Origin of the sequence: Methanococcus maripaludis (assembly GCF_002945325.1) — an archaeon.
In the GTDB taxonomy this organism is placed as follows: domain Archaea; phylum AGJL01; class Methanococci; order Methanococcales; family Methanococcaceae; genus Methanococcus; species Methanococcus maripaludis.
The window spans coordinates 402,472-517,512 of sequence record NZ_CP026606.1; the positions used below are offsets into that span (position 1 = coordinate 402,472).

The window sequence follows — 115,041 nt, forward strand, 5'->3', positions numbered from 1 at the left end:
GCTATTGCTTTTTCATTAAAGTTTATATTTGAAATCTGGGCGTTTGTACAGTTTACAAGTATAACCTGTCCTGCATCGCTTGGAATTTCGCCAATATTTTCCATATTTTTATAAAAATAAAGTTTTTTACCATTTATAGTATTTCCAGAAAGTGTATTTGAATATATTGAAACGTAGTAACAATGAATTCCTGACGTTAACGCGTTATTTTCAACGGTTAAGTTGTATCCATCCATATTAATAGAATAATTCGAATTTATGACATTGTTAGCTACCAAACAGTTGTTTGCCCCAATAGAAATTCCCCAGTAATTTAATAAGTTTGTGATTGTATTTCCAGTTATTACAGAATTGTTTCCGTCAATTTCTATTCCATTGTAGCCTGCAGTGATTGTATTTCCCGAAATTGTGATATTTTCAGAATTTTCGTTAATACAAATTCCATCACCAATATTTGATGAGATTGTATTTGCAAAAATTGTAATATCTGCCCCCGTTATATTTATTGCAGAGGCATTTTCACCAGACGCATATAAATTAACATTTGTAATTGTGATATTTTTGTGACCTGATGCCTGTATTCCGTTATTTGATGTAACATTTAAAAAGTACCCCTGTCCATTCAGCGTTACATTGTCTGAATTGATTTCTATTCCACCTAAATTTGTAATATCTTCAGTTAAATTATATATTCCCGGCTCAGATATCATTTTTGCCGTATCGTAATTAGAATTATTTATATTGTAATCTATTGGAACGGTTTCTGCTGAAACAAAACCAATAAATGAAATTAGTATCGTTAACATTATGAGTTTTTTTAGGGTTGTTATAATGATCCCTCCGTTTAGCCATATATTTAAGTTATCCAATTTATTGATGATTATTTATATAATTTTCTTTTTAATGGGGAAATAAAGAGTAATTGATTATTTTGATGCCTGTAAAGACTCTTAAAATTAGAATTTAAACAAAAAAATAGATATTGGTGAAATTATAAGGAATAACTTAAGGTAAATCTTTAAGAATTTTAAAGTGATATTAAAGAGTAGATTACTTTTAAAAGAACTATGGTGTATATTATGAATAAAAAAAGTTCAATTTCTGATGAAAAATTATGCGAATTAATGGAAATCGTTGAAAAAAGATATGGAAAAGTGCCATACATTATTGAAAAAATGAAAAATAATCCAAAACTTTTGGAATCAAAAATCAACTATGACGAGGCCGTCGTTGATGATTACAAACATATTGACTCAAAAACCGCCGAATTGATTTCTATTGCAGTTGTTTCCGCTCTTGGATGTGAACACTGCATCGAATTTCATATCGAAGCTGCTAAAAAAATGGGAATAAGTGAAGAACAAATCATGACTGCGGTTTTAATTGCTGGATCCCTATCTAATGCCGCAGTTCTTTCAAAATCCACCCGTGCACTCCAAAAAGTAAATAATATACTAAAATACGATGAAAATAGCCTTAGCTGTCCAGAATGCAATATTTCAGGAACAAAATAAATTTTTATTTTTTACTTTTTTGAAAATTTTGCATCAACTACAACGTGCCAGACTCCCGGAGAATACTTTTTTATTTTATTAATCTTATATTCATCCAATTTATAGCCGTTCTTTTCTGCATGGTATTTTAAACGCTCGATCGGGCGGGATTCTAAAATATTTTCGTGAACTGTTTCGTGGTAGTGAATTACTCCACCATCTCTTTTAAGTATTTCAAAAGCCTTATCCAAAAATTTATGCGTTTTTAAAACATATCCCATCGAAATCCGGTCTGCAACATTTTTCAAAGGAAAATCCCGATTATCTCCAAGAATAGGAACTACATTGTCCAATTTATTTAATTTTATATTTTCAGAAAGGTAATAATAAGAATCGGGATTTAATTCAAGAGCATAAATTGTTTTAGGGTTTGAATATTTTGCAATTGGAATTGTAAAGTATCCAATCCCTGCAAACATATCAACTACAACTTCCTCACTGCTTGAAAGAGTACTTATTCGTTTTCGCTCTTCTAAATTTCCCATACTCCACATTATTTTTGATACATCGATTTTAAAGAGACAGCCATGTTCCTTGTTTACTGTTTCTGTTTCAGATCCATGAAGTACTTTTATTTTTGGAGTTCTCAAATCTCCCGTGATATATGTATTATATTTTACAATAGTTTTACATTTTGTCTTATTTACTAAATAATCGATTTCGTTATCGTTTAAATTCTTTTTAACGATTAAAATGTCGCCTATTTTTTGATACTTTATTTTTTTAAAATCCATGTCATTCACGTAAATTATAATTAATTATTAATCTAAATTTAAAAATTAAAAAGAGAAATACTTATTTTCCAAGCGCTTCTGCAATTTTTAATCCAAATTCTTTTGCTGCGTCGGGATTTCGTCCAGTAATTATGTTTCCATCTAAAATTACAGCTTCATCAAGATAAATTGCCCCATTTTGCTGTAAAACTTCAATAGATTCGTCATCAGGGAACACTGTTGCTTTTTTACCAGCCAATAGTCCCGCCTGTGCAAGAACTGCTGGTGAAATACAGATTGCAGCAGTAATTTTTCCCATGGCATTAAATTCTTTTAAAAGTTCAAGTAATTTTTCGTTGTTCCAGAGGTAATCTCTTGAACCCCCTCCACCAACAATAACTATTGCATCGAAATCATCTGGATTTACTTCCCCAATTGTTTTTGTCGTGGTCATTACTCTACCCAATACGCCTTTGTGCTGTCCCGTTGTTGTTGAAACTACCTGTGTAGCGATATTTTTACTTTGAAATACCTGTAAAGGTTCAAAAAGTTCTTCATCCCTAAATTTTTCTGGCGCAATAACCATTACAATAGCCACCAAAATCCCTCCTTTTCACTTCAATATCTAAACATATATACCTTAATTTATAAAAACGTAAATAATGTAAATTCAGTCTACGATTAAACATAACAATTCTTAAATTATTTGTGAAAAAATGAGCAATAATTCAGTAAAAGCAGATTATAAAAAATTAATGATTTCCATCGTATTAGATATTGTTGGTATGGCTACATATTTAATCCCAGGACTTGGAGAATCAGGCGATTTTGTTTGGGCTCCAATATACGCATTAATTATTAGAAACTTGTACCATTCATCAATTTTAGGATTTTTTGGTGGATTTGAAGAACTTTTGATTGGAACAGACATAATTCCATCTGCTACAATCCTGTGGATACTCGAAACGTTTGGAATTATTAAAAATAAGGAATTTCAAGAAAATTACAAATAAAGGGAGATAATGGATACCGTTTTTAAATATATAGATGAAAATTACCAGAACCTCAAAAATAATAAGCTAAAGATTGCAGAACTTGGAATAGGATTTTATTTTAACAATGCCCAAAAATTAAAAGATTCAGGCTTTGACGTGATCGTTATAGATATAAACAAAAATTCAGTTTTAGATGCAAAAAATAATGGATTAAATGCATTTTACGATGATTTATTTGAGCCAAATTTTGAAATTTACAAAAATATTGGATTAATCTACTCGTTTAGACCTCCAAGAGATCTTCAACCATTTATTTTAAAAATTGCCAAAAAATTAAACTGTGATTTAATTATAAAAGCCCTCAGCGGTGAAGAGCCAATTGAAGAGTTAAAACTCGTAAATTATCAGGGAAAACCAATTTACGTTTGGAAAGGGGATTAAAATGGATATTTTAAAAGAACTTCCAATAACGGACAATCACATCCATATCGACCCGATAAATGGTCTTGGGCCAGAAAAAGTTGCAAAAACTTTTAAAAATGCAGGCGGTAAGGTTATGATTATACCAAATAAACCTGCATTTAGTACCAATTTAACTAAACCAATGGATGAAATGCTTTCGATAATTGAAAAAGTAAGGGAAAATGGAATAATTGCATTTGGAATTTTAGGGGTCCATCCTGCTGAATTAACCGTAATGCTCAGAAATGGAATCGAACTTGAAACTGCAAAAAATTACATGATAGATGCACTTGATTATGCAAAAAATATGGTTTTAGAAAATGAGTTTTTAATTGGAATGGGTGAAGTTGGAAGGCCCCACTTTGAAGTTGAAGAAAAAATATGGGATGTTTCAAATGAAATTTTAAATTATTCGATGGAAATTGCAAAAGATATCGATTGTGCAGTTCAAATCCATGCTGAAAGTGCATCAAGAGAACAGTTTAAAGAATTTTCAGAAATGGCAAAATCAGTAAAACTTTCTCCAAAAAAAGTAATAAAACATCACTCTTCAGACATGGTTTTAGAAGGCGAAGAATTTGGAATTTTTCCATCAATCGTTGCTTCAAAGCCAGTTGATACTGCAATTGAAAAATCTAATCGATTTTTGATGGAAACAGACTACATTGACGATTTAAAAAGGCCAGGTGTTGTTCTTGGAATAAAAACGGTTCCAAGAAAAACTAGACAGTTGCTTGAAAATGAAATAATTGATGAAGAAATTTGTTTTAAAATCCATAAAGAAAATGTAGAAAAAGTTTATGGGATTGAAATCGATTTTTAGAATGGAATTAAAAGATCAAGTATCCTATCCCCAATTATTGGAGTTACTAAGTAAGATAGTGTTATTGGAATAATAAGTGGAATTTGTGGCGTAACCCATATTTCTTCTTCATCATCATATTTTGAAAAGTCTTCATCGTCAGATGTAGGGAAAAAGTTTATCTTATCATTTTGGCCCATTATCAACCTTTTCTGCTCTTTTGCAACATTAACTTTCATTTTTTCTCCAAAAAACATTAAAATAACTTCTTTACCGGTTTTTGGTCTTGCACCATTCAAAATATTTCTAAATAAAATAACAAACGGCAAAAAAACCATGAAAAATATGCCGTTTATGAAAACCATTATCGGAAAATTTGGTACGTAATTTAAGTTTAAAAGGGTTCCAAGGGAAGTGTATATTGGCATCTGGAATTTTGGAACTAATGCACCAAGCCCGATTAGTATTTTTCCATCCCCTCCGCCAATACCTGATAAAAACATCATATATCCTAGAATAAAGCAGATTACAAATCCCGAAATTGAATTTATCAAAATTGAATAATTTGAAAGCGTAAATGATGTATAAATTGCAAATAAAACACCAAATACTGCTAAAAAAATCCAGATGTAGTCTTCAATTTCTCGACTCCTAAAATCCTGAACTGATGCTAAAAGTAATCCGAGTACTCCAATGATGTATTCTATCAAACTATCGCCCTTTAACGTTAATTATCTATAAATTATATCAAAACTATTCCTTTCTCACATTTAAGGATTTTAAAACCCTGTATCCGCCAGATATTGTAACTGTTTCAACATTTCCAAAAATTTCTTCCATATATTTAGCAAGTGACTTTGCACCATGTTTTGTTTGGATAACTACCCAAATTGATCCATTTTCATTTAAAAGATCGTGTCCTTTTGAAATAATTTTGTGTATTAAATCTTTTCCTGCTTTTATAGGGGGATTTGATATAATTACGCTGTATTTTTTATTGTTTACTTTTTCAAATAAATCCCCTTGAAAAACTTCTATATTTTTTTCAGATTTTCCATTTAATTTTATATTTTTTCTCGTCAACCCTACAGAACGGTTGTTTAAATCAGTCATTGTAACCGAATTAACTTCATCTGCAATAGAAATACCTATAACTCCGTATCCGCATCCAACATCTAAAACATCGTCGTCTTTTGAAACTTCTAACTCTTCTACAAGTATTATGGTTCCTTTATCAATTTTTTTCGGTGAAAAAACTCCACTATCCGTCTTAAATGAAAATCTTTTTCCCCGAAGCATTCCCGAGATAGTAGACTCATCATGTTTTGAATCAGGATTTTCTGAAAAATAATGCATGGCATTTCAACTCTTGAATTTAATATCCTAAATATTTAGGTATACTTTAAATATAAGATGTATATTAAATTTTATCTTCAACATGTATTTTTTGATTGTTTTGATTTTATTAGCGGTGGTACTATGGATTTATTAACACTCTGGAATTTAGAGCGAGAAGAAGTTTTAAAAATTATTGAAGATGCTGAATACTTTAAGAAAAATAGATACGGGCATGAAATACTCAAAAATAAGAGTATCGCATTGATTTTTGAAAGCCCGTCTACAAGAACCAGAATGAGTTTTGACCTTGCAGTAAATGAACTTGGTGGGCACTCCTTGATGATGAATGAAGGAGAAATCCACCTTGGGAAAAAAGAAAGCATTGCTGACACTGCACGAGTTATGAGCAGATTTGTTGATGCAATCGTTGCAAGAGTTAAAAATCACAAAACACTGGAAGATCTTGCAGAATATGGGAGTGTTCCCGTAATTAATGCACTCTGCGACCTTGCACACCCTTGCCAGATATTGGCAGATTTACTTACGATGAAAGAAAGTGGCAAAAACTTCAAAGGATTAAAATTAGCATACTTTGGTGATGGAAACAACGTATCAAACTCACTAATGATTGCTGGAGCAATTTTGGGAATGGATGTTGTTATTGCAACTCCTAGAAGTTATGAACCAAACGGACTTTTCGTTAAAAAAGCGCTTGAAATAATTGCAAAATATGGGGAAGGAAGTTTAACATTAACTGATGACCCAGAAATTGCTGCAAAAGATGCCGATGTTTTATATACTGACGTATGGATCAGTATGAGTGACAAAAATAAACAGATGGATGAAATATTAAAAATATTCCCAAAATTCCAGATAAATGCTGAAATTTTATCAAAAGCAAAAAAAGATGCAATAGTACTCCACTGCCTTCCTGCAAACAGGGGATTAGAAATTACTGATGAAGTAATCGATGGAAAACATTCAAAAGTATTTGATCAAGCTGAAAACAGGTTGCACGCTCAAAAAGCAGTATTAAAATACATTTTTGAACATTAATTTAAGTTTACTTTTTATTTTTTAATTTTTAACTGTATCAGAAACTTTACTTTTTTCGATTGTAACAATTATTACCGAAATTAAAACTAAAATACTTCCTAAACCAATTTTAAAGCTCAATACTTCATTTAATAACAGTATACCAAGAATTATACTTACAATTGGTTCTAGTGTGCTCAATATCGCGGTATTTGACGGACCTATCAATTTTATTCCTTCTAAAAATGCAATCAGTGCCAAAACCGTGCAAAATATCGAAATAATTCCAATCGATGCGTAACTTGAAAATGCCATGTTTAATGTTAAATTATTTGTAAATAGGCCGTAAATAAAAAGTAAAACTGAAGAAAGAATCGATAAATAAAATATAGTTACATAAGAGTCTATTTTTGAATATTTGCATTTTCCAGCAGAAACAATGTATCCTGCATAAACTAAACCCGATCCTGCTGCAAGTAACACCCCATAAATATCAAAACCGGTACAGTTTCCACCCAAAAGACAGTACATTCCCAAAAATGAAAAAATAAGTGCCAAAACCTTATTAATCCCTAAATTTTCATTAAAAATACTTATCATTAATAATGTAACCGTTACAGGGTATATAAAGTGAAGTGTAGTTGCAATGCCTGTCGGTATATAATTATAAGCTTCATAAAGGAATACCGTGTTTAAAGCGTACAAAAATGCGCCATAAAATAAAATTTCTACAAAATTGTGCCCTGAAATTTTTAAACTTATTTTTTTAAATTTTAAAAATACGTATAAAATTAATCCTGCAATCAAAAAACGAAACATTAGTGTAGTAACTGCATTTGCTCCGCCGTCATATGCAAATTTAGTCAAAAAAGGCATTATACCAAATGCAACGGATGAATAAATTGTATATGCAGTTCCTTTTACTTTGTTCATTGTATAACTCGCGAATATCTTTAAGAACTATTGATAAATCGCTTTATGTATATAAATATTGCTAAGTTACATAAAAATTATCTTTCAAAAGCGCCATTTAGCTTTTTTTCAATTTTCCACGAGCTTATCGAGATTATTGACACCAATAATAAATAAATAAGTCCTATTGTTAAGTATATCTCAAAAGGTCTCGATGTTCTTGTATAAATTAACTGCCCTATTCGTGTGAGTTCGGTAATGGCAAGAACAGATATTAACGAACTTTCTTTTAAAATTGACGAAAATGAATTTACAAGAGGCGGGATAGTTATCCTGAAAGCTTGTGGAAGTACAATATAAACCATACTTTCAATTTTGCCCATTCCAAGTGATTCTGCGGCCTCAAACTGGCCTACTGGAACTGACTGTATCGCAGCCCTTATTATCTCTGAAATATATGCTCCGCCATTTAAGGAGAGTCCAAGAACTGCTGCAAAAGTGCCTGACATTGTAATTCCAACCGATGGAAGCCCATAATATATAAAAAACAGCTGGATTAAAAGAGGAGTTCCCCTAAAAACTTCGACATAAGCCATTAAAACTAGGTCTAAGGTTTTTGAAAAATTCATTGCTCGTATGGAACCAACTAAAACTGCGATAATAACAGACAGCAAAAAAGACATTATCGTTATTTTTAGAGTAACAAAAACTGCATCGATAATGAAAGGAATATTGTCAAAAACAATGTAAAATTTCATAAAAACACCAAAATTAGTTTAAAAGTTTAGAAAATTATTCTAAACTCAACCATTTGTCTTGGATTTCATCGTATTTTCCATTTTCTTTTATTTTTGAAAGTGCTTCATTTAATTTAACAGTTAGTTCTTTTGCACCTTCTTTTTGAACCATTACAATTTCTGCAGAAGACATTGGAGTATCGAGAACTTTTAAATCAGGATATTTTGAAATTTCAGATAATACGTAAGTATATCCAACAACAACTGCGTCAGATCTGTTATTTTGAAGATCAATCATTGCTTCAGGATTGTAGTTATATCTTTTTATTTCTTTTATTCCCAAAAGTGCATCAACTGCCTGTTCACTGCCTGAACCAAGCTGTACCCCAACTATTTTTCCAGATAAATCTGAAACATTGTTTATTTCATTGTTATCATTTCTTACAACAATTACATCATTTAATTCGTAGTAAACGTCACTCATTTCTACATTTTCAACAGATGCTTCTTTTTTAGACATGCAAGTGATTAATGTATCATAATCTCCTTTTGAAAGCCCGCCTAAAAGTGCTTGCCATTCTGCATCAACAATTTCAACTTCAATTCCTAGTTCTTCACCAAGAGCATTTGCAAGGTCTACATCAAAACCTTCGATTTCGCCAGTTTTTTCATTTCTTGATTCAAATGGTGGCCATGCTGCACAAAGTCCTACTTTTAATACACCACTTTCTTCAACATTTTTCCAAGAATTATCTTCAGTAGTTTGAGCTTCAGAATTGGAAACACAACCTGAAAACGCTAAAACTGCCCCAATAAGCCCTATAATCAATATTAGTACTTTATTATTCATGTAAACTTCACCAAATGTTCTTTTAAGAATATTCATTCTAAATTGTCTATTAAAATATATATTAATTGTTGAAAAATTAGCTAATATTTAATTAATACATTAATTTTACTAATAGCCAATATACTGAAAAATGAGCAGAAAACTAAATTTATAAAAAATTAAAAAAGAATTAAATAAATCTTTTTAAATATTCAAGGGAATTTTCGATATTTTCTTCATCAATTGCAACACATTTGATTGTTATTTCATTCTCATTGAGTATTTTTAAAATTTCATCCATAAATATCCCTTTTTCAGGAATCATTTCTAATTTTTCAACTTTTTCGGCCATATTTCCATTGCTAGAATACCCGCCCCATTCTTTTGAAGAACAGGTTTCATTTATCCCACAACTTGGACTTTTATCAATTCCAATTAATAGTGGTACTTCATAGCCATTTTTTATATAATCTTGAACCTGTTCTAAAATTGGTTGAAATAATTTCCGGCTTACATTTCTAAAATGGGGGGTATCAAACTGTTCTTTTACATGGCCCCATCTTTTTATTCCATAAATTGCCATTTCAGGACAGGGCATTTGAATAATTCCATAACCTTCATCCATTAAATAATTCATAACGTCTTTTAACATACCGCCGTATTCGGATAAGCCTTCAACTTTTGAATTGGCGTTTAAAATACAGTGTGATACAAGTGCTATTTTTTTATTCCTTTTCATTTTATCCTCTTAAATTACGCCTTTTGTACTTACAATTCCTTTTCTTTCGTCTATTTGCGTTGCCATATCCATTGCAACACCGAATGCCTTAAAGAGAGCTTCTACTTTGTGGTGTTCGTTTTCACCAGTTACTTCGAAATGTAAATTTATTTTTGCATTGTTTGAGAATGATTCAAAGAAGTGTACCACATTTTCAGTTGAAAAACTGCCTATTCTTTCAGTGTTTGGAACATAATTTCCAACAACAAATGGCCTTCCGCCAATATCAATAGATACTGTTGCTTTTGCCTCATCCATTGGAATTATTGCCCACCCAAATCTTTTGATGTTCTTCTTTTCCATGTTTTCAAATGCTTTACCTAAAACAATACCGACATCTTCTACAGTGTGGTGGTCATCGATCTCTAAATCCCCTAAAACATCCAATTTTAAATCAAATGAACCGTGTTTAGCAAATGACGATAAAACATGGTCAAAAAAAGGAACTCCGGTAGTTATTGAATATTTTCCTGTCCCGTCAATGTTTAATTCAAGCTGTATTTTTGTTTCATTGGTATCTCTTTTTACTTTGAAGGCTCTCATGATATCCCCCAATTTTTGGCTAATAATATATTATATCCCGTTATTTATACTTTTAATCAGGTATCCTTTAAAAGTTTATTTTTTCAACTGTTCGCCTACAATTTCGTTAACTTTTTCCAAAAATTCATTCATGTAGTTTTTCTGAATCGCAGCACCTGATGCGATATTGTGTCCACCACCATCTCCACCAAATTCTTTTGAAACTGCCATTGCCTCAGAAAGATTTAACCCGCATTCAACAAGTTCTTTACTGCCTCTCGAAGAAACCTTATAAATTTCGCCCTGCTCATTAAATCCAAGTACGGGCTTATCTTTTACCATTAAAGCTGATATTATGCCAGTTTTTCCCTTTTCCCCGATAAAATATTCAATATTTTCCATCGAGGTTAGTTTTACATTTTTTAATTCTTCGATTAGTTCGTCTTTATATTTTTTGTATAAATTCTCGCCCTGTCTGATGCATTCATCATCTCCAAGCAAAATTCCAATTCCTACTGAGGTCATCTCTTTTCTACCGCAAGCATTTAAAACTTCGGAAAGATAAAACGCATCGTTTAATTTATGATTTATTTCGTACCGATCAGCAATTAATTCGTTATTTTTGTTAAAACTTTTGAAATATTCGAGCAAATTTTCTTTTTCAGCCACAGTTATTCCTTTTTTTTCAGGATTTATACCTAATTCTTCAAGAATTTCTTTTATTTTATCAATACTATCCAATTCTCGAATATAAGGCTGGGTTGAGTAATATATTGAACTTGAAATTGGTAAATTGTAACAATTATAGACAATATCTTTTATAACGCTCAAATAACGGTATTTTCTAGCTTCATTTAAAATATATTTATTTAATCCAATAAATGGCAGATGCTGCATGTCCCCAATTGCTCCAACAATTGCAACAGTTGCTAAATCATAATATTCAAACAATCTTGCAATTAAATAACAAACACCACTTGCAGAAATTTCTTTTGCACCGTTTGCCCCAAATAAATGAGGATTTAACTGTAAAATATTCCCAATCTCGGTTTCTGCAACTTCTGGCGGGTGGTGGTCCAGAATTACTGCATTGAATTGAAACTTATTTATCAGGTTAATCTGACCGCTTCCCATGTCACAAAATATAAACATTTTATCGCTTTCTTTTGAAAGTTCTTCGACTGATTCTTTTGATAAATGCTCCAAAATAGTCATGTGCACATTTTTATTTAGCCTTAGAAGTGTTTTCAACATTATTGAACCCGCGGTCAGCCCATCGGGATCGTGATGTGTAACGATTCTTATTAATCCGTCACAATTTTCTATTTTTTCTTTTATTTTTCCAGTTATCTGGTTAAATTTAGAAATGTCTTCAATCGGGAGTATATCCATAAAAATCACTTAAAAAAAGTTTTACATTTAATATATTTAACAAAATTAAAAAAAGTATTGGTTAACATCCAGTATACGTTGATTTTTCAACTACAGGACCATTTGGAATAAGTTCTTCAAACACCTGTGCTTGGAAAGACTTTATTTTAACGTCATATTCGATCCAGGCAGTTGTGGGAAGCCCTGCTTTTAAACAGAGATTGGATAAAAACTGTTTTGTATCCCAATTATATTCTGTAGCCACCTGTGGAAGTAACAGCCCCCGGTATGGCCCAAATTCGATGATAAGTCCATCCCGTCCAACTTCAAGTTTTTCTAGATATTCCATCGAATCTTCGACTTCAACATCTTCAGGCGGTGTTAAAACACTAACTTCTATAATCGTATTTTTAAGTTCAGAATGTTTTAATGGCTGGAATCTAGGATCATGAACCGCTGCACTTATCGATGTTTCTTTTATTGCATCGATTAGTGACATTGCTGGCTCAGGAATTCCAATACATCCTCTTAAATCGTGTTCAGGATGCGTATGAAGCGATACAAATACTCCAAAAACATTGTTAAATTTATCAGGATATTTTTGGATATCTGGTTCTTCGCCTTTTAAATACTGTTTTATAACATTTCTAACATAACCGACTAATGAAGTCCCCTCTTCAAGCGTTAGTTTCAATTTAAATCCCCCCTTATAATATAAAAACTAAAATAAGCCATTTATTTTATTATATCGCCTTTTTATCGATTAATTTATAAATTGGAATAATTTTTGGAAAATACTACTGTTAAAAATTTTGTGTCATCAATTATAAATATTCTCGGATTAGATTTTTATGTTAATTAAATAACTAAAAAATACGAAAAACGCTGTTAAAAATTAAAAAAAGAATATTTAACATTCATAAATTATTTTTCCAGTATCTTTTGACTTTTTAAACGGAAGTTCTTCTTTTTTGAGTGTTTCTATAAATTTAATTATGTCTTCGTCGTACAATTTCTCTTTAGGTATTAAAAGATCGTAATATTCATCTGCAATAGGGATAAATTCAAGACCGTAGTGGTCAGAAATCGTACTTATTCCAAGACCAATCTGTGCTTTACCCATCGAAACCGCTGCCCCAACTGCAGAATGGGTTTTTGCCTCGATATCATACCCATCAATTGAATTTTTATCGACATTGTTCTCTTTTAAAAATTTATCAAAGAGAATCCTCGTTCCAGAACCTTTATTTCTATTAATTATCCGGTAATCTCGAATTTTTTCGATTAAATCATCTATTGATTTTATTCCAAGCTCTTTTTTAAACATAAAACCCTGTTCACGGATATATCCCCTGACTAAAACAGCATCTGATACATTGTACTTTTTAAGGTAAGATATATTATATTCGCCATTGTTGTCTAAAAGGTGAATTCCTGCAATATCAGCTTCTTTTCTTTTTACAGCCATTATTCCGCCAAGCGATCCAGTATTTACAGTTCTTGCAAGAATCTGACCTTTCCTTAGTATTCTGTCAATTCCGACACAGTGGCTTCCAATAATATTAAGCCCAATTCTAATGTCGCCAAACATGTGAACATCAAATATCTCATCTTCGACAATTTCCTTGTTTTCGGGAATTATAATGTATCCATCAGCATAAGTAAGCGAAGTTATTGCTTCACTTCCCTTTAAAACAGGGTATGCACCGTAACCATCTTTTCCACGAATTATTGAGACTGGAAGGTATTCTTCCCTTCCCTTAGCAGACATGTATCTATTATAGACCTGTGCCCGCATTGTTTTTCCTTTTTCATTGAATAAAACGTCAAAAATTGTTAAACACGATGTTGGATATCCTGGAAGCCCCACAACCAGTTTTTTTCCAATTCTTCCGATAATAGTTGGTTTTCCAGGTTTTATTTTTATTCCGTGTACTAAGATTTCCCCGCCGAGTTCTTCGATTGCAGTACTCGTTAAATCGCCAACTCCTGCAGAAGTTCCGCCACTTAACAGGATTACATCCTCATTCATTGCTTTTTTCAATTTTTCCATTAAATCTTCTTTATTATCCCTTACAATCCCATAAAAATTAAAATTCCATCCTTTTTGTAAAATAGATGATGCTATCGTGTAGGTATTTACGTCATAAATTTTATAAGGTTCTAATTTCTCATCAGGGTTTATAAGTTCATTTCCAGTAGATAATAACCCGATGCTTGGATTTTTAAATACTTTCAACTTATTTTTTCCAACAGCAGATATTGCACCGATATCTCTTGGAGAAATAACAGTATTTTTTCGCATTATAAGTTCCCCAACCATTATATCGTTTCCACAGGGCTGGATATTTTCATGCGGAGAAACTGCTTTATAGAGTTTTACCGAATTGCCATTAATTTCTGCAAATTCTACCATAACTACTGCATCAGCACCTTTTGGAAGAGGGGCCCCTGTTGCAATCTCCATACACTGTCCTGAAGCTATTTCTAAATCAGAATTTCCTCCAGCACGTATTTTATCAATTATTTCAAGAGTAACAGGTTTATCCTCTTCAACTTCATAAGTATCCTTTGCCCTCACGGCATAACCATCCATTCTTGAACGGTCAAACGGAGGCACATCTACATTTGAAACTATGTCTTCTGCAAGCATCCTTCCCGGAAGTTCAAAAAGACTTATTTCTTCAGTGCTTAATTCATTTAAAAGAGTCCTTACAACTTCTTTAGCATGATCAATTGTACAAAGTTCTAGGTATCTCAAGATATCACCAAATACTTAAAAATAAATTAAAGTATCATATCGATTTTTCTACCGCATTTTTGACATTTTGGAGTTTTCGAGGATGTATCAAGATGTAATTTTGGTTTTTGATGTCCAAAACGATCCACGACTACAGATTTACAGTCCGGACAGTAAGTGTCATAACCTGCACTAAATGGAACATTTCCAGCATATACATAGTTTAATCCAGCATTTAACGCCATATCTCTTGCTTTTTTGATTACACCTATGCCCGTAGATGGAACTGTTGTCAATTTATAGTGTGGGTAAAATGCAGTGAAATGAAGCGGAGTGTCGACTCCAAGTTCATCTTTTACAAAATTTATTATGAATTCTATGTCTTTTGGATTATCATTGTACGTTGGAACGATTAAATTAGTAATTTCAACATGAATCCCCAGTTTTTTTGCTAAAATGCAAGTTTCAAGCACCGGTTCTAATTCTGCAAAACATATTTTTTTATAAAATTCACTATTTCCTTTTATATCAATATTCATCGCATCAATTGCCAGCTTTTTCAAAGGTTCCTTTTCAATGTAACCATTTGTAACCATTACATTAAATAAATCGTTATTTTTTGCTATTTTCGCGGTTTCCTGCATAAATTCATAAAATATGGTTGGTTCAGTATAAGTATACGCAATTCCTTCGCATAAATAATTTTTAGCAAGATCAACAACATCCTCAGGAGTTAATTCACTAAAAGGAACATCTTCAGGCAACGACTGGCTTATTTCCCAGTTTTGACAGTGTTTACACCTGAAATTACACCCTGCAGTTGCGATTGAAAAAACGCTTGTACCAGGTTTATAATTAAATAAAGGTTTTTTTTCTATTGGATCAACTGCTGTTGCACATATTTTTCCATAATTTACGGCATAAAGTTTGCAGTCAATGTTTTCACGACCACCGCATATACCCCGTCTTCCAGAAGAAATTACGCAGTGTTTCGGGCATAAATTACATTTTACCTTGCAATTTTCAAGTTTTTCGTAAAAAAGCGCTTCTTTTAACATCAAATCACTTCTTATCAAAGGTGATCATCTAAATTAAACATTTCCGTTATTGTCATCAGCACCTTGTTTTTGTGGATTATATTGTATGTTCTTTGGGGAATTTTAATCCTTTTTGGATTCAGTTTATTTTTAACAACATCTGGAACTTCTTTTACAGCTATTTCGACGATTTCTCGCCGTGTTTCTAAATTGTGAATCTTTAAAATTTTTCCAATAGGGATATCTGCCGAAAGAAGATCTTTTTTTATTTTTTCGCGTATATGTATTTCATCTATGCGGTTTAATGGCGTCTCTGAAGTTGCATATATTAATGGAATTCCATTTACTCCAAGCAATACTGCTCTATAATTTACATTATCAATTATCTCTTGATACAATGTTTCAACAACAACTTCGTCGCCGAAAAGAATTTCCAAAAGGTTTGTAATACTTCCATCAGTCCCGAGAAGAATTTTTTCTTCGTTATTTAACTCGTGTATTTTTGAAAGGTCACCTATGACAATATGAGGCTTTAAATATCTATCATCCATAATTTCCACTAATTGTTATCAATAAATTAAAAATTAAAGTTCTTCTTCAACGATTTCTTTTATTTTCATTTCTTTTAATTTGTCGTATAATTCAGTAGCTTTTGCTTTTAAGTCATTTATTTCAGCGTAAGTTCTCAAAAGCTCTTGGTGTTTTTCAGCACTTACTCTCGCATTTTCGAGCACTTTTTTGTGTTCTTCTGAAGACTGGTTTACAAGAACTGAAATTCCATCAGACATTGTCTTTATCGTTTCATTTAAGTCTTCTAACTCTACTGCTCTTTCGTATAACTTTCTGTGTGACTCGATTTCTCTAATCATGTCTTTTTCTTGATCCATAGACATTGGTTTAGTTTGAAGAGTAGTTTCTAACTGTTCTATTTTTTGTGCGAGATAAGACTTACTTATTTTCATTGATTTGAATTCAGCCAGCATATCAGCTCTTTTTTGCTTTAGGAGCCTGATATTTTCAATCTGATCTTTAACGTTTATATTTATATCTTCCCTTAAATCCTTGTATTTTTTAACGTCGTCGTTTGCTCTGTCCCTGATTTCTTTTAATTCTTTGGCATTTTCATACAATTCTTTTATCTGTGTATTTATTTCGTCAAGTTTAATTTTTATCGTATTGTAATCCATTTTCAACACCGAACCCCCATTTAACATATTATAAATTTTTGTTGTAAGATATATAAATATTTTTATTTAAAACAAAGCAAAAAAGTTCGAAAAAAGCTGTTTTACGTCAAAAAAGCTGAAAAAAGTTAGTTAATGTGGTTCAATATTTCTTTTAAGTCCTTTTTATCGATACAAATGTCCGCCTTCGATCTTAAAATTTCTTTCGCGCAGAAAGCTATTTTAAAGCCTGCTTTCTCAAACATGCTTATGTCGTTTGCCCCATCCCCGACTACAACCGTGTTTTTAAGAGAAATATTTTCATTTGCTGCAATTTTTTCCAATATGTCGCCTTTAGCAGTTTTACTCATTACTGGGCCGATTACTTCGCCTGTTAAAATTCCATTTTCAGACAAAAGAGTATTTGCATAAGAATAATCAAGTCCCAATACTTTTTTAACATGTTCAGCCCCAAAATCAAATCCACCACTAACAACAGCTGTAATATACCCTTGTTTTTTGAGTTCCAATATTAATTCCGGCGCACCATTCATTACAGGAATTTTTTCTGCAAATTTATAAAGTTTTTCAACAGGAATTCCTTTTAATAGTTTTACCCGTCTTCTTAATGATTCTTCAAAATTTATATTGCCTTTCATTGCTTCGTTAGTTATTTTTTTAATTTCCGATTCGACACCTGCAAATTTTGCAATTTCATCAATTACCTCGCAGTCCGCAAGTGTACTATCTAAATCAAATAAAATAAGTTTTTTTACTAAATTATCTGTCATTATTCCACCAATCGGTAAAAAGAAAAGTAAAAATAATTATTTTAAGCATCCGATTCTTTCAGCAACGATTTTGTATTTTTCTAAAACATCGCCTAAGTCTTTTCTAAATACATCCTTATCTAACACATCTTTTGTTTCTTTGTCCCAAAGTCTCATTGTATCGGGGCTTATTTCATCAGCTACAACGATTTGTCCATCCGCGGTTTTTCCAACCTCGATTTTGAAATCAACTAACATTATTCCTTTTTCATCAAAAAATCCTTTTAAAACGTCGTTTACTTTTAACGCGAGTTTTTTAATTTCAACCAATTCTTCTTCTGTTGCAAGCCCAAGTTCAATTGCAATTTCATTATTTAACATTGGGTCCCCATAGTCGTCATTTTTGTAATCGTACTGTGTAACTGCCGTTTTTAATACCTGTCCTTGTTCGAATGGGTATTTTTTGCAGAGGCTTCCTGCAGCAATGTTTCTTACAATTACTTCTAAAGGAATTATTTTAACATTTTTTGCAATCATTATGTTTGGTTCGATGTATTCTATCAAATGTGTTGGAACGTTATTTTTTTCAAGCACGTTGAAAAGTTCTGTTGAAATTAACGTGTTTAAATATCCTTTTCCAGATTTTACGTCGTGTTTTGCACCGTTTCCAGCAGTTATATCGTCCCTAAATTCCACCAGAACTTCTTTTTCATTTTCTTCAATTTTGTAAATTGATTTTGCCTTTCCAGCATAAATTGGTTCATTTGCGAGTATTTTTGAAATATCATATTTTGACATGATTTCACCAGATCTTCAAATTATAATATAATAACAATTATTGTTATAAATTAGATAGTAAAAATAAAAAAATCGAGAAGTAATGTGTTATATTTAAGTTATACTCTTTTTGCAACTTCCTGACCCATTTCACTTGTTGAAAGAGTACCGCCTAAATCAGGTGTTGTTAAACCAAGGCTTAAAACTTCTTCAAGAGCTTTTTCGACTTTTTCAGCAGCTTCATTTTCTTTTAAATATCTTAACATCATTACTGCGGTTAATATTGTTGCAGTTGGATTTGCAAGTCCTTTTCCAGCGATATCTGGAGCTGAACCGTGGATTGGTTCAAAAAGACCGTATTTGTCACCAACATTTCCAGATGGTGCCATTCCAAGTCCGCCAACCATTCCAACAGCCCCGTCTGACAAAATGTCTCCAAATAAATTCGATGTAACAACTATGTCAAATGTTTCAGGTCTTGAAATTATAAACATGTTCATTGCATCGACATAAAAGTCTTCAGTTTGTATATCTTTGTAATCATTTGAAACTTCGTAGAATGTTTTCTTAAATAACCCATCAGTTATTTTTAAAACGTTTGCTTTGTGTGCACATGTGACTTTTCCGGCAGTTCCTTGTTTTTTCCTGTCTTTTGCCATTTCAAATGCGTGTTTGAATATTCTTTCAGATGCATCTTTGGTAATAACCCTTGTTGCAACGGTAACTCCGTCTGCAATTTCAGCTTCAATGCCTTTATAGAGGCCTTCTGTGTTTTCCCTTACTATTATGTAGTCGATACCTGTTTTTAGGCAGTTTATTCCATTGTATGATTTTACTGGCCGTATATTTGCATAAGTATCCAATATTTTTCTCAATTTTACAATAACATCAGCGGCAGTCTCTCCAGCAGCACCGAATAATATTGCATCAGCAGCTTTTGCAGCAACAATTGTTTCTTCTGGAAGTGCTACTCCTGTTTTTTCAAATACCTCGTCCCCTGCCAAGGCATGATTAAATTCAAATTCGACACCTGTAGCTTTTAAAACTTCTACGGCAGCAGGAACCACTTCTTTTCCAATCCCATCGCCTTCGATTACGCAAATCTTATGCATTGTAAAATCACCTTTAAGGGCCAAACCCAGTTTTTACGTTGACTTTTGGAATTATATTGATTATCGATATATTAAAATCTAACGCCGGTACCAACTTTGGGCTTGAAAATAAAAATAATATGAATATTAAAAAATAATAAAAATAACGAATAATCAAACAAGTATTTACGAAAAATAGCATTATTTACGGTTATTTCGAATATATTCTTTTAGATCTTCTTCTGTTTTAATATTGGGCGATTTTTTGTAGTAATATATCCTAAATTTATCGATATCCCCAATTAAATCTAAATTATATTTGTTTTTCAAAGTATCAAGCATTTTAGTCGTGCATTTTTGATTTTTTAACTTAATGCTCGCATATATAAGTCCGAGAAGATTTTTGAATTCATCATCTGAACTACGGCCTGTAACTATTATATGCTTGATATTTTTCTGGATTTTTGAATATTCTTTATCAGAATACGGCAAGATATCCCATTTAAAACGGATTATGGTAAATACAAAATATAATGATATTCAAGTTTGAAATTCAATGTATATATAATAAATACAAATGAATCCGACCAAAACATAAATATTATCAAAATAAAAAAAATCGAGTCTTATAATGAACTAAATATGCTTAAACAAGTTTATATTTGCTATTTAACTTTTTAAACCAGAATTTAACCTAAATTTATTAAAAAATCGGAAAATAAGGGTTAATTAAATAAAAAATTAAGCTAATCTTTTTCTTTTACAAAAATCAGCGGAAATATAATATCGCTTGTACAACAAGGAATCCAGACTGCAATGAACAGGAATACAAATATTTCAAAGTACATTAAAAAATTCAATCCTGTCCCAAGAGCCATTATTATGTGAAAAAGCGATGCTGCAGTACTTAAAAATACGTGTCCCGAATGAGGTATTTTTGTAAATGGTTTAAAATATGCTAAAACTATTCCAAAGATCGCTAACAAATTTACAAGCCAAAATTCTTCAATAAATCCAATATGGGCTCCACGATTTGGCAAATCTAAAATAATTTCCCCGATATATGGGATCAAAGAGTCACTAATCGTTGCAATAAATAAAGAGCCAACATATCCTATTAAAAATAATGTAAGAAAACCTTTGTAACCATTGATACTGCTTTTCTTGTGCAAAAGATACATCGAAGTTGTAGTAAATGCACTTAAAAATACATGTATAGGGTGAAGTGTATAAAATATAGAATAAGATTCACTAAACGAAATTCCATTAAAAATAATCAATAATACCATACCAAAAATGGCCCCGAGTGCCGTAAATGGCATATGTTCCCCAAGTTCTTTAATAATAAGATTAAACATGAAAAAACCCCATTTTCAGTAAATTTGCTAATTTAAAGTTTCTGAAATAATAGTATTATAAAAATAATATATAAAACAACTGACAGGATGATTATGAACGATTTTGACAACAACTTTATTAAATTTTTAGATATCCTGGACGAAAAATTAAAAAAAGATGCCGTAGTTGACAAAATATCTAAAAATTCAAATGAAAATGAGCGGGCATTTAAAATACTGATTTCTACAGTGATAAGCGCGCGCACAAAAGACGAAACTACCGCAAAAGTCTCAAAAGAATTGTTTAAAAAAGTAAAAAACCCAAAAGACCTTGTTAAAATCTCTATTGACGAACTTGAGACGTTAGTGCACCCTGCAGGATTTTACAAAACAAAGGCTAAAAATCTGAAAAAATTAGGAGAAATTTTAATTGAAAAATATAATTCAAATGTTCCAAATTCGATTGAAGAGCTGGTAACACTTCCGGGAGTCGGTAGAAAAACTGCAAATCTAGTAATGACTCTTGCATTTGACGATTATGCAATCTGTGTTGACACTCACGTTCATAGGATTACAAATCGATGGAATTATGTAGATACTGAGTCCCCAGAAAACACAGAAATGGAACTTAGAAAAAAACTTCCTAAAAACTACTGGAAAAAAATAAACAATTTACTCGTAGTATTTGGGCAGGAAACATGCAGTCCGATTCCAAAATGCGACAAATGCTTTTCTGAAATTAGAAAAATCTGCCCCCATTACAATTCATTAAATGAAATCGAAAAAATTTACGCGGATTTTAAATTTAAAAAGACCCCGAAAACTAAAATCCCGAAGGATAAAGGTACTTATGTCTTGAGAATAAAAATGAACTCTCCAAAAACCATTCTCGTTGGAAAAAGGGAAATTAAATTTAAAAAAGGAGATTATTTCTACATCGGTTCTGCAATGGGGAATAGTATGAACCTTTATAATAGAATAAGCCGGCATTTATCGGACAACAAGAAAAAAAGATGGCATATTGATTATTTACTTGAATTTTCAAATGTAAAAGAAGTAAACGTAACACTTGGACGTTTTGAATGCGATGTTTCACAGCGGTTTAATTTAGTTTTAGATTCGATAGAGTCTTTCGGATGTTCGGATTGCAAGTGTAAAAGTCATTTATACTACATTAAACCCTGATTAAAGGTAAATAGAGGAAAAAACATGAAAACAAAATATGTAGTTATAATCCAGTGCGATATGGCTAAAAACCGGTGCAGTGGAATGAGATGCACGAATGCTTTTTATGAAAAAACTGATGCATTTAAAAATTACGATAATGATACGAAATATATTTCGTTTACCTGTGGTGGCTGTTCTGGTAAATTGGTAAGTTCTAAACTTGCAAATTTTTCAAATTGGCTTAAAAAATATGAGGATATTGAAAAAGATGAAGTTAAAATACATCTTTCATCCTGTATGTCCACAGATAACTCCCATTACGACAGGTGCCCGAATATTGACTATATAAAACAGATAATAAACAAAAAGGGGTACAAAAATATACTGGAAGGCAGTATTTTTAGTAAAAAATCTGAAAAACTGCGAGAAGAAGGAATTTATAAAAAATACCAATAATTAAATTTTTTTATTCCGCGAAATTTTAGATTAACGAGACATACTTGGGTTAAATAATAAAATTCAACCTTTTTTAAAAAAATCTATCAAATAGGGCCTATTTTTTTAAAAAGATAAAAATATAAATCTTTTGAAAACATATATAATATTATGTTTGGATATCGGCCATTAATCCCGGAAAAATTTCAAATTGAAAATCAGGAAATTGAAATTGAAGAAAAAGATGGATTATTAAAATACACTAGAGGAAACACCTCAAAACTAATAAAAAAATCGTCTTATTCTTTAAAAATTGTCCCACGTCCTGCATTTGGTTATGGGGTCCATTATTTAACAATTAATTTTAAAGAACCAGTTATAGTCCCCCCAAAAGACACATTTAGGGGGTACGTGGAATCCCCTTGTGATATCGAACTAAAATTAGGAGATATGGAGTTAGATGTAATCAAACTTGGAAAAGAGAAATATACAATTTATGGAACTGTCGATATAGGCGATATTTCAAGATACCATTTAAGCGAAGTATATACTAAAGAACCTGATTCACCTTGTGTTACCAAATTCATTCTTAGCAATGGTTCAAATTACTGGAAAACATTTGAAAAATTGGTTTTTCCAATCTGGGAAACCATAATGTACTATTCAGAAGATAAAGCATATTACCCGACAATTATTAATATTACAAAAAACGGAACCGTAGAATTATTAAATACTGCAAAAACGCCTAAAAATGGGCTAATCGGAACTAAAAATGTAACCCCTGTATCAAATTTCCTGAGGAGAATATAAATGATACCAGAACTGCTCGAATATTTACAGAACAGCTTTTTTTATGGTTTATCTTATTATTCAGGATTAAAATTAATTTTAGTAGTAGTTATCGGATTATTCGTTTCATATTTTATTGAAAAACGGGTTAAAAAAATATCTGAAACTACAAAACAGACGTGGATATTAAACGAGGAAACTGCAGGGTTAATTTCAACATTTGTACTTGCAATATTTGTAGTTCTTGCATTAAATGTTATAGAAAGTTTTGTAACATACCAACTATTTGGTTTTGACTTAAAAATTTTGACTTATTCACTGCTGATCATTTATTTCACATATCGAATTTCTAACCGTTCTAAGAGGTACCTGTTATTAAAAGGATCACAGGAAGGGAAATTTGCAGAATATAGGTTAAAAGCAACCGTATTTCATTATTCAGCGATGATTATCGCGTTTGGAATAGTTTTTCAGATGCTTGGACTTACTAGCAAGCTTGGAACGCTTCTTGTTGCAGGAGGAATTACGGGTATAATCTTAGGTTTTGCATCCCAAACCGTTGTTGCAAACTTTATATCAGGAATATTCCTTTATTTTGATAAACCGCTAAAAATTGGAGATTCCGTACAAATTGGAACGAATTCGGGAATTGTAAATGATATTAAAATGATGTCAACAAGGATTAGAACATGGGATGGAGTATTGGTCAGAATACCTAATGAAAAAGTCTTTAATTCCGAGATTGTGAACAACAAAAAATATCCTGCAAGACGTGTTGATATTGTAGTTGGAATTGCCTATAAAGAGGATGCACAGCGCGCAATGGACATTATATCAAAGATACTTGAAAATATGACTTATGTATTGGTTGAACCGGAGTTTCAGATTTTTGTAAATGATCTTGGAAACAGCAGTGTCGATATATCAGTAAAAGCTTGGACTCCGAGCGAAAAATGGTACGAAGTAAAAATGGAACTTGTAAAAAACATTAAAAAAGAATTCGATAAGGAAAAAGTAGAAATTCCATTCCCTCAAAGGACAGTCTGGTTCCCCCAGGATCTTAAAATTAAAATTGAAAAAGAAACCGGGGAAAAAAGTGAATAAATTATTAAAAATCTTTTGAATATTCTTTTAATGACTTATTTATTGACCAAATTAATCCCCATGCAGTAATTATTGATAGAATTACCATCAATATTACAAAAATGGCTGCAATATCATTAATCCCGTAAGAAATGTAGTTAGTCAGAAATGAAAGTAGTTCTGGATTTAAACCGACAGAGTAAGCGAGTACTATCCAAAGAATTAGTAAAAGAATGATATTTATTTCTTTTTTCATAGTTCCTACTCTTCTTCAGATTCTTTATTTTCCGTTTTTTCAAACTTTTTTGTAATTTCTGCGGCTTTTCTTTCAATATCTTCTGAAAAAATATTTCCTACACGAATTACTACAAATATTGCCCAGATTATAAGTAGTACTAAAACGATTCCTGCAAGTGCTGCAAATATCCCTGCAAGAAGCGGCAGGAAAAACATGTATGCAATTATTGCAAGTAATACGTATCCTAATCCCCTGAATCCAGATCGGTAGTGCTGCAATTTTTCTTCATTTAAGTCGTCTTTCATGAATTTAACCGCAACCATATCCGAAATGCCGTCTGTTAGCATCAATATGTTTTTAAGAATCTTTAAAAGAATTATTACAAGTGCAATTATAACTACTCCAGAAATTATGGCTTTCATCCCAATTAAACCGAATATAAACGGATTTCCTAAGAAATCACCAAGTGGTTGGAATACTAAAATTGCAAGGAGCCATATTACAAAAGCAACTGCCAAGTTTACAATTATTTTTGGAAAACTTTCATGAATTTTTCTTTGAGAATCTGCATAGATTCTATCTTTCTCCCACATACTTTTCACCCCATTTATAAATTATATCATAATGGGTATAAAAAAGTAAATTTAGCTAAATCATCGTGATTTAAAGGAAAAAAGAGAATTTTTTGAAGATTAACTTAAAAATAACTCAAATTAACCCCATATTGCAATTTTTACCAGGACTATAAATGCTGCAAGAAGATCTAATACCAAAAGTGCCCCAAAAAGTATTAATCCAATTTTTAATGGTTTTTCAAGACCTGAAAAACTATCAATAAGTCCTCGAATGGGCTCAATTGTAGTTTTTACTTCTGAAATTGTTAATTTCGTTTCATCAAGCGTGTCATTTAGTGAATCGAGAAGTTTATCTATTCTGGGCTGTTCTTCTTCTTTTACGCCTTTTAATATTTCATAAACTTCATCCAGAGTTTTTGGAATTACTCCGGGTTCATTTTCTGTTTTTATATTATTTAATTCAACAATTCTATCCAACCTATACATTTCTCGCTCAAAATAATCTTTTTGTGATTTTAAGAGATTTTTGGCTCTTTGAATTGTTTCTTCTTTTGATCTTGTGCAAGATTTTACCCTTGAAACGTCTGAATTTGTTTTAAATGAGTTTGAATCAATTGAAAATTTCTTTCCAAGATTTACAACGTTTTCGTAAGTTGAAGCTGAAATAACTTTTGGAACATTTTGTGTTGCCACATTAGTTTTTGAAGTCTTTTGAACGTTAATATTTTCTAATAGCTCAGTTTTTTCAATAGCTTTTTCATTTAAGTTGATTGAATCTTCTTTTTGAACATCTGTTTTTAAAATTACATCAGGCGGATTTACAACCTCAATGTCTATTTCAAAGTTTGGTTTTAACCGTTCCTCAAATTTTTGAATCTGTAATTCTTTTTTTCCAAAACGTTCTGAAAAGTATTCTTTATCACTTTTTAGCTTTTCTATTTTGTAATTATACCAGGGAAGTTTTAACTTAAGTTCTTCTTCTTTTTTATTTACTACAAACAATTTTTTTACTTCTTCAAGTAATTCTTCAGTTTTTAAAAGATTTTCGTCAACAGAATCCATTATATTTTCGATTTTGGGCTGTTCTAATGTGTTAAATCGTTCTATGCTTTCATTTATGTTGTATATACTTTCAGAAATAATTCCTGGTTCAGTATATAATATTTCATAAATTTCTTTTTTCAGCCGATATCTTCGCAATACAAGATCCATTATTTCATGAATTCGGTCAAAATTAAAGAAATCAGAAAAATTAGAACCAAAATTGTAGTCTGAAGAATCAACGCCTAAATTTTGCATTTTTTCTTCTATTTCTGAAAGTTCTGCCTGAAGTTCTTCGAGCCGTTCTTTTTCTTCATCCCATAAATCGTCAGTTTCTCTTGGAATCAGTCTTTTTATTACAATTAACTTTTCTGTTTCGTGAAGCAGTGATTCTAACTGTTCACCAACTTCCTGAACAGTAATCCCGATTGATGCAAGTGCTATTGCAGCTTCTGCAGCGGCTTCCTCCGCAGTACTTGCCGCATTCCCAATCTTTTTACCAAGGCCATATAATCCAACGGTTGCAATATTTAATGACGTATCCTTTATTTTACTCCATAACCCCATTTAAACCACCAAAACAGATTAAATCAAATATAACATTAAATGTCTAAAATAATTAATTGGTATATAAACAACAAATATATTTATAAAAAAGAATATAAAAAGTTATACTGATTTAAAAAACGATAGAATATTAAAATTTGAAAAATTAATGATTAAATTAGTCTTCAATAATGTCTTCAACTTTATTTACAAAATCAATTGATTTTTTCTGAAGTTCTAAAACTTTTGACTCATTAAACATCGCATCAGTCGAATAACTCGCTTTTTGACGTTCTGATTTTAAATCTGTGTAAAATGTTGCATCTTTTTTAGTTATTGCAAGGTCATCGATCAACTGCAGTTCTTCATCTCTGAATTCGTTTGTATAATTTTTTATCAGAAAAATCATTGTGGCATTGTGACTTCTTGAAATAAAACCTTTTTTAGCGACAAGTGCCAGTGCTGCATGGTAAACTGCATAATAAAGCCCAACAATACTCCAATCCTGAAAATTGCCACTTTTAATATTTTGATTTACAAATGCAAGATTATGTTTTGCTTTATCAAGATGTGCGTACACTAAAGACTTTGCATGGCGTTCTTTTTCGAGATTTTTCTTGTAGGTGTGAAAATCATAAGCACCTTCAAGTTTTTCCTTATTTTTAAAATATTCTTCAACGTTTAACATTTAAAATTACCTCGTGGTAATTCTGGTGTCCAAAAACTGGAAATCCGGTTAATTTAGCCTGTTCTACCATATGGTCATTGGAGTTTAAAAAATAGTCGATTTCAACTGCGACTATACTTAATGGATATATCGACCTGCATTCCGCTTTTGCCTTTGCGTATTCGAGTTTCTGGTTTATTTCTTCTCGATATCTTTTTTGTAAGTCGGGATCTTCAAATGAATGAATTACAACCATCAAATCAATGTCACTGCCTTCTGTTTCTTTTTTTCTTGAAGCGGAACCAAAAAGAATCATAAAATCGATTTCTTTTGGGAAATTTTCTAAAAAATCCAATATCGGGGCTCTCACATTTCTATGTAACTTCCAAAATCGCTCATCATCGATTTCTGAAAATTTAAAAACTGTTTTTTTAGTATTTTTCAAAATGTAATATGCGTTTGATTTTTCTTTTAACTTTAAAATCTGCTTTTCAGATTCTAATTTTTTCAAAGCATTTTGAAGTGAACTGTTTGAAAGTCCAGTGAGTTCTTTTAATTCGCTAAAATATAATTTATTTTCACTTTTTGTGTAGTATGCCCGGTATAATTTGTCTAAAGCATTCATAACTTTTGATTATATTTTTAAGTATATATAATTTACCAATTTTTGGCAACATGTCACCAATTTTTGGCATAACACTGTCATACGGTGTAAAATTAGATATACGATAAATTAGTCCCCCAATTAAAAATTTCGATATATTTATATACTGAAATTGCAATGCGTTATAATCTAAAAAAATAAACTTCGTATTTAATGTAAAACGATGCGTAACTTCTGGGAGGGCACCATTATATGAAAATTAATAATAATTTAAATTATGAAAACCTGAAAAACGACTTATTTGCAGGGTTTACCATTGCAATAGTTGCACTGCCTCTTGCAATGGCTTTTGCAATAGCTTCAGGAGTTTCACCTGAAAAAGGTTTATTTACAGCAATAATCGCAGGTCTTCTAATTTCTGTTTTCGGGGGAAGTAAATATCAAATAGGGGGGCCTACGGGAGCTTTTGTAGTAATACTTTATGGAATCATAGCTACATACGGCTATGAAGGTCTTGTAATCGCTACATTAATGGCAGGCGTTATTTTAATCGTCATGGGATTGTTAAAACTTGGAAACATTATAAAATTTATTCCATATCCTGTAACAATGGGATTTACATCAGGAATTGCGTTAATAATTTTTTCTACGCAAGTGAAAGATTTTTTTGGACTCTCAATAACAAACGTTCCTGCAACATTTCTAGGCCAGTGGATTACGTATGCTACAAATATTCAGTTATTAAATCCATACGCACTGTTCATTTCAATATTATCGTTAGTTATTCTTACAAAATCAAAAAAAGTATTTTCGAAAATCCCTTCTCCAATAATCGCAATAATTGTTGGAATTGTTTTAGTTTATACATTTAATTTACCTGTTGAAACGATTGAATCTAAATTTGGACAGATTCCAAACAGCATTCCACTTCCAAGTCTTCCTGAACTGAACTTTCAAAAAATGGAACTTTTATTTCCAAGTGCACTTTCTATCGCATTTTTAGGAGCAATAGAATCATTAATGTGCGCTGTTGTTGCAGACGGTATGACCGGATATAAACACAATTCAAATAAAGAATTGGTTGGACAAGGAATTGCAAATATTGGGTCAGTATTGTTTGGAGGAATTCCTGCAACAGGAGCACTTGCACGTACTGCAACAAATATTAAAGCTGGAGCTACATCAAGATTATCTGGAATAATCCATTCAATAATGTTATTTTTATTTATGCTTTTGTTATCACCATTAATTTTAAAAATCCCCCTTGCTACACTTTCTGCAATACTTGTAGTTGTAGCATGGAACATGGCTGAAGTAAAACACTTTAAATCGATACTATTTAAATCCCCAAAAAGAGATAGAATCGTTTTACTCGTTACATTTCTGCTCACAATCTTCGTAAATTTAAATACGGCAATACAGATTGGAATGCTTCTTGCAGTGATTGTATTCATGCAGCGATTAATTGAAGTTAGCGAAATTTCTAACTTAAAAACCGTTCCACAGGAAGAAGATCCATATTCAATAACTTTAAAAGATGTTCCACCATGTATTGAAGTTTACGAAATAAACGGACCGTTTTTCTTCGGAATTGCGGATAAATTTAAAAGTACATTGAACGTCGTTGCCAAAAGAAAACCTTCTGCAATAATTCTTCGTATGCGAAATGTCCCAATAATTGATTCGACGGGAATAAAAAATCTCGAAGAATTCATCGAATCGTCTAAAATTCAAAATATATCGCTGATTATTTCTGGTGCAGACTATAAATTAAGAACTAAATTTGAAAAATACGGCCTTACTGATAAAATTGGTAATGAAAATATCTGCGAAAATATCGATTTAGCACTTGTTCGTGCAAGAGAAATAATAAAGATAAAACACCCTGAAACTGGTTTATGTCCAAAATAATTCGTTTTGGAAATATAAAAAAGAAATAAAAAGTATGCCTACCGTTTAAAAAACAGTCAATGGTGCACGGCATACTTCGTGTTTCGACCGAAAAACTGGTTATGGATCTGTGACGTTTTAGGCCAATATTTATTTAAAGAACTAATGTTCCCTTAAACTCCCCAATATACCCCAGAAAAATTAATTCTGGGATAATATAAATTTTCTATGATGTAATATATATTATTTTGGGGATTAAAGTTAATAAAAACGGAATAAAATGGATATATTTTAAAAAAATCAATAAATAGCGTTTTAATTTAAATATATTCTAAATTTGTTTAGAAGTAATGTCTCTTGAAAAACAATTAGACATATATACCTCCTAAAAAATAGAATTAAGTAAGCTATTCTGATTAAAACAAGTATTTTTTGGGGGAAGTTATGTTTAAAAAATTATATTCAAAAAAAGGACAAGTTTCAATGGAAATGGGAATCTTGGTTGCGTCTGCAGTTGCAGTTGCAGCAATTGCAAGCTATTTTTATGCAGTAAATGTTAAATATTCGGATACACATGCTGGCAAAACTGCAAAAAATACAAGTGATGCCCTTATAAACGTTACAGAAAATGTTTGTGGCAACATTTCTGAAATAACTATTCCATAAATTATAATTTATTTAATTTTACTTTTTTACTTATTCCATGTTCATACCTTAAAACTATTCCCCTAACTTCTAAATCACTTAAAGTTCTTGAAAGGGTTGATTTTGGAATTTTTGTTCTTTCAAACAGTTCACTCTGCGTCATTTCCCCGTGATCCATTAATATTTTTACAATTGTTTTTTCGTTTCCTTTTAAAATTTTAATAAAATTTTCCATTCTTAATTTTTCTTCGTTTTCGGTTGTTTTTAAGTCATTTCCCACTTCAAAATTAGCGTTTGAAATTTCGTCAGTATTTCCATTAATTTTATCGTCTACCTTTGAAGACACTATTTTTCCAATATGCTCGTTTAAATCACTTAAATCTATTTTATTAACATTATTTTTCTCTGAAAGCTCTAAATCGCGAACTGTAAAGTAAATTAAAGTTGTACTTAAACATAAAGAAAATGATGCTAAAACCATTAACATGCAATCGTAGAGAGTGTACACGTTAGGAACTTCTTGAACATACGTGGTGTCCCCTTGAACTATTACCTGAACTGTTGGCGGATATAGAAATTTAGAGGTTAATACTATCACTGAAACGATAAATATCAGCACATATATGGCTATTTTAACTTTTGAACTCATAAATTTCACACAATTAGTTTACGGGCCTGCCCATTTTGAAAACTTTCCTTTCGGTAATATCCACCATTACCACGTATTTAGAACCATCTTCAATATCCAGTAGAACCATTGCATATGTTGCATTCTGGATATTTTTATTGCTTAAATAAACCATGTCTTGAATAGTTATATTGTAATTCTTATTTTTTATAATTTGAGCTGTTTTTTGGTCATTGGATAATATTTCTCGAACTGTTTTTACATCATTATCTGTAAATCCAGTAGCTTTAATTTCTGAATATTCACCATTTTGTTCAACAACCATTGTTTTGGCCTTAAATTCAAACGTTGTGTAATTTTGTATCATATTAACTTTATTTTCTTTGACATCTACAATTACATATATTAACGTCTCATTTTTAGCTAAAAGAACTCCCTTAAAATTTTCACCATATTCTTCAAAATCTTCTTTTAATAACATGGTGCCTGGTGCAAGCCAGTAGCCCTCGGACAAATAACCTGAAACCGTTTCATTTGATACAGCAATTTCAATCGCGCGGTTTTGGTCATCACTTAAAGCAGGATTTCCTTGAGGATAAGGGTTAAATTCAGTAGTATTTGGTTTATCTTCAAAACCATGTGCAATAAATATATCATCTTCGACAAGCACTGAGTCAAACGGCTTCATTACTCCTATTGCAATCCCGATAATTGTCAGTACTAAAAATATAATTAAAATTCGTTTCATGATACCAACCATTCTTTAAGTTATCTAACAATTGTATTGTCCAAACAGTATAATTATTTGATGTGGAACGCCTGTTCCAAATAATGGAATAGTTCATTTTAATAGTATAGTATATAAATGCCCGTTCATGATCCTTTCAAAATTTGGGAAATTTTTTTTGAAAAATTTTGAAATTATATTTTATAATTAAACATTATTAGTTTTTTTTAATTTAAAAAGTTTAAACAATTTTTTAATTACTTTAAAGGATAATATAATACTATTTTTAAAAAATAATTCTTCAAAAGCTTTAGAATACCGTTTCATAATCTGGAATTGCTGTTTCAAAATACGTTCTTATGCTGTTCCCGAGTTAGGTTAGTTGAAAGTAATTGTGAGAACACTTACTTTCAAACCTAATTGTTTGGGGATTCAATTAGGTTTATGGAATTATTAGATCCCAATAATTCCTAACTTAAAATTTACCCGAAATATAGTTTCCAAATAGTGCCCTTTGGAAATTAAATAGGGAAAACATGAACAATGATCTGAAAAAAGTTACTGGAGCCATTCTTATGGTTATCACACTTGTCCCTTATTGTATGGCTATGGACGAACAAACTTCTGAAAACTCCAGTGGTATATTTAATAACATATTATCATGGTTGAAGTCAGCACTTGGAACTAATAATCATCTTGAACTTGAAAAAGTTGAACTTGAAAATACGTCCAAAAATCTGTCAATGATGCCTGAACCAAATAATTCTAAAATGAATAATAGTACGCCTGAAATTATTAACAATACACCTGAAAACATAACGAATAAAACACGAAATACCCCAAATAATATGCCTGAAAATTTCAATGAATACGTGCCAGAACAGAGAAATATGTCAGGTATGCCTGAAAACGTTAATAACACGAAATACCCACCCCAAATTCCTGAAAATTTTGAAAATAACACCCCGATTGAAATAATGCCAAATAACGAATAAAAACCTTAAAAATCATGAAAGAAGTATAAGGTGCAGATTGTGAGAAAAATCATACTTGGAATATTAATGGTTCTTGGACTTGTTTCAGTATCCTTTGCCGCATCAGAATTTATGGATATGGGAAAACAAGGACCCAGTATACTGTGTCCAATCGACTTCCAGAACATGACGACTGAAGAGATTCAGGATGCTCTTGAAGAACAGCTTGCTGATCTTGAAGATGAATATGCTTCTTGTGAAGACGAACAATTAAGGACTAGAATTCAGGAAAGAATCGAGATGACTCAAGGTTTGATTGATGATCCTGAAAAACTCGAAGAAATGATAACTAATATGCCTGAAGGAATGCCTGAAAGAAAAGAAAATGGTTTTAAAATCGACTTCCAGAACATGACGACTGAAGAGATTCAGGATGCTCTTGAAGAACAGCTTGCTGATCTTGAAGATGAATATGCTTCTTGTGAAGACGAACAATTAAGGACTAGAATTCAGGAAAGAATCGAGATGACTCAAGGTTTGATTGATGATCCTGAAAAACTCGAAGAAATGATAACTAATATGCCTGAAGGAATGCCTGAAAGAAAAGGAGAATGCCAAAAAGCTAACTTTGAATAACTAACACCCCCAAAACGAAACTAAAATAATATCCATATCTTTTAATTTTTTAAAAAGCGTGATAAAAATGATTAGATTACTGCTCCCCCTGATAATGGTATTCTTAATCATATTTGGAATGATTTCATTAGTCAATTTAAAAAAAGAATCTAAAAATATGATTAGTCGTATGGAAAAAATTTCCAAGTGAAAATATGTACAAAATTATAAGCCTTGAAGATGTTTGGAAAATCTACCAGATGGGCGAAGTTGAGGTTCAGGCCCTGAAAGGAGTTTCTCTTGATGTAAATAAAGGTGATTTCGTCGCAATTGTTGGATCATCAGGTTCTGGAAAATCGACCATGATGAATATGATAGGATGCCTTGATGTGCCAACAAAAGGCGACGTTTACCTTAAATCTAAAAATATTTCGAATATGACTGAATCTGAACTATCTGAACTTCGTGGAAAAACCATTGGGTTTGTATTTCAGCAGTATAATTTAATTCCAAACATGACAGCACTTGAAAATGTGCTTTTACCATTACAAATACAGGAAGTAAATGATTCTACTGCAGAAAGATCTGCAGAACGAGCATTAAAACAGGTTGGCCTTGAAGACAGGATGAACAACAAACCATCACAGCTTTCAGGAGGTCAGCAACAGCGAGTATCAATTGCAAGAGCGTTAGCATGTGACCCTGAAATAATTCTTGCAGATGAACCTACAGGAGCGCTCGACAGTGCGACAGGTAAAGAAATTATAAATTTATTCACTGCCCTCTGGGAAAGTGGAAAAACAATTATTATGATTACACACGATCAAAAACTTGCAAAATACGCAAAAACGATTGTTGAATTAAAAGACGGAAAAATTATAAATATAATTGATAACAAGCCGAATGCGGTTCATGAGTGATATGATGTATAAAAAGTCCTTAAAAATAGGATCCGTAATGTTAATAATGTTATTCTCAATTATGGGAAATTATGCATACACATTTTACGAAGATGTCGATGATTATGTTATTGATATATTGCTCGATTCTGCAGCAATGGGTTGGAATACGATTGAAAGAGAGGGAATTTCCTTTAAACACCCTTCAAGATTTGTGCTAATTGGAAGTATGAATCCAGAAGAAGGTGAGTTAAGACCCCAGTTACTTGATAGATTCGGACTTTACGTGGAAATAGAATCCCTCTTTGAAGCAGATGACAGGCTTGAGGTTTTAAAAAGAGTCGAAAAATTCCAAAAAGACCCATTTTCATTTTATGAAACGTATGCGTCAATCGAAGAAAATTTAACAGAATCGATAAAACTTGCGAAAAAAATTCTGAATGATGTAACAATTTCAGAAGAACTATTAAAAATGTTAATTGATTCCATAATTCATTTAGGGATAAAAACGCATCGTGCAGAAATAACCACGATAAAAACTGCGAAAACCATTGCAGCACTTGATGGACGTATGGAAGTTAGTTTGGAGGATTTAAAAACAGCAATGGATCTTGCACTCATCCACAGATTATCTAATCCAAACAGTAATCCGCCATCACAGTCCATGGAAAATGAAAATAACGAAGAAATGGAAGACGAATCTAAAAAAAAACGGAAACAGATCCGCCAACTAGTCCCCCATCACCACCATTAGATGAAAAAGATAACAATGATGGAAATAAAACGGATTTCGAAGAAAAAAACCACAACTTTAAAGAATTAAATTTCAAAACTGAAAATTTTGATAAAAAAATAATTTCCAAAAATTCTGAAATGGAAAAAAAATGTTTTGAAAATCATGGTGGATCTAAAAAAGTAAGGGTATCTGAAATAGGCTCCAAAAGGGGGTACCCAATATCTTATACAGCAGTATCAAAACCCGAACACTACGAAGATATAGATATAATTTCCACAATAAACAGCGCAATTCTAAATCAGAAACCATACAAACTTTTACAAAGTGATTTCAAGGTAAAAATTCGAAAAAACAGGATTCCTAAACTTTCAGTAATCCTTCTTGATTCGAGCGGGAGTATGGGAATCTCCAAAAGAATCGGGATTGCCAAGGGAATCGTGGACCGTTACGCTGATGATTCCTACGTAAAAAGAGAATATATCTCAGTGATATCTTTTAGGGGGCGTGAAGCTATAGTATTGTCCCCATTTACAAGAAAATATAATTTAATTAAGGCTCAGTTGGACTCCATAAAAACAGGAGGTAAAACTCCACTTTCTTCAGCACTTAAAGCTGCATTAAACATTTCAAAACAGTTTAGGAATAAAAACAAAAAATCTTCAGTTGAATTTATACTGATAAGTGATGGAAAAGCGAATGTTCCCATTAAAAAAGACATAAAATACGAAATCGAAGAACTTTCAAAAACCATTCAAAAAAGGAAAATTTCATTTAAAATATATGATATCCGGAATAAAGGGGTAATCGATCCATCTATATCCTATTTGGACAAGATATCAGAAATTACGAATGCTGAAATGGAAAATATATAATTAATACGGAATTTTTACTACTTTTTTAGAAAAATTATAGTTTTTTTAGTATGATTGCAATTACCATATTTAAAAAATATTAAAATTAATTTTGGAATCAGCCAAGCAATAAAAACGCCCCGATTATTAATATATCGATGGCAAATGTAATACTTGCATTTATCATGACGATTTTAGTTCCCAATTTCGGCCCGAATAATGAAACATGCAATGGAAGAGAGTGTTTTGCATATCTTGTTGAAAGTGATATAACATTTGCAAAGATTAATCCAATTATCACGTCTTTTGAACTCAAAACCCCTTTTTCCAAAAGCCCACTTCCCATTACCATTGCTGCCTGAACATTGATTAAATCTGTGAGAATTAAAATTCCAACACTCGGATCAAGATTCAAATATCCTGTAACGGGATTTATAATCAGTTTTATGACTTCAAAAACTCCTAAATTTGAGAAATAGATGACAATAAACATTGTGACAAACATTATGGGAAGGATTCGTTTTGAAACCCTTAAAGTACTCTCAAACGATTTTTTCATGCTTTTTTTAATATTCTTTTGTTCTTCATTTTTTGGTTCATATTCTACCGTATTTTTCGAGACTAGCGCTAAATAACATAAACCAATAATTGTTTTTACCATTGCAACCCCCGACCGGATTAAAATATATATAACGCCAGTCATTCCGAGTAGGGGTATTGCAATTGGTATAAAAAATGTAAATGTGTGTGAAAATATTGAGGGAAATGAATTTGCAAGGGAGCTTCCAATGAGTTCTTTTTCGTTGACTTTTTTATCATTATATCCTTCAGCAAGTATTGAATAGCCCACAGTAGGGCTAAAAAAACATGAAAGTATTGAATATAATGAAAGCTGATTCATTTTTAGATGTTTTGTAAAAGGATATAAAAAATTACTTACTTTTTTCATTATTCCAGTATTTATCAGGCAGTTCATGATAAACATTGTAAGAAGAACCACTGATGATAGTTTTATTGTATACAGCGCCGCACTTAATAGAGAATTGCCCAATATTGAAAAATCAAAAATGTTCACTGAACCACCATAGTTAATATAAAGTAATAAAAAATATAATATCTTATTATTTAAAGTCTTTTAAAAATAAAAATAATATTTTAAATCGTAAAAATTTGATTCGAATACCTAAAACAATAACTCGTTGTGATATATTGCTAAAAACAGAAAACTTAACTGTTGGATATAACGATTATGTGGTTGTTGAAAATGCAAATCTCGAAATAAAAGAGGGCGAAATATTATGCATAATCGGTCCAAACGGGGTTGGCAAATCAACACTTCTAAAAACTATTGCAACATATTTAAAGCCAAAAACAGGCGTAGTTTATTTAAACGCTGAAAAAATTCATGAATTAAAGCCAAAAGAACTTGCAAAAGAAATGGCAGTTGTATTAACTGATCGGGTTAATCCTGGAAATATGACTGGTTTTGATATAATTGCAATTGGAAGGCATCCATATACTGATCTTTTTGGCAGATTATCTGATGAAGATAAATTAATTGTTACAAATGCTGCAATATCAGTAAATGCTGAACATCTTCTTTCAAAAAATTTCTTTGAGATGAGTGATGGTGAAAAACAAAAAATTATGATTGCAAGAGCAATTGCACAAGAGCCAAATGTACTGATACTGGATGAACCGACCAGTTTTTTGGATGCAAAACATAAAATTGAGTTAACTCTTCTTTTAAGAAAACTGGCCACTGAAAAAAATCTTGCGATAATTGTAACTTTGCACGATATAGAATTGGGTTTAAGAATAGCGGATAAAATGGCACTCATTAAAGACCATAATATAATCGCTTATGGGTACCCTGAAGAGATAATGGATAAAAAAACAGTCAATTCGCTTTATGATTTGAAAAACGCCAATTATAGTAATTTAATTGGATATTTTGAGTTAAAAAATGAATTTAACGATAAAAAAAATGGAAATAAAAAAGTATTTGTAAACTGCGGGGGAGGAAGTGGTTCTGGAGTATTAAGATATTTGGTAAAAAATGGGTATGACATTACTGTTGGAATCTTGCAAAAAAACGACATTGACTATGCAGTAGCAGAATCTATGGAATTAGATATTATTTGCGAAGAAGCATTCTGTAAAATTTCAAATGAAAAATTGGATGAAGCATTTAAGGAACTAGAATCCGCAGATGTATTTATAAACACGAACTACCCTGTTGGCGACATGAATATTTTAAATTTAAATCTCGTGGAACAAGCTCAAAAATTGGGTAAAACAGTCATCAACTATGATGGAAATATTCAATGTTTAAAAGACATTTAGAACCATATTAACAAAGAATTATTTTTTTCATTTATTAATTTTTATACCATTTTTTAATCGTACTTATCTTTATAAAGATAACTTGACAACTTTTAAATAGTACTTGATTACTCATACTATTTGATACTATATTTTTAATATTATTATTACGAAGGTGGTAATTTGAAAAAAATAATGGCGCTATTAATGCTTGCTATGATTGCATTTATGCCGTCAATCTCCGCCCAAGCTATTGGAGACGTTAACGGAGACGACAGCATCAGTATTGCAGACGTAGTTTATCTTTTTAAACACAGAAATGTCGGATTAGATGTCGGGGATTTAAACTGTGACAATTCCGTAAACGTTGTTGATGTAGTTTATTTGTTTAAAAATTACGATACTTTTAGGGATCCAGTCGTATTTGCAGAAACTTTTGAAATGGACCCTAACTGGGATAATGGTTACTGTTATGTCAAAGATTCAGTAGGTAATGAATTTGTTTTATTAAAAGAAGGAGCAACCGATCCTCAAATTGAAGGAGCAACTGTGATAACTGCCCCCATAAACAGTCTTGCATGTACCCAATATTCACCAGTGCTTTCAACTGCAGATGTTTTGAATAATGCTGACGTATATGACACGATTGATGGAATTGGAAACTGGGATACAACGAATTCGGAAGAAATCTATTCACGCTATTTAAATAATGAAACAATTACTGTGGGCGGCATAACGGATATAGATTACGATAAAATCGCTATTTTAAATCCTGATGTGGTATTTTTAGGTAGCTGGGATGATCATGATGTTGCAGAAAATAAATTGGAAACTGAACTTGGAATAGATGTAGCCCGATTTTATACTTACGATGAAAAAACATACCTTGGAAGAATCGAATGGGCTAAATTCGTTGCTGCATTCTGGGGCGATTCAAATTCAGATGCAATTGAACAGTATTTCCAAGATGCGTGGCATAAAAGAAATGAATTAATTAGGACTGCATCTACGGCAGATGACTATCCAACAGTGGTATATGTTATGCCTGTAGATTACGGAGGATTAACTTACTACCTTTACGGTTCTCAAAACTATAACAATAAAATGATTACCGAATTTGGTGGAGAAAATATATTTAACGACATTCCTGGATCTAGCAGTCTTATTATTGATGCAGAAACATTCTACGAAAGAGCTGCAAGTGCAGACGTTGTTATTTATATGGGAATGGAATATTACGGAATAGAATCTAGAGATGATTTATTGCAGTACGATCCAAATCTTGCAAGTTTTGAATCACTTTCTAACGGAAAATTATACATTCCTGTTACATCTTATTATCTAGATGAAGCAAAAGATCCGGCAAATTACATGGAAGACTTTGCAAGAATGATCCATCCTGAATTATATTCCGGAGGAGATTCTAGCTTAACTTATTTCAATAAAATCGAATAATTAATTTTTTAATATACTCTTTTTTATGTTGAATAAAATTTTATATTTCTAAAAATTAAACTCTCAAAAATTTTCAACATCAAGCTGCCTTTTGTATTTAACTTTTTTAAAAAAGACTAAAATTTTTTAATATTTTTAATCAGTTTAATTATTTTATATTCTGTTTTTTAAAATTTAAAAAAAGAGAAAAAGAATTTCAAAAATTAATATTTAAGTCGGATTAATTTGGAAGTTTGATTCAAGTTTGAACTGGCGAAAAAGAAAAATTAATCATTTGTTTTTCTCTGCATTACTGTAGACTGAATCTTTTCCATCCAATCAGGAATTTTAACTCCCTCCGCAGGATAAAACTCCCCAACATGCGGTTTGATATCGAGGACTGGGCTGCCGTCGATGGCATCGAGACCTGTGACATGTAATGTTGTGCCTTCCTTTCCAACTAGGCGGACAACAGTTGTGAGAATCGGATTCGGACGAGCAGGACTGCAGGTGGAGAAGAGTCCCACTAGCGGGTATTCGGGATTTCCCATCGGGTGGACTTTTTTGATATCACGGGCTTTTCGAGGGACATCATGGGCCCAGTAGATGATCTTGATATGGGAATATTCCTCTATTCCTTCGAGATGTTCTGCGAGGTCCCTGTTAAGGACGACATCAGAAATCGTCTTTTCGGTTTTTCGAACCTCATCAATAGTCGGAGCGATGTCGTCTCGCATCTTGATGCCTGTTTCATCGGCAATAAGAAAAGGCTGCTTAGTAATACTGCGGACCACACCAATCGGGTGCAAGGTGATATCATTAAATTGTGTATCCATAATTAGCCTCCTTTTCCCATAAATTTGATAATAAATACTTTATTTTTGTTTTTAGCAGGTATTTATTGCTTATTTAACATAATTATCGGCGGAGAATTATATATGTTTTTTGATTTGTTTCAACATTTTCAACCAAGAATATCGATTTTAATCATTTTCAGTATGTTTTTTAGTTGGAAGAAACGTCCTGTTAGGCCATATTTCGGAGTGGTAATTAAATTAGCAATTTCCATATTTTGTCAGATTAACTGCGTTAGATTAATTATTTGGAAAAGAAGAAGTTAAGAACAGTTGATTGATTGAATATTCAAAAATGGGGGTAAGTATATATTTATTTTTCACGAAAAAACTATATATCTAAATCAATAAACTTCCAGAAAGGAACGGCTTTAACCAGTATACCATCTTCGGTTATTTCTTTCTCTAAATCAAATGTTATCAGATATAATTCATTGCATTTTATTTTCTTCCCGATTTTAACGAGTTTTTTAATTTCCCTATCGTAATTTTCAAAATTCAAACTGTAACAGACGTTTATTAATTTTGAAACATGTTCATTTTGTTTAACTAAAAAGTCAACTTCACCGATGTCGTCTTCATAGTAAAAGAGTTCTTGATTTTCAACTAATCCTCTTCTTCTTAATTCAATAAAAACTGCATTTTCAAGGTATTTTCCAATATCGCTTGAATTTTTAAAGTCGTACATTTTTATAAAGCCATTATCGATCACGTATGACTTCATCAAACTTAAACTGCTTTCTTTTAAACTGTAAGCGTATTTTTTTAACGGAAATATCACGTAAGAATCATTTAAATGGCTCAAATATTCGTATAGGGTGTTTTTACTTACACTAACGCCCATAGATTTAAAGTGATTTGCAAGTTTATTGATAGAAACTTTTTTCGTGTTTGAATTGATTAAAAATTTTAAAAATAACCTCAATGAATCGGTATTTTTCACATTGTACCTTTCAATAATGTCTTTATAAACTACCATATCAAGATAGTTTTTCAAAATATCTTCACGATTTTCTTCTTCGAGTACAATTTCTGGAAATCCGCCATAATTTAAGTAATTTTCCAGGTTATTTAATAAATTAGCATGTTCTTGTTCAGTTAAAATATCTGTTAACGTTATATTCTTAAAATCAAGGTATTCTTTGAAAGATAAGGGAAATACTTCAACACTTAAACTTCTTCCTCGAAGTTGTGTTGCAATCTCTTTTGAAAGTAATTTTGAAGATGATCCGGTCAAATAAACTTTATAATCTTCTTTTTCAACCAATCTCTTTATAACAAGTTCAAAGTTTTCAATTTCCTGAATTTCGTCAAAAAAGAACGTTATTTTTTTATCAGGGTAAATTTCTTTTGAAACTTTTACAATTTCCCGCAATGTGTCGAGAGTTACTGGAAATACCCTATCATCATCAAGTGGAAAGAATATTGCATTTTCAGTTTCTTTGAATAATTTCATCAATATGGATGTTTTTCCAGATCTCCTTATTCCTACAACTGCAAGAGCTTTGTTTGTTTCAGGTAGGATTACACTTCTTTCATTTAATGATATTTCTCTTTGTTCATATTCTTTAATTATTGATTTTATGATATCTCGAAGTTCCATATTTTCTCACCCAAATATTTACCTAATCATGAGTAAATAAAATACAATTATTTACTTATCTATAGGTAAAGGTATTTAAATGTTTTAGAAATTGGCGATATTTGAACTATCAATACACTAAAAACAAAGTTTTTTGTGTTAATAAATCTTTGATTTATATAATCTATCAAAATGTAATGAATTGATAGAAAATGATAGTTGATAATTTATGAAACTTCCAGAAATTCCAAAATATTCAAAAGAAAACATTGATATTGCAATTAAATACGTACCAAATCGGGAAATAATTGATATTGTCCAAAAATACAATGAAAAGTATCTTCATTTTAATGAATTAAAACATAAAACACTTCCGATAGATCCAGTTATTATCTGGACAATAATGAAAATGTTTAGAATGAATAATTTAAAATCAATACATTTTGGAAAATGGACATTTAATTATTCTTTAATCGATGAATTCATTGAAAAGCTGCATACCCTCGATAAATCGGCATCTGGAAACCTTTCAACTGCACTCGAATCTATTCCAAGTGAAAAAGAACGATATATTATAGACTCATTGATGGAAGAAGCAATTGCTTCAAGCCAGATTGAAGGGGCAGTAACTACGAGAAAAGTAGCGAAGGAAATGCTAAAAAAAGGCCAAAAACCAAAAAATAAAGATCAAAAAATGATCCTTAATAATTACAATACGATGAAATACATCCTTGAAATAAAAAATAAAGAATTTTCTATTTCTGAAATATTAAAAATTCATAAAATTATCACTGATGGAACGCTTGAAGATCCCGAATTTGTTGGAAAATTTAGAAAAAACAATGAAATTGCAGTTTATTCTACTGATGGAACACTGCTTCACGAACCTCCAAAATACGAGCTGGTTGAATCATTAATGAATAATTTATGTGAATTTTCAAATTCAAAAGACAAATTCATCCATCCAATAATAAAGGGAATCATAATCCACTTTTTAATTGGCTATATTCACCCATTCAACGATGGAAACGGCATAACTGCAAGATCCCTATTTTACTGGTACCTTTTAAAGAACGATTACTGGTTATTTGAATATATGGCAATTTCAAGAGTAATTAATGGATCAAAAGGACAGTATCGGGACGCTTATTTAAAAACGGAATCAGATACTTTTTATAAAGACGATAAAGGAGATTTAACATATTTTATAAAATACAACCTGGAATGCATCTGCAGATCCCTTGATGAAATATTGGATTATTTAAGTAAAAAACAGGTTGAACAAAAAGAAGTTCTAAATCTTATAAATAAATCAGAAGATCTTAATTTGCGTCAGGCCGAGATTTTAAAAGAGATTTTAAAGACTCCTGAAAACATAATTACAATTAAAGAAATCGTTACAACATATAACGTAGCTTACGCAACCGGAAGGGCAGATTTAAACCATCTTGTGGAATTAGGATATCTGGAAAAGAAAAAAGCTGGAAAAGAATTTGTGTATGTTTTGAATAAAAAGTGAATTTTACTAGTTGATATTAAATTTTGAAAAGGTTTGGGATTAGATATTTACCTGCCAGCAGGCAAATTAAATGGTTCTATCAGGGAATATTTTAAAAATTAGAAATTAAAGACTTTTGATTAATCGAATATTCAAAAATTGATTAAAAATAGTTTGATTTTCCCCCAAATTTGATTGGATACCGTGTGTTTTGAAAACAGTTTTTAATAGTTTAAAAATAAACCAGACGTTAACTTTATAAATTAAGTATTTTCAAGATATGCTGGTAAGAAGATGTCAAATTTTGTTTGATACATATAGACACGCCTTGTGTTAAACTTTCTTGCAAATGAATTCAATTTTAAAAAACACAGGGTGAGCATATGATCCACAATAAAACCGAAAATTTAATTCATACCTTTTTTTACGTTTGTTTTATGGCATTTGTAATGACCACATATAATTTGGTATTACACCAAGGCTTTTCTGCAGAAGTTCTCAAAGTGAGCTGGTTAAGTTTCCCACTTACGTTCATAGTTGCATTTACGCTTGAATATTATGTTGTTGGAAGACATGGTATGAAATTAGTGTTTAAATTACACAAAGATCATCACACAGCGTTTCAAAAAAGAGCGATAGCTGCGTTAGTTATTGTTTCAGGAATGGCTTCTTTGATGTCATTGTATGGATCCATTTTAACAGTTGGATTTTCAAACGAGTTACCGCTAACATGGGGCCATAACTTGGTTATTAACTTTTTATTTGCTTATCCTTTAATCGTATTCGTTGCAGGGCCGCTTGTGGGCTTTGTTTTTAGAAAAATTTTTCCAGAAGGATGTATTATCGATGTTGCAAAATAAATATACTTTTTTAAAAGAAATTAATCATTTAATTTCTTTTCAAACCAGTTTTCTGCTAAAAATGAGAATAAAAACTTTTCCTAATGTCATTATATGAGCGTTATTAGATTTTTCAAAAAATACTCCGATTACTTGATTTTTAGATCATTCCGTATCAGAAAATTTAATTAGAAAAATAAAATATTTTTGTTTCGGGGAGTCCAATAAATCTTTTTGATATGTTGCAGACTAATAAAATTGTGATCGTTTTGTATACATAGATCTAATTCAATCAATCTGAATGTTTAAGTAATGCTATTTTCAAAAATTATATTTGCCTGAAGGGGTGAAAATAATGGGATTGGGGAGTTAATCCTACACGGTATCAGGCATTAAGAACAGTTCAATTTCTGAGGGGGTTGTTGAATTGTTCCAGATCTCTTTTTAATCTTTTTAAATAAATTTTATAAACGACACAACAGGGCTATTTTTAAAATTTTAAACAAACACATCACCAACATTTTCGTAATTTTGTTAGATCAACGGTTTTAGATTAATTATTTGGAAAAGAAGTAAGAAAGATGAATCTTGTGAATTCATAATATCATTAGGACTCATGACTAGAAAAGGGAATTTCTTGGCATTGAAAATCAAAAAAGTAAAATCCGTTCCAGAATTCTGGATAATTTCTGCACATGAATCTGAACTTCAATTTGAGATCCCTGAAAACGAATGGGACGATGAATATTCTGAATTCTATATTGATATTGAACCATGGTTAGAAAATGACTTTGATCCAGATAAACTAACGATTGGAAAACATAGGGCCGTCCAATTTTTAAAAATGGAAAATGAAAATGACGGATTTCGTAAATTGGAAAATTACTTGGATGAATATGGAGATATGATCCTAAATTTAGATATTCCTGCATTTAACGGAATTTTAGCTTTGAAAATAACAAAAAACGATTCTGAAGACCTCTACAAAATAACAATTCCTGATCGGGATGAATTCATTGAAAATATGAATATTGAATGGGACGATGGAAAAGTTTATGGGTTAAATCAAAATCTAAAAAGATTATTTAAAAACGTATTCTCTTCATCCAAAGAATAGTTTTCGAAATCCCCTTAGGTGGGATCATGACACAACAACAATTCTATTTAGTAAAAGATGTTGATTCAAGAGCTTTAAGGTATTACCTTCACAAACTCGAAAATTTAACATCTATAAATCCTGAAAGATTAAAAAATCTTGTTGAATCAAAAAAGAATTACAAAAGAACCATTAAACTATCAAAACAAGAGCAAAATATCACTGATAAATTTGGAAAAGCCACAAACATTCTTGTAAATTATTTAATTATCGAGGCAGAGCAGAATGAATGAATGAATGAATGAATGAATGAATGAATGAATGAATGAATGAATGAATGAATGAATGAATGAATGAATGAATGAATGAATGAATGAATGAATGAATGAATGAATGAATGAATGAATGAATGAATGAATGAATGAATGAATGAATGAATGAATGAATGAATGAATGAATGAATGAATGAATGAATGAATGATTTTAAAAATAAACTGCTCCTAAAACCTAAAAAAGAAACTCAAAAAGAACCTCCTGAAGTTAAAAAGTGGCTTAACAAATTCAGGGAAGAACGGGAGTTTGATGGAATTAAATCTTCAACGATTGGAAATGACATTACTAGATTGAAAGTATTTTACCAACTCATGAGGCTTGACAATTTTAAAGATTTTAAGGATGAAAGCCAAGAGCGTAAAAGATTTTCAGGTTTTGAAATAAAGCACTATGACGCAATATCTTCAGACCTTTTAAACGACATTATGAACGTAATTATTGAAAGTAAAAGCAGAACAAAAATTAGGGATGCAACAATTATCCGGTTTTTGTGGGATTCAGAATGCAGAATTTCTGAGGCATTGAACTTAACTTATGGGGACTCAGACCTTGAAGAAGGAACCTTTGTTTTAAGAAATACAAAAGGTAAAGCAGAAAGAACCGTTGTATGCTCAACAGACACGTTAGAAGTTCTAAACTATTATGTCCAATACAATATCAAAAAAGGATCTAAAGATAGAGTCTTTCAAAATTCTAATGGCGAACCTATCGGAAGGGGATGGATAGGGGAAATATTTAGAAAAGCTGTCGATAAATTAAAAAAAGATGGCAAAATTCCTGCAAATAGAAAAATCGTTGTGCATTCTTTAAGACATGGACGAGCTGTTGATTTACTTGAAAAAGGTCAGCCAATAGATATTGTAAAAGAATATTTAGGGCATAAATCACTTGATACAACCCTATTCTATTCTCATTCAAAGGAAAGGAAGGAAAAAATGATTAAAAACATTCAAAAAATACTATGAGGGGAAAATATGAAAGAAATGAAGTTTATAGACTCAAATACCCATCCTTTTTTACAGGAAGGTACAAAATACTACGAAGTGAATTATGAATACATTATATTTTCGGGTATCAAACTTTCAGACATGGACATTCTTTTAGATGGTAAAAAATTAGAAGAACAAGGTTTTATCCTTAAAGATATGAACAAATACGATTTACCAGTTATGTATGTCGATAATATCGAGGAAATTATGGCCAAATTTGACGAAAAATACCACTATGCATTTTACGGAAAAGAGTTATCCCATATACTTACATTGGAAAATTTAAAAGATATGGCCGTTGAAATTAGTATGGATCCGCCATTTTGTGATAAAATGGTTCCAATAAAAGTTTCAGAACTGATAGAAAAAAACCAAAAACTTGAAGATATCTTGGAAATTGGAATAAGTGGAAAAGATTTAAACACTTTAAATCTTACAGTATGGGATCTTGATCATGCACTTGTAGACGGCATTGGATTTAAAGATCTGGATCATTTTGGAGTAAAAATGGCCGATGTATGGTTGAGATTAAATGTTAACCTATTTAACGATATAAATAGGAAAGTCGAGGGTTTAAAAAGCGTTTATGTCCCAGATGAAGATTTAAATATGGACCTTTTAGAAAGGATTAATACTTCTCAAGATTCAAATTAATATCATAATTATTAATTTAATCTATTTTCCAATATTTTCAACATATATTTACAGGCTTCAGCTTCATTTTCTTCAAATCTATGAATATGTAATGGATTAACTAAAGAAAACATTCTTGGATTGAAAGTTAGTTCTGATCGTATAACTTTTTCAATATATTGTTCTTCGACACGGTTAATCATTTCAATTTCTTCGTTGTTGAAATAATATCGTGCTAAACGCCTACATAATGCTGAAGAAATACGTTTAAATCCCCCGAAGGTAACTTCTTCATGATCTTTCATTGCATGAAGTAATTCTTCAAATTCTTCATAGTGTCGGATATCCCTTGGTTCAAAACAGTTTTTAATATTTAACCGATTAATGTCCTCAGTTAAAGGTATTACTTCGTCAACGTATTCGTTTAAAGATTTTAGAGATAATTTATCAATATTTCTTAATTCGCCTAGTTTTTCCGTTAATTTTTTTATATTACTTTGGTATGAATATGGGAGATCTTTATGATCCAAAATTTTTAAAACGTTCTTCAATAAGTGTTTATCCAAAAATTCATCTAAATCCTTAATATTTTTTCTAAATAATTGGGTATAGCGTATATCTTCAATTTTTGAAAGATCTGAAATTATATTGGCTTCGCAATAACCTCTTATGAGTTCACTGAAATTTGGAACATTTAATCTTGGATAAAATTCTAATTTTGATAAAATCATAAGATTATCGATACATCGTTTTAAATAAGGGTGATTATCAACAATTAGTTCAATATTTGACTTTTCGTAAGATATTCCCGGATCAGCATACTGTTTTAGATAATAAATTGTAGAATAAACAGTTATGGCCACATTATATTCAAATAAGTGGGCGATTCGTTGCATTTGTTCAGTTGAAACTTTTTTTGATAACAATTCAATATTTTTCATTATGTTTACAGATATATTGGATATTTCAGAAATTACCCTATTTTTTTGAATTTCTGAAAACTTTGATATTGCATCATAACTCGAATTTAAAATTTGATAATTCGAAACTATCAGTAAATCCAAATTTAAATAAAGATAAGAAAGTTCCGCTATTTGTTTTAGCGTTGAAATATATAATTTTTCAAGGTCAGTTTTCATTCCAGGATGATTAATAAGATCTTCCCTTAAATATATATAAAATATTCCGGATTTAATGTTAGACATAGTCAATATGACATTAATTACTATTTTTTCTGAAAACTTCGTATTTGTAAGCAGATATACTACATCTGTTAAAAAATCCCCAATATACTCAATAATATCAATTAATCCCCAACTACGATAATATTGAAGCAATAAAGAAGTGCATAATGTTCCAATAAATGAAAATATACTTTTAAATGCCATAGAATATCCAGATAAGCTTAAAATAGATATTATTTTTAAAATTCCTGATTTATACTCGTTTGAAAACTTCAATTTACACTTATCATCCAATAAATACCATTCTGATGATTAAATGGACTTCAGGTATTCAAGATAATTAGGGTCTTGATTTTTAATTCTCGAATATTCAAAATTTAATAGATCCTGTAGGGATTCCAAAATATCCTTACAAAGTTCTCTCCGGTTTTCTTCAGGATTTGGCCCCATAAATAATGATATTTTCTTTTTTAACATAGTTAATAATTCATTAAAGACCCATTTTGACGTTAACTTTTCGGTTACACCCGATATATAATCAATTAAAGTAAATATTGAAAAAATTAAAAGGGAAATTAAGATATAAATTCCAAATAAACCTCCCTCAGTTTCTGTTAAAAATCCTGCATTATTATGCTAAAGACTATTGACGCGGAAAAAACTGAAAAAAGCATCCAAAATTTATTATCTAAAAATATTTTAAATGTAAAAATAGAAAATCTTTCGGTTGCGATTTGAATTATAACAAAAGTTATCGAAACTATAATCCCCAATATTGCCGCCTGAGATTGTGAAATTGTACTTAGTATATACCGATAATTATCAAATGCCCCATTAAAAAAATTAAAATAAAAAACGACAGGAAACGCCAGAAATAGCGAAATTACTACATAAATAGGATTATTTCCTGAAACTATACTTTTTATACAATCTCCAACAGATTCTTTTGAAATATATGCATAACTACGGTGAAAAACAGTTATAAATAGTCCCAAATAAATTAAAAATGCAATACCGCCTAAAAAATGCATGTAAAAAATATTTTGGTTAGCAATCCACCCACAAACTAAATCTGATCCAATCCCCAAATTATCATCTTTTTTAAAAGTATTAAGTTGAGGTTGAATAATAAATTTTCTATTTTAAAATCAAACGTCCCGATATCTACAAAATAGCAGTTCGTAAAAACAGTACGGGACTAAATCCTGTAATGTAACTTATCTTAAAAAACCATAAAAAAGCTTTATTTCACTAAAATTTCGCAGATTTAAAAAAACGCGGAGACCGAGATTTGAACTCGGGTTACTCAGAGAGTAACGGGATTAGCAGACCGAAAAATTTTTTAAAATTTTCTAAGTCTTTGGAGAATTCTTTAATAGCTCAATGGCCCCTCATGATGTCTTGATAGCATGGTCCGCCAGAGTACTTGAAGGTCCATTTGACCAGTACTCTGACCATATTGTCGAGGCAATTTTAGCTATAATCTTGAGTTATAGGATTCTACCATCTACTTTGAAAATAAGAAGAAATGTTTTATAATCGACGAAAAAACGGCTTTTAAATTTAGAAATAATACATAAATTATAGTTGTTAAAGAAAATTGGCCTTTGTTTAACAATTCTAAGCGCTTAACCTGCGTTATTAAAATTTTTTAATAGTGGACCATTACTCAACTATCAAAATCTATCAAAATGTAAAGAATTGATAGATTCTGTTTTTTAAAAGTTCTAAAAACCTCTATTTTAATTAAATTTTAAATTAAAACGTTAAAAAGAGAGTTTTGAATAGTTAAAATTCGTCAACATTGATTTTTTCTATTTTTGAAATTTAAAAAACTCAATAGTTATTTATACAATCTTGTAAATAATAGTTATCAACTTGTATCAAATGGTGATAAATATGGCAGTAAGTGAATCAAAATTACAACACTCGCCAACCCTAAATACAATTCTTATGGTTGAAGAAACATTGAAAGATGCAGACAGTATCATAACAATTCCAGAATTGAAGAAAAAACTTCCAAAAAAAGTGAATCACAACACTTTAAAAGTAATTTTAGAATATTTGGAAGAAAGTAACAAAATTGCAGTATCTTTAAAAGGAATTACCTGGATATTCAATACAAATGTGAATTTAAAAAACGTAGTACATAATGGGCTTGAACTATGAAGGATGTAAGAGTAGTTCTTTCTCCAAATGCTGCTGAAATATATACCAAATTAAAAGAAAGCGATGAAAAACTTGACAAATCGATACTTAACTCATTTTTAGAAAAAGTTGAAATTTTAAAAACCAACGTTCATTATGGAGATCCTGTTTCTAAAAAGTTAATTCCAAAGGAATACGTTAAAACTTACGAAATTAAAAATTTATTTCGATTCGAATTACCTCAATTTTTCAGGGTTACGTATACAATTACAAATGGAACGACGGGAATTGAAATTATTGTTTTGGTATTGGATATTATGGACCACAAAACATACAACAAGAAATTCGGCTATAAAAATCGGTAATTTTTGATTATAGTAAAATTTTGATGCATTACAATTAAATTATCTTTTTTAATTCTTTGAAAATTAAAGAATAATTATCGACTATCCACATCTGTTGTAAAACAGGTCCCTTGACTTTTGAATTTTCAAAAAAAGGATTTTAAAAACTTTTATTTTACTTAAATTTTAAAATAAAACTGTAAAAAGAGAGTTTTTGATAATTAAAATTCGTCAACATTGATTTTGTAGAATAAATCAGCATCTTTTACATAATATAATTCGTTTCCTTTTTTTATTTCTTCGATTACTTTATCTTCTGGGACAATGTATCCAACTAAGAACTGATCTATTGTTAAATTACCTTCTGACATGATTTCAGTGGTTTTTGTTGAAAGGTCTGGCAGTTTAATTTTTTGCAATTTGTGAACTGATAACCTGTCATCTTCAACCAGTTCGACCCATTCGATTTTTTTAACAACGTTTGAGAATGAATCTGGATTAGCGTAGTTTTTATAGTCTTCAAATGCTTCAAAACCTTCTAAAGACATTTTATAAAGTGTCGATTTTAAAATATCGCTTAATTCTTCGTGACTTTTTAGATTTCTTAAAACTTTTTCTTCTATTTCTCCTGACATTTGTTTTCACCTTATTTGTAGTTAGATAAATAGTTTGCAATTCTACAAATAAAGTATGCCTATTTTTCTATAAATAGTTTGCTATTTTACAAACTTTTTATAATTGACAAAATATTATTTAATATATAAACAATTTAAGAAAATACAACTACAAACTAAAACAGTGATTAGATGGTTTTGAAACTGTTATCTAAACGAAATGTGGATAGAATTTTAAAATTATTATCTGAACATGACGAAATGTATTTTGGGCAGATAAAAACGGAAATTGAAATAAATCAAAGTAATTTAAGCCAATTGTTAACTGAACTCGTTGAAAATGGATATTTAGAAAAAAGAATCGGGGAAAGTCAAACAAACATTTCTAAAAGCTATTTTAAATTGACTGGAAAAGGAAAAAGAGCTTTAAAAATTTATGAAATTGCTGAGGAATTAAAATAAGTTAATTAAATTTAAAACAGCCTTTTTTAAAATTTTAAAAGTAGAGATATTAACATGGATTTAAATATTACTCAGAAACTATTCCACAATTATCTTCAAATCTTTTTTATGAGTTACATCTTCAAATTTTATGTCGGCAGATAACCTCAGTACGTTTGAACAGTCTTTTGGGTCTTTGTATTCGTGTTTTAAATTAAATTCCAATATTCTTGATTTTTTAGCCCCGATAACATATTCTTTTATATTTTTTAGTTCAAAATAATCATTTAAACAGAAACTTTCCTTAAACTCACGGCTTCCATACTTCAACGTAACATTGTTTGGTATTTTAATTTTAAAATCTTTCACAGATATAGGTTCTGACCCATCATTGTCTATGAATATAACTACAGAATAAGAATACTCATCAGAAATACGAATCAGATCTTTTGGGTCAATATCAACATTAATCATACCTGCAGATCGAAATCTCAGCTGTTCTACGTATGAATTTTTTCCCATTATCATAAAACATACCCCAAAAAGCACAATGTATATCCAAATTCGTAACTTTATCCAGATGAATTCGAGGTGATTGTATACATATAAATCCCAAATAGTTAAATTTAAAAAATCTGTCTTTAATTTTTGTGTAGGCAATATTTCCATTATGTAATAAAATATTTCCCAAGATCCTGTATATACTTTTAGGGATAACCATATAAATAATGAAAATAAGGCCATTATTCCAGCAAATGTCATCATTGAAGTTATCGCTGAAAAAAGTAATATTTTTAAATCTTCCCTTTTTGGATTTACGTTTTTTTCGACCGAATTTATAGAAATATGCCTCACTTTATTATTATTATTATTTAATATTGATTCATCCCTAATATCTTGATTTAAAATTAGTACGTAAAAAATCGTAAAAATAAAGACCAATAAACCTGTAAAACATAATACTTCATACTCCAAGCTAAAGTCAGTTAAATAATTTATCGAAACAATTCCAATTATTAGGAGTACTATGTTAGTTACGTGCTGGCCATATTCTACAGGTTTCATAATTTATCGCCTATTGTAGAAATATCCTTTCATATGGCCAAAGGAAAGCATCGTGTGCGTCTTTCAAAAGGTGCCTATCTTTATAATTTTCAACCCCTTTAGTTATCTTTAAGCTAACATGAGTTGGCGATATAGTTCCATCACTTTTCCCATGTTTCAAAGAATATTCAATATTTGATCCACGATAATATAAATTACCTTTTATACCCACCAATATTCCAGAAACTTCACTGAATTCCTTAAGTAATTTTTCATCATAAACATCTTTCTGGATACAACCAATATTTAATTTATCAAATTTTTCGGTCCATTCATAACGTTGTTTTAATTCCTTACCCATAATTCGAGTTCGGATATATCTAGTATTTATCTCATATCCTTTGACCACCACAGACCTGTTTATCTCATTGATGGCCTTTTGAAAATCATCGTGAAGTAATGTATCCTCAATTTTAGCAATACTATTATCAAAGTTGTATTCACCATTGCTTTCAGGTTTCAATCCCATTAATTCAAAATATTTTTGCTGATCCTCGAAATCATATCCTTTAAATCTCTTTAAAAATTTGCTATACCCGTCCAATGTTTTAAATTTATTTAAATTCTCTTTAAAAGGTTCCGATTTACTCATCTCCTGTTCATTCACGTACTGTGCATAATTTACTGTAAAAATTACCCTAACATCATTAACAAATTTTTGAAATTTTATACGGGAATTTATCGCATAATCCATATCCATCTCTGTATCATCTTCCACCCCCTTAGTTTCGAGGTATAAACTATTTTGTAAGATTGGCTTAATTTTTTTAAGCATTGAGGGCTGCGTATCTTCAACATATACCCTCTTTTTGCTTTTATCTATTCTCACATTGATTTTATTTGACCGTTTATAAAATGGAGGATGCTCCCCTTCACTGTAAATATCCAATTTAGCTTTTATGTATTTATAACTGAACCTTAATGGATTTTTTTCCAATATCTGGAAATTTTCAGCTTCCGTTAAAATCTTTTCCAAATTTTCAAAATCAACATTTTCATTAGCAATTTTTAGAATATAACCTCCGAGGGGTTTTCCCAAATATTTTATATCTCTAAGGGAATCCATTACTACTTTTTTTACTAATTCTCCATTTTTATGAGTTAAAATACTAACTGCAATTTTATCTATTGTTTTTGCCCCTTTTGAAGGAGTATATTTAAAACCATAAAGGTCTTTATGAATCGTATCTACAGTGGGTAACTTAAGGTTGGATAATGCATCATATAGTGCTTCCCATTCATCATTAGTCAATCCATTCTTATTTTTAGAATCTGGCAACATATCCCCCTAAATATATTTTTTAAATTATTGACCCGAATAACATAATTAATTTTCTTAATTACCTCAAAATAATATAACTTTTACTATATAATTTACCCACATACTACTCATTTAAATAGAAATTTTGCAGTTATATCAATTTAAATCACTGGATTAACCATAATAATTATTTTTTAAAATAAAGTTTTCTTTCATAAATTTCATCTTCAACTTTTTTTCCAGTACTAATCACAAAAATTGTGGTAACCTGGTAACCGCAAAATCAAAACGTACAATTAACCCGTATTTTTAAAAAATAACTTCTGTATCTTCTTAAAAAAGGTTACCAAAAAGTTACCATTTGGTTACCAAACATGGTAACTTTTGAGAAAAAATGGTAACCAAAATTAAAAATATTATTTTATCAATTTAAATTTTGAAAAATATTCAAATTTATTAAATTAAACTTTACATATTTCTTGCAAAAATAGTATTGAAATTAAGGACCAGCTGCAAAAGTTACAGCTCAAACTTGGATTTCTAAAAAACTTTGAAAAATAAGATATATTCCTTAAAAAAGTATTGAAAATCTTTAAAAATTAGTAATATTTTGATAGCTAACGCTATACCTTTCAATTTACGCGATCATCAGTTTTTGATCTTTAAATGCAGTCAAGATCCCCTTATCAATCATTACTTTAATTTTGTCTTCAACAGCCCCTTCCTGATAATTTCTAAACATTGCTCTTGAAATCACTGCAGCTCTTGAAACCACATTCGATTTCTTTTCTTCAACTTCGTCTTTTATGAGCTCTAAAATTATTCTTTCGTCACTGTCAAGATTTTCCGAATCATTTCTAACGAAACCTATTTCACGATCTTTTTCAATAGGCATTAAATTCATTGAAAGAGCTTTTTTCGTCTTTCCGTCAATCTTGTATTCTTTGTAGTCAAACTCTTCTTCGTTTTTTAACTTCCTTAGACTGTATATTCCAAGCTTATCGATATTTAAATGATCTTTGCTCTCGTTTGTAAGCAGTAATTTAATAAATCCTTCCTTTCGATCTTCTTTTACAAAGACACCAACTGCGGAAAGTTTGTTCATGAGCTTGTTATAAGCATCTCTAGGAACGGAATTGTTCACTGCATCATAAATATTATACTGTACGCCTTCTTCGGTAACAATAATTCTCTTAACGTCATCGACAATTGTTTTCCTGATTCTTTTTCCAAGTGTACTCGTATGCGTATAGCTTTCAACAGGATTTTCAGAACTTGAATTATATTTCATTCCAAAGCTTTCAAATAAGAACTTCAACAGTTCTTTTCCAATGTAAAATATGCTTTCTTTTGCATTCTTTCTGGAAGCCTTAAAATCCAGCGTTTTTAATTGTTCATAGAATTTATCAATATTTCTATAGATAAACGCTCCAAGTTTGTTGATTTTATCTATCAAATACCTGTGTTCATCCTCAGTATTTACCAAAGCTAAGTCATCAACGTCAATAATAACACAACGGTCAACTAGCGCTGGATCTTCTATTCGTATACTGTTTGCTGAAACCATTAATGGTCTTATAAGCGAATTTTCGATTCTTGTGCTTATGTTATATCTTGAATCTTCAGTTCTTTTGGAGGTCCCTAAAATTTTTAAAATGTCATACATCTGCTCAGGAATTTCCGCTTCGTCAATGATTAAAGGTAAATTGCAGTACTGTTCATTCTCTAATCTTATTCCCGTTCCGCCTGCTACCTTTTTACTGTTTAAAATATCCAGATTTAAGAACATTTTTGCAAAAAGCAGTTTTATTCTCGCACTTTTTCCTGTTCCAAGCTGTCCGGTAATTACAAGATTTGGAAACATATCCAGTTTTTTAGTGTCCATTAAGTAATATCTAAATAATGATGCCATAGAATACTCTAAAATCCACTTTCCAAGATCATCCTGTAAATACTGGTCTAGATGGTAAATTAAATCTTCAATTTCACCCATTTCATATTTTAAATCAAACAATTCTCTTAATTTCTTTGCTTTTCCGTGACATACATACTTTGAATCAAGTTCCCAATCATTTCCAAGGATTGAATAATTTTCCCCAAAAAATCCGTATGCTTTTGATCTCTTGATTTTCTGGTTTTTATCGTATTTTTTAACAATATGCTGGTATGTAAGATAGTAATCTTCTGCAAAATCTTCCCATGTGACATTTTTAGTCTTTACAGTGTTTACAAAGTCCAAAAATGCATGTTCTTCATCCAAAATATCAATTACTTTCTTATTTAACACCAATTCTTTATTATATTCAAAATCTTCCAGATTAAAGTACTGAACATGGTTTATATGTGGTTTTGAATAAGAACCAATATTTTTGCTCATTATCATCGTGGAATTTGCGAGCTCTTTTTCCCAAGTTTTGTTTATAATACTTGCTCCACCAACCCTCTTGATTAGAACCTGTTTTTCTTCGAGCTGTTCTTCAAGCTGTTCAGCAGTTAATTCTTCGTTTTCCCTTTTTGTTAAAAAATAGGATTTTAATGGGTTTCCTCGTTTAATATTTACGATACTGCAGTTTTTACATGATTCTTTTAATTCTGCAGGAGAATTTGCACAGTTTGAAGGAGCCCGTCTAGTTTTAAACCATTCTTCGAGGCTTTTTAAAGTCAATTCTTCATTGAAATTATTTGAATATTTTTTAAAGATTTCAAGAGTTTTTCTCGCATCATTTCCACTATCCTGGTTAAAGTACCTCATGAAAAATGCTCTTAAAAATAACTGGATTTCTCGATTTGCAGAACCAGTTTTCCTTAATTCAAGCGCTTTTTTAACACATGGTGGCACATAATCCCAGTTAATCTCTGAATTTGCTTCATAGGTTGTTTCTTCAATATTTTCTGATTTTACCTGTTCTTTAAATTGAACGTGGCTTTTAAATTCGTTTAATATCTGATCAAAAGAATAAACATTGTTTTTGTGTGATAAAATCCTGCCCTGCTTTTCCTGGAATTTTTTATTATTTGAACCAGGAATTCTTAAAACTCTTGCAAGGTCGTAGATGTTAGAATCCGCGTTTATAAAACCTTTATTAACATTGTCAAACTCAATTACTTTTTTAAATTCTTTTAACTTTTCTTCAGTGATTGACTCATTTAAAACATAGTAAACTTGCACACCGTGTCCTGTATAAAATACCCATGAAGGTTCTAGCGGAAGGTAAATACTGTTAAAATATCTTTTAACGATTGAAAATGCTTCTGAATCTGAAAGCTGGTTTAAATCTTTTTCATTAGGGGTTTCTGGATATTTTGTTTTATCTTTGTAGTCGAGGCAGTCTTTTAAAATATCAATATCTAACGGGATTATCGAGAGTTTATCGTATGTAGCGTCTTTAGTTCCGCGTTCTTCTTTTTTAAGGCCTATTCCAAAGTATACACAGAGTTTTTTATTTACTGCTCTTGATTCATCTAAAAACAAATCCAACTGTTTTGGATATTCATAAAACTTTGAAACTGGCTTTTTATTGGTATTAAATGCCCTCAATTCAAGATATGCAGTATCTTCTGAATTTTTCGAGAAAATCTGTTCAAAAAACTTTCTAACAGTATTTTCAGTTAATGCCTGCATACTTTTTTCTTTTGCCTCTGATCGATCCATTTTTCCCCTTTCTAACATTAATTTAAACTCATAGCATTTTCTTAATGTCTTTAATCATTTTCTGCTGCCTTTCTTTAGAATGTGCATAAAATAACGTCGTTTCAATTGATTTGTGCCCCAAATATTCTTTTACAATTTCAATTGGAATTCCCTGATCTAAAAGATCTACTGCTCGCCCGTGTCTTAAACTGTGGACTACGATTCGTTTGTTTTTTGGGATTTTACCTTCTTGTTTTAATTCATCAATTGTACTTTTAAATACCTGACCGATCCAACCAACTTTTACGATTCTACCGCCTTTGTTAGTTTGAAAGATCGTATCTTCCGGCCCCTGTAGTACATTAAATCTGCAGTAGTGCTTTAAAGCTTCAAGCGTGTCGCCTGAGCACGTTACCATTCTTTCTTCACTTCCTTTAGTATCCCTAAGCTTGAAGAGTCCTTCGTTAAAGTCGCAGTCGCCATACGTGATGTTTAAAGATTCAGAGAGTCTTGCTCCAGTATCCCATAAAAACCGGATGTGTACTGCATCCCTTAATTTTGTTCTACTGCTGCTTTTGATAATTTTTTGAAGCACTTGATTTATCAAATCAGCATTTATTGAATCATAGTGCTTTATTTCAAATTTTGAATATCTTTTTCTTTCCTTACTTTCTTCTTCAAACTGAGAGAAGTTTTTAAGCCGCATAAGTCGGTAAAACACCTTTAACAGTTTAAAATACTTGTCAAGAGTATTTCTTTGAAGTTTTCGCTCTTTTTCAAGATAATTAAAGAACTTGACAAAGTCGCCGTTATTTGTAATTTCAGGCGTTTTTTCGATTTCTAGGAAAACAAACGATAAAAATACCCTTAACCTCGTGATGTCATTTCTCAACGTTGTTTTTTTGATTCCATCAAATTCTCGCTCTTCCCTGAAACGGTCGAGCCATTCCCTAATTTGTGGAGTTTCTTTTACCTCATCTCGTTTTGGTTTGATAGATATAAGTTTCTCGATGTCCATCTGATTCACGCTGTGCTTTCTGTCATTATTATGTAATTTACGAGTAGATTTGTCGCTCTTCCGAATTTTTCAATTATTTTTTCTTCTTCTTTTGAAAGGCTTAATGGTCGTTTGTGCTGTTTTGGTGCTTTGACAACTTCTGCGAGCTGTTCTGGGTCGATATTCTCAATATTTTCGAGTTTATGAAAGTAGTATCGAAGGGTCCTTGCATCCATTTCTCTTATCAGGGTAAAGTGCTGTTTCATTGTTCCACCTCTTTTTCGTATTTTTCAAAAATTTCGTTTAATTCCCCTTTTATTTTATCAAAATCTTTTCCTTTAACTTTAAATTCTTGAATAACTATTGCTGTAACGTCCGCATTTCCAGATTCGTGATTTTCAACGTTTATCACATCAATCATACTTTCACCCCAATTACTTCTTTAAGCAGTTTTAATTGCTTATTTTCCAGATTCGTGATTATTTCGTAGTTTCTAACATCGACAGACGAAAATCTTTCAGGTTTTGAATCAACGTCACTTAATGCGATAAAATCCCCGTTTCTAAATTTTCTAAGAATTAAAAAAAGCACACCCTTGTCGCTTTTCAAAAAATCCCCATCTTTCATTTCCTGCATTTTTTTCACCCCAAAAATATTTTGCTTTCATTTTCTTCGACAATTGTTTTAAGTTCATCAAGAACTTCCCTAAGACCTTCCTGGTTTACAAGCCGTCCTTTTGGATTTACTTCGACCTGGAGGTTTAAAAGTCCATATTTCCAGTAAGAATAAGTGTCCATTTTTTTCACCTGTTGTAGTAAAATTTTTGAATTTTCCGAAACGTTTATAAATTGAAACGTCTAGATATATCTCGGGAATGGGAACACGACCACACCGTGCACCTTATTTTTTGATTTGATCATTTTTTTAGATCTAAACTATTTTTCTAGATCTTTTAGATGATTTTTAAACATTTTAAAGGTTTATTTAGTCTTAATTTCGAATAATTTTAAATATTATAACTTGATATTGCTATTTGGGGTAAATTCGGATCCATAATTGTACAAAACGCAATTGTACAAACTTATCGATTTTGAATTTTTACCTTCTTACGCAATTATTTTTTCAAGCGTTTAGGTAGTCGATTCTTTCAATTTTGAACATTCTATCTCGTTTCCTGTTCGTCTTCATGTCAATTTTTCTCTTGATTTTTAAAAATTCTGGACGGCTTAAAACTTTTAATTTGCATTTTTCGTCTTTTACAAGTTTCAAAATTCTAAGTAATTCGTTTTTACCACTTGCTACACCGTAACTTTCAGGAATTGCTCCTTTTTTAATGATATAATGAAATTTCACTGTTTTCACCTCTTCATAATTTACATAATTTGTCGAAACATAACGTTTAAATTTAAGATCGCCTTTGTTACTGTGGGGCCACAGTGTTCAAGGGGGTAATTTCGTAATCTCACAACCACGATTTTAACGTAGATTTATCTTTTGAAGACTGTAAACCCTTTTTTTAACAATCATCTGAACAAATTTTCTTTTTTTTAAGTTTTATTCAACAGCTTTGGTTTTTAACTGGTTTTGAATCTGAATTGCGATTCTTTCAGGCTCGACCGGGCAGTCTTCATCGTAAATGATGACTCTTGCGCGCTTTCCAACATGTTCTGGAAATGGATTTGGCCAGACCCTTCCACCGCCGCCCTGCTTTTTTATGACTGCATCGTAGCAGACAAGTATGTTTTTTTCTGAATTTTCGATAATGACCACCTTTTTTGAATTTTAGTTTTGATCTGGTTTAGTTTCTGAATTTTCATCGGATTTTGAGACTTTTACAAAATTTTCAACCTGTTTTGAACCATTAAAAAGATTTTCAAGTTCATTTTCGAAATTTTCTTTTGTTTTTTTAGCTTCTGAATTGTTCATGAGTTTACCGCCCATCTTCCGTTTCTTCATTTGTGCAGTCTCTGCATTCTAGCCCCACCGTAGTGCTTGCAGCCCTGTAAATTACGTCTACTCTAACGTTTGTAGAACCGCATTTTTTACATATTATCTGGAAATCTTTTGGATCCATTTTTATCAGCCCCATTTTCTTTAAAATTTAATTTTAAGGATTTTTAGAAATTTACTTGGTTAATCATTCTTCAATATTTAATTTTACATCTTGGTACACGCCCATGTTTACTGACATGAAAAAGTCTTCTTCATCCCACGTTATTCCCATTCCGAGAACTTTACGGCCGGTTTTTTCTAAAACTTCTTTTTCGACGCCTGCCAAGATTTTATAAATGGTTTCATACGTTTTTTCGATATTTTGATTTGAATTTTCCAATTCAGTCACCTTTTAAAATTTTTGAAGTAATAGTAGAACTAAAATTCCAAACGTAATCTGGAGTGCTAAAAACGCCCCATACGTTATTTTCATCTTTTCATAGCCTTGGATTGTTATGTAAACGAAGCAGAAAGCCAGAAATGCTGTAAAAATTATTTTTAAATATAGATTCAGTATTAAATCCACCAGGATTTCTAGCAATGATTTCACCTCTTGAATTTTACATATAACATTTTTTGTTATTTGATTACACTTGTAATTATGAGTAATTATCCTATATATAGCTTATTACATTTTTTGTTATTTAATAATTAATTTCGTTATGATTTTCAAATATATATGATAAGGTAAACATAATTGATACATGGAAAACTAGCGGGATAGTATGATTGAGATTTTTAACCAAAAATTCGTAAAAGATATTCTTACTTTAGTATTCGAGAACTCAGAAGGAATGTTTTTTACAGATCTTCAGGATAAACTAACTGAAACGTATGGGAGCATTCATCAAAGTGCAGTAAGCCGTGCAATATCCACATTATTTCAAAATAGAATGATTGAAAAATTGGAAGTTAGAGTGGACCAAAAAAATATTCCTAAAAGTTTCTATAGAATAACGGAAACAGGCAAATTTGCTTTTAAAATACTTGAAATGGATAAAGAACTTGATGAAGAAGTAAAAGGAGTTAAATTTCACAACGAAATCAACGGGGATGTTGGACAAGTTATCAACATTGATAAAGCCGACAGCTTAGAGATTAACTTTAAAAAAGGTAAATAATTACTATTTTGATATTTTATCGGGATTGAATCGATATTTTTAAATATTCTTTTTTAAATAATTAAGTTATTAAATTTATTATTTTTGAGGTGGGTTAATGGCAAGGAAAAATCCAACGACTACGAATGGTAAAGTAAATCGGGCATTAACGGGGGACGGAAGGAAAAAACCTGTAAAACAGATTAAAAAGAACATTAAAGAAATGATTGACGCTTCAAAAAAGAAGTAATTTTTTTATTTTTTTTAAGATTTATTGTAATTTAAAAAAACTAAAATTTATGGTGTATGTATGGAAATGAAAAATCTTCAAGATTTACTTATGGAAAAGATTTATTTAGAATATATAAACGGCAAAAAAACATTATCCCAATCAGAATTTAAGTATCTAGGCGTAGACAATGATGATATTTATATCGCATTGAAAGATCTGTGTTATGAAAACAAAATCGATCTTAAAGCACAAAGAACTACAATGGGTGTTTATTATTTTACAGAATTGACTGCGAATGGAATAAAATCAGTTGAAAACCCAAAATTTACTAAAAAACAGGTTGAAAAAGCTAAAAAAATTATAAATGAAAATTCAGCACTGGTAATGAATTCTAAATACCAAACACATCAAAACAACATAAAAATATTGTTGGATGAATTTGAAAACGACCCTGTTTTAAGACATATAATGCTTAAGTTAAAGATTATAGATTATGATTTTGATAGTTGGTATTCTGAAACAACATCTACAATGTCCTCAATGGTGGCTTCTGCTAGATACGAATTACCCTCAAATAAAGATAAAAGATTATCTTTATTATATAAATTTTTAAAGGCTATTTCAGAAGGTAAACTTAAAGCATACAATTTTTCATTGATGGCATTGAGCGGAGATAAAAACCTTGATACATTAACAGATGTTTTTAACGAACAGATTTTTGTTCATTTTTATAATGGAATTCTTTCAAAACTGGAAATTATTCTCGAAGAAATTGAAATTACAGGTGTGAACGTGGAGAATGTTACTATAAACTCAAATATTCAAAATTCAATTTTTAAAAACAATGAATTTTCGTTAAATAATAAACTGGTATTTATATTATGTCCTTTTGAAGACGTCTTCAACGTTGTTTGTGCAGATCATATTAAACCCCTCATGACATCATTAGACTTGGATTGTATGCGTGCTGACGATATATTTGACACCAAACCGATCATTGAAGATATTTGGAAGTGTATTAACGAAGCTCGCATTATAATTGCAGATTTAACACATAGGAATCCAAATGTTTTTTATGAATTGGGTCTTGCACATGCATTGGGAAAAGAAGTTATTACAATAACTCAAAATATTGCAGATATTCCCTTCGATGTTCGCCATATGCGAATTATTGAGTATTCTTACACTCCACGGGGAGTTGAAAAATTACAAAATGATTTAAAAAAGACTATCGAAACGATTTTAAACAGAACATAATACTTTTAAATTTTAAAGTAAATCGATCTTTTTAAATTTTTTAAAGCCGAGGGCTTATGGATTAACTTTAAAAAAAGTAATTAATTCTATTTTTGATATTTTATCGGGATTTAATCGGTATTTTTAAATATTCTTTTTTTAATAATTAAGTTATTAACTTTTATAACGATTTATTTTGATATTGTAACTTATGGGGGCAACATATTGTTTACGTTACATAATTCAGTAATAAATACTGCGATCATTGTTTTTGAAAAGATGAGAAAGAAAGACATCAATGCATATTTTTCTAAGAAATCCTACCAGCACGATTTAAGAATAGAAGGAACTGGGGGAAGTAACGCCTCCCTTTTTGAAAGTTGGATATCGCAATTTCCCCCCGAAATCCAATTAGAATGTTTAAATGAATTAATGCAAAAATATGGCCCTGATGACGATCAAGGTCTTGGTGAGCTTTTAGAAAGTGAAACTATTCAATATTCTAAATATTTATCTAAAAATGAATCAGGTTTAAACAATAATAAAAATGAAAAATTAGATTTTGGAGGGGTTACTATGGCAACCAATAAAAAAAAGAAAATATTTATAAGTCATTCTTCAAAAGATAAAGAATATGCAAAGCTTTTAAGAGATGTTCTGGAAAATGCCGGTTTAACCCATGATCAAATATTTTGCACATCCCTAACGGGACATCGAAATGAATTTGGAAAAAATTTCTTAGACAATATAAAAAACAAGCTAAATGATGATTACTTAATATTATTCCTTCTTTCTAGAAATTTCTATGAAAGTCCCATGTGTATGTGTGAATTAGGTGCAGCATGGGTTAAAACAAAAGAATCCGTTCCCGTATTAATCCCCCCTTTTGATTACGACGACATGAATATGACAATAAAACATACTGAAGGTTTTAAAATAAATGAGAAGGATAGAATACACGAATTTAAGGATTATTTAGATTCTAACTTTAATAATAAACCAATTCCTGTTTCCATTTGGAATGAACGAACTGAAAAAACTTTTTCAGATATCATTAAATTAATTGAAAAAGATTCAAAAAATGCTAAAAAGTCCTCCAAAAAAACAACTGCAAAGAAAACAAGTGATAAAAAGTCTAAAAACTCAGAAAATAAAACTTCAAAATCAAAAACTGCTAAAAAACCTACTAATGCTAGAAAAACCAGTACTACAAAAAAATCAGATGATCCTTTTAATATTAATATATCAACAGATAGTTCAATATCAGGTATTCTTGGCGGAAATTCTAAAAAATTATTCTAATTCTTTCTTTTTTAAATTTTAAAGCCGATGGACTTGAAATTAACTTTAAAAAAGGAAAATAATTACTATTTTGATATTTTATCAGGATTGAATCGATCTTGTTTTAAATTTTTAAAGTGCACTTTAAAACATAATTATATTATAAATTAAGCCTATATAATGAGGTAATTTTTAATTTTAACTCACTAAAATATTCATAATCAAAACGGTAATCAATAAATCAAAAGGCGATTTCAATTGAATTTTTTCAAAATAACAACGTGTTTATTATTACTTTTTGCATTAATTTCAGTAAATTATTCTGCTGAATTTGTAGATGATGGACAGTATGTCTATTGTAAATTAACAAACGAAAATTTGGGTGAATTTGGTATATTGAATAGATCTATCTCAGGCACAGATAATGTTTATCTTGTAACGGGATTTTCTGAAAGTGCTAATTTGCCAAATAATACTTATCTTGACTTATCATTAGATAAATACTTTCCAAATGTTGGAAATCAAGGTAAAATCGGTTCATGTACCTCATGGGCTTGTTCATACTATGCAAATTCATATTTACAGGCAAGAATTAACAACTGGGATTTAAAAGGAAATGACAGTTCTAAATGTTTGAATCCGTTGTGGACGTATAATAAAATGAACAATGGGGAAATATACCTTGGAGCTAACTCCGAAGATACATTAAAAATGCTTTCAAGAATTGGTGCTGTAACTTATGAAACAATGCCTGAAAATGAGAGCTATACTTTTTGGGGCGATGAAGATGACTGGCTTGAAGCACCCCAATACAGAATAACAGGCTTTGATTTCACCCTAACGAGTAATACTGAAATTATAAAATCATGGTTGAACGAAGGTTCAATCGTAATTATTGCAATCCATTACGATGATTTAAGAAATTGTTTTGAAAATACATCCATAATTTCAGATCACTGCCAATCTCATGAGGACGCAACTCACGCGGTCGTAATTGCAGGGTATAATGACAGCATGTCAAAAGATAATGAAACAGGAGTTTTTAAAGTTGTGAATTCTGAAGGCCCATTATGGGGCCCTAATGGTGATGGATGTTACTATATGACGTATGATGCAGTTTCAAATCTAAAAGATTGTTATTGTGCTAGGATATCTGATGCAGTGTACAATACTTCAGATTCTCACCCCGAACTTATTGGGTATGTACGGTTTGATCCCGAAAATAAAGGTACAAAAGATCAAAACATAATTTTTGGAATTGGAAATGAGTCAAATATTTCTGGATATGTAGATATTTTTGGAAGTCTTTATTGTAATCAAAATGGCGGAAACGGCTCAATGCCTGATTTTATCGTAATTGATTTGACTGACTGGAAATCTGAATTTGAAAACTCATTAAACACCACTGGAAAAGGATATTACTTTGTTAATTTTTCAAATGGAACGGAAACTTCAATAATTTCTGAATTTGGAATAATTAAATACAGCTCTTATCCAGATATCGAAGAAATAAATACATTAAATTCGTATGCTTGCAATAAATCAGTAGTATTTAAGTTTTACAGTAAAACAGCCCCCGAAATTATTAATTCAAGCGTAAATGTTTTAGAAAACGAAGTTATTGTTTCAATAAGTGCAGAAGACGTTGAAAACGACCTATGGGGCGTAAACGTATACTTTGACGGTTCAAATGAATATTATTCATTAAACGGTACAAATGAAACGTTTAACGGCTCATTTGATAAATCCATGTTTTCATACGGCGAACACTACGCAATATTTGAAGCGTTTGATGGTTCAGGAAACGTGAATAATAGTGAAATGGTTGCTTTTGAAATTTCAGCCCCAGCTACTTCTTCAAGAAGTACTGGAAACCATTATAGTTCCGATCTTTCTGATGGAATTAGTTCTGGAACCATTAAAAGAGCAGTTTCAAATTCAAATATTATATATGGAAGCGATGTAGATGAAGGATATGCTTTGAATTTGAGAGAGAATGTTAAAAATGGAAACGATTACGAACTTTCAGGAGATACAATAATTGTTGGTGGACCAGAAGCAAACGGATTTGCTGAAAAGTACGATTCAGAGTTTGAAATTTCAATTACAAACGACTATCCTGGGGAAAATAAAGGGCTAATTCAAGTGAAAAATATTGAAGTACGCGACGGAAACATAATCAAAACTTATCAGGTAATATATATTGCAGGTTCTGACAGGTTTGGAACACAGGCTGCTTTAGAATACTTTAAAACTTTAGATGAGCTTCCCGATATGCCCCTTACTGTTGAATGGACTGAAAATGGACCTGTGGTTGTTGAATAATTAATTTATTTTTCTTTTTTTAATATTTTGTGGTATTTGCGCAAAAAATCAACACTTTTAAATATACTTCTTTTTAAAAACTTAAAGTAAAACTATTTCTTAAATTTAAACGTGAAACCAATGATCCCAGAATCTCCAAATATGCTAGAACATATCCCAGAAGACTTTAAGTACTGGAGAAAGTATCAGCAGGAAAAAATTGAGGAGATTTTAGGCCATATTTCAAACGGTAAGAAAACAATTGTTTTAAATGCACCAACCGGGGCTGGAAAATCACTTTACAATATTTCGGTTGGTTCTATTTTAAATTCATTAAAAAGTTATCAAATAATTAACATTTATATAGTCCATTTTGATAGTTTATTTTGACGAAATAACCCATCTAAACCGTGTGAGAAAAATGTTTAAAAATAAATTATATGGCGAGACCCAAATAATTCAGATTGAAAAAGTAGAAACTCTTGTTTTAAATTACAACGGCAAAGGAGAAAATAACTATTCAAAGTCCCAAAGCTACTGGGATAAGAAAAAACGCTCTTTAAAAAAGTCTGCTCTTTTTAAAAATTATATTTCTGAAAAAGTGTTTCCTCCAAATTATTTTAAAATAATGAATCGAGAATGTAAATTTAAAAACGAACCCGACTATAAAGTAATTTTAAAGGAAAATAGCGATTATTTTTATTTAAAATGTAAATTCAGAGGATATTTATATAATAATTTTTACGATTGGGCAAGGCCTGATCAGATTGATTCGTTTAAAGAATTTTCTGAAAGAGTAGAAACCCCTGTTTACTTTGCATTTGGTCTTGGCGGCTGTCCAAATGATCCTGATAACGCATTTTTATGTCCTCTTGAAAAAGTAAAGTGTAAATTAAAGTTAAAAGAGCTTGAACCCTGGAGAATTCAGTGTTTAGAAGATGTTTCAAGGATTATTTGTTAATCTATTTTTCATGATGACTCCAGGATTATTCTTTAATAAAAGTTAAAATTCGTCGACATTGATTTTGTAGAATAAATCAGCATCTTTTACATAATATAATTCGTTTCCGGATTTGATTTCTTCGATTACCTTATCTTCTGGGACAATATATCCAACTAAGAACTGATCTATTGTTAAATTGCCTTCTGACATGATTTCTGTGGTTTTTGTTGAAAGGTCGGGTAATTTGATTTTCTGCAATTTGTGAACTGACAACCGGTCATCTTCAACCAGTTCGACCCATTCAATTTTTTTAACAACGTTTGAGAATGAATCTGGATTTGCGTAATTTTTGTAGTCTTCGAATGCTTCAAAACCTTCTAAAGACATTTTATAAAGTGTTGATTTTAAAATATCGCTCAATTCTTCGTGGCTTTTTAGATTTCTTAAAACTTTTTCTTCTATTTCTGCTGACATTTCTTTTCACCTTTTTCATCTTCTTTAATTTTAACTTCTACTTGTTTTCCAACTAGTTTTTTAGGTAATGTTATGTGTCCAGTGTTTCCGAATGGTTTCACGTTCTTTTCAATTGTTTTTTCATTTTTGATTCTTCATCATCTCTTTATTTTTAAAAAAAATAAAATTAAGGGGTGCTGTTCAGGCGGGTATGTATTTCACTAGTGAGTAATTACTCACTAATAAACTAGTGGATATCCAACTATATAAAATTTACGAAATTATATCACTAATGATAAAAACCTCACTAGAGAATAATATATCTTTAATTACACATTCATCTCTAATGATAATATGAGTTGGATTGGATGATAAGTGCATTAGCAAAGAAAAATTCTAGAGCAGTATTGGAATTACTCGCAGAAAAAGAAGAAGGACTTCATTTCGGGGAAATTAAAAAAGAATTGGGGATAGATGGCAGGGTATTAACGGATACTTTAAATGCATTTTTAGATTTTGAGTTAGTTACAAGGACAGCAGAAGATGAATCAAAAAGGATGTCAAAAGTGTTTTATGCGATTACTAAAAGGGGTTTAGAAGTTTTAAAAGCATATACTTACTTGGACGAAATTCAAGCAGGAAAATTTGACTAAAATAAGCTTAATATTATTTTAAATTTGTATTTTGTAAGATTTACTTTAAAGAAGGATTTATGTCTTCTTAATTTAATTAATGTTTATTGATTGAGGGAAAATTGATTAAAGGTGGAAATGTGGGCGATAATTTGGAAAAAAAAGATTATTTAAAATTCGAACTGGATCAAGCATATTCTGACTATCGGTATTATGATACCAAAATAAAAAATCAGATAAATATGATGATCGGGGCATGGGTAGCTTCAATTCCAATATTCAGTTTAATTTTTAATATTACTACAGATCCGTTTTTAATTTTGAAATTAGCGTCATTATACATAGCATTAATCCTTATGGTATGCCTCATGTTAATGTAGGATATAAAAAAAGCGGCCAAAGATCTAAAAAATTCTTATAAATCAATTAATATTTTTAAAAAATATTATTATATCGAAAATATGCCCGAATATAAGATATACCCTCCATCTATATCGATAATACAATTTTTATTTATTAACTATATCGCATTTTCAATATGTTCCGGATTATGGGCTATTTTAATATTTTGGCATTCTATCAAGTTTATAATAGGACATCAAACAGAGGATGAATTATTTAGTATACTTTCGGTAGTAATGATGTTGGCAATACTTTGCTGCTCAGTATATTACTTTAAAGAATATACTGAAATCCTGAATATTTTTAAAGAATATGATCTTGAGGTAAAAAGCAACATCAGTTTTAAAAGGATAGTTACTAAAATTTTTGATAAAGACGCAATTATAGGTTTTTTAAGTTTAATAATTATTTTACTTTCTGGAATAATTTTCAAATTGTTATTTTAAATTTGGTGAATAAGTTTAATTCAAAACAAGAACAATGTCAATTAAATTATAGAAAAAATAAAATTATTATTGGGAAAACTACATAAAAAATTAAGGACAATATCGAAAAAAATATATAACGTTTTGAGAAAAGTAAATTATATTCTTTTAAGGGATGAAAACATGCCAGGAAAAAATTCTGAGAACTTTGAACATATTAAAAAAATGGTTGATATTTTAAAAAAATATGAAAATACTCCAAAATATGCCGTAACTGTAATGAAGAATAATATTGGCATGAGTGTTAACAATGACGTTAAATCAGAATGTGAAAAACAAGGAATACCTAAAAACAAGATTGATCTATATTTTAGAGAAATTTTTGGAATAATTAACAAAAAAGTTATAGAGAAGAAAAGTGATGAAACTGAAACTTCAAAATACGTTCTTAAGAATTTATATCATGAAAGTTTTGGTGAAAAATACGAAATGTTTAAATCACAGGTATGCCCACTTTTCGAAAAAATAAGTTTAATGAATTTACGTAAAACCGACAGTGCTAACAACGAATACAAATCCAAATTAATTAAAATAGTTTTATCAAATGAAGATGGTACAAAAAAAATAATTAACTTTGAATGTACCTCTGACGAATTAATAAATATCATAGAAGTACTGTCTGAAATGTAGGTGAAAAAATGGGGGAAATGCTTACAATTAATTCAGAAACTTTTGAACATTCAAACTATTTAGATGATAGTTTTGAAAAACATTATAAAAATCAGGAAGAAGATGAAATTTTAAACATCCAAAGTAATACATTAATATTCCAACGTTCTTTTGAAAAAGATGAAGAATTAAACCCTGAAATTGTGCATAACGATAAAAAAAGAGTTATGAACTACATTAGAAATTATAGATTACTGTATAGCTTAGATATTCTTCCGGATTATGTTAATGATGATATTTACGAAACAATATTGCAGTCAATGGAATTGAGAAAAAGTAAAAATAAACAAAGAAATGTAAAATCTGTACTTACAGAAATACTTTTAAAAGGAACAGTCGCATTGATGGAAGATATTGAGGAAAAATTAGATGCTAAAAAGGGGGAATAATTAAATGAAAGTTGGGGGGATCATTAACGATGTATGCATTGATACATGTGTACTTTACTGTTTATTACTAATATTAAAGTATGAGCAACATTATTCAGCTCCTTTTTTTTCAAAACAGCATTTTCACACTGAAAAAACCGTATATGATAATGAAATAGACTCTTTTATTAAATCCAAGGCACTTAAAATTAAATTTAAAAGATTTACATTATCAACGTTGGGCGATGAAATTCAAACAAAATACTACGAATCCGATAAGTTAGATAACAATATGAAAAATTTTTTTGATGAATTAAGGAAAGTTTATCGTGATGATTTTTTTAATAGTTATTATAATGAACTTAAAAATAATGGTATTTATGTGCATGATCTAGAAAGCTTCATAAACGACTGTTATTGTGGAAAAACCGTATATGATAATATATTGCCAAATCGGAAAGAATATCCTCTCCAAGACGGTCTTTTAATTAATTTAATTAAACTTATAGCTCAGGATACTGACAAGATCTTTCAGTATAATGCCTCCGGAAAAAAGAATGTTGGTGAACACATATTATATGTTCTTGCAATATTATTAAATGCTACCGATTTTGTAACAATTGATTACAGAGTCTGCGATAGCATATATGAAAAATTTAACGTTCCGGAAAATGAAAAGAGAGGTACTTCTTCTTATCCTTGGTCAGTGGGTACAAAAGGTTTTGCTACGTATCTGGAAGAAGTTTTAAACGGCCATAATAAAGAATTAATTGCGTATTTAATCATTTCAAGACATTTTTTAAAAACTTTTCAGGGTAAGGATCATTATGAAATAAGAAAGATTAACGCCCTTTTAGACCATTATGAAAAAGTTTAATTGTTTTTAAAATTTCTTTTTTAAATTTTAAAATAACCTTATCCTTTTAATTTTAAGAATTCTTATCTTAAATTGCTCTTTTTAAATAGTAATAAACGCCCATGAATAAACCTTTAAATTATTTATGCGACCATTTACAATGTGATATTATTCAGGGATTAAAGAAATATTACTATAAGGGGTGTTAAAATCGAAATAAACAAGAGTTCTAGACATTCTAAAATAACGGGTGATTTTTCAGAATATATTGTATTGTACTGGCTTTCAAAATCGGGTTTTGAATGTGCGAGGGTTGATCATACAGGTATAGATTTAATCGCAAAAAACAAAGAAACAGATGAATTAATGGGAATTTCTGTTAAAGGTAGGTCCAGGTCAGAAAATACTGAAAATACTTCGTTAAACATCAAGAATAGTGATTTTGACAAGGTTGATTTGGCATGCGAGGCATTTGGATGCATTCCTTACTTTGCACTAGTGTTCGATTTAAAAAATACTATGTACCTGTTCATCATTTCAAAAGAAAAGCTGTTGAAAATACATCCCCCTAATAAGGCCGCATGCTCATGGAAGATGACTGACAAAAAAATTGGAGAATATCTCAAAGATGAGGAAATCAAAACTATAAAATTTAATTACGAGAATTTATCTTGGTGGGATGAATCTAAAAATTAAGGATGTAATTTATAATATTTTTTTAACTATTTTTCTTTGATTTTAAAGCTAAAAAACGAATTTAAAACGTTATTTCAATAAATTATAAATAATATAAGCTCTTTTATTTAATCAGGTAGAGTAAATTTTTTTAATTCTTATTTTGAGATTTATCAATCGTTGAAAAATAAGATAAGCCCCGTGATAACTCTATCGACTTTTTTAAATATCCTCATTTCCCCCTCTTTTTAAGGTGATTATTTTGATTAAAATCTGTCCGTATTGTTTAAAGCCTGTTGAACATTTTGAAAGGGATTATCACAAATCCGAAGTCAAAGCTGTCAATGTTCATACGAGTAACAAGAATTGCAGTGTTTTACAGACTGGTTTTGTTAAAAATCAGGCGAAATGTTCAAACATTCAGAGTTTGAAAATAAATGCAGGAAAAATTGCTAAAGATTTGAATTTATCTGAAATTCAAAAGAAAGACTTTTTTAATTCGATTATCAAGTTAAAACGACATAAAAACCACCTGAAAGATTATGTTATTTTGCAAAGTGCATTAAACACCGTTTTGGTGGGTGGTTAATTTGATAAAACGTTATTTTCTTTTTTTGTTGGTTTTAATGTGTGCAGTTGGTACAGTTAATGCCGTAAACCCTACTGTTCCAGATATGTGTACCGCCACAGAATTTTATGTCATTCTTTCAGATGACACAATGTCACAAGATTTAGTTATTTCGACATTATCTGCTTATGATTTTAGCGTGTCCGCACCAGTAATATCTGGCATTGACAGTCAAACTATTTATTTTGAGTCAGAAAATGACCTTGGGCGGTTTTGTTCAATAATAAGTACAACAAATAAAGTATTACCTTTTGCAGGGGCTTTTGATGTTTATAAAAATGGGGAAAGAACTCCCATGACCGTGATATTACTTGACGGTCAAGCATATACTCCGTATGGTGACTCATTTTATCAGTATGTCGATCTGAATATGACAGGTTCCCAAATAGGCTATGTTTATGCATGGATTTCTAACACATACAGCCAAAATTATTTAACCTTGCTCCTTAACGATGCGACGGTAGTTTCATGTTCGGGGGACGCTTCAAAAACTCAATATCTATCCAGTACATTTTTTCAAAATAATGTACTCGCTATTCATTGGAAAAACTTAAATGGTTATGATAAATTAACTGCTTCTATCGTATTATTTGATTATGTGGATTCTGCCACGTATTCGCCAGATGATAGGTGCGATTTTACAGTATCCGAGATATACACGCCACCAGAACGGGCAACCATTGATATATACACAGAACCCGCAGTCGATATATACAATAATCAAAATAACGAATTTTTGGGAACAACAGATAACGGCGGGTATTTGGCTTTGTCTTTGTTTCTTGGCGAAACTACATTAAAATTCGTTAAAGATGGATACTGGGACACTTTAAAAACATTTACGGTAGCTACAGAAAACAATAGTGAAATATATGTTTCAATGACCCCAAGAAATGCCATTTTCCAAGTTTCAAAAGAATTTTCTGGAAATATCTATCCAAATTCAGTCGCTTCTCTTTCAATGGATGTAATCCCGGTTAAAACAGCATATGCTACAAAATTGAGAGTTTCAGGAGTAGAAGTAAACAAAGTTTATTATCAAACACAAGAACTCCCAAAAACAGCTGATGGATCTTACATTATTGGCGATATGTCAAGCCCCCAAAATATTGTAATTGATTTTAAAACTACGTCGTCCTGGGGTGAAAGGGCGTTTACTGTCGAATTATCTGCAACAGATATCGAAGGAACAGCCTATACAAACTTAGAAACGATTAATTATAATGTGTTAGAACTTCCGTTTTTATTTGAAACACCTGATCAATGGGCCATTGGTTCGAATGACGTAACTTTAACAGATATGTCTGGTGAATCATATTCTGTTCTTATGGTTTTGTATGATGAATCAGGAACTGAAAAGTGGAGTTCAAGCACAAATCTTTTAGAATACTGCGATTACACGTTTGAAGTTCCAATTGAAGACGCAGGAGAATACACTCTTGAATTGAACGCAAAATCTGGAACTGTTAAATCATACTATTCGATTGAAATAATCGAGCCTGTATCATTAATTAGTGATTTTTTAACTGCATCTCCCGGAAATGTTGCTACAGTGCAGTTTAAAATTTCAAACCCGACTGAAAGCGTAAAATACTATACTGCTGAATTATCGTGTCCATTTTACAATGAAACAGTTGATAAAACGTTTTCAATCGCCCCTGGAACAGTTGAAAAAACAGTTGACATTTCGTTTGAAGTTCCTGAAGGTCTTGAAATGGAATACTACCAGTTAACACTTGAAGTATTCAATGAAGGAGATACAGAGCCGATATATTCTGGAAATATTGTTTTAACAATTTCGACTAGTTCACTTTTCCTGGCTTCAGTTCCTGGGGGTAACACTACACTAATTCTTTTAGCTGCTGCAGTTCTTTTAATTGCGGGAACATTTGCAGCATTGAGGCTGAAAAAATGATGAATTCAAAACTATTTTCTATTTTCTGCATTTTTTTAATTGCTTCTCTACCCTCTGCGAATGCTATTTCGGTATTGGGACATGAATTAAATGCAGGATGGGATGATGTAGCAGCCCTTGGTGTTGGGGGAGTTGCACTTGGTGCAGTTGCAGTAACTGCCGGAGCTCCCGTACTTGTTGTTGCAGGAATTGGAATTGGTGGAGCGATTGCAGTCGATTATGCGTATAGGTGGGCTACAGGAAAAGACGTAGAAGAATCTGCAGCAGTTACGGGAGCTGTAAAGACGAACGTGACTGATGAAGAATATGTAAATGGTTCTTACGTCTACGAAGAACTTGCAGGATACCGACAATACTCAGAAGAATCTGCAGCAAAGGATATTGCAGAAATCAAAGATAAATTAGAGTCCGGAATTGGAACATACTCGTTTAAAACTTCAGGGACTTTATCAGACGTTTCAGTTTCGATGAAAGGACCTGACAAAATATATGGGTTTTCAGCGTTTCCAGTTCAGTTGAAGTTTGATGAAGCATTAACTGGCTCAAAAAGTTCCTATGTAAAAATTGAAAGTGTAAAAATATACCTTGTAGATTCTGATGGCGTTAAATGGAATGAAAGGACATATTCAGATGATATAAAACTTCAAGAAGAATCAAATGATTATCCCGATTCAATTGAAGAATATATTTTAAATTTCACAATGAAAGCGCCTGATCCATACATTGGAAAGGCAAAATCGCAAGTAACAAATGCCCCAGATAGAGAAATTCTTCAGGAGCTCTTAGGAGCAGAAGTTAAAGAGTTTGAACTTGTTGTTGAAATTAATGGATATGCAAAACTGTACAAAGAAGAATCAGGATACAAACTGGATCCGATAACGGGTCTAGAAGTATGGAAAACCTGGGAAGAATATGATAAAACAATTACAATAGATACAAAACTTACAACCCTTGAAGCATGGGATAGAATACACAACGGTGTTTATTATGTTGATGGAGCTGATGGATCCCTCCCAACTAAATTCGTAAACGAAGTAACCCCAATAGCCTATTCTTCTTATGCAAATGGAGCAACTTCAAACATTATTGGTCGAGTTTGGGCAAGTCCTGTACACTGCTACAATTCATCAGCACAGTACAAATTTATCCTTGTTGGACAACCTGAGAATTTAAAGCCGGTTCCAGTAACTATTGAAGATGATTATAGGGCCTTAGTCCTAAAATTAAGAGATGATGGGGTTGCAACAATTGCTTCAGAAACTCCTGGAAACTTCCAGAATATGGCAGTCCATAATGGGGTTACAACTTCGCTTAATTATCTAAAAGACGATTCTACAGAAGCTTTTGAAACCTATTTTATTGTAATTGCGGATGTTGACGATGATATTGACTCAGCACTTCCAGTATGGTGCATTATCCAGCCAAGAATCTCTGTAATTGACAACGTGAAATACTCATTATCTGAAGAATTCAAAGAAGAAATTCTTGAGTTACTTTCGGATGGCTCAATTTCTGATTCAGATACTGAAAGAATTACAGAAATCATTGAAATTTCTGAAAACAGTTTAAAAGAAAAACAGTACGTTGCAGAAATTGAATCTGGAAAATACGAAGATAACGAAAAAGCAAGTAATGCAATTTCAAACGCTTTAGAAGATTATGAAAAAGCCTTTGAATACTATGAAAAGGCGAAAAATACTGATGATCCTGAAGAGGTAAAAGTTTACACTTATCTTGCAGGGGATATCTATGAACCAGCAGGGGATTACTGGAGTGAAGCTGCAGAAAAATACAATTTAGGACTTGATGATCAGGGAAATGCACTTGCAAGTAATGCTGAAAAACTTGAAAGTTTGGCATCTGAATACGAACCCAGTTTATGGTTTACTGCAGGATCCACCATTTCTGAATGGTGGGATCAGTTTAAGTCTGGTTTTGGTATCGGTGACGTTCCAAACACTGTTTTAATTATTGTTGTAGTCATAGTCCTCGTCTGTGGTGCAGCAATTGTCATTAAAGTATTATAATTCTTTAAAACTTTTTTTAGGTGATTTTTTTGGCTTCAAACCCAAATAGCTCAAGCCCTAAATCATTGCCCCATTGGCTAATCTTTTCTTTGAAAATGGTCGGGTGTGGTGTTGGTTTTGCAGGCCTGATGTGGTATATAATGAATAATTCTGTTATGGGTTCTGATGTTGTTCGGGGCCTTGCAGCAGTTCCATTTGTATTTTACTTAATGGCTGAACTCTTAGATACAATAGTGGACATGAATAAAGTTGTATACACTCCCCTTTTTAAAAACTATTCTGGACATGTAGCTATTGGATTAACCATTATAACGATAGTTTGCATGTTCTTTGTAACACTTTGGGCCTTGTCTGGTTCAATTACTCTTTCAATTGGTTCAGCAGGTGCTTCAAGCGTGGTAGTTGCAGCAATCTTTGCATTGTACCTACTTGCCCCAAACACTGGAAAAGAAAAACTTCTTTTATACATGTTTGTTGGTGCAACAATTGCAACAAAGTTCGCGTACTTGTCAATAATACCAAGTTTCTCAGGCTTTGGGCTTTAGGTGGTTTAAAATGTAGGTGTAAATTATGATTAATCAATTAATTGTAGTTATCTTATCTTTTATCCTGTCAATGGTTTTAAAACCACAAGTGGAAGTTATTGGTCAGGGTTTTGGATTATCGGGACTTCTTTCTTGGATTGTTCCAACACTAATTGTTTTATTATGCGTTTGGAAAATAGGTTCTGATAAATGGAATTTAGGCGATTTAATCGCTTCTTTTGTTTTAATTGTACTTATTTTAATGTATTTTTACCAAGATGTTTCCCAGATTTTCCTTGAATGTTCAAGGATCATGCTTGGGGCATGTGTCGGTGCAATAGTCGCTTATTCCGCTAAAAAATAGTGGTGGTGAGTTTATGTGAACTTTGAATCAATAATTCCAATAATTCAAGCTTATTGGATTCAGATTGTTATAATAATGCTTGTAACTCTTTTAATTAAAAATATTAAGGCAATAATTCTTGCCACCGCAGTTGTTTTTTCAATAAGTTATTTTGGATTTCTGGATTTTTCAAACGTTGATTTTTCGGAAATCATTGAACAGGTTAATTATTTAATTGGAGGTATTGAATGGCAGAAATTATTGGTAAGGTAAAACGAAAAAAAGGATCTTTCGTCTACGTTGACGGAAAAGGAAACGTGATTCAAAAGAATCGAAGTGAAATGAAGAAAAAGGCAGGTAAAAAATCTAAAAGGTGAAACTAATGGCTAAAAATAATATATGGATTGGCCTTGCGATTGCAGTGATCCTCGTTGCTGCAGGAACGTGGTATTACTTAAGTCAGGATGATGCAGGGGGAATTATTGTACCTACCGGAACAACATTCTCATCAGATGCAGTATTTAACAGTGAAACGGGGGACGTTTTAATTACATTCAATGCTTCAAAAGAAAATATAACCGCAGATTCAATTGAACTATATGTTTCATATGATGAAGTAACATTTACAAAAACAAATACCTTCGAAGACGTGGCATTCCCTATTGATGTTGAAGTAACGCCTGAAGAAGGAGAAGAAAACCTTTACTATTACGCTGTAGTTTCGTACAGTGACAAAACTTACAGATTGCCTACAGATGCAGGATCTTATGAAACTGTTGAAATAATTGTTTCAAACACTACTGAAGAAAATACAGATCTTTTGACGTTCACTGCAGTATCTGACTTTGATAACACCACAGGAATTGTTTTATTCTCGCTTTCCGCTTCAGAAGACAATAAAACTGCTGATGTTTTATTATTCACTTCATACGATAACACAACATTCACAAATACTGTAAATTCAACCGCATTGGATCTTCCAGGAACTTTTGAATTTACTGCAGATGCTGCTGAAACAGATCTTTATTACTACTTAGAAATTGTCTGTGATGGAAACACATCAAGACTCCCTGCTGAAAGTGCTGAATGGATTAATATCACAATTGCCGGATAAGGTGATATTTCATGGCCAATTTTTCTTTTGATGTTTGGCTTCCAAAAGCCTCTGCTGCTTCAATTGTGATTGGAATTTTACTCTGGTGGACTGGAACACAAGTAGTTACAATTTCTGAAATTGCAACTTCTCTTTCGTCTATCCCTTTTGCAGTAATTCTGTTAATTGAAGCTCTCGACAAATTTGCAGATGTTTCAGGCATTTATAATAAATTAATTCCTAACAACACATCAAATCACATGTTAAAATCAGTTGTTATTGGATTAATCGCATTTATTGCTGTTCTTTACGGAATACTTGGAACAATTAGTTTATCATTAGGTTCAATTTCAGCACCTGCACTTGTAGCTGCAGGAATATGTGCAGTATATGTCCTGGCTCCAGAAACTGGAGATGATGAATTATTACTATTCGTGTGGATCGGTGCAACTGCTGCGACACTTGGCCACAACATTGCCATAATACCGCCAATCCCTGGAATCACAGGGTGATTGAAATGAAGAAAATAATTTTCTTCACTTTTTTAGTTATTTTTTTGATTGTTTTCCAAATAGCAAACTCATCCAAATCAGATGAAGAGATTATTCAGTTAAAATTATTGAAATTTGGTTATCCTTCATCAGGATACATCATTTCAAATGAAACCGTGTATTATAAAGACGGTTCAAAATCAGAATTGACTAAACCGCCAAAGATGTATGAAATCGGTGGAGTAGAAGCATATTATCTTGCTAAAGAGTACATTGAAAAAGAATATGGTAATTCATTAGAGTCAAAGGGCTTGATGATCAGAGTCGAACCCAAATCAATCGAAGAGTCCGAAAATTATTGGAAATTTAAATTTTATTTTGGAGATAATGGCTCAACTGGTAGATTTATGGGTTACATTACTGTAAATCGTGAAAAGGGCTATGTAGATATGGAAGGATTATTTTAAAAGGTGATTTTATGGGACAGTATGCAAAAGGATGCTACACAAGTTTAATAATTTGCACTGCTTTAGTGGTTTTCTCATATATTTCAGGATTTTTGACAGTGAACTTCAGTGTTCTCAGGGATCTTGTGGGGCTATAACCCATGCAGAAAAAACTGTTTTTAATTGTGTTGTTTTGTTTTCTTCCCGGGGTTTTCGCACAAAGTGACAATGAAACAGTTTATGTTTTGACAGATTACGATGATTTGAATTATTCGACGTTGATCGTGTATGATGGAAACATGGTTTCGGGTCAGAACGCCCTGATCCATGAATTGAAACAAAACATTACAACATTAAAAGAAGAGCTTAGTAAAAAGGATAAACAGCTTTCAAGCTACATCGTGGCTAAAGCTGAGAACGTTGAACTAAAAGAAAACATTACAACTCTGAATTCAAAGATTAAACTGTTAGAAGCTGAAAAAGAAATTTTAGAAACTCAAAATGAAGGCTATCAGGACATGATAACAGACCTGATAACTAAACAAAGCAATGATACTAAGGACATTAACACTGTAGCCTACAATAATGCTGTAAAAACTGTAAATAACTTTAAACTTGGTGTTTTAGTCGGAGTAGTAGTATGTTTAGTGTTATTTTTAGTGCTCAGATGGAAGAAAAAACAATTCGATTTTGGAATTTAATTTATGACTGGTACCCATTTTTTTAGTTTTTTTTATTGTCAGGTACCACTAGTACCGCCAGTAACGGAAGTATCTGCCAGTACCCAAACCCCGGGATTTTGGCATTTTAAGGTATAGGGGGTCTAAAAATGGTACGTATTAATCTAGGCATTGGAAGGGCAGATCCTACAAAAAGATTTGGAGAAAGAACTAAAAGAACTTTAGACCTTAAAAACGATGAAGCAAACCATATTACTCTTCTAGGAAAGTCAGGTTATGGAAAAACCACCATAATGCGTGGAATGATAGAAGAAATTTATTCGAGTTATTCCGATGCAGGCATTCCGCCAATAATTATTGTAATTGAAAGGAAAGTTGACACTTCAAAACCTAAGAAAGTAGTTGAAATTTATCATGAAGAGTCTGAAAACCTAAGTTCAGCTAAAGCATATCGTAAATATGGTGAAGGAATCTGGAACTATCTTGAACATTATGTTAAAGAAATTGAAAAGGATAAGGAGCTTAAATATGGTTTAATGGGTGATTTTGCCATTGGTTTTCCAAATATTCTCGGAAAATACACGAAAATGGCAAGTGACGAAACTAAATCACTTCTTGGACGACATGGTTTAAGTCCTGCAGCATACCCTGCAAGGCGATTTGTGTTTAGACCTCGAAGAGATCTTGAAAACATTGCTTTTGATAATGGTCCTTTAACTGAAGTGATTAATTCAAAACTTGCTTATCCTGATCTTGCATTTGAAATAATTGCAGATATGAATAATTTGGGCGAACAGACCAGATATTCTGCAATTTTAAAGAATATATGGGATATTTCAAAAATTAGGGATCCAAAAGAAGTTTTGTTGATTACTGAACGTTCTGAAAATCCGAATTCTGGACCCTCTCAGACTTATTTACGAATCGAAGAAACAATGAATCGTTTAAAAACGGATGTACTGTTTACAGGCGATATAGATAATTCTTTTTTAACAAAACTTACAAATAAAAAAATCAATATTCTCGATTTTTCACAAAATTCCGAACTAGAAACTTATGAAGAATGTTTAATTTTTAAATTAGTCGTTCAAAATGCAATAAACGTTGCAATAAAATACAGAATTCCAGTATTTTTCGTAGTGGATGAAGTTCAAAACTTTATGAAAGATAAAAATGGAAAATGGGCAATTGATAAAATTTTAAGAGAAGGACGTTCTTTATGTATCAATTTGATCTGTGCGACACAGTACACCGATAATCTCCCAAAAGATATCTTGATTGGTTCGAGCCATATTGGAATAATGGGAAAATTAGCCTCAAATACCGATACAAAAACTCTTGAGAAATTAATTCCTGATTTTAGAGATGTCGTTGATTTTGATGAACCAGGAAGTCTTTCAGAATGGGAAAACATGAAAAGAAAACTTCGATTTAGGGGTTATTTTTCATATAATAAAGATTACACGGAACATATTGAATACAGGCAACCACAGAGCTTGTAGGTGATTTTTTTGGGTTGGTTCGATATCCTTAAAATAAAAACTAAAAAAAGTGGCCCTGATCCAGGAAGTAAAGGATCTGAAAATAATGAAGAAATTGAAAATGATGAAACTGAAGATGAAAAACCGGGAACTTTCAACGTTATTGGAAAAGTAAAAAAGAAAAAAGAAGAATATAATGCAGAAAGAGAAGCATATGACTCCCTTGCTCCATATTTGTGCAGACAAAAACTCTTAATTTGGCATAATGGATCCGGTGCGAAGGTTTTTGGTTATCCACATGCAGTAATTCCCGATGAAGGAACTTACAAAATATTATACAAAAATAAAGCCACGGATTGGCTTGAAGATTTAATAATAACTATAAAATCAACTCTTTTTAATTATAAACGACATTACGCAGTTGTTTATGCCCCTAAATCTTGCGTGGACGTTTCTGAAGACATAATAATGTTTTTTGTGGATCACTTCAGGGATGATAAATACGCAAATTTTGTGAAATATGCAGTTCCTCTCGAAGCTGATGATCCAAGACAAAGAGTGTCATGGATTGTTGAACGGAAACGTGCTGAGGCTTATGAAGTAATGGTTGAAAATTTATTATCTGAAGATATTCCAAACCTTGTCGATGCTGCGTTATACATTAATCCTACAATGAAAATGTACAAAGGAAGTGAAAAGGAAAGCAGCAGGAAGAGCACAAAAGAAAAAAGCTTTGAAGGCGGGGAATTTTCATTTGATAATGCCATTAATAGAATGAAAAATGAAATGATGTAAAGGTGATTTTTTGGCTGAAGAAATTGAAGGAGATTTTGTAGTTCCAAAACCAGAAAATACTGAAGGAGAAGAAATTCCTCCGGATTCTAAACCCATTTTTGATATTCCAACTGGAAGATCCAAGGCAGATTCTGAGGCTGATGAAGATGAATTTGATGAACGAACTCCAAAAACTGTAGGAAGAAAAAAGTCAGTTTATTTAGAAAAGGTAGTAAATAAAACAATTATCGATATTTTGGAAGATTTAAAAGAGATTCATTCTGTTTCATACCAAAAAGAAGTTAAAAGAACTTCAAAAAAGATTGGAACGAATATAATGTTTTTAAAAGAAACTTTGAAAGGGAATATTTAATCAATCAATATTCCATTTTTCTTTTAATTTAACTAATGTTCCGTCATTTTCCATTTCAAGAAGTGCAGCGTCAATAGATTTTTTTAATTCTGGATTAGTGTTATCTATTGCGATTGCAATGTATATAATGTCAAATTTATCTCCAATAATTTTTAATTCAGAATTATATTTTTGAATTAAATAAAGGGATGTGAGATGATCAGTCACTTCTGAATCGATTTTGCCAGATAACAAATCTTTGTGGATATCATTTTGATTTTCATAACTTATAATATCAAAATCCATAGATTTTGAAAGCGATTCTAACCATTTTTCCTCTATTGAATCTTTCAAAACACCAACCGATTTATGTTCAAGGCATTTTATTCCAACACATTCACTATTTTGTTTAACAAGTATTGAAGAATATGTGTATGCATACTGTCTTGAAAAATCCATTTTCAACTGTCTTTCTGGTGTTCTTCCAATATATCCTATTCCACAATCAACGTTACCCTCGGAAACTGCATCTAGCAGTTCTGAAAATGAATAGGCTATAAATTCAGGTTTTAAATCGAGTCTTTTCGATATTTCATATATCAATTCTACTTCAAAGCCTTTAAATTCTCCATCTTCAAGATATGAAGTTGGTGCTAGATCCGTACAGGCTCCAACATTTAGGACCCGATTGTTGGATTCTGTGTTTTTTTCAGTACAGCCTGAAAAGATTATTAAAAATATCGTTGAGATTATTAGAATTTTGGGATTAAACATTCTTTTACTCCATTGCCTGATTTTTTGGATTAATCCAGAATATAATATATATTGAATATTTGATCTAATTTTCTAAATGGATTAGATAGATATATTAATATATTGGTTAACTGGGGACAAAATGTTAAATGAATTTAGTTGGGAGGTGATCCTTTGTAAATATCAATATTGAAATAACTCCGAAAAGGTGAGATTTTGTTGGAATTAAATGAAATATACAATACAGACTTTTTTGAAGGTGTTAAGTCCCTTCCTGATAATTCAGTCGATTTAATCATTGCAGATCCTCCATACTACAATATCAAAGGGGATTTTGATTTTAAATTGACTTTTGATGAATGGAAATTACTGCACAAAAGAATGGCAGAAGAATTTAAACGAGTTTTAAAGTTAAACGGCAGTATTTTACTTTATGGTCATGCGAGAAACATTGCATACCAACAGGTTGTTTTTGATGAGTTATTTTTCCTTGAAAATAACCTTGTATGGCATAAAACAGACTGCCAAACTCGAAAAAACATTAAAGGATACCGCTGTTTTGCACCAGTTACTGAAAGAATTTTATTTTATTCGAATGAATATCGAAAAAACAATAATTCGCTGGTAAATCCAATGTATAAAGAATATGTGGAAGTACTTACACCAATTATTGAATATTTCATGCAAGAAAAAGAAAAAATCATGAAATTAAAAGGTTTTTCAACAAATGGTGAATTTATTAGGTTCATGGACGAATACACTGGAAGTACAACTGCTGCAAGACATTATTTCTCATGGAGTCAATGGATGTTCCCATCTGAAAAAACGTATGCTAAATTACAAGACATTGGTAATGGAGTTCTCGAAAAAGAATATCCTTTATTTAAAAAGCAATATGCAGAACTAAAGACTGAGTTTGAACGCACAAGAAGATATTTTGTAAATTCTGAACATACTGATGTTTTACTATTTTCTCAAGAAAGTCATATCACGAGAAAATATAATCACCCGACACAAAAGCCCCCAAAATTAACAAAGATGTTGATTGAATCTACAACAAAACCTGAAAGTTTAGTTTTAATTCCTTTTGCAGGTTCCGGTGTAGAATGTGCATGTTGTAAGGAACTTCAAAGAAATTTTATTGGTTTTGAAATTGATGAAAAATATTGTGAAGTTTCCAGGAATCGAATTAATGAAGTTTAATTTTTGAGTCCAAAAAACATCTGAATTTTGGACTTTTGAATAACTATACTATTTTATTATTTTTTTTGGATTTATTGGTCCAAAAACTCATTTTAAAAATCAAATTCCAAAAATTATGAATTTTATAAGTTTTTAGACTAGGTGGTAGTTATGATCATAGGTTATGCAAGGGTATCTACTAAGGATCAGAAACTTGACAGGCAGATTGATGAACTGAAATCTTTTGGATGCGAAAAAATATTTTTAGAAAAGATTTCTGGAACTAAGAAAATTAGACCCGAATTTGATAAAATGCTAGAAATGTTACGAAAGAATGATTTAGTTGTTGTAAGTGAACTTACAAGGCTTTCTAGAAGTACAAAAGATTTAATTGACATAATGAACCGTTTTGAACAGATGGATGTTTCAGTGAAAAGTTTAAAAGAGGCATGGCTTGATACATCGACTGCTCATGGTAAATTACTTTTTACAATTTTTGCAGGCCTTGCAGAATTTGAGCGAGATTTAATTTCTGAAAGAGTAAAGTCTGGATTAAATGCTGCAAGATCTCGTGGAAAACTAGGTGGAAGGCCTACGGTAAGGAATGAAAAAATAAATCTGGCTTTAAAAATGTATGATTCAAAAGAATATTCGATAAATGAGATTTTAAAGGCTACAGGAATTAGTAAAAGTACACTTTATAATTATTTGGAAAAACGGAGAGAATGTATTATTCAAAATCTAAATCATAATATTTAAATTACGTAAAGTAAAGGATATAATATGACTAAAAATGATAACATTATTATAATTACTGCTTGTGGTGGTAGCAAAGAAGGTAAGCCCCAAAAAGCAGGAACATTATACAAATCTTCAAGAATACGGCATTTGTATAAAAAAGCATTAGAATTTGATGTTCCATTTTATATTTTAAGTGCTAAATATGGATTAATTAACTCAGAAAAAATAATAGACCCCTACAATCAAATAATGACTAAAGAACGGGCATTATTTCTTAAACCTTCGGTTAAAAAAACGCTTGAAGACTTTGAATATGTTGTGTTCTTCGAAGGGGGTGCCCGAAAAGAATATCGTGATTTAATTCATGAATCTACGAATGAATTGGGCTTGCAGTTAATTGCTTTCGGGTATAAGACTATGGGAGATATTGGGGAATTGAAGAATATACTGGGGGGAATAAATGGCTTCAAACAAACTTGAAAATGTAAAAGAATATATAAAAGATCCTGGAAAGCATAAAGCGCTTGTAAACCATTATTTATTAATATCTAATGAATTAAACGATAATAAAGAGTTATTGGAAACGTTATTAAATTTTAACATGAATGAACTTCCAAAAGCTATTTTAAGTAGTACTCCATTACAACTTAAAAATCTCAAAGGGGGCCCCCTGTCAGACTTTCCTTTAGAAATAAAAAGTTGTTTGAAAAATAACAGAGTTTTTACTACTCAAAAAGAACTAATTAAAAACTTAGACTTAGACAAGGTTACTAATCTTTTAAAATCTGAAAAAATAGAATTGATTGGTATCGATGAGTCAAAGGTTGAAATACCTAGAGCAGGCTGTCTTTTTGCATATTTAAAAAGTGTTGCTTTTAGAATAAGTCTCGATAATGAAAAACAGATTGAATCAATAGGGCCCATGGTAAATAAATTTAGAGTGACAATTAAAGATGAAGAAGATGCTGAATTTGAAAAAGAATCCCAGTTAATAGGTTATTTAAGAAACATGTTTGTTGCATGGGTTGCCATTAAAAATTCACTTGAAAATGGATATAAACCAATAGTATTTTTACACGGGCCGTTAGTTAGGGCTATCGGAGGATTTACAGATATTGTGTTTGAAAAAGATACGTTAATAGATCTATTTACGATTTCCGAAGATATCGACGTTAATGAAAATTCGGATTTTTCCATATCTGGAAAAGAAATTATTAAAGAATTTCACGAAAATGAATCTAAAAATTGGCATAAGATCTATTCCAAAACAATTAAACGGCTAAACGATCCGGACTATTCTGGAAAAGATCTTTGGAAACAGGCTTTACCTGTGGATATTACTGAAGAAGATGAACCTTTGAAATCATTTGAAGAACGAGAATATTATCCTGGAATTTCCATATATTTTTGGATGCTTGGAAAATTGTATGATGTATGTAAAGAAAATAAGGTACCACTCACTGCCACAGTGGAATCGATAAGTAGATCTACTGAATTTTTACAGTACGTTTTACCCACATTATTAGATAAAACTCCCGATATCCTCCCTGAAGACATTATGGAATTTGAAAAGGGATATGATAAAATAATTAAAATACGAAATGATGATGGGCGAAAAGAAAACTTTTACCGAAAGACTTACGGATTATTAAAAAATCTAAACATCACTGATTCCGTAGTAACCTCATATTTATTAAATGAATCGGAATACACAACACCCATCCGAACGTGTAGGTATCAACCTCGTAGTATGTATTTAAATGCGTTAGGCCATCGGGAATTGGGCATAAAAGACAATTATAGTCCTATTTTGGAACATTACTTTAAAGCGTCCAATAAAATATTTTTTTCATATTTAAAAACTACTCCACTAAGGGAGCCCATAAGGGTAGAATTTTTTAATATTTATGATAATTACGATGAAATCATTGGTCTTAATTATCTATTTTCATTGATGTATCCCGATTATGGGATACCTGTGATGATATTTTATGCAGATAAAATTGCTAGAACTCATAAAAATTATTTACAAATAATTTTGGACAGCATTTCATACGATATGCTTGTAAAAGGGGAATTTGATATTGAAAAATTTTTAAGATTTGGAAATCATTTCACAAGAAACTTTTTTGAAAGGTGATTTTTTTGAAAAAAATAGTTATTGGTGCAAGTTTAGGTTCAACTTCGGCATTTAGATTTAAGTTTATATTAACTGATGATGAATTTGAAAAAGAAAATTTAGTTTATAATTATGTGGAATTAAACCTTAATGGGCAGGTTGATGAAGTACTAATCGCGAAAATTATTGATGTTAAAAAAGAAAATCCATTGGTAACTCCAGAACAGGCTGGGGCTTTGGCAAAGGATGTATTGTCCCAAATAAATTCTTTTACAATTCCTCAAAGATTTACATATGCAGTAGCCGAATGTGAAGTTGTAGGTATTCTAAAAGAGGGAAAACTAGAAATGAATAGAAAATCTATCCCTCCTGCAACCGATATATTTCCAATAAGTCAAAAAAGTATAGAACAGCTATTTCATGATAAAAGTCCAAATTATTTACCTATCGGCGGAATGGAAAGCTTTAAGGGCTCTTATGGTACCCCAATTACCATAAATGGGGATGAATTAGTTACAAAACATTTTGCTATTTTTGGAATGACGGGATCTGGAAAAACAAACACAGCTGCAAAAGTTATTGAAGAATTAGCCATTAGGGGATATAATATTGTACTATTTGATCCCCATGATGATTATCAAAATATTAACGATTTTTCAGGTATTAAAGATTATTTTGAGAAAAATAATATTGATTGGGATATAATTAAGAATAATTTCGCAGAAAAAAATATTTCTGAGGAAGAAATATTCTCATTTTTGCAGACTGTATCTGTTGTATATAATATTCCCATAGTGGGATATCTTTTGAAAATATCTGAAAATGGAAAAGCCTCATTAAATGAGTTATTAATGAAAATTTTAGGCGACGATACATTGATTGAATGTATTAAAAATAGTGCCATATTCCAAAGACAGATGAATTTCGCAGAAAAACCGAATGATACAGAAATACCTACTGAAGAAAATAAAAAGTATGTTTCAACATACAATATATTTCCAGAACTTAGAGATTATGGTAAAAATCATGGCACATTTTCTAAACGACTTATGGAATGCTTTTTAGGGGAAAAATTTACGGGGCCACAAGAAAGAATATTGGCATTGTGTAACTCGGATCAGAAAGGAATAGACTATATTAATGAGTTAAAAATCGTATGTGAACCAGAAGAAAGCAATGGAAAAGCTAAAAATACCCAGGACTCTACAAAAATGGCTTTAGCAGGTAAATTTACCACACTAGAAACAATTTACCACAATGCGTCAAAAGCGTCAAAAGCTTGCGACATTGAAGAGTTGATGAAAAATATTACTGATTCGGAATCGAAATCCAGGATACACCGTATTTCTTTATCCTCCCTTTCAGAAAGTATGAGAAAAACGACCGTTTATGCAGTTGTAAATTATATTTTTAATGAATATAAATATAATAACGAGTTAAAGGACAAAACCCCTGTTTTATTTATTTTAGAAGAAGCAAGAAGTTTAATTCCGAAAAATACACGAGAACATATTCCAAGTCTATCTGCAGTAGAGGCCCTTAGGGACCTTGCATATGAGGGTAGGAAGTTTAAATTGGCATATGGGTTAATTTCTCAAAAACCATCTACTATTGATGAAGAGGTAGCCTCCCAGTGTAATACATTAATATTGCAACAGTTAAAAAGCCCTGATGACCAAAGTTATGTTAAAAAGGTAACTGAAGGGATGACAGAGGAAGAATTATCTATATTAAAAAATATAGGAACGGGAAAAGCAGTTGTAACCGGAACTGCAATAAAATCAACAGTATTAATTGATGTTTTTAGAAGATATAGTAAAGAAGGTGTTAAAGAACCAAGGCCATTAAGCGACATTGTAATAAATGAGGTTAATGATATTAAGAATAAATTAAAATTTGAGGAAAATTGATGATTCCATTTTTTGTGTTAGATCGACCTGCTAGTTTGGAAATATTGAAGGGACTTTTATTGAATTACCCTGGACAAACATTTGGTTTAATGACGCATGCAAACGTTTCGGATCGTTTTACTGAGTTATTTTGTCAGTATCCTTATACAACAGAAACAAAATATTACGATGAAAGCGTAGATATTTCAAAACTTGTAGATATTGACAATAATTTGATAAAAATTTCCGATAGTGGAGCTTTTCAAAAAAATGGAAAAGTACATCCATATCCTGAACTTTTTCAAAAATATAACGCGCTTGGCGTACATTATGGAATTATTAATGATGTACTTCAGGATATGGATAACACTATTAAAAGTGCTATCAAAGCCATAAATACTTACGATGACATGAAAAAAGAATGTAACTTCGAACTCATGGGTGTTGCACAAGGAAAAACTCCTGAAGAGTATTGTAAATGTTATGGCGAACTCGAAAGTATGGGTTATAAAACAATTGCAGTTGGCGGGCTTTTAAAAAGAAATGGGGATTCCAACTATGTAATGATGAATGGGGAAGTGAGAATGAAAAACATTGTTACAGCCATTAAAGAGAAATACGGGCCCGAAAAATTATTTACTCTTGGAATATACCACCCAAATAGGCATGATTTACTCGAAAGTTTAGATATTTGGGGGGCGGATTATAAAGGCTGGCTTTTTCATTATGATGAATATTATTATACTTCCAAAAAATTATTGGAAGAATCTGGAAAGTATACTGAATCGATAGAAAATGCTTATAAACACTTTATGAAATGTAAAAGTAATCATGTGGCTGAAAGATCTCCTGAAAATCGAAAAATGTTTTTAAACTCCAAAAAATTATTGGATGCGGAGTTAAAAAAAATAGATACTTCGTTACAGGAATTTAGATATCGGGAAGTTAGGAAAACTTTGGAAGAAAAGATAGTTTTAAAAATGATTTCTAAAGGAATAGACGAATCAATATTCGAAAAAATCATGCCTGGTCAGGAAGTATATTGATTTTCGGTTTTTCTGCAGGCATATAATAAGAATATTCTGAAAAAAACCTTATTTTTTTAGAAAAATTTCTAACCTTATTTTTTTCATAAACTCAGGCTATTTTTAATCATGATTTACTTTGAAAATATGAAAAAGTATAATCTTAAACTTTTCCACCCATTCACAAAAAACCCTTCATCGAAAATTTAATATTTTAGCCGCCTTAAATTAAATTTAATTATATTTATCGAGGGGAATTGTGGGAAAATTTGATAATTATTTAGAAAAGAATTATGAAAAAATATTTTCAATTTTAGAAATAATAATTTCTTTTAAATTTGGGTTTGTTACAATCCTTGTTCCAATGATTTTAATGTTAATCATGATTACTTCTTTTATCTATTTTTTTAGGATTGATACGTTACTTATAGTTGCAGTTGGAATAAGCGAGGCTTTGAAATTTTCTGTTGCTTTTTATATAGTGTCATTTATTGTATATATCCTCTTTCTGACCAAATTTCCAACTTATAAAGATAACCCATTCAATAATTTTAATATTGCAGACATTCTGATTGCCATATTTCTATTTGCAATTCTTGTATCCTTTATGATGTCAAATTATACACTGATGGGTCCCGAATTCTACAAAAACGTTATTAAAATAATATATAGCTCTGAATTCTACGACAATATTCTTAAACTAATATCGGGACTTGGAACTTTTATTGTGGCCGCTGTAGCAGTAGTAAGTGCTGGTCAAGGAAAAGAACAGATTAAAGAAATGAAAGAACAGAGAAAATTACAACATGATCCCGAATTAATTGCAGAAAATGAATTTAAAATTTATTTTCATAATTGCAATGAATTTTTACATGAAATAATAGGTAAAGATGATGAGTATGATATCAAAAGGTTTGAAGATTCGATATATTCTTGGTCAAACTCATCAGAAAAACCTGAAAACTACCAAAAAATGATTTTAAATGAAATTAATGATCCAAATGATGAAATAACTCAATTTCAGAAACTTATAAACTTAGAAACTCATTTTGAAGATGATTTCGGAGTAAAAATTTATAATGTTGGAAACGGGGTTGCAAAAAAAATAAATTACAGGTGGGAGTGTGATTTTGAGGAATTATATTCTTCAATTTTGGAAAATAATCGTATAAATGATCATAGGGTATATTCAGACTGCAGTGAGGGAGAGAATGCCTATTTTATGGGTGACACCATGATTCTAAATTGTAATTCGTATTTAGCGAGTGGTAATTACAATCTACTACTACCACACAGAACCCCTGATGATTTTATAATTATACCCTTACCAAAAGATCTTTTTAAAGCTTTAGGATATTTATTTAAAACTGCTGATCTAACTGACATCTCTTTAAAAATATATTTAAAATTAGATTACACGGGAATAGACAATACTCCCCATTCTAAAACATATTTATTAGAAAGTGACAGTTATCTTTTTAATTGGTATTCTGGAATAATTGAGGCATATAGTCCACATTTTTATGAATTTTTCTTCAAAATCAGTGAAATAAAAGAAGAAATTGAAGAAACCACCAAATCCTCAAAATAACCCATTTAAACCAATTCAACTTTAAAAAGAGTAATTTAAGATAAAAATTCTTAAAATTAAAAGAATAAGGTTATTTTAAATTTCTTAATTATTAGCTGAATTTAATTTTTCTGAAATCCAATTAAATATCCTATCGACATTTTTCAATGTTTCTTTGCTTAAATCGTCTTTTGAAATTTTTCCTTTATCCACATTATTTAAAAAATTCTGTGCAAGTATCGTTTTACTTTTACCAATCTTTTTAAGATAAGTAGATAAACTTTTACCAATTTTTGCAGATTCATCTTCTAGAACTAATTTTTTAAAATCCACTTCAGCGAATACATCTTCAATATCTTTGTCGTCTTGATCTAAAATAAAAAGGAACCGATCTTTTGGAATCAATAATTTTTCCGTTAATTCTTTTTTATAACCTTTTCCATCCCTATCCTTATCAAAAATAAAAAATGGATCTAATTTCCAACCTACTAAAATGGACGCTATTGAAGGTATGTTTTTCCCGCAGCCCGGAATCATCTCAAAATCCAATTTAGAATCGAATAATTTTTTAAATGCTTGAATATATAAATAGTCAGTAATTCCTTCCACCACAAAACTATTCTTTTTATCTGCCCTTAATCCACCCGCCATGTTTTCCCCAATTGCAGTCAATATTGGGGTAATTGTATCTTTTTTTGAGTTTGCCCAGCATTTATTTTGAATTTTCGTTCCTTTTTTTTCATCCCATTCGACAAGTTTGATCCTATGTAATTCTTTTAATAAATAAGGTGAATGGGTTGTATATATTATGCCCATATTGCTCGAAGCATCTTCTAACTTATGGATAATGTCCTCCTGAGCTTGTGCGTGTAAAAATAGTCCTGGTTCATCGATTAAAAGAATATTATTTTTTCCTTCTTTGGATCGTGCAGTAATTCGGATATAAAATGCCAAATGCCACTGTTTACCCTTACTTCTTTGTTCTGGCATGTATGAGGTGTTATCTTCTTTTACCCAAAATTCAACATTGTTATTATCCCATGTAATCTCTAAATTAGATTCACTTTGTGTCCAATATTTACCATAATCTTTTTGTAAATCTAAATTAATAGCTCCATTGTGATTCTTTTTTCCCTGACGATCTGTACTTTTTATAAGATTAATATCAAGATTACTTACCTTTTGAAGATCTTTAATAAATTCATCAGTTTCCAAATTAGCAAAAGGTATTATATTTGGAATTTTTGAGTCTTTATATGTTTCAAAAATTATAAAATTTGGAATATATTCTTTTTTTACAACATTTTCTATATATTTTTTTATTAATTCATCATAGTCTGAAAATTCTAGAGCGTATTTTTTGGCATCATCAAATAACGCATTTAACCGAGTTTTGGTTTCTTCTTCAAAATCTTCAATTTTTGATTTCCCGTCTTTAATTTTTTGATCCATTAATTTTCTAAATTCTTCCGCATTACTGAATACTGTTGGAAATACCACATCAACGTGTTTCCCAATATAATTAATCTCGTTTTCGATTTCCACGATAATATCAATAATTTCACTGTTATAGTTCTCCAAACATTCTGATATGTCATTACTTTCTAAAAAATAGTTTGAACCTACTTTTTTTACCTCTAATTCAATATCTTCCGAAAAACAGTTTTTTAAATAGAGATCAGGCATTTCTTTTATTTTTTTAACTTCTTCAATATTTATTTTAAAAAATAATGAAATTTCAGGATCCAATTTACTAGATATTGGTCTTGCACTTTCTCGAATTGTTTTTCCCACGTTAAAATCTTCCAAAGCTTCCAGAACTGAGGTTTTACCACTTTCATTCATTCCAGCTAAAACTGTAATGTTATCGGAGGATAAATAAACTTCACCGCTATCGTTAATTGATTTGTAGTTTTTAATTCTAAATTTTGTTAAAGATACCATCAATACACCCACGAAATACTTTCAAATGGATATCCATTTATAAAAAAGAATATAAATAATTTAATCATTTGGTTATGGATTTTATAATTAAATTAAATGTGGGACTTATGATGGAAAAAGTTAAAGAAATTAATTTGAATGGATTCTTTGTAGAATTTGAGAGACTTGTACCTAATGAATATTTGGATAGTAAAGATTTTGAACTATTTTTAAAAAAAGAGGATATTTTGAAAGCTTGGAAAATCTGTCTGGATGATGCAATAAAGCATGATAGGCCTCCGATATTAATTAGTGTTATTCCTTATGTTCATACCTCTTTTGAAAGCCTAATGCGATTAATGTTCGTTAGTAACGAACCCAGATTTTTCGAAATTATTCCAAAAATTTTGGAAGATTATATTCGTTGGAATTATAACAAAAAAGAAAAAAAGGAAGAATTAGATTTTACGCTTTTGTTTGAAGAAATGGAAAAAATATGGGATGAAAAAAAATTTATCGATATCAAAACTAAAATTGAAAAATTAATTGGAAAAAGTGAACCTGAAAACCCCTTAAACCCTAAACTTAAAGATACTGAATCTAAACTTAAAGATACTGAATCTAAACTTAAAGATACTGAATCTAAACTTAAAGATACTGAATCTAAACTTAAAGATACTGAATCTAAACTTAAAGATACTGAATCTAAACTTAAAGATACTGAATCTAAACTTAAAGATACTGAATCTAAACTTAAAGATACTGGATTTTTGAGTAAAAATGCAAAATCAAAAAATATATTATTAAAAATATGGGATTTTTTGTGGGAAGAAACTACCCAATGGAAAATTCCAAAATTACTAGTTATAATACTCGTAGCGTTATTATTGATAATTATTTATAAAATTACGTTTAAATGGGACGAATCCTTTGAATTTATAAAAAATTTATCGATTATATATAGTAGTCTTAGTTAAATTACTTAAAAATAAAAATTATTCATTTTCAGATTGTATTTTTTCAATTTCGTTACATCTGTTAATTATTTCCAATCCTTTTTTAGTTAGTTTATAATATTTTTTGGGCATCCTCTTGTTCTCACTAACTTCTTTTAGTGAAACTAAGCCATTTTCTTCTATTTCGGCAAGTAATTTACTTAAATTACTTTTGTGGATGTCCAATTCGTTTAATATTTCTCCGAAATACATCTCACCACGTTCATTTAATAAATTTAAAACGTCTGTGGCATATGCTTTGGATAATAGTTTTAAAATACTCATAACGAAACCGTATACTTTTTTACAATAAAATATGGTATGTTTGTATTATAAATTATAGTTTGTAGTTTGATGTATGGTTAGTAAAAATACTAACATTTATATAGTTGGATATCCACCATTATTATTGTAGGTAAAGATACTAACAGTTAGTATTATAACCTACATAATACTCCACCTGAACCCCCATTTTAATTTTTTAAAATAACGACTAATAAAAAAACTAAAAGGTGAAAACAAATGTCAGCAGAAATAGAAGAAAAAGTTTTAAGAAATCTAAAAAGCCACGAAGAATTGAGCGATATTTTAAAATCAACACTTTATAAAATGTCTTTAGAAGGATTTGAAGCATTCGAAGACTACAAAAATTACGCAAATCCAGATTCATTCTCAAACGTTGTTAAAAAAATTGAATGGGTCGAACTGGTTGAAGATGACAGGTTGTCAGTTCACAAATTGCAGAAAATCAAATTACCCGACCTTTCAACAAAAACCACAGAAATTATGTCAGAAGGCAATTTAACAATAGATCAGTTCTTAGTTGGATACATTGTCCCAGAAGATAAAGTTATTGAAGAAATAAAAAAAGGAAACGAATTATATTATGTAAAAGACGCTGATCTATTTTACAAAATCAATGTTGATGAATTTTAGACATACCTTCAATAAACCCATACATATCCACCAATTTTGCTTTTGTAATCATATTTGTAATATAAATAACAAGAATTTTCGTTATTATTCTTTTATTTGAATTTGAAAATACATTTTGATCGAAATTGATCTAGAAAAACCAAAAACCTACACAAATTGTATTTATAGATCAAAATTCATGTTTAATGGGCCCCTGTACTTGGTGTCAATACGAATATAGGGTTCTAAATGAAATATTTAAATTTAAAAATTTCATCAGGGGCCCGATATTTAGTTTAAATTAAATTCATGACTTTTTTTCAGGTTTTTGTAATAATGTTTATATATTGAAAAATCTAATCTAAATTGTCCCGGGTAAATAGTTAAATCGTATTGACACCACTTTGAAATTTTTTACCCTTAGACCTCAAAATATAATTACGGTGAAATTGGGACATTCACCTTTAATTTCAAAAAAACTGATTTTTTTTAATATAACTGATTTTAAATTTAAAAATGTGAAACTTCCCCTTCAGGTATATATCTTATCCATATTTAAAATATTCACAATTAACCCCATAATAATCGTGCTTTTTTTATGATATTGCCAAAATCGCATTATTATATTCTAAATAATCGTTATTCTATTTTTTTGATATGTCGGTTTTACTATTGGGGAAATGATTTAATTTAATGCCCCAATTTTCAGTTACCTACATAAAAACCATATATACCCCAATAAATAAACAGATCAAAGAAACTTAATTAACAGTTAATTAAGTATATTCCCCAATCCACATATTAGGTGTATAATTTTGAAAATAAGTTTTAAAAAAATTGGTACAAAAATACTTGTATTTATGATACTTTGTGCAGTAATCCCACTTATGATCGTTGGAGGGGTTTCAACAGACAAAATATCAAATGAAATGGAAATACAAGGTGAAAACAGCGTAGATTTTAATTTAAAAATACTTGAAGAAACAATAAACAATATACAGTCAGAATTCGAAACCACTACAGATTATACTGCTAATTTGGATGTAGTTTCAGATGCAATTTCAAATAACGACAATGGAATATTATTAAATTTTGCAGAAAATATGAAAGAATCCTCAGAAGTAGATTTAATTGCATTTACTGATAAAGATGGGAATATCATATCTTCATCTGACAATACACAGACGAATTTAAAACCTATTGTATCGAAATTACTTGGAAATGAAGTTCAAAGTTCATTCTTGATAATTTCTGGAGCTGAAGCTTCAAAATACAGCGATTATAAAGTAGATAAAACAAACGATGCTCTTGCACTATGTGCAGTTGCTCCAGTTTACAATTCTGGAAAACTTGTGGGAAGTGTAACCCTTGTTGATATTGTAAACAAAGATGATCAGTGGGTGGACAGAGTTAAACAGGTTACTGGAAATGAAGCTACAATATTCCTTAAAAATGTTAGAATTTCCACAACTGTTCAAACTAATGGGAGAGATGCAACAGGAACTACTGCATCAGAAGAAGTTTATACTAAATCTTTAAATCATCAGGAACACGTTGGAACTGCAACTGTTTTAGGTCAGTCATACATTACAAAATATTCCCCGATAGAAGATATTGAGGGAAATGTAGTTGGTATGATCTTCGTAGGAACTCCAGAAGGTCCATTTTTAGCAGTTATTAATGGAATTAGGAATCAAATCATAATAGTGGCAATTGCAGGGTTATTGCTTTCAATTTTGATTGCACTATACACTGGAAGAAAAATTACAAAACCGATTGAAGAACTCAAAAAAGGAACTTCTGAATTTGGAAATGGTAACTACGATTATAAAACCAATGTTAAAACTGGCGATGAATTACAAGAACTTTCAGATTCATTCAACGGAATGGCTGGCAATATTAAGAATTTAATGAAAACAATGGATATGGATAAGGTTGAACTTGCAAATCTTCTTAATAACGTAACAAACGTAATGAATAATGTTGCAAAAGGAGACTTTACCGCAAGAGCTGATGAAAATACGGAAAATAACACCCTTCAAAAAGCAATCAATACTGCGGTTGCAAATGTTGCACAATTAATTAAAGATCTAAGAGAAGAAGTCGATTTACTAAATATTCAGGTTCAAAAAGTTGAAGATGAACTTAAAAGTGCAGAAGAAACTGCCACACAAGTTACAGAAGCAGCAACTCAGGTTGCAGAAGCATCAAGCGATCAGTCTTCAAAATTACAGGAAGCGTCAGATCAGCTTGAAAATACGTACGGTGTCGCAAAAGAAGTATACAGTGCAGCAGAAGAAACAGTTAAGTCTGCTGAAGAAATCAGCGAAAACTCTGAAAACGGAGTCGAAAAGGTTGAAAATGCGATTTCAAGAATGCAATCGATAACAAATGTAATTGATGAATTAGGAAAAGCAATTCAAATGCTTGGTGATGATGGTAAAAAAATTAACGATGTTACCGGATTAATTAAAGATATTGCAGAACAGACTGGTCTTTTGGCACTGAACGCTTCAATCGAAGCTGCACGTGCAGGAGACGCTGGAAAAGGATTTGCAGTAGTTGCAAGTGAAATTAAAGCACTTGCCGAAGAAATTAAAAAATCCGTCGAAGATATTAACCGTACAATTGATGGTGTAAATCGAAGAATTGAAGATACAATGGATTTAGGATTAAAAGGAAAAGACGAAGTCGATAAAGGAGTAATTGCAATCGATGAAGTAAATGATGCACTTTTAAGAATTAAAGGAAGTGTTAACGATGCTGCAATCAAAATAAATGATATTAAAAAGGGCGCACAGAGTGCTACAGACAATACTGAAGGCGCTTTAAAGAATGCACAGGATATTGCTGCACTTTCAGAAGAGTTTACTGCAACAGCAGAAGAAGTTACTGCATCAACTGAAGAATTAAATTCGATCATTGAGGAAATTAGGGGAATTGCAGAAGAAGTAACTCAAGTCGCAGAAAGAGTAACTAAAAAATCAGGTCAATTTAAGATCTAATTTTTTTCTTTTAGTTTTTCAAGAGGTAAAAAATGGATTCCAATATTGATTTTGAAAATTTTGGATTTACTGAACTTTCTACAAAATCATCTACTATTTCATCTGAAATTTTGAGATATTTCACAACGTATTGTGAAGGTAAAAAGAAAGGTTTTGATAAATTAAATCCAAAAGAATACACAAATCTAGTTTTTCTGACCTTGATGTTAATAAAGCTATTAAAAGAAGAAATTAATGATATAAATTTGAACGAAGAGCAAAAAAGAACATTTTTAGTTTTCCAAAGATATGGATATCATGAACTTACTGGCGAATACGAAAAAAACTATTTAAAATATTCCATATGGCGAAAAGCCGATTTTTTAAAATATTCTATTGATAAATATGATATTTTTTTGGAAGAAAAGAATTCAGGATGGAAAAAAATCTATGCTATCCCAATACCAAATTACCGTCACATGGACACAATCGGGGCAGTTATTCTGCGTGTTGCAAATAAATTAGGAATATTTGATTTCTAAATTTATATTTTAGAAATAAATTCTATTTTTTTGAATATATATTGCTAGATAATACTCCATTTATCAAAATAACCTTTAAAAAGTCTTTTAATTCCGAAAAACTTATATATCATCAATATATATTAAAAATAGTTCCGTTAACTCAGTAGTTTTTTAACGCCTATAGGATATGATGGAAAAAGTTCTGGAAAAAAAATGAATATTCAACCCCGAATAAATTAACGGAACACCTTTTTCAGAACATTATATTAATAAGATTTAATGCTTTTTTAATATTGTTATGTTAAGACTAATCGAAAAAACTTAAATTATTGGCGGCCAGTCTGATTTATTGATATTTTTGTTCTGATCGTAAATAACATCTAATTTATTTTCAAAGTCTTTTGAAATTTTTCCAATTAAATATTTAAAATTTTCAAATTCTTCAGGATTTAAAAGTTCTTTTATTTCTTTTACAGTTATAATATGCATTTCTTCTTTCCACAAAAATAGATAATTTCCTTTTTTTGTTAATTCGACCCTTACTTCTCTTTTATCCTCTTCAGATTTTATTCTTTTAACATACCCTTTTTTTTCTAATTTTTTAGTCGTATTTGTAATTGCAGTATTTGTGTAGTTTAATTTTTCTGCAATTTCGGAAATTTTGGGATTTTCCATATAATAGACTGCCTCAAGATAAAATTTATCACTAATACTAATTTCCAAAAATTCTTTTTTCGAAATTCCCTGATAAAGGTAATCTCTTGAAACTGCATACATATATTCCCATATCTTACAAGTATCTTTTACTAATTCCATAATTAAACCTACAATAATATTCCTAATATTTTTCAAATATGATTTGATCAATATATATTGGTTTTATAAATTACTTTAAAATATCTGTTACGATTCCAACGTCCCGGCACATATTTCCTTTAAATTTTAGTAACTAATTATAATTTCAAAACAATACATGTTAATTAATACTCGTTTATTAAAAATCATATATATAATTTTATAATTTTATCGATGATTTAATTTTAAAACTAAAAAAGGAAGATTAATATTTTATCGAAGAATAATTATTTTAATCCAATTTAAACCATTAAATTCTGTTTATTATTAAAGTTTTTGATTTTTTCACGATGAAAAGTAGTAATAAGTAGAATACTAAATAAACCCATATGTGGGATAATATCCCATACTCCTACTTTGTGAATAAACTTGGGGCCAGGGGTCTGCTAATTTATTATTGCAAAAAATATCATACACCATAATGGAAATAGCTTAAAACCGAAATGTAACTGTATTTCGCAGATACGAACTTTTTTTATCTTTTTTATTGTGGCAAATGAATTTATTCCACAGGGGTGACTGTCAGAATAACTAATATCCATTTACCACAAAAACCAAAGAATTGAAAAAATTCAGAGACACTTTATTATATTTATTTTAAGGTATTTTAAACTTTTAATTTTTAATTTGTGGAATTTAAATAAATCGGTTATTCACTATTTTAAAAGTATAATTAAAGTTTAAATTGATTATAATTTACAATTATACGTTTAATTAAAAAAAGGACTTCATTAATTTGATAAATGTTAAATAACTCTGAGTTAAAAATATTAATTGTAAAACGAGGGGTGTTAAATATGCCAGACACTAAAAAACAAGATCCAAAAAAGCAGCAACAGCAACAAGCTCAGCAAAAGCAGGGTCAACAGCAACAAAAACAAGACCAACCGCAACAAAAGCAAGCTCAAGCTCAGCAAAAACAGGGTCCTCAGCAACAAAAGCAAGCTCAAGCTCAGCAAAAACAGCAACATAAAAAATAAGGTTTTTTTTAACCCAAAAAACCTTAAAATGAACGATTAATAACTAATAACCCACTCTTTTTTCACTTTTCAAAATATTGAAAGGGGTATTTATGCCAAACATAAAACAGGAAGAACAAAAAGAGCGCAATCAACAAAAAATAGCCGAATATCAACGAGAAGTTGGCCCACAAAAGCAGAAAAAACAGGAAAATCAAGATGTGCAGAAAGAAATTCGAAAAAAACAGGCACATCAGAAAAAACATCAACATAAAAGATAAAGTCTGTTAAATTCCGTAAGAATAATCAATTAACTACTTTTTAGTTTTTTATAAACTTTATAACTCTATCCATGAGACTTTTTTGATAAGATTCAATAGTTTGTATTCCATGATCTGTTATTTTAAGAGAAATTGAATAATTAAAATGTACTTTATCCATTTGTTTTTCAAGTAACTCCCCCTGTATTTGAATTAAATTCATTTTCGAGAGTTTTTTTAAATTTCTAATTAATTTATCTTCACCGTCTTCTTTAAAATAATTTATAAGATTTCTAAATTTGAATACGGGAGATTTTTCTGTTTTATAAATGAAATAAGCATAATTCAAGATATTTTTTTGGATTTGCTTTTCCATATTTTCTTCCCCGGATCAGTTCAAATAACAGCTATAAAAATTTAAAAACTAAATGGGATTTTTTAAACCTGCATTATTATTTTATCAATATAAAACTGGTTTTTTTCAAAATCTTTTTTAGATTCAAAAGATTTGTTCATCATAATTAAATCTTTGATATTTGGAATTGAATAAAACTTCCAATCAGGCCGATTTCTTGACTCAAAGGCCCATGTCTGAAATGCTTTTAAGATCCATTTTCCAGTATTGGTTATTACAATCATGTGCGGTTCAACTACTCTTGGCAGACCTTCGTACTGAAAAGTAACTGTTTTTTTACTTTTTATTGCCGTTTTTAATGTATTTATGACCATTTAAACCCCCTCAATTAAAATGGTTCTATACCTTAGTAATATAAATTTTAAAAATAGCCTTATTAAACTTTTTAGGTAGTCAAAACCAATATGCGGGGTTAAATTGAAATAATCTCGTAAAAAAGAACTTAAAAGGATTTTTAAAAATTGGAGCAAATTAAATACATTTTAGAATTTAAAATGCTCCAAGAGGTCTGAAAAAGCCATTTTTAAATCTGTTCAATTCGGGTCTGAAGAAATTATTTCTTCAGCAGTATAATTTCTAAAAATTGCAATATTAATACATTTTCTTCACATATTTAATCAACTTAAAAAGAGCAATTTGAGCTAAGAATTATTAAAATTAAAATGATAAGGTTATTTTAAAATTTATTTAAGTTAGAATGTATCTTTTCAATTCTTTCCATTTTCTCTTCATATTTATTTTTTCTAACCCATTTTTTAAAATTTCCATCAAAAAGATTATTGGTATTTAGATGGTGAATACTTTTCAAAATAGAATATAATGAGCCAGTATAGTTTTTAGATTCGAGTAAATCTATTAATTTAGAAAAAGAATTAGCTATTAACTTATGCTCTTTTTCAAAAAGATAAACTAAGCCAATTTTATAATCAAAACCTTTTGTAATTATTATTTCCCTGTAAAAATTCAATAAATATTCAATTAAGTATTTTACCTCGTTTTCATTTTCGCTTTCTTCGATTATTTTGAATGTATCTTTATTGATCATTTCTATTAAATCGGATATCCAGCGAGATTTTGTATGATGAATCTGAAATCGTGATATTTCATCCAAATTAGAATAAAATTTAACCCATTTAAAAATTAATTCTCTAGAGAGTGCCCACGAATATGTAAAAATAGACCTTAGATCATCTCCCTCATTATTTGATTTTATTTTTTCAAAGTTGTAAAGTTTGATTTTTAGAAAAGACTGTATTGTCTGAGAACAGACCCCTGTTATCATTATTTCTGACCCATAATCCCTCATGTCAATTAAACTTCTATTCGGATCATATTTTTCAATTGTATCATACGTTATATCATATATGCATTTTAATTGGTAATGTGCAACATGATTTTTATCACTAATGTGTTTATATATCGTTTCAAGTCCTGATATGGCTGAAACTTTAATATCTTCTTCATAATTCTCAGGATATTTCATAAAACATATTTTTTTAATTAAGTATGTGTACTCTTTTAAGAATCCTTTTAACTCAGAAAATTCGTACTTTTCAAATAAATCTTTAAAATACGTTCCAGATAGCAAATCCATACAATTTTTTAAAGCTTTGTACTGTTCCTGTTTTGCAAGAACTTTAAAAATATTTGCAATCATATCTACTGAATACGTTTGTATTTCATCTGTTGAATTATATTTTGATTTTGAATTATGATATGAAATAATTTCTTTGGTATCTATTGAAGTCAGAATGCTTTTTAAAATATTTTCGGGTTTTAATGTATCCATTAAATGTAAAAAATAAGTTGGAATAAGAAATATACTGAAAAACATTAAAAATATTGGTAAAAGGTTTATATTTAACCACATATCATTTTCCGAACTTGAAATAACCAGTAATAATCCTACCAATATTAAAAAAGGGGTAGTAACCAAGTAATATTGTACATATCTATCATTTTTATATATTTCCCATATTTCTGAACCATAAGTACTTGATGAAAGTTGAACTATCAAAAAGGTAACTGAGATTATTATTGAGGCTAATGTGGCATATACCATAGTAATATCCTTAAGATTTGAAACTACACCCTTGGAGTAAATATTTAAAAAAACCAATACATGAATGTTAAATAACAAATTAACTTTATTTTCCGATAAAACTGAGTATATATCTTTTATTTTTGTTGTTGTACTCATAATCAGTTCTGAAATTTTGTTATCCATGTTATCGCCCATTTTAGCCCATAATAGTAAATAAAATATATTCAAAAGCAGGAAAATTCCAAAAAACTCTGGAATTACCCAAATTCCAAAACCTATGATTAATAAATAGACTATGTAAAACATACTAAAAAAACAGATGAAAATAAAAAAATCATTTAGATACTTTTTAAATTCCATTTCTCCACCTTTAATTTATTTTACCCCATTAAATAAACTTAAATGTCCAATATTCGATCAAAATACCTTTAAAATTACTTAAAAATAAAAATTATTTATTTTCCCTTATTTCTTGCTCTAATTCGTACAAATCAATGACTTTTTTTCCGTTTTCAGTTATGGCGTAGTAAGATTTAGGCATTCTTTTGTTTTCTCTTTCTTCACGTCTTGAAACTAAATTTTTAGACTCCAATTCTCTTAATAGTCTGCTTAAATAACTTTTATCAAGCTGAAATTCTTCTTTAAGTTCTGAAAATCCAATTTCATCCCCTTCCTTTAGCCTATACATTAATTCTTTTACGTGCTTTTTTGCAAGGATACCGAACAGCATGTTTTAACCTTTATTTTTGAATATGGTAAAATATATGTTGTAGACTCTAAATAACATAGTGGACTTAATTTTAAAATAGTGGACTAAATCCGTAAACATTAAATAGGTGGATATCCCTTTATTATTATGTGGACTAAATTAGTAAACTATTGTATGAATTAGTATACTAAACTAGTACCACATAACCCGCCTGAACAGCACCCCCTCATTTTATTTTTTAAATATAAAGAGATGATGAAGAATCAAAGATGAAAAAACAATTGAAAAACAGGTAAAACCATTCGGAAACACTGGACACATAACCCTACCTAAAAAACTAGTTGGAAAACAAGTAGAAGTTAAAATTAAAGATGATACAAAAGGTGAAAACAAATGTCAGCAGAAATAGAAGAAAAAGTTTTAAGAAATCTAAAAAGCCACGAAGAATTGAGCGATATATTAAAATCAACACTTTATAAAATGTCCTTAGAAGGATTTGAAGCATTTGAAGACTACAAAAATTACGCGAATCCAGATTCATTCTCAAACGTTGTTAAAAAAATTGAATGGGTCGAACTGGTTGAAGATGACCGGTTATCAGTTCATAAATTGCAAAAAATCAAATTACCTGATTTAACAACAAAAACCACAGAAATTATGTCAGAAGGCAATTTAACAATAGATCAGTTCTTAGTTGGATATATTGTGCCAGAAGATAAAGTTATTGAAGAAATAAAAAAAGGAAACGAGCTTTATTATGTAAAAGATGCTGATTTATTCTACAAAATCAATGTTGACGAATTTTAATTATCAAACTCTTTTTACCGTTTTAATGATATTACTACACACCCAGTTTTGATTTGAGTGCATCAGATCCAAAGTGCGAAACAATGACAATACCTACCAAATATGTAAAATGGGCCACGATAGTACCTACAAGCTCGGTATCCTGCGTTGGAACTTCTTTGAATATGTAAAATGTAATAACCATCATATATACTGCAATCATTGTTCCGGTAATTGCGTCTTTTATTGATTTTGAATCATTGGGATCTTCAGAATAAATCCGTTTAGATATCAAATATAATCCAAAAAATACAACAAGCGACATCGAACCAAATGCCCAAGAAATACTAACCCGATAATTAAATCCGGTATCAAATGTTGCTAAAAATAACATCAAAACGCTCAAAAAGACCGTTGATATGGCTATTAAGAGTATACTTCTCCATTCGTTTAAATTCACAAATATCCCCTCATCGAATAATCAAATTTTTTCCAAGTGAATTTATAATTTTTATTAAAACATCAGACCTCATCTTGTAGCTGTCATCAGTATAAACCCTGTGAACCATTTTTCTGGAAATTTTCGACATTTTATAAAATTTGTATTGTGATTTATCCCCTATTAAAAAACGGATTGCAGGAAGTAAATCTTCGCTTTTAGACAATATTATTTCAAATTCATCGTTATTTTCGCTGGATTGTTCTTTAGGATTTATATCGTTCTTTTGGTACATTTATTGGACCCCCGGTGAGTAAACAGGGGTATTTTATTGTTAAAAATATTTATTGTTTAGTCGGAGTTTTTAAGTTATTATTAAATTTAAGATTTGGGTTATGCCCTGGTTAAACCAACCATATAATTTTTGAAGATTTAAAATAAAAGATTGCCCTTCCAAACGCAAGTTAAACGTAATCAACATCTTTTAAAAAAGAGTTTATGTCGGAAATTAAAAATCAAAAAACCGGCGGAGGGGTTAAATGGCAGACGTTAGTCTATCAAATACTATTGACGAATTACCCGGGCTTGATGCACTGGGCACTGGTTACGATATTTTTGGCGAATATGCAAATCCAAAAAGCGTAAAATCAAAAATATTTAATCTCGGACCTCAAAAAGAAATTGTTGTAGAGGGAAAAACGTTTCTAATTCCCGAAGTCGTAAGATACACAGAAGTAATGCAGGGCGTTTTTGATTCCAGGTTTGGAAAAACGCTGAAAGAATATTCTGAAAAATTAAAAGTAAGTACTGGCCTTAAAGGAAATTATGGATTCTTTCAAGGGTCAATTACCGCTTCTTTTGATAAATCAACACTGCAACGATCAGAATACGAATATTCTACAGTAAATGATGACGTTAAAAAATGGGTAATTGCACTGCCATCTAAAACCGATTTGAAAGTTAAATCAATGTTGGATTCAACGTTCAGTAGAGATTTAAACGGAAAAATGGATCCAGAAACTCTTTTTGACACTTACGGTGCATACTACTTGCATGAAGTTATAGTTGGTGCCAGATGTTCATACAACTCGTCAGTGAATAAAAAAACACTTGACCAAAGCGTGAACGTTGAAGTAGCTGCTGAAATGTCTTATAAAAAGTTCGTAAATTCAATTTCAGTAGACGAAAAAACACAGTATGAAAGTCAGATTAAGGAATTCGATTCAAATTCTTCGACAGGAACCGAAGTTCTCGGCGGAAAACCCGAATATGGTCACTACATAAACCAGTCTGGAAATTATGATAAATGGATTGAATCAATAATTGATTATCCCGTATTTTCAGGATTTACAGAAAACAGTTTAGTTCCGATCTGGGAATTGTGTACTAATGACACTAGAAAAACCGAATTAGAAAATGCATTTCCTGCATATGCTGAGAAAAAAACAATGCCGTACAGTCAGTACTGCATAACTGATCTTTCAGTAATTGAATCCGATAAAGGAGGTGCTGCCCCACCTTACGGATTTAAAAAAGTTGACATGGACTTAAACAAAGGTGCAGGCGGAAAATATATTTATCTCTGCTACAAGGAAGGCCTTGACACAACAACACCAATTACCGACATTGTGGTACTCCATGGAAAAAATGCAGATGCTCCTAACGGCTATACAAAAATAAACGTGGATTTAAACCATAAAGCCGGTGGAAAATATATCTACCTTGCATATTCAAGACAGACAAATAATAACCCGATAAGAAGCGTTGTTGTTGTCAAAGGTAAAAACGCAAATGCGCCTTATGGGTATGAAAAAATCGATTACGATTTAAACAAAGGTGCAGGCGGCGAATACCTCTATTTATGCTATTCTAGGTATTTCTAAGGTGTTAAACATGGTAAGAGTAATTACTTGGAATATGCAAGGTGCATGCCATTCTACAGAAGGAAAATGGAGAGTAGATATTCCCATATTAATGGATATGGCAGATATCTGCTGTTTACAAGAATGCGGAACACTTCCAAGCACTGCAATACTACATACTGATTATATTTGTGATTATGAAGATTTTAAACTATATACATGGAATCTTGGAACTTGGGACAGGCCCAATATTTATTACATACTCCATTACTACTGGGATGCAGGGGCAAATCGGTGTAATTTAGCAATAATAACTAAAGAAAAACCTAAAAAAGCCCATATTGTAACAAATGGTACATGGTACGAGGGAAGACCTTCGATAGGCATATTGTACAATGGAATGAATTATTTCACAATACATGCATCAGCAGGTAGTCGGGGTGGCGATGCTGCAAAGATGCTTGATGATATAGATGGATTTATTGATCCGGGTGAAAACTGGTTTGCGGCAGGCGATTTTAACAGGGAACCTTATGATTTAATTATTTCCTATACAAAATGCCCTGCAAATGGGAATACTCATCCTGCCATACACCCTGAAAAGATGTTGGACTACGGAGTTTTAAAAGAAGGAGATTCCGTAACAGGAACTGTTGTTTCAGATTATAGATCTGACCATTATCCAGTATTATTTGAGCTATAATCGTTTATTTGTTTAATAAATCGATTAATTTTTCTTTTTTTTACGTTAAATCAAATTTAAAAAGAAGATTATTTTAAAATTGAAAAGTAACTCTTTTTATAAGCTTAATTTATAATATAATTATATTATTTTTACGGGATTTTAATTAATTTAGGGGGAAATTCATGTCATTGTTTAAAATTTCAGGAAAATCTGTTGAAAAAATGAATTCAACGAAGAATATTGAGAGAAAAATTCAAAATCTGTGTGAAAACAACCTTGAAGAAATATTTGGTGTTAAATTTTTAAGGTCTGAATACCCGACTACTACTGGCGGTCGTATGGATACGTTAGGAATTGATTTTGAAGGAAATCCTGTGATTATTGAATATAAACAGGTTGAAAGCGAAAACATAATTACTCAGGGGTTATTTTATCTTGACTGGCTTATTGATCACAAGGGGGATTTTGAACAGGTTTTAAACAAAGCCGGTGTTGAAATGGAAGTTTCTTGGGATTCTCCGCGCGTTATTCTCGTTGCAAAATCTTATTCTAAATATGACACTTACGCAGTAAACCAGTTTTCTGGAAATATCGAGCTCTGGAAATACATGATTTATGATGATGAAGTGTTACATATCGAAAGAATAAACCTTGCAAAAGACGAAAAAGAAAAAGCTATTCGCCATAAATCGAGAATAACCTATCAAACGTATGAAATAGACCACCATCTAGCCGGAAAACCCGAAAACATTGTAAATTTATATTATTTAGTTCGGGATGAAATTTTGAAACTTGATGAAAATATTTCTGAAAAAATTAACAAATATTACATTGCTTATTTGATAGATAGACAATTTTGTGAATTTGTGGTTCAAAAAAACGCTTTAAAAGTTTATGTTAATGTCAATAAAGATGATCTCGATGATCCAAAAGATTTATCTGAAGATGTTTCAGAGAAAGGTCACTGGCCAACAGGACATACTTGTTTGAAAGTAGAAAAAGAAGAAGATATTCCTTATGCGATGGAATTAATTAAACAAAGTTACGAGAAAAATCTTTAAATTTTCCTTTCTTTTTTAAATTAATATATAAAGCCTTTTTATAGTCTTAATTTATAATATAATTATATTATTTTTAGTTATAAGGTGGGCGTAATGGCAAAATTAGGCTTTGAAGAAGACCTCTGGAAAGCAGCAGACAAATTAAGAGGAAATATAAACGCTTCAGATTATCGTAATGTCGTATTAGGACTTATTTTTTTAAAATATATCTCAGATGCTTTTGAAGAGAGATATAAACAGTTACTTTTGGAAGTTAAAGACGGGGCAGACCCTGAAGACCCTGATGAATACAAATCAAACATTCATGGAAAAAGTGTATTCTGGGTTCCAAAAGAATCTCGATGGGAATACATCCAAGAACGTGCTAAATTAGACTCTATTGGAGTTGTTATTGATGGCGCAATGGAATTAATTGAAAAGGAAAATTCAAGATTAAAAGGAATTTTGCCAAAAGAATATGCAAACCCAACACTTGATAAAAGAAGACTTGGTGAACTTGTCGATTTAATCGGACGTATAACTTTAATCGACAGGGAGCACTCACAAGATATACTTGGTAGAGTTTACGAGTACTTTTTAGGGCAATTCGCAAGTGCTGAGGGTAAAAAAGGTGGTGAATTTTACACTCCTGACTGTATTGTAAAATTACTCGTTGAAATGATTGGACCCTACAAAGGAAGAGTATACGACCCTTGCTGTGGTTCTGGTGGAATGTTTGTTCAAAGTGAAAAGTTCGTAATTGAACATTCTGGAAAAATTAACGATATTTCAATTTACGGGCAAGAATCAAACCCGACAACATGGAAACTTGCAAACATGAACCTTGCGATTCGAGGTATTGAAGCAGATATTAAATTTGGGGATTCTTTCCACAATGATTTACACCCTGATTTGAAGGCTGACTTTATTCTTGCAAACCCGCCATTTAACATCAGTGACTGGGGAGGAAATCTGCTTAATGATGATAAAAGATGGAAACACGGAGTTCCACCAACTGGTAATGCAAACTTTGCATGGGTTCAACACATGATCCACCACCTTTCAACTACTGGAATTGCAGGCTTTGTTCTTGCAAACGGTTCGATGTCATCAAATACATCAAGCGAAGGGGAAATCAGAACCAATATAATTAATGCAGGGCTTGTTGATGCGATTGTTGCGCTTCCTTCACAGTTATTCTATAACACACAGATTCCTGCATGTTTGTGGTTTATAAGACGTGGAAAAGAAGTTCGAAAAGGTGAAACACTCTTTATCGATGCTCGTGAAATGGGGGAAATGATAAGCAGGAAAAACAGGTCCCTTACTGAAGAAGATATTAAAAAAATTGCAGGCGTTTATCATTCCTGGAGAAATGGTGAAGGTTATGAAGATGTTCCCGGATTTTGTAAATCTTCAGATATTTCCGATATTGAAAAACAGGGTTTTATCTTAACACCTGGTCGATATGTTGGATTTAAAGAAGAGGAAGATGACGGCATACCATTTGAAGAAAAAATGGAAAAATTAGTGTCTGAACTTAAAAAGACGTTTGAAGAAGGGGAAATTCTTGACAAACGGATAAAAGAGAATTTGAAAAAACTGGGGTACGAAATTTAAGGTAATGAGGGGGTAAAATGTCTAATTTATGTGAAGATACGATTGAACAGGGGACTCTTGAGCTTTTAAAAAGTATTGGATACGAAATAATTTCTGGTCCTGAAATTGCGCCTGATGGCACTTCTCCAGAACGTAAAGATTATTCTGAAGTTGTACTTGTTTCTCGCCTTAGAAACGCAATTTCAAGAATAAATCCAAAAGTTCCAGAGGTTGCAAGGGAAGATGCACTTCGAAAAGTATTGAGGCTTGAAAATCCAAATTTACTCATGAATAACGAGAAGTTTCACGAGTTTATATTTAAGGGAATTGATGTAGAATATCCAATTGATGGAAGAGTTAAGGGAGATAAGGTTTACTTACTCGATAAAAACCCGTTAAAAAACGAATTTGTTGCAGTAAACCAGTTTACAATCATTCAAAATAATAAAAACAGGCGGCCAGATATCGTTATATTTGTAAATGGGCTTCCACTTTCTGTAATCGAACTTAAAAATCCTACAAAAGAAGATGCTACAATTTGGAGTGCTTATAACCAAATTCAAACGTATAAATCGGAAATTTCAGAACTTTTTAAGTATAACGAGCTTATCCTAATTTCTGATGGTACGGAATCGCGAATAGGTACGCTTTCTTCAAATAAAGAGTGGTTTTTACCGTGGAAATCAATTGATGGAACTTCTGAAATTAATAATGGAGTAAGCCAGCTAAAGATTTCAATTCTTGGAATGTTTGATAAAACGCGGTTTATTGACATAATAAAGAATTTTATTGTTTTTAAAAAGGATGGAAAAGACATTATAAAAGTTATTGCAGGATACCACCAGTATTTTGCGGCAAATCGTGCAATCGAAAAAACTATTGAAGCAGTTTCTGGAAATCGCCGGTGTGGTGTTGTATGGCATACGCAAGGGTCTGGAAAAAGTCTTACAATGGCGTTTTATGCTGGAAAACTTGCAATTACTCCAGAACTTAGAAATCCTACAATTGTAGTTGTAACTGATAGGAATGACCTTGACGACCAGCTCTTTGGAACGTTTGCGTCATGTATTGATGTATTAAAACAGACTCCTGTTCAGGCCAAAAATGCTGAAGACTTGAAGGAACAGTTGCAGGTTGTATCGGGTGGAGTAATCTTTACAACGATGCAGAAGTTTTCTGTAGATGAACTTAATGCAAAATATCCGATGCTTTCTGATCGAGAAAACATAATCGTGATGGCTGATGAAGCACACAGGAGCCAGTACGGACTTAAAGCGAGATCTGTTGAGAAAAACGGTGAAGTTGGTATAACTTATGGTTTTGCTAAATATTTGCGTGATGCGCTACCAAATGCTTCATTTATTGGATTTACAGGAACTCCGATAGACTTTGAAGATAAAAGCACCCGTTCGATATTTGGTGAATATATCGATATTTACGATGTAAGGCGGGCTGTTGCTGATGGTAGAACTGTAAAAATCTACTATGAAAGCCGTGTTGCAAAAATCGGAATTGAAAACGACGTTCTTGCTAAACTTGACGCAGAATTTGAAGAAGTTACAGAATTTGAAGAAAATTATAAAAAAGAGAAATTAAAGGGCAAATGGGCACAGCTTGAAGCGATTGTTGGAAGCAGTGACAGGATTTCAAAAGTTGCACAGGATATTGTCAATCACTTTGAAAAACGGGAAGAAACGCTTAGTGGAAAAGCAATCGTTGTATGTATGAGCAGACGCATTTGTGTTGACCTTTATGACGAAATTATTCGTTTACGGCCTGATTGGCATAATGACGATGACAAACTCGGTGTTTTAAAAGTTATAATGACAGGTTCTGCGGCTGACGGTACAGAATGGCAAAAACATATACGTTCAAAAGGAAAACGAAAAGAGCTTGCTGAACACTTTAAAAATCCTGAAAGCGAATTTAAAATTGCGATTGTTCGTGATATGTGGCTTACTGGCTTTGATGTTCCGTGTTTGCACACACTTTACATCGATAAGCCTATGAAAGGGCACGGATTAATGCAGGCGATTGCAAGGGTAAACAGGGTATTTAGAGATAAGCCTGGAGGACTTGTTGTTGACTACATCGGAATTGCACAGGATTTAAAGTATGCGCTTATGAATTACACTTCATCTGGCGGTACTGGAAAACCAACATATGATATAGAAGATGCAGTAAACCTCATGAAATCAAAATACGAAGCTATGAAAGATTTCTTTTATGGCCATGACTATTCAAAATTCTTTAATGGCACAAATATTGAAAAAATGGATGTAATTCCAGAAACTTTAGAATTTATCCTCACTCAGCCTGACGGGAAAAAGCGGTTCGTTAAACTTGCGCTTGAACTTATAAAGTCATACGCTCTATCTTTGCCGCATGAAGAAGCCGTAAAAATCCGTGAGGAAGTCGCGTTCTTTACAGGGGTTAAAGCGGCACTGTATAAAAATACGGAAATTTCAGGAAAACCAGAAGATGAACTAAACAGCGCGATAAAACAGATTGTATCGGGTGCAGTTCGAACTGATGGAATAATCGATGTATTTGGTGAAGCAGGACTTGAAAAACCCGATATTTCGATTCTGTCTGAACAGTTCCTCGAAGATGTAAAAAACATGAAATATAAAAATTTAGCACTTGAAACGCTTAAAAAAATATTGAATGACGAAATAAGGGCTAAATTTAAAAACAATCTTTTGCAGGAAAAGAAATTTTCAGAGATGATTGAAAACGCGATTAAAAGATACCACAATAAAGCGATAGATTCGGCGGCAGTTATTCAAGAACTCATAGCAATTGCGAAAGAAATTGAAAACGCTAAAAGAAGAGGGGAAGAATTACATTTAACTGAAGAAGAGCTCGCATTTTACGATGCGTTATCAGACAACGATTCAGCAAAGGAAATTTTAGGAACAGAGATTTTAACAGAAATTGCACGAGAACTTACAGAAACATTAAGGAATAGCGTATCTATTGACTGGGAAGTTAGGGAAACTGTAAG

The 115,041-nt window shown here is 30.9% G+C and carries 137 protein-coding genes (2 of these 137 cut by a window edge); 76 read left to right on the forward strand and 61 right to left on the reverse strand.

The annotated features are described in order from the left end of the window. On the reverse strand, positions 1 to 806 hold the 5' end (the start) of the coding sequence (locus tag MMJJ_RS02105) for a NosD domain-containing protein (RefSeq protein ID WP_104837466.1). It extends 2,347 nt beyond the left edge of the window; only the first 806 of its 3,153 coding nucleotides appear in the window; its start codon is at positions 804 to 806; its stop codon lies off the left edge, out of view. 273 nt (positions 807 to 1,079) lie between these two features. On the opposite strand from MMJJ_RS02105, the gene MMJJ_RS02110 reads away from it, so the two are divergent. Beyond that, complete coding sequence (locus MMJJ_RS02110; RefSeq protein ID WP_104837467.1) at positions 1,080 to 1,514, forward strand: carboxymuconolactone decarboxylase family protein; 435 nt, start codon at positions 1,080 to 1,082, stop codon at positions 1,512 to 1,514. Between the two features lie 11 nt (positions 1,515 to 1,525). Here the strand turns inward: MMJJ_RS02110 and taw2 are convergent, their stop codons facing one another. Next, positions 1,526 to 2,287 carry a tRNA(Phe) (4-demethylwyosine(37)-C(7)) aminocarboxypropyltransferase Taw2 gene (gene taw2, locus MMJJ_RS02115; RefSeq protein WP_104837468.1) on the reverse strand — a complete coding sequence of 254 codons (762 nt, stop codon included), beginning with the start codon at positions 2,285 to 2,287 and terminating at the stop codon, positions 1,526 to 1,528. Between the two features lie 61 nt (positions 2,288 to 2,348). Continuing rightward, a complete protein-coding gene (locus tag MMJJ_RS02120; RefSeq protein WP_169929102.1) occupies positions 2,349 to 2,864 on the reverse strand; it encodes a DJ-1/PfpI/YhbO family deglycase/protease in 516 nt (171 codons plus the stop codon). A 118-nt stretch (positions 2,865 to 2,982) separates the two neighbouring features. Here MMJJ_RS02120 and MMJJ_RS02125 point away from each other — a divergent pair, with 118 nt between their 5' ends. Genes MMJJ_RS02125 through MMJJ_RS02135 form a run of 3 tightly spaced genes read left to right on the forward strand, consistent with a single transcriptional unit; the run spans position 2,983 to position 4,546 of the window. Further along, a complete protein-coding gene (locus MMJJ_RS02125) occupies positions 2,983 to 3,279 on the forward strand; it encodes a hypothetical protein (protein WP_104837470.1) in 297 nt (98 codons plus the stop codon). Between the two features lie 9 nt (positions 3,280 to 3,288). After that, entirely contained in the window at positions 3,289 to 3,702 is a 414-nt protein-coding gene (locus tag MMJJ_RS02130) for a UPF0146 family protein (protein WP_104837471.1), read from the forward strand. A 1-nt stretch (position 3,703) separates the two neighbouring features. Continuing rightward, complete coding sequence (locus tag MMJJ_RS02135) at positions 3,704 to 4,546, forward strand: TatD family hydrolase (protein WP_104837472.1); 843 nt, start codon at positions 3,704 to 3,706, stop codon at positions 4,544 to 4,546. Here the strand turns inward: MMJJ_RS02135 and flaK are convergent. Continuing rightward, on the reverse strand, positions 4,543 to 5,235 hold the full coding sequence (flaK, locus tag MMJJ_RS02140) for a preflagellin peptidase FlaK (RefSeq protein WP_104837473.1): 693 nt from the start codon (positions 5,233 to 5,235) through the stop codon (positions 4,543 to 4,545). The two genes, MMJJ_RS02135 and flaK, sit on opposite strands and share 4 nt — an antisense overlap. Positions 5,236 to 5,278: 43 nt before the next feature. Next, the gene (locus MMJJ_RS02145) at positions 5,279 to 5,881 is read right to left on the reverse strand and encodes a class I SAM-dependent methyltransferase (RefSeq protein ID WP_104837474.1); all 603 of its coding nucleotides are present in this window, start codon (positions 5,879 to 5,881) and stop codon (positions 5,279 to 5,281) included. A gap of 123 nt (positions 5,882 to 6,004) precedes the next feature. Between MMJJ_RS02145 and argF the strand changes: the two genes are divergently transcribed. Further along, positions 6,005 to 6,919, forward strand: a complete 915-nt coding sequence (gene argF / locus MMJJ_RS02150) for an ornithine carbamoyltransferase (protein ID WP_104837475.1) — start codon at positions 6,005 to 6,007, stop codon at positions 6,917 to 6,919. Positions 6,920 to 6,940: 21 nt separating this feature from the next. Here the strand turns inward: argF and MMJJ_RS02155 are convergent, their stop codons facing one another. From MMJJ_RS02155 to MMJJ_RS02230, 16 genes are all read right to left on the reverse strand, one after another. Beyond that, on the reverse strand, positions 6,941 to 7,831 hold the full coding sequence (locus MMJJ_RS02155) for a DMT family transporter (protein ID WP_104837476.1): 891 nt from the start codon (positions 7,829 to 7,831) through the stop codon (positions 6,941 to 6,943). Between the two features lie 77 nt (positions 7,832 to 7,908). Then, on the reverse strand, positions 7,909 to 8,568 hold the full coding sequence (locus tag MMJJ_RS02160; RefSeq protein WP_104837477.1) for an amino acid ABC transporter permease: 660 nt from the start codon (positions 8,566 to 8,568) through the stop codon (positions 7,909 to 7,911). Between the two features lie 34 nt (positions 8,569 to 8,602). After that, on the reverse strand, positions 8,603 to 9,397 hold the full coding sequence (locus tag MMJJ_RS02165) for an ABC transporter substrate-binding protein (protein WP_104837478.1): 795 nt from the start codon (positions 9,395 to 9,397) through the stop codon (positions 8,603 to 8,605). A 169-nt stretch (positions 9,398 to 9,566) separates the two neighbouring features. Then, positions 9,567 to 10,115, reverse strand: coding sequence for a CD3072 family TudS-related putative desulfidase (locus MMJJ_RS02170; RefSeq protein ID WP_104837479.1), 549 nt, complete (start codon positions 10,113 to 10,115; stop codon positions 9,567 to 9,569). A 9-nt stretch (positions 10,116 to 10,124) separates the two neighbouring features. Next, positions 10,125 to 10,697 (reverse strand): imidazoleglycerol-phosphate dehydratase HisB, encoded by a 573-nt coding sequence (gene hisB, locus MMJJ_RS02175; protein WP_013999094.1) that lies wholly within the window; start codon positions 10,695 to 10,697, stop codon positions 10,125 to 10,127. A 75-nt stretch (positions 10,698 to 10,772) separates the two neighbouring features. After that, positions 10,773 to 12,068, reverse strand: coding sequence for a single-stranded-DNA-specific exonuclease RecJ (locus MMJJ_RS02180; protein WP_104837480.1), 1,296 nt, complete (start codon positions 12,066 to 12,068; stop codon positions 10,773 to 10,775). A 61-nt stretch (positions 12,069 to 12,129) separates the two neighbouring features. Then, positions 12,130 to 12,741, reverse strand: a complete 612-nt coding sequence (locus MMJJ_RS02185) for a TIGR00296 family protein (RefSeq protein WP_104837481.1) — start codon at positions 12,739 to 12,741, stop codon at positions 12,130 to 12,132. A 216-nt stretch (positions 12,742 to 12,957) separates the two neighbouring features. Next, the gene (locus MMJJ_RS02190) at positions 12,958 to 14,808 is read right to left on the reverse strand and encodes a molybdopterin biosynthesis protein (protein WP_104837482.1); all 1,851 of its coding nucleotides are present in this window, start codon (positions 14,806 to 14,808) and stop codon (positions 12,958 to 12,960) included. Between the two features lie 26 nt (positions 14,809 to 14,834). Further along, positions 14,835 to 15,845, reverse strand: a complete 1,011-nt coding sequence (gene amrS / locus MMJJ_RS02195) for an AmmeMemoRadiSam system radical SAM enzyme (protein WP_104837483.1) — start codon at positions 15,843 to 15,845, stop codon at positions 14,835 to 14,837. A gap of 14 nt (positions 15,846 to 15,859) precedes the next feature. Beyond that, on the reverse strand, positions 15,860 to 16,375 hold the full coding sequence (locus tag MMJJ_RS02200; protein WP_104837484.1) for a chorismate pyruvate-lyase family protein: 516 nt from the start codon (positions 16,373 to 16,375) through the stop codon (positions 15,860 to 15,862). 33 nt (positions 16,376 to 16,408) lie between these two features. Next, positions 16,409 to 17,011, reverse strand: coding sequence for a DUF7121 family protein (locus MMJJ_RS02205; RefSeq protein ID WP_104838574.1), 603 nt, complete (start codon positions 17,009 to 17,011; stop codon positions 16,409 to 16,411). Between the two features lie 125 nt (positions 17,012 to 17,136). Beyond that, positions 17,137 to 17,778, reverse strand: a complete 642-nt coding sequence (gene serB / locus MMJJ_RS02210; protein WP_104837485.1) for a phosphoserine phosphatase SerB — start codon at positions 17,776 to 17,778, stop codon at positions 17,137 to 17,139. A 36-nt stretch (positions 17,779 to 17,814) separates the two neighbouring features. Then, positions 17,815 to 18,555: a phosphoribosylaminoimidazolesuccinocarboxamide synthase gene (purC, locus tag MMJJ_RS02215; protein WP_104837486.1), complete on the reverse strand. Its 741-nt coding sequence runs from the start codon at positions 18,553 to 18,555 to the stop codon at positions 17,815 to 17,817. A 98-nt stretch (positions 18,556 to 18,653) separates the two neighbouring features. Further along, positions 18,654 to 19,646, reverse strand: coding sequence for a 3-isopropylmalate dehydrogenase (locus tag MMJJ_RS02220; protein WP_104837487.1), 993 nt, complete (start codon positions 19,644 to 19,646; stop codon positions 18,654 to 18,656). A gap of 180 nt (positions 19,647 to 19,826) precedes the next feature. Next, on the reverse strand, positions 19,827 to 20,117 hold the full coding sequence (locus MMJJ_RS02225; RefSeq protein WP_013999104.1) for a hypothetical protein: 291 nt from the start codon (positions 20,115 to 20,117) through the stop codon (positions 19,827 to 19,829). A 254-nt stretch (positions 20,118 to 20,371) separates the two neighbouring features. Beyond that, positions 20,372 to 20,983: a hypothetical protein gene (locus MMJJ_RS02230; protein WP_104837488.1), complete on the reverse strand. Its 612-nt coding sequence runs from the start codon at positions 20,981 to 20,983 to the stop codon at positions 20,372 to 20,374. Between the two features lie 93 nt (positions 20,984 to 21,076). Between MMJJ_RS02230 and MMJJ_RS02235 the strand changes: the two genes are divergently transcribed. The 4 genes from MMJJ_RS02235 (at position 21,077) to MMJJ_RS02250 (ending at position 24,457) form a co-directional block, all read left to right on the forward strand. Next, positions 21,077 to 22,147: a DUF123 domain-containing protein gene (locus MMJJ_RS02235; protein WP_104837489.1), complete on the forward strand. Its 1,071-nt coding sequence runs from the start codon at positions 21,077 to 21,079 to the stop codon at positions 22,145 to 22,147. Between the two features lie 24 nt (positions 22,148 to 22,171). Further along, positions 22,172 to 22,585, forward strand: coding sequence for a CGGC domain-containing protein (locus MMJJ_RS02240; protein WP_104837490.1), 414 nt, complete (start codon positions 22,172 to 22,174; stop codon positions 22,583 to 22,585). A gap of 150 nt (positions 22,586 to 22,735) precedes the next feature. Then, a complete protein-coding gene (locus MMJJ_RS02245) occupies positions 22,736 to 23,374 on the forward strand; it encodes a DUF432 domain-containing protein (RefSeq protein WP_104837491.1) in 639 nt (212 codons plus the stop codon). Further along, positions 23,375 to 24,457 carry a mechanosensitive ion channel family protein gene (locus MMJJ_RS02250; protein WP_104837492.1) on the forward strand — a complete coding sequence of 361 codons (1,083 nt, stop codon included), beginning with the start codon at positions 23,375 to 23,377 and terminating at the stop codon, positions 24,455 to 24,457. 4 nt (positions 24,458 to 24,461) lie between these two features. Here MMJJ_RS02250 and MMJJ_RS02255 read toward each other — a convergent pair whose 3' ends face one another. The 5 genes from MMJJ_RS02255 to MMJJ_RS02275 all read right to left on the reverse strand — a co-directional run bounded on the left by MMJJ_RS02255 (position 24,462) and on the right by MMJJ_RS02275 (position 28,128). After that, the gene (locus MMJJ_RS02255; RefSeq protein ID WP_104837493.1) at positions 24,462 to 24,692 is read right to left on the reverse strand and encodes a hypothetical protein; all 231 of its coding nucleotides are present in this window, start codon (positions 24,690 to 24,692) and stop codon (positions 24,462 to 24,464) included. 5 nt (positions 24,693 to 24,697) lie between these two features. Then, positions 24,698 to 25,267, reverse strand: coding sequence for a hypothetical protein (locus MMJJ_RS02260; protein WP_104837494.1), 570 nt, complete (start codon positions 25,265 to 25,267; stop codon positions 24,698 to 24,700). A gap of 120 nt (positions 25,268 to 25,387) precedes the next feature. Continuing rightward, positions 25,388 to 26,857 (reverse strand): hypothetical protein, encoded by a 1,470-nt coding sequence (locus MMJJ_RS02265; RefSeq protein ID WP_104837495.1) that lies wholly within the window; start codon positions 26,855 to 26,857, stop codon positions 25,388 to 25,390. A 157-nt stretch (positions 26,858 to 27,014) separates the two neighbouring features. Further along, the gene (locus MMJJ_RS02270; protein WP_011170475.1) at positions 27,015 to 27,524 is read right to left on the reverse strand and encodes a HEPN domain-containing protein; all 510 of its coding nucleotides are present in this window, start codon (positions 27,522 to 27,524) and stop codon (positions 27,015 to 27,017) included. Continuing rightward, positions 27,511 to 28,128, reverse strand: coding sequence for a nucleotidyltransferase domain-containing protein (locus MMJJ_RS02275; protein ID WP_104837496.1), 618 nt, complete (start codon positions 28,126 to 28,128; stop codon positions 27,511 to 27,513). Before MMJJ_RS02275 ends, MMJJ_RS02270 begins: the two co-directional genes overlap by 14 nt. A 231-nt stretch (positions 28,129 to 28,359) precedes the next feature. Between MMJJ_RS02275 and MMJJ_RS02280 the strand changes: the two genes are divergently transcribed. Continuing rightward, a complete protein-coding gene (locus MMJJ_RS02280; RefSeq protein ID WP_104837497.1) occupies positions 28,360 to 30,018 on the forward strand; it encodes a SulP family inorganic anion transporter in 1,659 nt (552 codons plus the stop codon). 423 nt (positions 30,019 to 30,441) lie between these two features. Then, positions 30,442 to 30,663, forward strand: coding sequence for a class III signal peptide-containing protein (locus MMJJ_RS02285; protein WP_104837498.1), 222 nt, complete (start codon positions 30,442 to 30,444; stop codon positions 30,661 to 30,663). Between the two features lies 1 nt (position 30,664). Here the strand turns inward: MMJJ_RS02285 and MMJJ_RS02290 are convergent, their stop codons facing one another. Together MMJJ_RS02290 and MMJJ_RS02295 are read right to left on the reverse strand one after the other, a co-directional pair. After that, positions 30,665 to 31,291, reverse strand: a complete 627-nt coding sequence (locus MMJJ_RS02290; RefSeq protein WP_104837499.1) for a helix-turn-helix transcriptional regulator — start codon at positions 31,289 to 31,291, stop codon at positions 30,665 to 30,667. Between the two features lie 13 nt (positions 31,292 to 31,304). Then, positions 31,305 to 32,030: a hypothetical protein gene (locus MMJJ_RS02295; protein ID WP_104837500.1), complete on the reverse strand. Its 726-nt coding sequence runs from the start codon at positions 32,028 to 32,030 to the stop codon at positions 31,305 to 31,307. Positions 32,031 to 32,533: 503 nt separating this feature from the next. Between MMJJ_RS02295 and MMJJ_RS02300 the strand changes: the two genes are divergently transcribed. The 5 genes from MMJJ_RS02300 (at position 32,534) to MMJJ_RS02320 (ending at position 36,093) form a co-directional block, all read left to right on the forward strand. Beyond that, on the forward strand, positions 32,534 to 32,992 hold the full coding sequence (locus MMJJ_RS02300) for a hypothetical protein (RefSeq protein WP_104837501.1): 459 nt from the start codon (positions 32,534 to 32,536) through the stop codon (positions 32,990 to 32,992). A 39-nt stretch (positions 32,993 to 33,031) separates the two neighbouring features. Further along, positions 33,032 to 33,607, forward strand: a complete 576-nt coding sequence (locus MMJJ_RS02305) for a hypothetical protein (RefSeq protein ID WP_104837502.1) — start codon at positions 33,032 to 33,034, stop codon at positions 33,605 to 33,607. A gap of 194 nt (positions 33,608 to 33,801) precedes the next feature. Continuing rightward, on the forward strand, positions 33,802 to 34,506 hold the full coding sequence (locus MMJJ_RS02310) for an ABC transporter ATP-binding protein (protein WP_104837503.1): 705 nt from the start codon (positions 33,802 to 33,804) through the stop codon (positions 34,504 to 34,506). Beyond that, positions 34,499 to 35,239, forward strand: coding sequence for a hypothetical protein (locus tag MMJJ_RS02315; RefSeq protein ID WP_244901549.1), 741 nt, complete (start codon positions 34,499 to 34,501; stop codon positions 35,237 to 35,239). The genes MMJJ_RS02310 and MMJJ_RS02315 overlap by 8 nt, the downstream gene beginning before the upstream one ends. A gap of 119 nt (positions 35,240 to 35,358) precedes the next feature. Beyond that, a complete protein-coding gene (locus tag MMJJ_RS02320; protein WP_104837504.1) occupies positions 35,359 to 36,093 on the forward strand; it encodes a vWA domain-containing protein in 735 nt (244 codons plus the stop codon). 97 nt (positions 36,094 to 36,190) lie between these two features. On the opposite strand, the gene MMJJ_RS02325 is transcribed toward MMJJ_RS02320, so the two are convergent. Next, on the reverse strand, positions 36,191 to 37,147 hold the full coding sequence (locus MMJJ_RS02325) for a nucleoside recognition domain-containing protein (RefSeq protein ID WP_104837505.1): 957 nt from the start codon (positions 37,145 to 37,147) through the stop codon (positions 36,191 to 36,193). A gap of 134 nt (positions 37,148 to 37,281) precedes the next feature. On the opposite strand from MMJJ_RS02325, the gene MMJJ_RS02330 reads away from it, so the two are divergent. Together MMJJ_RS02330 and MMJJ_RS02335 are read left to right on the forward strand one after the other, a co-directional pair. Beyond that, entirely contained in the window at positions 37,282 to 38,418 is a 1,137-nt protein-coding gene (locus MMJJ_RS02330) for an ABC transporter ATP-binding protein (RefSeq protein WP_104837506.1), read from the forward strand. A gap of 162 nt (positions 38,419 to 38,580) precedes the next feature. After that, on the forward strand, positions 38,581 to 39,852 hold the full coding sequence (locus tag MMJJ_RS02335; protein WP_104837507.1) for an ABC transporter substrate-binding protein: 1,272 nt from the start codon (positions 38,581 to 38,583) through the stop codon (positions 39,850 to 39,852). A 266-nt stretch (positions 39,853 to 40,118) separates the two neighbouring features. Here MMJJ_RS02335 and MMJJ_RS02340 read toward each other — a convergent pair whose 3' ends face one another. Together MMJJ_RS02340 and MMJJ_RS02345 are read right to left on the reverse strand one after the other, a co-directional pair. Beyond that, positions 40,119 to 40,667: an SAM-dependent methyltransferase gene (locus tag MMJJ_RS02340; RefSeq protein ID WP_104837508.1), complete on the reverse strand. Its 549-nt coding sequence runs from the start codon at positions 40,665 to 40,667 to the stop codon at positions 40,119 to 40,121. 349 nt (positions 40,668 to 41,016) lie between these two features. After that, the gene (locus MMJJ_RS02345) at positions 41,017 to 42,288 is read right to left on the reverse strand and encodes an ATP-binding protein (RefSeq protein WP_104837509.1); all 1,272 of its coding nucleotides are present in this window, start codon (positions 42,286 to 42,288) and stop codon (positions 41,017 to 41,019) included. A 208-nt stretch (positions 42,289 to 42,496) separates the two neighbouring features. On the opposite strand from MMJJ_RS02345, the gene MMJJ_RS02350 reads away from it, so the two are divergent. The 6 genes from MMJJ_RS02350 to MMJJ_RS02380 all read left to right on the forward strand — a co-directional run bounded on the left by MMJJ_RS02350 (position 42,497) and on the right by MMJJ_RS02380 (position 47,676). Next, positions 42,497 to 43,786 (forward strand): Fic family protein, encoded by a 1,290-nt coding sequence (locus tag MMJJ_RS02350; protein WP_104837510.1) that lies wholly within the window; start codon positions 42,497 to 42,499, stop codon positions 43,784 to 43,786. Positions 43,787 to 44,148: 362 nt separating this feature from the next. Further along, the gene (locus tag MMJJ_RS02355) at positions 44,149 to 44,625 is read left to right on the forward strand and encodes a DUF2798 domain-containing protein (RefSeq protein ID WP_104837511.1); all 477 of its coding nucleotides are present in this window, start codon (positions 44,149 to 44,151) and stop codon (positions 44,623 to 44,625) included. Between the two features lie 616 nt (positions 44,626 to 45,241). Next, complete coding sequence (locus MMJJ_RS02360; RefSeq protein WP_104837512.1) at positions 45,242 to 45,721, forward strand: hypothetical protein; 480 nt, start codon at positions 45,242 to 45,244, stop codon at positions 45,719 to 45,721. A gap of 26 nt (positions 45,722 to 45,747) precedes the next feature. Further along, positions 45,748 to 45,993: a DUF2540 domain-containing protein gene (locus MMJJ_RS02365; protein ID WP_104837513.1), complete on the forward strand. Its 246-nt coding sequence runs from the start codon at positions 45,748 to 45,750 to the stop codon at positions 45,991 to 45,993. 180 nt (positions 45,994 to 46,173) lie between these two features. Next, positions 46,174 to 46,998, forward strand: coding sequence for a tyrosine-type recombinase/integrase (locus MMJJ_RS02375; protein ID WP_104837514.1), 825 nt, complete (start codon positions 46,174 to 46,176; stop codon positions 46,996 to 46,998). A 9-nt stretch (positions 46,999 to 47,007) separates the two neighbouring features. Next, positions 47,008 to 47,676, forward strand: coding sequence for a hypothetical protein (locus tag MMJJ_RS02380; RefSeq protein ID WP_104837515.1), 669 nt, complete (start codon positions 47,008 to 47,010; stop codon positions 47,674 to 47,676). A gap of 11 nt (positions 47,677 to 47,687) precedes the next feature. On the opposite strand, the gene MMJJ_RS02385 is transcribed toward MMJJ_RS02380, so the two are convergent. The 3 genes from MMJJ_RS02385 to MMJJ_RS02390 form a co-directional block, all read right to left on the reverse strand. Continuing rightward, positions 47,688 to 49,133 (reverse strand): hypothetical protein, encoded by a 1,446-nt coding sequence (locus tag MMJJ_RS02385; RefSeq protein WP_158658957.1) that lies wholly within the window; start codon positions 49,131 to 49,133, stop codon positions 47,688 to 47,690. An 18-nt stretch (positions 49,134 to 49,151) separates the two neighbouring features. Continuing rightward, the gene (locus MMJJ_RS09390; RefSeq protein WP_211286615.1) at positions 49,152 to 49,316 is read right to left on the reverse strand and encodes a hypothetical protein; all 165 of its coding nucleotides are present in this window, start codon (positions 49,314 to 49,316) and stop codon (positions 49,152 to 49,154) included. 137 nt (positions 49,317 to 49,453) lie between these two features. Further along, entirely contained in the window at positions 49,454 to 49,927 is a 474-nt protein-coding gene (locus MMJJ_RS02390; protein WP_104837517.1) for a DUF2254 domain-containing protein, read from the reverse strand. A gap of 811 nt (positions 49,928 to 50,738) precedes the next feature. Between MMJJ_RS02390 and MMJJ_RS02395 the strand changes: the two genes are divergently transcribed. Together MMJJ_RS02395 and MMJJ_RS02400 are read left to right on the forward strand one after the other, a co-directional pair. After that, positions 50,739 to 51,008 (forward strand): hypothetical protein, encoded by a 270-nt coding sequence (locus MMJJ_RS02395; protein ID WP_104837518.1) that lies wholly within the window; start codon positions 50,739 to 50,741, stop codon positions 51,006 to 51,008. Next, complete coding sequence (locus tag MMJJ_RS02400; RefSeq protein WP_104837519.1) at positions 51,005 to 51,352, forward strand: hypothetical protein; 348 nt, start codon at positions 51,005 to 51,007, stop codon at positions 51,350 to 51,352. Before MMJJ_RS02395 ends, MMJJ_RS02400 begins: the two co-directional genes overlap by 4 nt. A 200-nt stretch (positions 51,353 to 51,552) precedes the next feature. On the opposite strand, the gene MMJJ_RS02405 is transcribed toward MMJJ_RS02400, so the two are convergent. Beyond that, the gene (locus MMJJ_RS02405; protein ID WP_104837520.1) at positions 51,553 to 51,966 is read right to left on the reverse strand and encodes a hypothetical protein; all 414 of its coding nucleotides are present in this window, start codon (positions 51,964 to 51,966) and stop codon (positions 51,553 to 51,555) included. 171 nt (positions 51,967 to 52,137) lie between these two features. Here MMJJ_RS02405 and MMJJ_RS02410 point away from each other — a divergent pair, with 171 nt between their 5' ends. Continuing rightward, positions 52,138 to 52,407, forward strand: a complete 270-nt coding sequence (locus MMJJ_RS02410; RefSeq protein ID WP_104837521.1) for a winged helix-turn-helix domain-containing protein — start codon at positions 52,138 to 52,140, stop codon at positions 52,405 to 52,407. Positions 52,408 to 52,485: 78 nt separating this feature from the next. On the opposite strand, the gene MMJJ_RS02415 is transcribed toward MMJJ_RS02410, so the two are convergent. The 14 genes from MMJJ_RS02415 to MMJJ_RS02460 form a co-directional block, all read right to left on the reverse strand. Further along, positions 52,486 to 53,451 carry a hypothetical protein gene (locus tag MMJJ_RS02415; RefSeq protein WP_104837522.1) on the reverse strand — a complete coding sequence of 322 codons (966 nt, stop codon included), beginning with the start codon at positions 53,449 to 53,451 and terminating at the stop codon, positions 52,486 to 52,488. Between the two features lie 10 nt (positions 53,452 to 53,461). After that, positions 53,462 to 54,769 carry a hypothetical protein gene (locus tag MMJJ_RS02420; protein WP_104837523.1) on the reverse strand — a complete coding sequence of 436 codons (1,308 nt, stop codon included), beginning with the start codon at positions 54,767 to 54,769 and terminating at the stop codon, positions 53,462 to 53,464. A gap of 619 nt (positions 54,770 to 55,388) precedes the next feature. Next, complete coding sequence (locus MMJJ_RS02425; protein ID WP_104837524.1) at positions 55,389 to 58,403, reverse strand: hypothetical protein; 3,015 nt, start codon at positions 58,401 to 58,403, stop codon at positions 55,389 to 55,391. Between the two features lie 28 nt (positions 58,404 to 58,431). Further along, positions 58,432 to 59,400, reverse strand: a complete 969-nt coding sequence (locus MMJJ_RS02430) for a tyrosine-type recombinase/integrase (RefSeq protein ID WP_104837525.1) — start codon at positions 59,398 to 59,400, stop codon at positions 58,432 to 58,434. A 5-nt stretch (positions 59,401 to 59,405) separates the two neighbouring features. Beyond that, the gene (locus tag MMJJ_RS02435) at positions 59,406 to 59,645 is read right to left on the reverse strand and encodes a DUF2540 domain-containing protein (protein ID WP_104837526.1); all 240 of its coding nucleotides are present in this window, start codon (positions 59,643 to 59,645) and stop codon (positions 59,406 to 59,408) included. Then, complete coding sequence (locus MMJJ_RS09340; protein WP_169929103.1) at positions 59,642 to 59,800, reverse strand: hypothetical protein; 159 nt, start codon at positions 59,798 to 59,800, stop codon at positions 59,642 to 59,644. Before MMJJ_RS09340 ends, MMJJ_RS02435 begins: the two co-directional genes overlap by 4 nt. Then, on the reverse strand, positions 59,797 to 60,015 hold the full coding sequence (locus MMJJ_RS02440) for a hypothetical protein (protein ID WP_104837527.1): 219 nt from the start codon (positions 60,013 to 60,015) through the stop codon (positions 59,797 to 59,799). The genes MMJJ_RS09340 and MMJJ_RS02440 overlap by 4 nt, the downstream gene beginning before the upstream one ends. A 5-nt stretch (positions 60,016 to 60,020) precedes the next feature. After that, the gene (locus tag MMJJ_RS09345; protein WP_169929104.1) at positions 60,021 to 60,176 is read right to left on the reverse strand and encodes a hypothetical protein; all 156 of its coding nucleotides are present in this window, start codon (positions 60,174 to 60,176) and stop codon (positions 60,021 to 60,023) included. 325 nt (positions 60,177 to 60,501) lie between these two features. Continuing rightward, positions 60,502 to 60,732: a hypothetical protein gene (locus MMJJ_RS02445; RefSeq protein ID WP_104837528.1), complete on the reverse strand. Its 231-nt coding sequence runs from the start codon at positions 60,730 to 60,732 to the stop codon at positions 60,502 to 60,504. A 201-nt stretch (positions 60,733 to 60,933) separates the two neighbouring features. Further along, positions 60,934 to 61,149 carry a DUF2080 family transposase-associated protein gene (locus MMJJ_RS02450; protein ID WP_104837529.1) on the reverse strand — a complete coding sequence of 72 codons (216 nt, stop codon included), beginning with the start codon at positions 61,147 to 61,149 and terminating at the stop codon, positions 60,934 to 60,936. 12 nt (positions 61,150 to 61,161) lie between these two features. Further along, complete coding sequence (locus MMJJ_RS09270) at positions 61,162 to 61,305, reverse strand: hypothetical protein (protein WP_158658958.1); 144 nt, start codon at positions 61,303 to 61,305, stop codon at positions 61,162 to 61,164. A 4-nt stretch (positions 61,306 to 61,309) separates the two neighbouring features. After that, complete coding sequence (locus MMJJ_RS09275) at positions 61,310 to 61,453, reverse strand: hypothetical protein (RefSeq protein WP_158658959.1); 144 nt, start codon at positions 61,451 to 61,453, stop codon at positions 61,310 to 61,312. 63 nt (positions 61,454 to 61,516) lie between these two features. Beyond that, positions 61,517 to 61,711: a hypothetical protein gene (locus tag MMJJ_RS02455; protein WP_104837530.1), complete on the reverse strand. Its 195-nt coding sequence runs from the start codon at positions 61,709 to 61,711 to the stop codon at positions 61,517 to 61,519. 12 nt (positions 61,712 to 61,723) lie between these two features. Beyond that, positions 61,724 to 61,912, reverse strand: coding sequence for a hypothetical protein (locus tag MMJJ_RS02460; protein WP_104837531.1), 189 nt, complete (start codon positions 61,910 to 61,912; stop codon positions 61,724 to 61,726). Between the two features lie 184 nt (positions 61,913 to 62,096). On the opposite strand from MMJJ_RS02460, the gene MMJJ_RS02465 reads away from it, so the two are divergent. From MMJJ_RS02465 to MMJJ_RS02490, 7 genes are all read left to right on the forward strand, one after another. Further along, complete coding sequence (locus tag MMJJ_RS02465; protein WP_104837532.1) at positions 62,097 to 62,492, forward strand: hypothetical protein; 396 nt, start codon at positions 62,097 to 62,099, stop codon at positions 62,490 to 62,492. Between the two features lie 97 nt (positions 62,493 to 62,589). After that, entirely contained in the window at positions 62,590 to 62,721 is a 132-nt protein-coding gene (locus MMJJ_RS09480; RefSeq protein WP_276329393.1) for a hypothetical protein, read from the forward strand. Positions 62,722 to 62,781: 60 nt separating this feature from the next. Then, the gene (locus tag MMJJ_RS02470) at positions 62,782 to 63,960 is read left to right on the forward strand and encodes a hypothetical protein (RefSeq protein ID WP_104837533.1); all 1,179 of its coding nucleotides are present in this window, start codon (positions 62,782 to 62,784) and stop codon (positions 63,958 to 63,960) included. A 204-nt stretch (positions 63,961 to 64,164) separates the two neighbouring features. Further along, complete coding sequence (locus MMJJ_RS02475) at positions 64,165 to 65,241, forward strand: toll/interleukin-1 receptor domain-containing protein (RefSeq protein ID WP_104837534.1); 1,077 nt, start codon at positions 64,165 to 64,167, stop codon at positions 65,239 to 65,241. Between the two features lie 237 nt (positions 65,242 to 65,478). Next, a complete protein-coding gene (locus MMJJ_RS02480; protein WP_104837535.1) occupies positions 65,479 to 67,545 on the forward strand; it encodes a hypothetical protein in 2,067 nt (688 codons plus the stop codon). A gap of 120 nt (positions 67,546 to 67,665) precedes the next feature. Then, complete coding sequence (locus MMJJ_RS02485) at positions 67,666 to 67,914, forward strand: DEAD/DEAH box helicase family protein (RefSeq protein ID WP_244901550.1); 249 nt, start codon at positions 67,666 to 67,668, stop codon at positions 67,912 to 67,914. A gap of 31 nt (positions 67,915 to 67,945) precedes the next feature. Further along, positions 67,946 to 68,485 carry a hypothetical protein gene (locus MMJJ_RS02490; protein ID WP_104837536.1) on the forward strand — a complete coding sequence of 180 codons (540 nt, stop codon included), beginning with the start codon at positions 67,946 to 67,948 and terminating at the stop codon, positions 68,483 to 68,485. Positions 68,486 to 68,527: 42 nt separating this feature from the next. Here the strand turns inward: MMJJ_RS02490 and MMJJ_RS02495 are convergent, their stop codons facing one another. Then, positions 68,528 to 68,941 carry a hypothetical protein gene (locus MMJJ_RS02495; RefSeq protein ID WP_104837537.1) on the reverse strand — a complete coding sequence of 138 codons (414 nt, stop codon included), beginning with the start codon at positions 68,939 to 68,941 and terminating at the stop codon, positions 68,528 to 68,530. After that, the gene (locus MMJJ_RS02500; protein WP_244901551.1) at positions 68,926 to 69,042 is read right to left on the reverse strand and encodes a DUF2080 family transposase-associated protein; all 117 of its coding nucleotides are present in this window, start codon (positions 69,040 to 69,042) and stop codon (positions 68,926 to 68,928) included. Before MMJJ_RS02500 ends, MMJJ_RS02495 begins: the two co-directional genes overlap by 16 nt. Positions 69,043 to 69,288: 246 nt before the next feature. Here MMJJ_RS02500 and MMJJ_RS02505 point away from each other — a divergent pair, with 246 nt between their 5' ends. The 22 genes from MMJJ_RS02505 to MMJJ_RS02600 all read left to right on the forward strand — a co-directional run bounded on the left by MMJJ_RS02505 (position 69,289) and on the right by MMJJ_RS02600 (position 83,782). Further along, positions 69,289 to 69,573, forward strand: a complete 285-nt coding sequence (locus tag MMJJ_RS02505; protein WP_104837539.1) for a winged helix-turn-helix transcriptional regulator — start codon at positions 69,289 to 69,291, stop codon at positions 69,571 to 69,573. Positions 69,574 to 69,704: 131 nt separating this feature from the next. After that, positions 69,705 to 69,932 carry a hypothetical protein gene (locus tag MMJJ_RS02510; RefSeq protein WP_211286617.1) on the forward strand — a complete coding sequence of 76 codons (228 nt, stop codon included), beginning with the start codon at positions 69,705 to 69,707 and terminating at the stop codon, positions 69,930 to 69,932. 258 nt (positions 69,933 to 70,190) lie between these two features. Next, positions 70,191 to 70,400 (forward strand): hypothetical protein, encoded by a 210-nt coding sequence (locus MMJJ_RS09395; protein WP_211286618.1) that lies wholly within the window; start codon positions 70,191 to 70,193, stop codon positions 70,398 to 70,400. Between the two features lie 162 nt (positions 70,401 to 70,562). Further along, positions 70,563 to 71,069, forward strand: coding sequence for a hypothetical protein (locus MMJJ_RS02520; protein WP_104837542.1), 507 nt, complete (start codon positions 70,563 to 70,565; stop codon positions 71,067 to 71,069). 8 nt (positions 71,070 to 71,077) lie between these two features. Further along, the gene (locus MMJJ_RS02525) at positions 71,078 to 71,497 is read left to right on the forward strand and encodes a hypothetical protein (protein ID WP_104837543.1); all 420 of its coding nucleotides are present in this window, start codon (positions 71,078 to 71,080) and stop codon (positions 71,495 to 71,497) included. Positions 71,498 to 71,501: 4 nt separating this feature from the next. After that, positions 71,502 to 72,353: a hypothetical protein gene (locus MMJJ_RS02530; protein WP_104837544.1), complete on the forward strand. Its 852-nt coding sequence runs from the start codon at positions 71,502 to 71,504 to the stop codon at positions 72,351 to 72,353. A gap of 252 nt (positions 72,354 to 72,605) precedes the next feature. Further along, entirely contained in the window at positions 72,606 to 73,028 is a 423-nt protein-coding gene (locus tag MMJJ_RS02535) for a hypothetical protein (protein ID WP_104837545.1), read from the forward strand. A 232-nt stretch (positions 73,029 to 73,260) separates the two neighbouring features. Then, the gene (locus MMJJ_RS02540) at positions 73,261 to 73,596 is read left to right on the forward strand and encodes a hypothetical protein (protein WP_104837546.1); all 336 of its coding nucleotides are present in this window, start codon (positions 73,261 to 73,263) and stop codon (positions 73,594 to 73,596) included. A 37-nt stretch (positions 73,597 to 73,633) separates the two neighbouring features. Next, a complete protein-coding gene (locus MMJJ_RS02545) occupies positions 73,634 to 75,550 on the forward strand; it encodes a hypothetical protein (protein ID WP_244901576.1) in 1,917 nt (638 codons plus the stop codon). Continuing rightward, entirely contained in the window at positions 75,547 to 77,577 is a 2,031-nt protein-coding gene (locus MMJJ_RS02550) for a hypothetical protein (RefSeq protein WP_104837548.1), read from the forward strand. Before MMJJ_RS02545 ends, MMJJ_RS02550 begins: the two co-directional genes overlap by 4 nt. Before the next feature lie 140 nt (positions 77,578 to 77,717). Next, entirely contained in the window at positions 77,718 to 78,122 is a 405-nt protein-coding gene (locus MMJJ_RS02555; RefSeq protein ID WP_244901552.1) for a hypothetical protein, read from the forward strand. Between the two features lie 25 nt (positions 78,123 to 78,147). Continuing rightward, entirely contained in the window at positions 78,148 to 78,465 is a 318-nt protein-coding gene (locus MMJJ_RS02560; RefSeq protein WP_104837549.1) for a hypothetical protein, read from the forward strand. Between the two features lie 15 nt (positions 78,466 to 78,480). Then, a complete protein-coding gene (locus MMJJ_RS02565) occupies positions 78,481 to 78,717 on the forward strand; it encodes a hypothetical protein (protein ID WP_104837550.1) in 237 nt (78 codons plus the stop codon). Then, the gene (locus tag MMJJ_RS09485; protein WP_258559240.1) at positions 78,693 to 78,821 is read left to right on the forward strand and encodes a hypothetical protein; all 129 of its coding nucleotides are present in this window, start codon (positions 78,693 to 78,695) and stop codon (positions 78,819 to 78,821) included. Before MMJJ_RS02565 ends, MMJJ_RS09485 begins: the two co-directional genes overlap by 25 nt. Before the next feature lie 5 nt (positions 78,822 to 78,826). Continuing rightward, positions 78,827 to 79,558, forward strand: a complete 732-nt coding sequence (locus tag MMJJ_RS02570; protein WP_104837551.1) for a hypothetical protein — start codon at positions 78,827 to 78,829, stop codon at positions 79,556 to 79,558. Positions 79,559 to 79,569: 11 nt separating this feature from the next. After that, positions 79,570 to 80,049 carry a hypothetical protein gene (locus tag MMJJ_RS02575; protein WP_104837552.1) on the forward strand — a complete coding sequence of 160 codons (480 nt, stop codon included), beginning with the start codon at positions 79,570 to 79,572 and terminating at the stop codon, positions 80,047 to 80,049. A gap of 5 nt (positions 80,050 to 80,054) precedes the next feature. Then, on the forward strand, positions 80,055 to 80,495 hold the full coding sequence (locus MMJJ_RS02580; protein WP_104837553.1) for a hypothetical protein: 441 nt from the start codon (positions 80,055 to 80,057) through the stop codon (positions 80,493 to 80,495). 11 nt (positions 80,496 to 80,506) lie between these two features. Beyond that, positions 80,507 to 80,632 carry a hypothetical protein gene (locus MMJJ_RS09490; protein WP_258559290.1) on the forward strand — a complete coding sequence of 42 codons (126 nt, stop codon included), beginning with the start codon at positions 80,507 to 80,509 and terminating at the stop codon, positions 80,630 to 80,632. 3 nt (positions 80,633 to 80,635) lie between these two features. Further along, positions 80,636 to 81,175, forward strand: a complete 540-nt coding sequence (locus MMJJ_RS02585) for a hypothetical protein (protein ID WP_104837554.1) — start codon at positions 80,636 to 80,638, stop codon at positions 81,173 to 81,175. Positions 81,176 to 81,303: 128 nt separating this feature from the next. Then, positions 81,304 to 82,656: a helicase HerA domain-containing protein gene (locus MMJJ_RS02590; protein ID WP_104837555.1), complete on the forward strand. Its 1,353-nt coding sequence runs from the start codon at positions 81,304 to 81,306 to the stop codon at positions 82,654 to 82,656. Beyond that, the gene (locus tag MMJJ_RS02595; protein ID WP_244901553.1) at positions 82,657 to 83,430 is read left to right on the forward strand and encodes a hypothetical protein; all 774 of its coding nucleotides are present in this window, start codon (positions 82,657 to 82,659) and stop codon (positions 83,428 to 83,430) included. A 10-nt stretch (positions 83,431 to 83,440) separates the two neighbouring features. Beyond that, positions 83,441 to 83,782: a hypothetical protein gene (locus tag MMJJ_RS02600; RefSeq protein WP_104837557.1), complete on the forward strand. Its 342-nt coding sequence runs from the start codon at positions 83,441 to 83,443 to the stop codon at positions 83,780 to 83,782. Here MMJJ_RS02600 and MMJJ_RS02605 read toward each other — a convergent pair whose 3' ends face one another. Beyond that, positions 83,783 to 84,535: an ABC transporter substrate-binding protein gene (locus MMJJ_RS02605; RefSeq protein ID WP_104837558.1), complete on the reverse strand. Its 753-nt coding sequence runs from the start codon at positions 84,533 to 84,535 to the stop codon at positions 83,783 to 83,785. It abuts the gene before it with no gap. 195 nt (positions 84,536 to 84,730) lie between these two features. Between MMJJ_RS02605 and MMJJ_RS02610 the strand changes: the two genes are divergently transcribed. The 7 genes from MMJJ_RS02610 (at position 84,731) to MMJJ_RS02640 (ending at position 93,061) form a co-directional block, all read left to right on the forward strand. Then, positions 84,731 to 85,717 (forward strand): DNA-methyltransferase, encoded by a 987-nt coding sequence (locus MMJJ_RS02610; protein ID WP_244901554.1) that lies wholly within the window; start codon positions 84,731 to 84,733, stop codon positions 85,715 to 85,717. Between the two features lie 150 nt (positions 85,718 to 85,867). Then, entirely contained in the window at positions 85,868 to 86,455 is a 588-nt protein-coding gene (locus MMJJ_RS02615) for a recombinase family protein (RefSeq protein WP_104837559.1), read from the forward strand. Between the two features lie 24 nt (positions 86,456 to 86,479). Then, complete coding sequence (locus tag MMJJ_RS02620; protein WP_104837560.1) at positions 86,480 to 86,917, forward strand: DUF6884 domain-containing protein; 438 nt, start codon at positions 86,480 to 86,482, stop codon at positions 86,915 to 86,917. Continuing rightward, positions 86,898 to 88,577 (forward strand): DNA double-strand break repair nuclease NurA, encoded by a 1,680-nt coding sequence (locus tag MMJJ_RS02625; RefSeq protein WP_104837561.1) that lies wholly within the window; start codon positions 86,898 to 86,900, stop codon positions 88,575 to 88,577. Before MMJJ_RS02620 ends, MMJJ_RS02625 begins: the two co-directional genes overlap by 20 nt. A 5-nt stretch (positions 88,578 to 88,582) precedes the next feature. Continuing rightward, on the forward strand, positions 88,583 to 90,466 hold the full coding sequence (locus tag MMJJ_RS02630) for an ATP-binding protein (RefSeq protein WP_104837562.1): 1,884 nt from the start codon (positions 88,583 to 88,585) through the stop codon (positions 90,464 to 90,466). A gap of 35 nt (positions 90,467 to 90,501) precedes the next feature. Then, positions 90,502 to 91,491, forward strand: a complete 990-nt coding sequence (locus MMJJ_RS02635; protein ID WP_211286620.1) for a hypothetical protein — start codon at positions 90,502 to 90,504, stop codon at positions 91,489 to 91,491. Between the two features lie 238 nt (positions 91,492 to 91,729). Further along, positions 91,730 to 93,061 carry a hypothetical protein gene (locus MMJJ_RS02640; protein WP_104837564.1) on the forward strand — a complete coding sequence of 444 codons (1,332 nt, stop codon included), beginning with the start codon at positions 91,730 to 91,732 and terminating at the stop codon, positions 93,059 to 93,061. Between the two features lie 84 nt (positions 93,062 to 93,145). On the opposite strand, the gene MMJJ_RS02645 is transcribed toward MMJJ_RS02640, so the two are convergent. Beyond that, a complete protein-coding gene (locus MMJJ_RS02645; protein ID WP_104837565.1) occupies positions 93,146 to 94,984 on the reverse strand; it encodes an ATP-dependent nuclease in 1,839 nt (612 codons plus the stop codon). Between the two features lie 107 nt (positions 94,985 to 95,091). Between MMJJ_RS02645 and MMJJ_RS09400 the strand changes: the two genes are divergently transcribed. Then, entirely contained in the window at positions 95,092 to 95,940 is an 849-nt protein-coding gene (locus tag MMJJ_RS09400; protein ID WP_211286622.1) for a hypothetical protein, read from the forward strand. Between the two features lie 18 nt (positions 95,941 to 95,958). On the opposite strand, the gene MMJJ_RS02655 is transcribed toward MMJJ_RS09400, so the two are convergent. After that, on the reverse strand, positions 95,959 to 96,243 hold the full coding sequence (locus MMJJ_RS02655) for a MarR family transcriptional regulator (protein ID WP_104837566.1): 285 nt from the start codon (positions 96,241 to 96,243) through the stop codon (positions 95,959 to 95,961). A gap of 237 nt (positions 96,244 to 96,480) precedes the next feature. On the opposite strand from MMJJ_RS02655, the gene MMJJ_RS02660 reads away from it, so the two are divergent. From MMJJ_RS02660 to MMJJ_RS02670, 3 genes are all read left to right on the forward strand, one after another. Beyond that, on the forward strand, positions 96,481 to 96,894 hold the full coding sequence (locus tag MMJJ_RS02660) for a hypothetical protein (RefSeq protein WP_104837567.1): 414 nt from the start codon (positions 96,481 to 96,483) through the stop codon (positions 96,892 to 96,894). Positions 96,895 to 97,688: 794 nt separating this feature from the next. Next, positions 97,689 to 99,878, forward strand: a complete 2,190-nt coding sequence (locus tag MMJJ_RS02665; RefSeq protein WP_104837568.1) for a methyl-accepting chemotaxis protein — start codon at positions 97,689 to 97,691, stop codon at positions 99,876 to 99,878. Positions 99,879 to 99,910: 32 nt separating this feature from the next. Further along, positions 99,911 to 100,399: a hypothetical protein gene (locus MMJJ_RS02670; protein WP_104837569.1), complete on the forward strand. Its 489-nt coding sequence runs from the start codon at positions 99,911 to 99,913 to the stop codon at positions 100,397 to 100,399. A 303-nt stretch (positions 100,400 to 100,702) separates the two neighbouring features. Here the strand turns inward: MMJJ_RS02670 and MMJJ_RS02675 are convergent, their stop codons facing one another. After that, on the reverse strand, positions 100,703 to 101,197 hold the full coding sequence (locus MMJJ_RS02675) for a MarR family winged helix-turn-helix transcriptional regulator (RefSeq protein WP_244901555.1): 495 nt from the start codon (positions 101,195 to 101,197) through the stop codon (positions 100,703 to 100,705). Between the two features lie 836 nt (positions 101,198 to 102,033). Between MMJJ_RS02675 and MMJJ_RS09280 the strand changes: the two genes are divergently transcribed. Further along, complete coding sequence (locus MMJJ_RS09280) at positions 102,034 to 102,216, forward strand: hypothetical protein (protein WP_158658960.1); 183 nt, start codon at positions 102,034 to 102,036, stop codon at positions 102,214 to 102,216. Positions 102,217 to 102,308: 92 nt separating this feature from the next. Next, positions 102,309 to 102,476, forward strand: coding sequence for a hypothetical protein (locus MMJJ_RS09285; RefSeq protein ID WP_158658961.1), 168 nt, complete (start codon positions 102,309 to 102,311; stop codon positions 102,474 to 102,476). A gap of 40 nt (positions 102,477 to 102,516) precedes the next feature. On the opposite strand, the gene MMJJ_RS02685 is transcribed toward MMJJ_RS09285, so the two are convergent. From MMJJ_RS02685 to MMJJ_RS02700, 4 genes are all read right to left on the reverse strand, one after another. Continuing rightward, positions 102,517 to 102,831 (reverse strand): hypothetical protein, encoded by a 315-nt coding sequence (locus tag MMJJ_RS02685; protein ID WP_104837572.1) that lies wholly within the window; start codon positions 102,829 to 102,831, stop codon positions 102,517 to 102,519. A 62-nt stretch (positions 102,832 to 102,893) separates the two neighbouring features. Next, on the reverse strand, positions 102,894 to 103,184 hold the full coding sequence (locus tag MMJJ_RS02690) for a WYL domain-containing protein (RefSeq protein WP_104837573.1): 291 nt from the start codon (positions 103,182 to 103,184) through the stop codon (positions 102,894 to 102,896). A gap of 362 nt (positions 103,185 to 103,546) precedes the next feature. Beyond that, positions 103,547 to 105,274: a hypothetical protein gene (locus MMJJ_RS02695; RefSeq protein ID WP_104837574.1), complete on the reverse strand. Its 1,728-nt coding sequence runs from the start codon at positions 105,272 to 105,274 to the stop codon at positions 103,547 to 103,549. A gap of 91 nt (positions 105,275 to 105,365) precedes the next feature. Next, entirely contained in the window at positions 105,366 to 105,644 is a 279-nt protein-coding gene (locus tag MMJJ_RS02700; protein WP_104837575.1) for a MarR family transcriptional regulator, read from the reverse strand. A 259-nt stretch (positions 105,645 to 105,903) separates the two neighbouring features. Here MMJJ_RS02700 and MMJJ_RS02705 point away from each other — a divergent pair, with 259 nt between their 5' ends. Continuing rightward, positions 105,904 to 106,032, forward strand: a complete 129-nt coding sequence (locus MMJJ_RS02705) for a DUF2080 family transposase-associated protein (RefSeq protein ID WP_244901577.1) — start codon at positions 105,904 to 105,906, stop codon at positions 106,030 to 106,032. Continuing rightward, on the forward strand, positions 106,017 to 106,430 hold the full coding sequence (locus MMJJ_RS02710) for a hypothetical protein (RefSeq protein WP_104837576.1): 414 nt from the start codon (positions 106,017 to 106,019) through the stop codon (positions 106,428 to 106,430). Before MMJJ_RS02705 ends, MMJJ_RS02710 begins: the two co-directional genes overlap by 16 nt. Positions 106,431 to 106,464: 34 nt before the next feature. On the opposite strand, the gene MMJJ_RS02715 is transcribed toward MMJJ_RS02710, so the two are convergent. Continuing rightward, complete coding sequence (locus MMJJ_RS02715) at positions 106,465 to 106,869, reverse strand: hypothetical protein (protein ID WP_104837577.1); 405 nt, start codon at positions 106,867 to 106,869, stop codon at positions 106,465 to 106,467. Positions 106,870 to 106,879: 10 nt separating this feature from the next. Continuing rightward, the gene (locus tag MMJJ_RS02720; protein ID WP_104837578.1) at positions 106,880 to 107,143 is read right to left on the reverse strand and encodes a hypothetical protein; all 264 of its coding nucleotides are present in this window, start codon (positions 107,141 to 107,143) and stop codon (positions 106,880 to 106,882) included. Between the two features lie 244 nt (positions 107,144 to 107,387). Here MMJJ_RS02720 and MMJJ_RS02725 point away from each other — a divergent pair, with 244 nt between their 5' ends. The 5 genes from MMJJ_RS02725 to MMJJ_RS02745 form a co-directional block, all read left to right on the forward strand. Continuing rightward, positions 107,388 to 108,731 carry an MAC/perforin domain-containing protein gene (locus tag MMJJ_RS02725; protein ID WP_104837579.1) on the forward strand — a complete coding sequence of 448 codons (1,344 nt, stop codon included), beginning with the start codon at positions 107,388 to 107,390 and terminating at the stop codon, positions 108,729 to 108,731. Positions 108,732 to 108,741: 10 nt separating this feature from the next. Beyond that, entirely contained in the window at positions 108,742 to 109,413 is a 672-nt protein-coding gene (locus MMJJ_RS02730; protein WP_104837580.1) for an endonuclease/exonuclease/phosphatase family protein, read from the forward strand. Between the two features lie 164 nt (positions 109,414 to 109,577). Next, entirely contained in the window at positions 109,578 to 110,456 is an 879-nt protein-coding gene (locus MMJJ_RS02735) for a DUF5655 domain-containing protein (RefSeq protein ID WP_104837581.1), read from the forward strand. 93 nt (positions 110,457 to 110,549) lie between these two features. Further along, positions 110,550 to 112,055, forward strand: a complete 1,506-nt coding sequence (locus tag MMJJ_RS02740; RefSeq protein WP_104837582.1) for a class I SAM-dependent DNA methyltransferase — start codon at positions 110,550 to 110,552, stop codon at positions 112,053 to 112,055. 17 nt (positions 112,056 to 112,072) lie between these two features. Continuing rightward, positions 112,073 to 115,041, forward strand: the 5' portion of a protein-coding gene (locus MMJJ_RS02745) for a type I restriction endonuclease subunit R (RefSeq protein ID WP_104837583.1). 130 nt of this gene lie beyond the right edge of the window; 2,969 of the gene's 3,099 nt are visible here — the first part of the coding sequence; the start codon lies at positions 112,073 to 112,075; its stop codon lies off the right edge, out of view.

Bases quoted from the DNA above. Each gene is read 5' to 3' on its own strand.
- MMJJ_RS02700 (WP_104837575.1), bottom strand. From the start codon at position 105,644: ATGCTGTTCGGTATCCTTGCAAAAAAGCACGTAAAAGAATTAATGTAT.
- MMJJ_RS02645 (WP_104837565.1), bottom strand. From the start codon at position 94,984: ATGGTATCTTTAACAAAATTTAGAATTAAAAACTACAAATCAATTAAC.
- MMJJ_RS09275 (WP_158658959.1), bottom strand. From the start codon at position 61,453: ATGGATCCAAAAGATTTCCAGATAATATGTAAAAAATGCGGTTCTACA.
- MMJJ_RS02655 (WP_104837566.1), bottom strand. From the start codon at position 96,243: ATGAGTATTTTAAAACTATTATCCAAAGCATATGCCACAGACGTTTTA.
- MMJJ_RS02545 (WP_244901576.1), top strand. From the start codon at position 73,634: ATGTGTGCAGTTGGTACAGTTAATGCCGTAAACCCTACTGTTCCAGAT.
- MMJJ_RS02410 (WP_104837521.1), top strand. From the start codon at position 52,138: ATGGTTTTGAAACTGTTATCTAAACGAAATGTGGATAGAATTTTAAAA.
- MMJJ_RS02615 (WP_104837559.1), top strand. From the start codon at position 85,868: ATGATCATAGGTTATGCAAGGGTATCTACTAAGGATCAGAAACTTGAC.
- serB (WP_104837485.1), bottom strand. From the start codon at position 17,778: ATGACAGATAATTTAGTAAAAAAACTTATTTTATTTGATTTAGATAGT.
- MMJJ_RS02675 (WP_244901555.1), bottom strand. From the start codon at position 101,197: ATGGAATTAGTAAAAGATACTTGTAAGATATGGGAATATATGTATGCA.
- MMJJ_RS02160 (WP_104837477.1), bottom strand. From the start codon at position 8,568: ATGAAATTTTACATTGTTTTTGACAATATTCCTTTCATTATCGATGCA.
- MMJJ_RS02550 (WP_104837548.1), top strand. From the start codon at position 75,547: ATGATGAATTCAAAACTATTTTCTATTTTCTGCATTTTTTTAATTGCT.
- MMJJ_RS02425 (WP_104837524.1), bottom strand. From the start codon at position 58,403: ATGGATCGATCAGAGGCAAAAGAAAAAAGTATGCAGGCATTAACTGAA.
- MMJJ_RS02320 (WP_104837504.1), top strand. From the start codon at position 35,359: ATGGAAAAAAAATGTTTTGAAAATCATGGTGGATCTAAAAAAGTAAGG.
- MMJJ_RS02485 (WP_244901550.1), top strand. From the start codon at position 67,666: ATGATCCCAGAATCTCCAAATATGCTAGAACATATCCCAGAAGACTTT.
- MMJJ_RS02110 (WP_104837467.1), top strand. From the start codon at position 1,080: ATGAATAAAAAAAGTTCAATTTCTGATGAAAAATTATGCGAATTAATG.
- MMJJ_RS02230 (WP_104837488.1), bottom strand. From the start codon at position 20,983: ATGTTTAATCTTATTATTAAAGAACTTGGGGAACATATGCCATTTACG.
- MMJJ_RS02625 (WP_104837561.1), top strand. From the start codon at position 86,898: ATGGCTTCAAACAAACTTGAAAATGTAAAAGAATATATAAAAGATCCT.
- MMJJ_RS02170 (WP_104837479.1), bottom strand. From the start codon at position 10,115: ATGAAAAGGAATAAAAAAATAGCACTTGTATCACACTGTATTTTAAAC.
- MMJJ_RS02740 (WP_104837582.1), top strand. From the start codon at position 110,550: ATGGCAAAATTAGGCTTTGAAGAAGACCTCTGGAAAGCAGCAGACAAA.
- MMJJ_RS02365 (WP_104837513.1), top strand. From the start codon at position 45,748: ATGACACAACAACAATTCTATTTAGTAAAAGATGTTGATTCAAGAGCT.
- MMJJ_RS09480 (WP_276329393.1), top strand. From the start codon at position 62,590: ATGGCAAGGAAAAATCCAACGACTACGAATGGTAAAGTAAATCGGGCA.
- MMJJ_RS02280 (WP_104837497.1), top strand. From the start codon at position 28,360: ATGAAAATTAATAATAATTTAAATTATGAAAACCTGAAAAACGACTTA.
- MMJJ_RS09270 (WP_158658958.1), bottom strand. From the start codon at position 61,305: ATGAACAATTCAGAAGCTAAAAAAACAAAAGAAAATTTCGAAAATGAA.
- taw2 (WP_104837468.1), bottom strand. From the start codon at position 2,287: ATGGATTTTAAAAAAATAAAGTATCAAAAAATAGGCGACATTTTAATC.
- MMJJ_RS02220 (WP_104837487.1), bottom strand. From the start codon at position 19,646: ATGCATAAGATTTGCGTAATCGAAGGCGATGGGATTGGAAAAGAAGTG.
- MMJJ_RS02520 (WP_104837542.1), top strand. From the start codon at position 70,563: ATGCCAGGAAAAAATTCTGAGAACTTTGAACATATTAAAAAAATGGTT.
- MMJJ_RS02575 (WP_104837552.1), top strand. From the start codon at position 79,570: ATGGCCAATTTTTCTTTTGATGTTTGGCTTCCAAAAGCCTCTGCTGCT.
- MMJJ_RS02470 (WP_104837533.1), top strand. From the start codon at position 62,782: ATGGAAATGAAAAATCTTCAAGATTTACTTATGGAAAAGATTTATTTA.
- MMJJ_RS02135 (WP_104837472.1), top strand. From the start codon at position 3,704: ATGGATATTTTAAAAGAACTTCCAATAACGGACAATCACATCCATATC.
- MMJJ_RS02300 (WP_104837501.1), top strand. From the start codon at position 32,534: ATGAACAATGATCTGAAAAAAGTTACTGGAGCCATTCTTATGGTTATC.
- MMJJ_RS02255 (WP_104837493.1), bottom strand. From the start codon at position 24,692: ATGAAAAAAGAAATAAATATCATTCTTTTACTAATTCTTTGGATAGTA.
- MMJJ_RS02200 (WP_104837484.1), bottom strand. From the start codon at position 16,375: ATGGATGATAGATATTTAAAGCCTCATATTGTCATAGGTGACCTTTCA.
- MMJJ_RS02265 (WP_104837495.1), bottom strand. From the start codon at position 26,857: ATGGGGTTATGGAGTAAAATAAAGGATACGTCATTAAATATTGCAACC.
- MMJJ_RS02590 (WP_104837555.1), top strand. From the start codon at position 81,304: ATGGTACGTATTAATCTAGGCATTGGAAGGGCAGATCCTACAAAAAGA.
- MMJJ_RS02580 (WP_104837553.1), top strand. From the start codon at position 80,055: ATGAAGAAAATAATTTTCTTCACTTTTTTAGTTATTTTTTTGATTGTT.
- purC (WP_104837486.1), bottom strand. From the start codon at position 18,555: ATGTCAAAATATGATATTTCAAAAATACTCGCAAATGAACCAATTTAT.
- MMJJ_RS02275 (WP_104837496.1), bottom strand. From the start codon at position 28,128: ATGAATGCTTTAGACAAATTATACCGGGCATACTACACAAAAAGTGAA.
- MMJJ_RS02205 (WP_104838574.1), bottom strand. From the start codon at position 17,011: ATGGATTACAATACGATAAAAATTAAACTTGACGAAATAAATACACAG.
- MMJJ_RS02345 (WP_104837509.1), bottom strand. From the start codon at position 42,288: ATGGAACTTCGAGATATCATAAAATCAATAATTAAAGAATATGAACAA.
- MMJJ_RS02130 (WP_104837471.1), top strand. From the start codon at position 3,289: ATGGATACCGTTTTTAAATATATAGATGAAAATTACCAGAACCTCAAA.
- MMJJ_RS09490 (WP_258559290.1), top strand. From the start codon at position 80,507: ATGGGACAGTATGCAAAAGGATGCTACACAAGTTTAATAATTTGCACT.
- MMJJ_RS09280 (WP_158658960.1), top strand. From the start codon at position 102,034: ATGCCAGACACTAAAAAACAAGATCCAAAAAAGCAGCAACAGCAACAA.
- MMJJ_RS02125 (WP_104837470.1), top strand. From the start codon at position 2,983: ATGAGCAATAATTCAGTAAAAGCAGATTATAAAAAATTAATGATTTCC.
- MMJJ_RS02695 (WP_104837574.1), bottom strand. From the start codon at position 105,274: ATGGAATTTAAAAAGTATCTAAATGATTTTTTTATTTTCATCTGTTTT.
- hisB (WP_013999094.1), bottom strand. From the start codon at position 10,697: ATGAGAGCCTTCAAAGTAAAAAGAGATACCAATGAAACAAAAATACAG.
- MMJJ_RS02525 (WP_104837543.1), top strand. From the start codon at position 71,078: ATGGGGGAAATGCTTACAATTAATTCAGAAACTTTTGAACATTCAAAC.
- MMJJ_RS02405 (WP_104837520.1), bottom strand. From the start codon at position 51,966: ATGTCAGGAGAAATAGAAGAAAAAGTTTTAAGAAATCTAAAAAGTCAC.
- MMJJ_RS02530 (WP_104837544.1), top strand. From the start codon at position 71,502: ATGAAAGTTGGGGGGATCATTAACGATGTATGCATTGATACATGTGTA.
- MMJJ_RS02165 (WP_104837478.1), bottom strand. From the start codon at position 9,397: ATGAATAATAAAGTACTAATATTGATTATAGGGCTTATTGGGGCAGTT.
- MMJJ_RS02180 (WP_104837480.1), bottom strand. From the start codon at position 12,068: ATGGATATACTCCCGATTGAAGACATTTCTAAATTTAACCAGATAACT.
- MMJJ_RS02670 (WP_104837569.1), top strand. From the start codon at position 99,911: ATGGATTCCAATATTGATTTTGAAAATTTTGGATTTACTGAACTTTCT.
- MMJJ_RS09395 (WP_211286618.1), top strand. From the start codon at position 70,191: ATGATGTTGGCAATACTTTGCTGCTCAGTATATTACTTTAAAGAATAT.
- MMJJ_RS02440 (WP_104837527.1), bottom strand. From the start codon at position 60,015: ATGCAGGAAATGAAAGATGGGGATTTTTTGAAAAGCGACAAGGGTGTG.
- MMJJ_RS02290 (WP_104837499.1), bottom strand. From the start codon at position 31,291: ATGAGTTCAAAAGTTAAAATAGCCATATATGTGCTGATATTTATCGTT.
- amrS (WP_104837483.1), bottom strand. From the start codon at position 15,845: ATGTTAAAAGAAGCGCTTTTTTACGAAAAACTTGAAAATTGCAAGGTA.
- MMJJ_RS09345 (WP_169929104.1), bottom strand. From the start codon at position 60,176: ATGGACACTTATTCTTACTGGAAATATGGACTTTTAAACCTCCAGGTC.
- MMJJ_RS02235 (WP_104837489.1), top strand. From the start codon at position 21,077: ATGAACGATTTTGACAACAACTTTATTAAATTTTTAGATATCCTGGAC.
- MMJJ_RS02350 (WP_104837510.1), top strand. From the start codon at position 42,497: ATGAAACTTCCAGAAATTCCAAAATATTCAAAAGAAAACATTGATATT.
- MMJJ_RS02430 (WP_104837525.1), bottom strand. From the start codon at position 59,400: ATGGACATCGAGAAACTTATATCTATCAAACCAAAACGAGATGAGGTA.
- MMJJ_RS02260 (WP_104837494.1), bottom strand. From the start codon at position 25,267: ATGTGGGAGAAAGATAGAATCTATGCAGATTCTCAAAGAAAAATTCAT.
- MMJJ_RS09485 (WP_258559240.1), top strand. From the start codon at position 78,693: ATGGCAGAAATTATTGGTAAGGTAAAACGAAAAAAAGGATCTTTCGTC.
- MMJJ_RS02355 (WP_104837511.1), top strand. From the start codon at position 44,149: ATGATCCACAATAAAACCGAAAATTTAATTCATACCTTTTTTTACGTT.
- MMJJ_RS09340 (WP_169929103.1), bottom strand. From the start codon at position 59,800: ATGATTGATGTGATAAACGTTGAAAATCACGAATCTGGAAATGCGGAC.
- MMJJ_RS02560 (WP_104837549.1), top strand. From the start codon at position 78,148: ATGATTAATCAATTAATTGTAGTTATCTTATCTTTTATCCTGTCAATG.
- MMJJ_RS02395 (WP_104837518.1), top strand. From the start codon at position 50,739: ATGGCAGTAAGTGAATCAAAATTACAACACTCGCCAACCCTAAATACA.
- MMJJ_RS02495 (WP_104837537.1), bottom strand. From the start codon at position 68,941: ATGTCAGCAGAAATAGAAGAAAAAGTTTTAAGAAATCTAAAAAGCCAC.
- MMJJ_RS02145 (WP_104837474.1), bottom strand. From the start codon at position 5,881: ATGCATTATTTTTCAGAAAATCCTGATTCAAAACATGATGAGTCTACT.
- MMJJ_RS02245 (WP_104837491.1), top strand. From the start codon at position 22,736: ATGTTTGGATATCGGCCATTAATCCCGGAAAAATTTCAAATTGAAAAT.
- MMJJ_RS02250 (WP_104837492.1), top strand. From the start codon at position 23,375: ATGATACCAGAACTGCTCGAATATTTACAGAACAGCTTTTTTTATGGT.
- MMJJ_RS02315 (WP_244901549.1), top strand. From the start codon at position 34,499: ATGAGTGATATGATGTATAAAAAGTCCTTAAAAATAGGATCCGTAATG.
- MMJJ_RS09400 (WP_211286622.1), top strand. From the start codon at position 95,092: ATGATGGAAAAAGTTAAAGAAATTAATTTGAATGGATTCTTTGTAGAA.
- MMJJ_RS02620 (WP_104837560.1), top strand. From the start codon at position 86,480: ATGACTAAAAATGATAACATTATTATAATTACTGCTTGTGGTGGTAGC.
- MMJJ_RS02380 (WP_104837515.1), top strand. From the start codon at position 47,008: ATGAAAGAAATGAAGTTTATAGACTCAAATACCCATCCTTTTTTACAG.
- MMJJ_RS02155 (WP_104837476.1), bottom strand. From the start codon at position 7,831: ATGAACAAAGTAAAAGGAACTGCATATACAATTTATTCATCCGTTGCA.
- MMJJ_RS02685 (WP_104837572.1), bottom strand. From the start codon at position 102,831: ATGGAAAAGCAAATCCAAAAAAATATCTTGAATTATGCTTATTTCATT.
- MMJJ_RS02505 (WP_104837539.1), top strand. From the start codon at position 69,289: ATGATAAGTGCATTAGCAAAGAAAAATTCTAGAGCAGTATTGGAATTA.
- MMJJ_RS02585 (WP_104837554.1), top strand. From the start codon at position 80,636: ATGCAGAAAAAACTGTTTTTAATTGTGTTGTTTTGTTTTCTTCCCGGG.
- MMJJ_RS02735 (WP_104837581.1), top strand. From the start codon at position 109,578: ATGTCATTGTTTAAAATTTCAGGAAAATCTGTTGAAAAAATGAATTCA.
- MMJJ_RS02720 (WP_104837578.1), bottom strand. From the start codon at position 107,143: ATGTACCAAAAGAACGATATAAATCCTAAAGAACAATCCAGCGAAAAT.
- MMJJ_RS02490 (WP_104837536.1), top strand. From the start codon at position 67,946: ATGTTTAAAAATAAATTATATGGCGAGACCCAAATAATTCAGATTGAA.
- MMJJ_RS09390 (WP_211286615.1), bottom strand. From the start codon at position 49,316: ATGTTAAAAAAGAAAATATCATTATTTATGGGGCCAAATCCTGAAGAA.
- MMJJ_RS02725 (WP_104837579.1), top strand. From the start codon at position 107,388: ATGGCAGACGTTAGTCTATCAAATACTATTGACGAATTACCCGGGCTT.
- MMJJ_RS02310 (WP_104837503.1), top strand. From the start codon at position 33,802: ATGTACAAAATTATAAGCCTTGAAGATGTTTGGAAAATCTACCAGATG.
- MMJJ_RS02690 (WP_104837573.1), bottom strand. From the start codon at position 103,184: ATGGTCATAAATACATTAAAAACGGCAATAAAAAGTAAAAAAACAGTT.
- MMJJ_RS02415 (WP_104837522.1), bottom strand. From the start codon at position 53,451: ATGAAACCTGTAGAATATGGCCAGCACGTAACTAACATAGTACTCCTA.
- MMJJ_RS02465 (WP_104837532.1), top strand. From the start codon at position 62,097: ATGATTGAGATTTTTAACCAAAAATTCGTAAAAGATATTCTTACTTTA.
- MMJJ_RS02570 (WP_104837551.1), top strand. From the start codon at position 78,827: ATGGCTAAAAATAATATATGGATTGGCCTTGCGATTGCAGTGATCCTC.
- MMJJ_RS02660 (WP_104837567.1), top strand. From the start codon at position 96,481: ATGTCAGCAGAAATAGAAGAAAAAGTTTTAAGAAATCTAAAAAGCCAC.
- MMJJ_RS02240 (WP_104837490.1), top strand. From the start codon at position 22,172: ATGAAAACAAAATATGTAGTTATAATCCAGTGCGATATGGCTAAAAAC.
- MMJJ_RS02295 (WP_104837500.1), bottom strand. From the start codon at position 32,030: ATGGTTGGTATCATGAAACGAATTTTAATTATATTTTTAGTACTGACA.
- MMJJ_RS02340 (WP_104837508.1), bottom strand. From the start codon at position 40,667: ATGGATACACAATTTAATGATATCACCTTGCACCCGATTGGTGTGGTC.
- MMJJ_RS09285 (WP_158658961.1), top strand. From the start codon at position 102,309: ATGCCAAACATAAAACAGGAAGAACAAAAAGAGCGCAATCAACAAAAA.
- MMJJ_RS02605 (WP_104837558.1), bottom strand. From the start codon at position 84,535: ATGTTTAATCCCAAAATTCTAATAATCTCAACGATATTTTTAATAATC.
- MMJJ_RS02285 (WP_104837498.1), top strand. From the start codon at position 30,442: ATGTTTAAAAAATTATATTCAAAAAAAGGACAAGTTTCAATGGAAATG.
- argF (WP_104837475.1), top strand. From the start codon at position 6,005: ATGGATTTATTAACACTCTGGAATTTAGAGCGAGAAGAAGTTTTAAAA.
- MMJJ_RS02730 (WP_104837580.1), top strand. From the start codon at position 108,742: ATGGTAAGAGTAATTACTTGGAATATGCAAGGTGCATGCCATTCTACA.
- MMJJ_RS02555 (WP_244901552.1), top strand. From the start codon at position 77,718: ATGAATAATTCTGTTATGGGTTCTGATGTTGTTCGGGGCCTTGCAGCA.
- MMJJ_RS02435 (WP_104837526.1), bottom strand. From the start codon at position 59,645: ATGAAACAGCACTTTACCCTGATAAGAGAAATGGATGCAAGGACCCTT.
- MMJJ_RS02375 (WP_104837514.1), top strand. From the start codon at position 46,174: ATGAATGATTTTAAAAATAAACTGCTCCTAAAACCTAAAAAAGAAACT.
- MMJJ_RS02270 (WP_011170475.1), bottom strand. From the start codon at position 27,524: ATGTTAAACGTTGAAGAATATTTTAAAAATAAGGAAAAACTTGAAGGT.
- MMJJ_RS02400 (WP_104837519.1), top strand. From the start codon at position 51,005: ATGAAGGATGTAAGAGTAGTTCTTTCTCCAAATGCTGCTGAAATATAT.
- MMJJ_RS02710 (WP_104837576.1), top strand. From the start codon at position 106,017: ATGTCAGCAGAAATAGAAGAAAAAGTTTTAAGAAATCTAAAAAGCCAC.